Source organism: Methylobacterium sp. Leaf111 (genome assembly GCF_001423285.1).
Lineage (GTDB): Bacteria > Pseudomonadota > Alphaproteobacteria > Rhizobiales > Beijerinckiaceae > Methylobacterium.
Window position 1 is genome coordinate 890281 of the sequence record NZ_LMNE01000001.1, and the last position, 110582, is coordinate 1000862.

110 protein-coding genes, 1 tRNA gene and 1 pseudogene (2 of these 112 only partly in view) are annotated in these 110582 nt (G+C 70.0%); 47 read left to right on the top strand and 65 right to left on the bottom strand.

Annotated features, from left to right (window positions below):
- Both ASF41_RS03945 and ruvA read right to left on the bottom strand, forming a co-directional pair.
- A protein-coding gene (locus ASF41_RS03945; RefSeq protein WP_056214472.1) for a bacterioferritin-associated ferredoxin crosses the window boundary here: on the bottom strand, window positions 1-189 show its 5' portion. 81 nt of this gene lie to the left of the window's left edge; 189 of the gene's 270 nt are visible here — the first part of the coding sequence; its start codon is at window positions 187-189; its stop codon lies beyond the left edge, outside the window.
- A 259-nt stretch (window positions 190-448) separates the two neighbouring features.
- Window positions 449-1066 (bottom strand): Holliday junction branch migration protein RuvA, encoded by a 618-nt coding sequence (ruvA, locus tag ASF41_RS03950; protein ID WP_056215331.1) that lies wholly within the window; start codon window positions 1064-1066, stop codon window positions 449-451.
- Between the two features lie 160 nt (window positions 1067-1226).
- On the opposite strand from ruvA, the gene ASF41_RS03955 reads away from it, so the two are divergent.
- Entirely contained in the window at window positions 1227-1910 is a 684-nt protein-coding gene (locus tag ASF41_RS03955) for a YceI family protein (RefSeq protein WP_244479539.1), read from the top strand.
- Here ASF41_RS03955 and ASF41_RS03960 read toward each other — a convergent pair.
- Window positions 1894-2664 (bottom strand): hypothetical protein, encoded by a 771-nt coding sequence (locus ASF41_RS03960; RefSeq protein WP_056352385.1) that lies wholly within the window; start codon window positions 2662-2664, stop codon window positions 1894-1896. The two genes, ASF41_RS03955 and ASF41_RS03960, sit on opposite strands and share 17 nt — an antisense overlap.
- Before the next feature lie 82 nt (window positions 2665-2746).
- Window positions 2747-3313: a crossover junction endodeoxyribonuclease RuvC gene (gene ruvC / locus ASF41_RS03965; protein WP_056214464.1), complete on the bottom strand. Its 567-nt coding sequence runs from the start codon at window positions 3311-3313 to the stop codon at window positions 2747-2749.
- A gap of 345 nt (window positions 3314-3658) precedes the next feature.
- On the opposite strand from ruvC, the gene ASF41_RS03970 reads away from it, so the two are divergent.
- Together ASF41_RS03970 and ASF41_RS03975 are read left to right on the top strand one after the other, a co-directional pair.
- Window positions 3659-3889: a hypothetical protein gene (locus ASF41_RS03970; protein ID WP_056490975.1), complete on the top strand. Its 231-nt coding sequence runs from the start codon at window positions 3659-3661 to the stop codon at window positions 3887-3889.
- A 49-nt stretch (window positions 3890-3938) separates the two neighbouring features.
- Window positions 3939-5405, top strand: coding sequence for a methyl-accepting chemotaxis protein (locus tag ASF41_RS03975; protein ID WP_056490978.1), 1467 nt, complete (start codon window positions 3939-3941; stop codon window positions 5403-5405).
- Between the two features lie 14 nt (window positions 5406-5419).
- Here the strand turns inward: ASF41_RS03975 and ASF41_RS03980 are convergent, their stop codons facing one another.
- Window positions 5420-6166: a YebC/PmpR family DNA-binding transcriptional regulator gene (locus tag ASF41_RS03980; protein WP_056214451.1), complete on the bottom strand. Its 747-nt coding sequence runs from the start codon at window positions 6164-6166 to the stop codon at window positions 5420-5422.
- A 227-nt stretch (window positions 6167-6393) separates the two neighbouring features.
- Between ASF41_RS03980 and ASF41_RS25880 the strand changes: the two genes are divergently transcribed.
- A complete protein-coding gene (locus tag ASF41_RS25880) occupies window positions 6394-6621 on the top strand; it encodes a hypothetical protein (RefSeq protein ID WP_056214448.1) in 228 nt (75 codons plus the stop codon).
- A 9-nt stretch (window positions 6622-6630) separates the two neighbouring features.
- Here ASF41_RS25880 and ASF41_RS03990 read toward each other — a convergent pair whose 3' ends face one another.
- From ASF41_RS03990 to ASF41_RS04005, 4 genes are read right to left on the bottom strand one after another with little or no spacing between them, the layout of a single operon-like run.
- Window positions 6631-7383, bottom strand: coding sequence for an HAD-IA family hydrolase (locus ASF41_RS03990; protein ID WP_056214443.1), 753 nt, complete (start codon window positions 7381-7383; stop codon window positions 6631-6633).
- The gene (gene rpe / locus ASF41_RS03995; RefSeq protein WP_056490981.1) at window positions 7377-8063 is read right to left on the bottom strand and encodes a ribulose-phosphate 3-epimerase; all 687 of its coding nucleotides are present in this window, start codon (window positions 8061-8063) and stop codon (window positions 7377-7379) included. Before rpe ends, ASF41_RS03990 begins: the two co-directional genes overlap by 7 nt.
- A 31-nt stretch (window positions 8064-8094) precedes the next feature.
- Window positions 8095-8955 (bottom strand): phosphoribulokinase, encoded by an 861-nt coding sequence (locus ASF41_RS04000; protein ID WP_056214436.1) that lies wholly within the window; start codon window positions 8953-8955, stop codon window positions 8095-8097.
- Window positions 8956-8984: 29 nt separating this feature from the next.
- Window positions 8985-10046 carry a class 1 fructose-bisphosphatase gene (locus tag ASF41_RS04005; RefSeq protein ID WP_200927234.1) on the bottom strand — a complete coding sequence of 354 codons (1062 nt, stop codon included), beginning with the start codon at window positions 10044-10046 and terminating at the stop codon, window positions 8985-8987.
- 307 nt (window positions 10047-10353) lie between these two features.
- On the opposite strand from ASF41_RS04005, the gene ASF41_RS04010 reads away from it, so the two are divergent.
- Both ASF41_RS04010 and ASF41_RS04015 read left to right on the top strand, forming a co-directional pair.
- The gene (locus tag ASF41_RS04010; protein ID WP_056214432.1) at window positions 10354-11310 is read left to right on the top strand and encodes a LysR family transcriptional regulator; all 957 of its coding nucleotides are present in this window, start codon (window positions 10354-10356) and stop codon (window positions 11308-11310) included.
- Window positions 11307-12530, top strand: a complete 1224-nt coding sequence (locus tag ASF41_RS04015; protein ID WP_056490990.1) for an NAD(P)/FAD-dependent oxidoreductase — start codon at window positions 11307-11309, stop codon at window positions 12528-12530. The genes ASF41_RS04010 and ASF41_RS04015 overlap by 4 nt, the downstream gene beginning before the upstream one ends.
- Here the strand turns inward: ASF41_RS04015 and ASF41_RS04020 are convergent.
- The gene (locus ASF41_RS04020; protein WP_056214425.1) at window positions 12527-12865 is read right to left on the bottom strand and encodes a DNA-binding transcriptional regulator; all 339 of its coding nucleotides are present in this window, start codon (window positions 12863-12865) and stop codon (window positions 12527-12529) included. The genes ASF41_RS04015 and ASF41_RS04020 overlap by 4 nt on opposite strands.
- Window positions 12866-13150: 285 nt before the next feature.
- Here ASF41_RS04020 and ASF41_RS04025 point away from each other — a divergent pair, with 285 nt between their 5' ends.
- From ASF41_RS04025 to ASF41_RS04050, 8 genes are all read left to right on the top strand, one after another.
- Complete coding sequence (locus ASF41_RS04025) at window positions 13151-13660, top strand: META domain-containing protein (protein ID WP_056214419.1); 510 nt, start codon at window positions 13151-13153, stop codon at window positions 13658-13660.
- 129 nt (window positions 13661-13789) lie between these two features.
- Complete coding sequence (locus ASF41_RS24600) at window positions 13790-13963, top strand: hypothetical protein (protein ID WP_156389704.1); 174 nt, start codon at window positions 13790-13792, stop codon at window positions 13961-13963.
- Window positions 13964-14218: 255 nt separating this feature from the next.
- Window positions 14219-15196 carry a cysteine synthase A gene (gene cysK, locus ASF41_RS04030; RefSeq protein WP_056214417.1) on the top strand — a complete coding sequence of 326 codons (978 nt, stop codon included), beginning with the start codon at window positions 14219-14221 and terminating at the stop codon, window positions 15194-15196.
- Between the two features lie 206 nt (window positions 15197-15402).
- Window positions 15403-16671: a DUF2254 domain-containing protein gene (locus ASF41_RS04035; protein WP_056490991.1), complete on the top strand. Its 1269-nt coding sequence runs from the start codon at window positions 15403-15405 to the stop codon at window positions 16669-16671.
- A 23-nt stretch (window positions 16672-16694) separates the two neighbouring features.
- Window positions 16695-16931: a hypothetical protein gene (locus ASF41_RS04040; RefSeq protein ID WP_156653186.1), complete on the top strand. Its 237-nt coding sequence runs from the start codon at window positions 16695-16697 to the stop codon at window positions 16929-16931.
- Window positions 16932-16933: 2 nt separating this feature from the next.
- Window positions 16934-17197, top strand: coding sequence for a hypothetical protein (locus tag ASF41_RS04045; RefSeq protein ID WP_056275174.1), 264 nt, complete (start codon window positions 16934-16936; stop codon window positions 17195-17197).
- Window positions 17198-17201: 4 nt separating this feature from the next.
- A complete protein-coding gene (locus tag ASF41_RS25555) occupies window positions 17202-17360 on the top strand; it encodes a hypothetical protein (protein ID WP_200917592.1) in 159 nt (52 codons plus the stop codon).
- 198 nt (window positions 17361-17558) lie between these two features.
- The gene (locus tag ASF41_RS04050; protein ID WP_244472706.1) at window positions 17559-17897 is read left to right on the top strand and encodes a hypothetical protein; all 339 of its coding nucleotides are present in this window, start codon (window positions 17559-17561) and stop codon (window positions 17895-17897) included.
- Between the two features lie 10 nt (window positions 17898-17907).
- On the opposite strand, the gene ASF41_RS04055 is transcribed toward ASF41_RS04050, so the two are convergent.
- Both ASF41_RS04055 and ASF41_RS04060 read right to left on the bottom strand, forming a co-directional pair.
- Window positions 17908-18138 (bottom strand): tautomerase family protein, encoded by a 231-nt coding sequence (locus ASF41_RS04055; RefSeq protein ID WP_056490997.1) that lies wholly within the window; start codon window positions 18136-18138, stop codon window positions 17908-17910.
- Window positions 18139-18300: 162 nt separating this feature from the next.
- Window positions 18301-19428, bottom strand: coding sequence for an acyltransferase (locus ASF41_RS04060; protein ID WP_056491000.1), 1128 nt, complete (start codon window positions 19426-19428; stop codon window positions 18301-18303).
- Between the two features lie 419 nt (window positions 19429-19847).
- Here ASF41_RS04060 and nhaA point away from each other — a divergent pair, with 419 nt between their 5' ends.
- Entirely contained in the window at window positions 19848-21062 is a 1215-nt protein-coding gene (gene nhaA / locus ASF41_RS04065; RefSeq protein WP_056275167.1) for a Na+/H+ antiporter NhaA, read from the top strand.
- 275 nt (window positions 21063-21337) lie between these two features.
- Here the strand turns inward: nhaA and ASF41_RS04070 are convergent.
- The 5 genes from ASF41_RS04070 to ASF41_RS04090 all read right to left on the bottom strand — a co-directional run bounded on the left by ASF41_RS04070 (window position 21338) and on the right by ASF41_RS04090 (window position 26344).
- Window positions 21338-21412 (bottom strand) — tRNA-Val (locus ASF41_RS04070).
- Between the two features lie 14 nt (window positions 21413-21426).
- Window positions 21427-23163, bottom strand: coding sequence for an iron ABC transporter permease (locus ASF41_RS04075; protein ID WP_056491003.1), 1737 nt, complete (start codon window positions 23161-23163; stop codon window positions 21427-21429).
- A gap of 202 nt (window positions 23164-23365) precedes the next feature.
- Window positions 23366-24403 carry an extracellular solute-binding protein gene (locus tag ASF41_RS04080; RefSeq protein WP_056491006.1) on the bottom strand — a complete coding sequence of 346 codons (1038 nt, stop codon included), beginning with the start codon at window positions 24401-24403 and terminating at the stop codon, window positions 23366-23368.
- 136 nt (window positions 24404-24539) lie between these two features.
- Window positions 24540-25631, bottom strand: a complete 1092-nt coding sequence (locus ASF41_RS04085) for an ABC transporter ATP-binding protein (RefSeq protein ID WP_056491009.1) — start codon at window positions 25629-25631, stop codon at window positions 24540-24542.
- On the bottom strand, window positions 25628-26344 hold the full coding sequence (locus tag ASF41_RS04090) for an alpha/beta hydrolase (RefSeq protein ID WP_056275160.1): 717 nt from the start codon (window positions 26342-26344) through the stop codon (window positions 25628-25630). Before ASF41_RS04090 ends, ASF41_RS04085 begins: the two co-directional genes overlap by 4 nt.
- 96 nt (window positions 26345-26440) lie before the next feature.
- Between ASF41_RS04090 and ASF41_RS04095 the strand changes: the two genes are divergently transcribed.
- Window positions 26441-28687, top strand: a complete 2247-nt coding sequence (locus tag ASF41_RS04095) for a primosomal protein N' (protein WP_056352359.1) — start codon at window positions 26441-26443, stop codon at window positions 28685-28687.
- A 53-nt stretch (window positions 28688-28740) separates the two neighbouring features.
- Complete coding sequence (locus ASF41_RS04100) at window positions 28741-29100, top strand: STAS/SEC14 domain-containing protein (protein ID WP_056214370.1); 360 nt, start codon at window positions 28741-28743, stop codon at window positions 29098-29100.
- A gap of 194 nt (window positions 29101-29294) precedes the next feature.
- On the opposite strand, the gene ASF41_RS04105 is transcribed toward ASF41_RS04100, so the two are convergent.
- The 8 genes from ASF41_RS04105 to ASF41_RS04140 all read right to left on the bottom strand — a co-directional run bounded on the left by ASF41_RS04105 (window position 29295) and on the right by ASF41_RS04140 (window position 35480).
- The gene (locus ASF41_RS04105; RefSeq protein WP_056491013.1) at window positions 29295-29690 is read right to left on the bottom strand and encodes a hypothetical protein; all 396 of its coding nucleotides are present in this window, start codon (window positions 29688-29690) and stop codon (window positions 29295-29297) included.
- Between the two features lie 211 nt (window positions 29691-29901).
- Window positions 29902-30897, bottom strand: a complete 996-nt coding sequence (locus ASF41_RS04110; protein ID WP_056491016.1) for an asparaginase — start codon at window positions 30895-30897, stop codon at window positions 29902-29904.
- A gap of 14 nt (window positions 30898-30911) precedes the next feature.
- Window positions 30912-31118: a Trm112 family protein gene (locus ASF41_RS04115; RefSeq protein WP_056214359.1), complete on the bottom strand. Its 207-nt coding sequence runs from the start codon at window positions 31116-31118 to the stop codon at window positions 30912-30914.
- Between the two features lie 27 nt (window positions 31119-31145).
- The gene (locus tag ASF41_RS04120; protein WP_056491019.1) at window positions 31146-31814 is read right to left on the bottom strand and encodes an LON peptidase substrate-binding domain-containing protein; all 669 of its coding nucleotides are present in this window, start codon (window positions 31812-31814) and stop codon (window positions 31146-31148) included.
- Between the two features lie 28 nt (window positions 31815-31842).
- Window positions 31843-32742 carry a thioredoxin gene (trxA, locus tag ASF41_RS04125; protein WP_056491022.1) on the bottom strand — a complete coding sequence of 300 codons (900 nt, stop codon included), beginning with the start codon at window positions 32740-32742 and terminating at the stop codon, window positions 31843-31845.
- Between the two features lie 184 nt (window positions 32743-32926).
- The gene (locus tag ASF41_RS04130; RefSeq protein WP_056275655.1) at window positions 32927-33412 is read right to left on the bottom strand and encodes a hypothetical protein; all 486 of its coding nucleotides are present in this window, start codon (window positions 33410-33412) and stop codon (window positions 32927-32929) included.
- A gap of 65 nt (window positions 33413-33477) precedes the next feature.
- Window positions 33478-34455, bottom strand: a complete 978-nt coding sequence (locus ASF41_RS04135) for a glutathione S-transferase family protein (RefSeq protein WP_056491025.1) — start codon at window positions 34453-34455, stop codon at window positions 33478-33480.
- 44 nt (window positions 34456-34499) lie between these two features.
- The gene (locus ASF41_RS04140; RefSeq protein WP_082503973.1) at window positions 34500-35480 is read right to left on the bottom strand and encodes an alginate O-acetyltransferase AlgX-related protein; all 981 of its coding nucleotides are present in this window, start codon (window positions 35478-35480) and stop codon (window positions 34500-34502) included.
- 132 nt (window positions 35481-35612) lie between these two features.
- On the opposite strand from ASF41_RS04140, the gene ASF41_RS04145 reads away from it, so the two are divergent.
- The 4 genes from ASF41_RS04145 to ASF41_RS04160 all read left to right on the top strand — a co-directional run bounded on the left by ASF41_RS04145 (window position 35613) and on the right by ASF41_RS04160 (window position 38916).
- A complete protein-coding gene (locus ASF41_RS04145) occupies window positions 35613-36143 on the top strand; it encodes a 2'-5' RNA ligase family protein (RefSeq protein WP_056275147.1) in 531 nt (176 codons plus the stop codon).
- A gap of 90 nt (window positions 36144-36233) precedes the next feature.
- A complete protein-coding gene (locus tag ASF41_RS04150) occupies window positions 36234-37007 on the top strand; it encodes a phosphatase PAP2 family protein (RefSeq protein WP_056491028.1) in 774 nt (257 codons plus the stop codon).
- Between the two features lie 94 nt (window positions 37008-37101).
- The gene (locus tag ASF41_RS04155) at window positions 37102-37473 is read left to right on the top strand and encodes a hypothetical protein (RefSeq protein WP_056491031.1); all 372 of its coding nucleotides are present in this window, start codon (window positions 37102-37104) and stop codon (window positions 37471-37473) included.
- Between the two features lie 132 nt (window positions 37474-37605).
- The gene (locus ASF41_RS04160; RefSeq protein WP_056214333.1) at window positions 37606-38916 is read left to right on the top strand and encodes a Gfo/Idh/MocA family protein; all 1311 of its coding nucleotides are present in this window, start codon (window positions 37606-37608) and stop codon (window positions 38914-38916) included.
- Between the two features lie 39 nt (window positions 38917-38955).
- Here the strand turns inward: ASF41_RS04160 and ASF41_RS04165 are convergent, their stop codons facing one another.
- Window positions 38956-40386: a TAXI family TRAP transporter solute-binding subunit gene (locus tag ASF41_RS04165; protein ID WP_056275142.1), complete on the bottom strand. Its 1431-nt coding sequence runs from the start codon at window positions 40384-40386 to the stop codon at window positions 38956-38958.
- A gap of 81 nt (window positions 40387-40467) precedes the next feature.
- Between ASF41_RS04165 and ASF41_RS04170 the strand changes: the two genes are divergently transcribed.
- From ASF41_RS04170 to ASF41_RS04180, 3 genes are all read left to right on the top strand, one after another.
- Window positions 40468-41085: a regulatory protein RecX gene (locus ASF41_RS04170; RefSeq protein ID WP_056491034.1), complete on the top strand. Its 618-nt coding sequence runs from the start codon at window positions 40468-40470 to the stop codon at window positions 41083-41085.
- 123 nt (window positions 41086-41208) lie between these two features.
- On the top strand, window positions 41209-42423 hold the full coding sequence (locus tag ASF41_RS04175; RefSeq protein WP_056491036.1) for a putative DNA modification/repair radical SAM protein: 1215 nt from the start codon (window positions 41209-41211) through the stop codon (window positions 42421-42423).
- Window position 42424: 1 nt separating this feature from the next.
- Window positions 42425-43906 (top strand): UdgX family uracil-DNA binding protein, encoded by a 1482-nt coding sequence (locus ASF41_RS04180; RefSeq protein WP_056491039.1) that lies wholly within the window; start codon window positions 42425-42427, stop codon window positions 43904-43906.
- A gap of 4 nt (window positions 43907-43910) precedes the next feature.
- On the opposite strand, the gene ybaL is transcribed toward ASF41_RS04180, so the two are convergent.
- A complete protein-coding gene (gene ybaL, locus ASF41_RS04185; RefSeq protein WP_056491041.1) occupies window positions 43911-45725 on the bottom strand; it encodes a YbaL family putative K(+) efflux transporter in 1815 nt (604 codons plus the stop codon).
- Window positions 45726-46071: 346 nt separating this feature from the next.
- Here ybaL and ASF41_RS04190 point away from each other — a divergent pair, with 346 nt between their 5' ends.
- The 5 genes from ASF41_RS04190 to ASF41_RS04210 all read left to right on the top strand — a co-directional run bounded on the left by ASF41_RS04190 (window position 46072) and on the right by ASF41_RS04210 (window position 52191).
- The gene (locus ASF41_RS04190; RefSeq protein ID WP_056491044.1) at window positions 46072-47229 is read left to right on the top strand and encodes a YihY/virulence factor BrkB family protein; all 1158 of its coding nucleotides are present in this window, start codon (window positions 46072-46074) and stop codon (window positions 47227-47229) included.
- Window positions 47230-47274: 45 nt separating this feature from the next.
- The gene (locus tag ASF41_RS04195; RefSeq protein ID WP_056491047.1) at window positions 47275-47571 is read left to right on the top strand and encodes a nucleotidyltransferase family protein; all 297 of its coding nucleotides are present in this window, start codon (window positions 47275-47277) and stop codon (window positions 47569-47571) included.
- Window positions 47561-47905: a DUF86 domain-containing protein gene (locus ASF41_RS04200; RefSeq protein WP_056491050.1), complete on the top strand. Its 345-nt coding sequence runs from the start codon at window positions 47561-47563 to the stop codon at window positions 47903-47905. The genes ASF41_RS04195 and ASF41_RS04200 overlap by 11 nt, the downstream gene beginning before the upstream one ends.
- Before the next feature lie 48 nt (window positions 47906-47953).
- Window positions 47954-51046 carry a DNA polymerase I gene (gene polA / locus ASF41_RS04205; protein WP_056491052.1) on the top strand — a complete coding sequence of 1031 codons (3093 nt, stop codon included), beginning with the start codon at window positions 47954-47956 and terminating at the stop codon, window positions 51044-51046.
- A gap of 428 nt (window positions 51047-51474) precedes the next feature.
- Window positions 51475-52191: a DUF4142 domain-containing protein gene (locus ASF41_RS04210; RefSeq protein WP_056214300.1), complete on the top strand. Its 717-nt coding sequence runs from the start codon at window positions 51475-51477 to the stop codon at window positions 52189-52191.
- A gap of 77 nt (window positions 52192-52268) precedes the next feature.
- On the opposite strand, the gene gph is transcribed toward ASF41_RS04210, so the two are convergent.
- On the bottom strand, window positions 52269-52949 hold the full coding sequence (gph, locus tag ASF41_RS04215; RefSeq protein WP_056491055.1) for a phosphoglycolate phosphatase: 681 nt from the start codon (window positions 52947-52949) through the stop codon (window positions 52269-52271).
- Window positions 52950-53260: 311 nt separating this feature from the next.
- Here gph and ASF41_RS04220 point away from each other — a divergent pair, with 311 nt between their 5' ends.
- Entirely contained in the window at window positions 53261-53782 is a 522-nt protein-coding gene (locus ASF41_RS04220; RefSeq protein WP_056491058.1) for a GcrA family cell cycle regulator, read from the top strand.
- 89 nt (window positions 53783-53871) lie between these two features.
- Window positions 53872-54114 carry a hypothetical protein gene (locus ASF41_RS04225; protein ID WP_056277091.1) on the top strand — a complete coding sequence of 81 codons (243 nt, stop codon included), beginning with the start codon at window positions 53872-53874 and terminating at the stop codon, window positions 54112-54114.
- A 7-nt stretch (window positions 54115-54121) separates the two neighbouring features.
- Here ASF41_RS04225 and ASF41_RS04230 read toward each other — a convergent pair whose 3' ends face one another.
- The 11 genes from ASF41_RS04230 to murB form a co-directional block, all read right to left on the bottom strand.
- The gene (locus ASF41_RS04230; protein ID WP_156389702.1) at window positions 54122-54331 is read right to left on the bottom strand and encodes a hypothetical protein; all 210 of its coding nucleotides are present in this window, start codon (window positions 54329-54331) and stop codon (window positions 54122-54124) included.
- Window positions 54332-54445: 114 nt separating this feature from the next.
- Window positions 54446-56119 carry a DNA repair protein RecN gene (gene recN / locus ASF41_RS04235; protein WP_056491061.1) on the bottom strand — a complete coding sequence of 558 codons (1674 nt, stop codon included), beginning with the start codon at window positions 56117-56119 and terminating at the stop codon, window positions 54446-54448.
- Between the two features lie 142 nt (window positions 56120-56261).
- Window positions 56262-57146, bottom strand: coding sequence for an outer membrane protein assembly factor BamD (locus ASF41_RS04240; RefSeq protein WP_056491064.1), 885 nt, complete (start codon window positions 57144-57146; stop codon window positions 56262-56264).
- A 221-nt stretch (window positions 57147-57367) separates the two neighbouring features.
- Entirely contained in the window at window positions 57368-58315 is a 948-nt protein-coding gene (gene lpxC, locus ASF41_RS04245; RefSeq protein WP_056215976.1) for a UDP-3-O-acyl-N-acetylglucosamine deacetylase, read from the bottom strand.
- 329 nt (window positions 58316-58644) lie between these two features.
- Window positions 58645-60441 carry a cell division protein FtsZ gene (gene ftsZ / locus ASF41_RS04250; RefSeq protein WP_056491066.1) on the bottom strand — a complete coding sequence of 599 codons (1797 nt, stop codon included), beginning with the start codon at window positions 60439-60441 and terminating at the stop codon, window positions 58645-58647.
- 123 nt (window positions 60442-60564) lie between these two features.
- Entirely contained in the window at window positions 60565-61887 is a 1323-nt protein-coding gene (gene ftsA / locus ASF41_RS04255; protein WP_056215981.1) for a cell division protein FtsA, read from the bottom strand.
- A 66-nt stretch (window positions 61888-61953) separates the two neighbouring features.
- Window positions 61954-62934: a cell division protein FtsQ/DivIB gene (locus ASF41_RS04260; protein ID WP_056491069.1), complete on the bottom strand. Its 981-nt coding sequence runs from the start codon at window positions 62932-62934 to the stop codon at window positions 61954-61956.
- Entirely contained in the window at window positions 62901-63824 is a 924-nt protein-coding gene (locus tag ASF41_RS04265) for a D-alanine--D-alanine ligase (RefSeq protein ID WP_056215985.1), read from the bottom strand. Before ASF41_RS04265 ends, ASF41_RS04260 begins: the two co-directional genes overlap by 34 nt.
- A 38-nt stretch (window positions 63825-63862) precedes the next feature.
- Complete coding sequence (locus tag ASF41_RS04270) at window positions 63863-64186, bottom strand: type II toxin-antitoxin system PemK/MazF family toxin (RefSeq protein WP_244479540.1); 324 nt, start codon at window positions 64184-64186, stop codon at window positions 63863-63865.
- Window positions 64187-64223: 37 nt separating this feature from the next.
- Window positions 64224-64457 carry an AbrB/MazE/SpoVT family DNA-binding domain-containing protein gene (locus ASF41_RS04275; RefSeq protein ID WP_056491074.1) on the bottom strand — a complete coding sequence of 78 codons (234 nt, stop codon included), beginning with the start codon at window positions 64455-64457 and terminating at the stop codon, window positions 64224-64226.
- A 37-nt stretch (window positions 64458-64494) separates the two neighbouring features.
- Window positions 64495-65427 (bottom strand): UDP-N-acetylmuramate dehydrogenase, encoded by a 933-nt coding sequence (murB, locus tag ASF41_RS04280; RefSeq protein ID WP_056491077.1) that lies wholly within the window; start codon window positions 65425-65427, stop codon window positions 64495-64497.
- 34 nt (window positions 65428-65461) lie between these two features.
- On the opposite strand from murB, the gene ASF41_RS25885 reads away from it, so the two are divergent.
- Window positions 65462-66196, top strand: a complete 735-nt coding sequence (locus tag ASF41_RS25885; protein ID WP_244479541.1) for a type II toxin-antitoxin system RelE/ParE family toxin — start codon at window positions 65462-65464, stop codon at window positions 66194-66196.
- Here ASF41_RS25885 and murC read toward each other — a convergent pair.
- The 3 genes from murC to ASF41_RS04305 form a co-directional block, all read right to left on the bottom strand.
- Window positions 66148-67563, bottom strand: a complete 1416-nt coding sequence (murC, locus tag ASF41_RS04295) for a UDP-N-acetylmuramate--L-alanine ligase (protein WP_056215994.1) — start codon at window positions 67561-67563, stop codon at window positions 66148-66150. The two genes, ASF41_RS25885 and murC, sit on opposite strands and share 49 nt — an antisense overlap.
- A gap of 72 nt (window positions 67564-67635) precedes the next feature.
- Complete coding sequence (gene murG, locus ASF41_RS04300; protein WP_056491081.1) at window positions 67636-68745, bottom strand: undecaprenyldiphospho-muramoylpentapeptide beta-N-acetylglucosaminyltransferase; 1110 nt, start codon at window positions 68743-68745, stop codon at window positions 67636-67638.
- Window positions 68742-69908 (bottom strand): FtsW/RodA/SpoVE family cell cycle protein, encoded by a 1167-nt coding sequence (locus ASF41_RS04305; protein WP_056215997.1) that lies wholly within the window; start codon window positions 69906-69908, stop codon window positions 68742-68744. The genes murG and ASF41_RS04305 overlap by 4 nt, the downstream gene beginning before the upstream one ends.
- A gap of 528 nt (window positions 69909-70436) precedes the next feature.
- Here ASF41_RS04305 and ASF41_RS04310 point away from each other — a divergent pair.
- On the top strand, window positions 70437-72128 hold the full coding sequence (locus ASF41_RS04310; RefSeq protein ID WP_056491084.1) for a methyl-accepting chemotaxis protein: 1692 nt from the start codon (window positions 70437-70439) through the stop codon (window positions 72126-72128).
- A gap of 39 nt (window positions 72129-72167) precedes the next feature.
- On the opposite strand, the gene ASF41_RS04315 is transcribed toward ASF41_RS04310, so the two are convergent.
- A complete protein-coding gene (locus tag ASF41_RS04315; RefSeq protein WP_056216000.1) occupies window positions 72168-73154 on the bottom strand; it encodes a GTP-binding protein in 987 nt (328 codons plus the stop codon).
- Between the two features lie 53 nt (window positions 73155-73207).
- Window positions 73208-73810 carry a TetR/AcrR family transcriptional regulator gene (locus ASF41_RS04320; protein WP_056491087.1) on the bottom strand — a complete coding sequence of 201 codons (603 nt, stop codon included), beginning with the start codon at window positions 73808-73810 and terminating at the stop codon, window positions 73208-73210.
- Window positions 73811-73963: 153 nt separating this feature from the next.
- On the opposite strand from ASF41_RS04320, the gene ASF41_RS04325 reads away from it, so the two are divergent.
- The 4 genes from ASF41_RS04325 (at window position 73964) to panB (ending at window position 77863) form a co-directional block, all read left to right on the top strand.
- Window positions 73964-74917 carry a quinoprotein relay system zinc metallohydrolase 2 gene (locus tag ASF41_RS04325; RefSeq protein ID WP_056491090.1) on the top strand — a complete coding sequence of 318 codons (954 nt, stop codon included), beginning with the start codon at window positions 73964-73966 and terminating at the stop codon, window positions 74915-74917.
- A gap of 138 nt (window positions 74918-75055) precedes the next feature.
- Entirely contained in the window at window positions 75056-75913 is an 858-nt protein-coding gene (locus ASF41_RS04330) for a quinoprotein dehydrogenase-associated SoxYZ-like carrier (RefSeq protein ID WP_056491093.1), read from the top strand.
- A 16-nt stretch (window positions 75914-75929) separates the two neighbouring features.
- The gene (locus tag ASF41_RS04335) at window positions 75930-76517 is read left to right on the top strand and encodes a rhodanese-like domain-containing protein (RefSeq protein ID WP_056491261.1); all 588 of its coding nucleotides are present in this window, start codon (window positions 75930-75932) and stop codon (window positions 76515-76517) included.
- 521 nt (window positions 76518-77038) lie between these two features.
- Window positions 77039-77863, top strand: coding sequence for a 3-methyl-2-oxobutanoate hydroxymethyltransferase (gene panB, locus ASF41_RS04340; protein WP_056277125.1), 825 nt, complete (start codon window positions 77039-77041; stop codon window positions 77861-77863).
- Window positions 77864-77906: 43 nt separating this feature from the next.
- On the opposite strand, the gene ASF41_RS04345 is transcribed toward panB, so the two are convergent.
- From ASF41_RS04345 to ASF41_RS04355, 3 genes are all read right to left on the bottom strand, one after another.
- Window positions 77907-80048, bottom strand: coding sequence for a TonB-dependent siderophore receptor (locus tag ASF41_RS04345; protein ID WP_082503976.1), 2142 nt, complete (start codon window positions 80046-80048; stop codon window positions 77907-77909).
- Between the two features lie 428 nt (window positions 80049-80476).
- On the bottom strand, window positions 80477-80776 hold the full coding sequence (locus tag ASF41_RS04350) for a hypothetical protein (RefSeq protein ID WP_056216013.1): 300 nt from the start codon (window positions 80774-80776) through the stop codon (window positions 80477-80479).
- Between the two features lie 190 nt (window positions 80777-80966).
- Window positions 80967-81899 carry a LysR family transcriptional regulator gene (locus ASF41_RS04355; RefSeq protein ID WP_056216016.1) on the bottom strand — a complete coding sequence of 311 codons (933 nt, stop codon included), beginning with the start codon at window positions 81897-81899 and terminating at the stop codon, window positions 80967-80969.
- Window positions 81900-82152: 253 nt separating this feature from the next.
- On the opposite strand from ASF41_RS04355, the gene ASF41_RS04360 reads away from it, so the two are divergent.
- Window positions 82153-83265 (top strand): asparaginase, encoded by a 1113-nt coding sequence (locus ASF41_RS04360; protein ID WP_082503979.1) that lies wholly within the window; start codon window positions 82153-82155, stop codon window positions 83263-83265.
- A gap of 187 nt (window positions 83266-83452) precedes the next feature.
- Window positions 83453-84334 carry a GyrI-like domain-containing protein gene (locus tag ASF41_RS04365; protein WP_056491099.1) on the top strand — a complete coding sequence of 294 codons (882 nt, stop codon included), beginning with the start codon at window positions 83453-83455 and terminating at the stop codon, window positions 84332-84334.
- A 121-nt stretch (window positions 84335-84455) separates the two neighbouring features.
- On the opposite strand, the gene ASF41_RS04370 is transcribed toward ASF41_RS04365, so the two are convergent.
- The 6 genes from ASF41_RS04370 to ASF41_RS04395 form a co-directional block, all read right to left on the bottom strand.
- Window positions 84456-85376, bottom strand: coding sequence for a bestrophin family protein (locus ASF41_RS04370; RefSeq protein ID WP_056491101.1), 921 nt, complete (start codon window positions 85374-85376; stop codon window positions 84456-84458).
- Between the two features lie 80 nt (window positions 85377-85456).
- Window positions 85457-86212, bottom strand: coding sequence for a glucose 1-dehydrogenase (locus ASF41_RS04375; RefSeq protein WP_056491104.1), 756 nt, complete (start codon window positions 86210-86212; stop codon window positions 85457-85459).
- A 191-nt stretch (window positions 86213-86403) separates the two neighbouring features.
- Window positions 86404-87354 carry a LysR family transcriptional regulator gene (locus ASF41_RS04380; RefSeq protein ID WP_082501459.1) on the bottom strand — a complete coding sequence of 317 codons (951 nt, stop codon included), beginning with the start codon at window positions 87352-87354 and terminating at the stop codon, window positions 86404-86406.
- Between the two features lie 55 nt (window positions 87355-87409).
- Window positions 87410-89383, bottom strand: a complete 1974-nt coding sequence (locus ASF41_RS04385; RefSeq protein ID WP_056216025.1) for an acyl CoA:acetate/3-ketoacid CoA transferase — start codon at window positions 89381-89383, stop codon at window positions 87410-87412.
- A 323-nt stretch (window positions 89384-89706) separates the two neighbouring features.
- Window positions 89707-91062 carry a hybrid sensor histidine kinase/response regulator gene (locus ASF41_RS04390; RefSeq protein WP_056216028.1) on the bottom strand — a complete coding sequence of 452 codons (1356 nt, stop codon included), beginning with the start codon at window positions 91060-91062 and terminating at the stop codon, window positions 89707-89709.
- Window positions 91059-92246, bottom strand: coding sequence for an FIST N-terminal domain-containing protein (locus ASF41_RS04395; RefSeq protein WP_056216030.1), 1188 nt, complete (start codon window positions 92244-92246; stop codon window positions 91059-91061). Before ASF41_RS04395 ends, ASF41_RS04390 begins: the two co-directional genes overlap by 4 nt.
- 143 nt (window positions 92247-92389) lie before the next feature.
- Here ASF41_RS04395 and ASF41_RS04400 point away from each other — a divergent pair, with 143 nt between their 5' ends.
- On the top strand, window positions 92390-93049 hold the full coding sequence (locus tag ASF41_RS04400) for a response regulator transcription factor (RefSeq protein ID WP_082487530.1): 660 nt from the start codon (window positions 92390-92392) through the stop codon (window positions 93047-93049).
- A 33-nt stretch (window positions 93050-93082) separates the two neighbouring features.
- On the opposite strand, the gene ASF41_RS04405 is transcribed toward ASF41_RS04400, so the two are convergent.
- From ASF41_RS04405 to ASF41_RS26400, 3 genes are all read right to left on the bottom strand, one after another.
- Complete coding sequence (locus tag ASF41_RS04405; RefSeq protein WP_056216034.1) at window positions 93083-93520, bottom strand: PRC-barrel domain-containing protein; 438 nt, start codon at window positions 93518-93520, stop codon at window positions 93083-93085.
- A gap of 92 nt (window positions 93521-93612) precedes the next feature.
- Entirely contained in the window at window positions 93613-94116 is a 504-nt protein-coding gene (locus ASF41_RS04410; protein WP_056491107.1) for a DUF2721 domain-containing protein, read from the bottom strand.
- A 71-nt stretch (window positions 94117-94187) separates the two neighbouring features.
- The gene (locus tag ASF41_RS26400) at window positions 94188-94313 is read right to left on the bottom strand and encodes a hypothetical protein (RefSeq protein WP_274534730.1); all 126 of its coding nucleotides are present in this window, start codon (window positions 94311-94313) and stop codon (window positions 94188-94190) included.
- Between the two features lie 595 nt (window positions 94314-94908).
- Here ASF41_RS26400 and ASF41_RS04415 point away from each other — a divergent pair.
- Window positions 94909-95274, top strand: coding sequence for an SWIB/MDM2 domain-containing protein (locus ASF41_RS04415; protein WP_055947098.1), 366 nt, complete (start codon window positions 94909-94911; stop codon window positions 95272-95274).
- Window positions 95275-95368: 94 nt separating this feature from the next.
- Here ASF41_RS04415 and ASF41_RS04420 read toward each other — a convergent pair whose 3' ends face one another.
- The 3 genes and pseudogenes from ASF41_RS04420 to ASF41_RS26575 all read right to left on the bottom strand — a co-directional run.
- Window positions 95369-97513, bottom strand: coding sequence for a helicase-related protein (locus ASF41_RS04420; RefSeq protein WP_056491110.1), 2145 nt, complete (start codon window positions 97511-97513; stop codon window positions 95369-95371).
- Window positions 97514-97565: 52 nt separating this feature from the next.
- A complete protein-coding gene (locus tag ASF41_RS26570; RefSeq protein ID WP_407067252.1) occupies window positions 97566-97847 on the bottom strand; it encodes a hypothetical protein in 282 nt (93 codons plus the stop codon).
- A gap of 89 nt (window positions 97848-97936) precedes the next feature.
- Window positions 97937-98176: pseudogene (locus ASF41_RS26575) on the bottom strand (DUF892 family protein); the annotation flags it as partial.
- Window positions 98177-98579: 403 nt separating this feature from the next.
- On the opposite strand from ASF41_RS26575, the gene ASF41_RS04430 reads away from it, so the two are divergent.
- On the top strand, window positions 98580-98846 hold the full coding sequence (locus ASF41_RS04430) for a hypothetical protein (protein WP_056216044.1): 267 nt from the start codon (window positions 98580-98582) through the stop codon (window positions 98844-98846).
- 60 nt (window positions 98847-98906) lie between these two features.
- On the opposite strand, the gene ASF41_RS04435 is transcribed toward ASF41_RS04430, so the two are convergent.
- Both ASF41_RS04435 and ASF41_RS04440 read right to left on the bottom strand, forming a co-directional pair.
- Entirely contained in the window at window positions 98907-99491 is a 585-nt protein-coding gene (locus ASF41_RS04435; RefSeq protein ID WP_056216046.1) for a sigma-70 family RNA polymerase sigma factor, read from the bottom strand.
- Entirely contained in the window at window positions 99491-99838 is a 348-nt protein-coding gene (locus tag ASF41_RS04440; protein WP_056491113.1) for a NepR family anti-sigma factor, read from the bottom strand. The genes ASF41_RS04435 and ASF41_RS04440 overlap by 1 nt, the downstream gene beginning before the upstream one ends.
- Window positions 99839-100206: 368 nt before the next feature.
- Here ASF41_RS04440 and ASF41_RS04445 point away from each other — a divergent pair, with 368 nt between their 5' ends.
- The gene (locus ASF41_RS04445; RefSeq protein WP_200917588.1) at window positions 100207-101148 is read left to right on the top strand and encodes a glutaminase; all 942 of its coding nucleotides are present in this window, start codon (window positions 100207-100209) and stop codon (window positions 101146-101148) included.
- 126 nt (window positions 101149-101274) lie between these two features.
- Here ASF41_RS04445 and ASF41_RS04450 read toward each other — a convergent pair whose 3' ends face one another.
- Complete coding sequence (locus tag ASF41_RS04450) at window positions 101275-102315, bottom strand: glutamine synthetase beta-grasp domain-containing protein (RefSeq protein ID WP_056216051.1); 1041 nt, start codon at window positions 102313-102315, stop codon at window positions 101275-101277.
- A 197-nt stretch (window positions 102316-102512) separates the two neighbouring features.
- On the opposite strand from ASF41_RS04450, the gene ASF41_RS04455 reads away from it, so the two are divergent.
- Window positions 102513-103604 (top strand): cytochrome-c peroxidase, encoded by a 1092-nt coding sequence (locus ASF41_RS04455; protein WP_056491115.1) that lies wholly within the window; start codon window positions 102513-102515, stop codon window positions 103602-103604.
- 36 nt (window positions 103605-103640) lie between these two features.
- Here the strand turns inward: ASF41_RS04455 and ASF41_RS25560 are convergent, their stop codons facing one another.
- Complete coding sequence (locus ASF41_RS25560; RefSeq protein WP_200917586.1) at window positions 103641-103802, bottom strand: hypothetical protein; 162 nt, start codon at window positions 103800-103802, stop codon at window positions 103641-103643.
- A 318-nt stretch (window positions 103803-104120) separates the two neighbouring features.
- Here ASF41_RS25560 and ASF41_RS04460 point away from each other — a divergent pair, with 318 nt between their 5' ends.
- A complete protein-coding gene (locus ASF41_RS04460; protein WP_056352247.1) occupies window positions 104121-105122 on the top strand; it encodes a hypothetical protein in 1002 nt (333 codons plus the stop codon).
- A gap of 102 nt (window positions 105123-105224) precedes the next feature.
- Here ASF41_RS04460 and ASF41_RS04465 read toward each other — a convergent pair whose 3' ends face one another.
- Complete coding sequence (locus tag ASF41_RS04465; protein WP_082503982.1) at window positions 105225-105572, bottom strand: hypothetical protein; 348 nt, start codon at window positions 105570-105572, stop codon at window positions 105225-105227.
- Between the two features lie 213 nt (window positions 105573-105785).
- Here ASF41_RS04465 and ASF41_RS04470 point away from each other — a divergent pair, with 213 nt between their 5' ends.
- Entirely contained in the window at window positions 105786-108674 is a 2889-nt protein-coding gene (locus ASF41_RS04470; RefSeq protein WP_056491118.1) for an EAL domain-containing protein, read from the top strand.
- 67 nt (window positions 108675-108741) lie between these two features.
- On the opposite strand, the gene ASF41_RS04475 is transcribed toward ASF41_RS04470, so the two are convergent.
- Window positions 108742-109044 (bottom strand): hypothetical protein, encoded by a 303-nt coding sequence (locus tag ASF41_RS04475; RefSeq protein WP_348271619.1) that lies wholly within the window; start codon window positions 109042-109044, stop codon window positions 108742-108744.
- Window positions 109045-109302: 258 nt separating this feature from the next.
- Between ASF41_RS04475 and htpG the strand changes: the two genes are divergently transcribed.
- Window positions 109303-110582, top strand: partial view of a molecular chaperone HtpG gene (gene htpG, locus ASF41_RS04480; RefSeq protein WP_056491121.1) — the 5' portion only. The gene runs 556 nt beyond the window's last position; the window shows 1280 of its 1836 coding nt (coding positions 1-1280); it begins with the start codon at window positions 109303-109305; its stop codon lies beyond the right edge, outside the window.

Consider the following 110582-nt stretch of genomic DNA (forward strand, 5'->3'; position numbering starts at 1 on the left):
GGCCTCATCGCGGGCATTTTCGAGGGCGTTCTGCAGGATGCCGCGGATGGTCCGGGCGCAGCGCCCGCATTTCGGGCTGCACCCGAGGCAGGCCTGGACCTGGGCCGGCGTGCGCGGACAATCCGGGCCGCGATGCAGGCAGGCGCGCACCGCGCGATCGGACAGGACGTTGCAGGAACAGACGATCATGCGGGACCGTGACTCGTGCGTGGCTCGCGTGTCGGGTAGAGGCCGCCGGGTGGGGGTTTCACCCGGCCACTTCGTCGAATCTGAGGCGGTGCTGACGCCAGAGCGCAAAAGCTGAGCCCGTGCATCGGATTGGCGCGTAGATTAGAATAATTGAAAACTGCTTTACTTTCAGCAGGTTAGCTGTGTCCTTCCAAACTGGCAACGGGAATGGCGAGCGTCAAGGGCACAATTCCGTCGCGCCCCAACGATCGACGGGCCGTCACCGGGCGAGTTCGCGCAATCCCAGCCGGATGAGGGTCTTCGCCTCGGCGCCCTCGCCCGCGTTCTTGAGGGCCTCGGCGATCGCTGCGGAGGCCTGGACCGGGGCGTAGCCGAGATTGACCAGGGCCGAGATGGCGTCGGCGACGGGCTGCGGCGCCGTGCGGGCCTCGACCGCGCCGGACAGCGCGATCACCGCGGGATCGATGGGCGCGAAGGCCGGGGCCTTGTCCTTGAGTTCCGCCACGAGGCGGGCGGCGAGGCGCGGGCCGACGCCAGGGGCCCGCGCCACCGCGCCCTTGTCGCCCATGGCGATGGCCGAGGCGAGGGCCCCGGGCTCGAGCACCGAGAGCAGGCCGAGGGCGACCTTGCTGCCCACGCCCTGCACGGTCTGGAGCAGGCGGAACCACTCGCGCTCGGCATCCGAGCGGAAGCCGTAGAGCCGGATCATGTCCTCCCGGACATGGGTCTCGATGGCGAGGTCCGCCGCCTCGCCGATGCCGGGCAGGCGCTGGAGCGTCCGGGCGGAGCAGTGGACCACGTAGCCGACGCCCTGCACGTCGAGGATCACGAAATCCTCGCCATAGGAATCCACCACGCCCTTCAGCTTGCCGATCATCGCCTCGCCCATCCCTCGTGCCGCCGGATGCCCATCCGTCGGCGGATTGCCTACAGGCCGGCGCGCCTGAGCGCCATGTGCTCCGTCGCGACGGCGGCCGGCCTGCCTTGAGGCCGCGCGGCGTTCGTGAAATCAAAGGCGCCCTGCCCGACACACACGGATGACCGTCTCGATGCGCCAGACCGCGCTGCTCCTCGCCTCCGGGCTCCTGTTCACCGCCGGCGCGGCCCGGACGGCCGAGACGCCGGCACCGGCACCGACCCCGCCGGCACCGACCACGCCGGCACCGGTCATGCCGGCCGCGCCCTCCAGCGATCCGACCCAGGTGCGTCCGGGCGCCTACGTGCTCGATTCCGCCCACGGCAAGATCACCTGGTCGGTGAGCCACCTCGGCTTCTCGACCTATTACGGCCAGATCACCGACGTGACCGCGCAGGCGGTGCTCGATCCGAAGGAGCCGGCCAAATCCACCCTCACGGTCACCATCGGCACCGACAGCGTCAACGGCCTCAACGACCGGCTCAACCAGCACCTCAAGGCGCCGGACTTCTTCGACACCGCAAAGTTCCCCAAGGCCACGTTCACCGCGACCAGCATCGAGCCGACGAGCCCCGCCACCGCGCGGGTCAACGGCGACCTGACGCTCAAGGGGGTGACGCGGCCGGTGGCCTTCGACGCCACCTTCAACCAGGCCGGGACCAACCCGGTGAACCAGGCCTACACGGTCGGCTTCGACGGACGGGCGGTGATCAAGCGCTCGGATTTCGGCATCAACGCCTTCCTGCCGCTCCTCGGCGACGAGGTGTCCCTGCGGCTCGAGGGCGAGTTCAAGGCCGTGGAGTGAGGCCGCGCCCCGACGGCCCCAGGCGCCGGTAGATCGCGGCGAGGAGGGCCGTCACCAGGACGAGCAGCGCCATGTCGATCAGGCTGGAGGCGAGGATCCGGACGGCCAGGACGACGGGGGGCAGGTCGGCCCCGGAGCGCTCGGGCGCGTGCAGCATCCGGTCCACGAGGCCGAGCGGCAGGATCGTGGCCACGAGGATCACGCCGATCCGGGCGGCCGATCCGCGGGTCATCGCGAGCACGCCGCGCAGGGTCGCCTCGGGGGCGCCGACCGCCAGGGCCGGCGCGAGCAGGCTGGTCCAGATCTGCAGGAGCAGGAGGGCGATCCAGGCGAGCAGGCCGACGATCAGCGGACCCGGACCGAGCCGCTCCGGCGAGAGGCCCCGGTCCAGCACCCCGCTGACCAGGAGCCAGAACAGCTCGAGGGCGAGGAAGTCCTGGAACGGCCCCGCCCGGCCCGCCACGACCGCCCGCACGGAGCCGTCGGCCCCGAGGAGGAGCCGGAACATCGCCATCCAGTAGGGGGCGAGGAGGATCGTGCAGAGGCCGTCGACCAGGAAGAGGTCGTCCTGGAAGCGCGCGGGCCGCGTCGGGTCGCCCATCAGCGTGTGGGCCGCCTCCTTGGCCAGGACGACGAGGAACGCCGCGGTGGTCGCCGAGCCGAGGGCGCGGATCGCCGGAAGCGCGGACCGCACGCCCTCCCGCAGCGTCTCGCCGACCGGCAGCGCCGGCCGCGTCGTTCCCTGGTGGGCCATTCCGTTCGATCTCCGCCCCGCGCGCGCGTCGCGCACAGAGGCACTGCACAAGCGCCCGGGCGGAGTCCAGGGCGCGGCGCGGTCAGGTGCGCGCCAGGGCCGCCGCGATGCGGGCCGCCGCCAGGCTGCTCGTCCCGGCCACGGGGGCGTGCTGGCGCTTGAGGGCATGGGCGCCCCGGTGGCTGTTGTGGGTGATGGCGATGGCGAGCGCATCCGCCGCGTCGGCCACCTTGAACTCGGCCTTCGGCAGCAGGAACTTCACCATGGCCTGGATCTGGACCTTGTCGGCATGTCCCGAGCCCGCGACCGTCTTCTTGATCAGGTTGGCGGAATACTCGAACACCGGCATGCCGGCGAGCGCCGGGACCAGCAGCGCCACCGCGCGGGCATGGCCGAGCTTCAGCGTCGCCTGCGCGTCCTTGTTGACGAAGGTCTCCTCGACCGAGACCTCGTCCGGCTGGAAGGCCCCGACGATGCGGGTGATGCCCTCGTAGAGCTCGCGCAGGCGCAGGGCGAGCGGCAGGTCCCCGTCCGAGGTGACGACGCCGCAATCCACGTAGGCGAGCTTGGTCCCCGTGGCCGTGACGACGCCCCAGCCGGTGCGCCGCAGGCCCGGATCGATGCCGAGGATGCGAACGGGAACGGTCATGCGGACTGGGTCATGGCTGGCGCGGCTCCGGGCGCGAAGATCGCGCCGTCCGAGCGTTAGGGACATACCGTGAACGGAGCGTTATGCCAATCCGCGCCGCGGCGATGGCGGCCGCGGTGGCGCGACGGACCGAACAAACCCGTCGCAAGGAAATCCGGACCTCGCGTCGGACCAAACGGACGCGATGCGTCCGCGCGGGGCGGTCGTTACGAAGGACGCGGATCGATCGGACGAGACAGGCAGACCGGCGCGGGGACCTCCCCGATCCCAGACGGCCCTGTAACCGCTCCTTAGACTGTTCGCCCCTATTCTCACAGGACACCATTCAGGCGGACGGGTTTCCTCGTGATCGACGCCCAGGCCCATCGCCCGAACCGGCTCCGCGGACCCGTGGCGATCCTCGCGACCCCGATCCTGCCGGCCGGTCTGGCGGCGCGCGCCGGATCCTCCGACCGCGTCTCCCGGCTCGACGCGTCCGGAGCCCGGCTCGTCCCCGACGCCCGGCTCGTCCCCGACGCCCGGCTCGTCCCCGACGCCCGGTTCGCGACGGGCTGCACGCCCGCCTCGCGAACCTGATCGCTCCGACCCGAAGACCCCGACGCTCCCCTCTGGATCCGACCCGGCGATGACGACCCTCGACACCCTTCGGCAGCGTTTCGGCCGCTTCCTCATCGGCCTCCTCTGGCTGCACCTGCCGATCGTCGTGCTCGCGGCCTGGATCGCCGACAATCCGATGCTGGTGCCGGTGTCGGTCGCCGGCGCCCTCGCCGGCCTCAGCACGCTGATGTGGCGGCGCTCCGCCATCGGCCCGGCGACCCGGCTGGTGAGCAGCCTGTCCCTGATCGGCATGGCCGCGATCCTGCTCTCGGCCTTCGCCGGGCATCCGTGGCAGGTCGACCTGCACATGTATTTCTTCGCCGGCCTGGCGGTGAGCGTCGCCTGGTGCGACTGGACCATCCTGGTGGCCTGCGCCGCCGCTGTCGCCGGGCACCACCTCACCCTGAACCTTGCGATGCCGGCCCTGATCTTCTCCGGCGCCGCCCAGCGCTCGGACCTCGCCCGCGTGATGCTGCACGCGGTCATCCTGATCCTCGAAACGGGCGTGCTGGCCTGGGTCGCCCGCACCCTCGCGACGGCCTTCGCGGCGCAGGCGGCCTCCGAGGGCGCCATCCGCGCCCAGATGGAGCGCATGCAGGCTCTGGAATCGGAGACCGCGCTGGCGCGGGCGGGCGCCGATGCGCAGCGCAGGGCCGCCCTGCGGCAGACCGCCCGGTCCTTCGAGTCGACGGTGAGCGGCATCCTGAGCCGGGTCACGCAGGCGGCGGGGGCGCTGCAGGGCAGCGCGCAGACCATGACGGGAACGGCAGAGGGCACGGCGGGGCGCGCCGGGTCCGTGGTCGGCGCCGCCGAGATGGCCGCGCAGAATGTCGGTCGGGTGGCCGGTGCGGCCGAGGAACTCGGCGCCACCGTCGCGGAGATCGGCCGGCAGGTCGCGGATTCGGCCCGGATGGCCCAGGGGGCGGTGGGGCAGGCCGATGCCACCGGCCGCCTGGTTCACGCCCTGAGCACGGGCGCGGCCCGGATCGGGGACGTCGTCGGCCTGATCTCGGGCATCGCCGGCCAGACCAACCTGCTCGCCCTCAACGCGACGATCGAGGCGGCACGGGCCGGCGAGGCCGGTCGCGGCTTCGCCGTTGTGGCCGCCGAGGTCAAGGAACTCGCCAGCCAGACCGCCCGGGCGACGGAGGAGATCACGCAGCAGATCCACGCGATCCAGGGGACGACCGGCGAGGCGGTGACGGCCATCGAGGCCATCGCCGCGCAGATCCGCACCATGAGCCGGACCGCGGACGCCATCGCGGCGGCGGTGGACCAGCAGGGCTCCGCGACCCGGGAGATCATCCGCAACGTGGGCGCGGCGGCGACCGGCACGGGGGCGATCACCGACACCATCGGGGGCGTCGCCCAGTCGGCCGAAGCGACGGGTGCCGCGGCCGCCTCGGTTCTCGTCTCGGCCTCCGCGCTGGCGCAGGAGGCCGATCAGCTCGGCACCGAGGTGAACCGCGTCCTCGAAACCCTGAAGGCCGCCTGACGGGCCGGCTTCGATCAGCCCTGGAGCTTCTCCATCAGGGCGTCCGAGAGCGCGAAGTTCACGAAGACGTTCTGGACGTCGTCCTGGTCCTCGATCACCTCGACGAGGCGGATCAGCTTCTCGCCGGTCTCGTCGTCGACCTCGATGGTGTTCTGCGCCTTCCACACGAGGGCCGTGCGGCGCGGCTCGCCGAAGCGGGCCTCCAGGGCCTTCGAGACCTCGCCGTAGGCCTCCTGCGCGCAGGTGATCTCGTGGCCGGATTCGTCCGAGCGCACGTCGTCGGCGCCGGCCTCGATGGCGGCCTCCAGCATGGTGTCGGCATCCGCCACCTTGGCGTCGAACTCCACCACGCCGACATGGTCGAACATGAAGGAGACGGCGCCCGTCTCCGCCAGGCTGCCGCCCGACTTCGTGAAGGCCGAGCGCACGTCGCTGGCCGTGCGGTTGCGGTTGTCGGTCTGCGCCTCGACGATCAGGGCGGCGCCGCCGGGGCCGTAGCCCTCGTAGCGGATCTCGTCGTAGCTCTCCGCATCGGCCCCCTGCGCCTTCTTGATCGCGCGCTCGATGTTGTCCTTGGGCACGTTCTCGGCGCGGGCCGCGATGATGGCGGCGCGCAGACGCGCATTCATCGCCGGGTCCGGCAGCCCGAGCTTGGCCGCGACGGTGATCTCGCGGGCGAGCTTGCCGAACAGCTTCGAGCGGACCGCGTCGACGCGGCCCTTCCGGTGCATGATGTTCTTGAACTGGGAATGGCCGGCCATGACGTGACCCTAGACTGGTAGGAACGAGACCGGATCGCGGGGGCCAGGTGCCGGGGCCATGTGCAGGGGCCATGTGCCGGGGCGGCGGGTCCGCGATGCCGGACGGAAACGGGGTTGGCCGGCTTATAGGCCGCGGGCCGCACCCCTGACAACGCTGCGCCGCAGCGTGCGCGGCCGCGGGCGGTATCCCCCATGGCTATCCGGCGGACAGGGACTATCCTGGGGCGATGACACAGCAGGCCATCGATCGGGCACGGCCCGAAAGCTCCGGCAGGGATTTCCGCGCCCGGCCCGGGCCGGACGCGCAGACCCATCGGGACGCGCCGACGACACCGCGCTGGCTCAAGCTCGGCCTGGCGGGCGCGCTCGGGATCGTCGCCGGCGCGATGCTGTTTCCGACCCGCGCCGAGGGCGCGCCGCCCGGACGCGGCGGGACGCGGCGCCCCGGGCCCTGACGTCCGCTGTCAGCCGGTGACCCGCGCGTGCCAGTCGCGCAGGGCGGCCACGGTCACGACGCCGTCCGGCCAGGCGTATCCGGACAGGTGCCGGTGGGGGGCACCGGGCTCGCCGAGATCGGAGACCGCCGAGAACGCCCCGTCGAGGCGGTGGCTCTCGGTGTAGCGGCTGCGCGTGGCGATCACCGGCAATCCGGCATCGAGGGCCGAGCGGATGCCGGCGGCGGAATCCTCGAAGGCGATCGCCTCCGAGGCCGAGACCTCGAGGCGCGCGAGCGCGAGATCGAAGACGTCGGGGGCCGGCTTCTTGCGCGGCGCCTCGTCGCCGCAGGCGATGACGTCGAAGGGGACGTCGCCCGCGGGAAAGTTGATCCGCAGCAGGGTGTCGACGTTGGGTCGACTCGTCGTGCTGGCCACCGCGAGCTTGAGCCCGGCCGCCCGCGCCTCCGCGATCAGGCGGCCCACCCCGGGGCGCAGGGCGAGGCTGCCGCCCTCCACGAGGTCGCCATAGCGCCGGGTCTTGCGGTCGTGGATGTCGCCCAGGCGCGGGCGCAGGGTCTCGACCGCGTCGGCGTGCTCGGTCTCGACGTAGTGGCGCAGGCGTTCCTTGCCGCCCATCACCGTCAGGAGATCGGCGTAGCGGGCCGGGGACCAGGACCAGGGCAGGCCGAGATCCGCGAAGGCGCCGTTGAAGGCCTGCCGGTGGAGGTCCTCCGTCTCGGCGAGCGTCCCGTCGACGTCGAAGATCAGCGCCCTCAGCATGAGAGGGGACCGCCCCCGACCGCCGCAGCGCCCGCGCGGATCGCCGCGATCCGGTCCGCGTAGCCGGCCGGCCCGCCCTTGAACACGGCATTGCCGGCCACGAAGGCGTTGGCGCCCGCGCGGGCGGCCAGGGCCACGGTCTCGGGGCCGATGCCGCCATCGACCTCGATGTCGATCGCGCGGCCGGCGCTCATCGCCCGGATCCGCCGGATGGTCTCCAGGGTCGAGGGAATGAAGCTCTGGCCGCCGAAGCCCGGATTGACCGTCATCACCAGGACGAGGTCGACGAGGTCGAGGAGCGGCTCGATCGCCGAGGCCGGCGTCCCCGGATTGAGGGCGATGCCGGCGCGCTTGCCCAGATCCCGGATCGCCTGGAGCGAGCGGTGGATGTGCGGGCCGGCCTCCACATGCACCGAGATCGCATCGGCGCCGGCCTCCGCGAAGGCCGCGAGGTAGGGATCGGCCGGGGCGATCATCAGGTGCACGTCGAAGGGCTTGGTCGAGTGCGGCCGCAGGGCCTTGATCACCGCCGGGCCGAAGGTGAGGTTGGGCACGAAGTGTCCGTCCATCACGTCGAGGTGGATCCAGTCGGCCCCGGCCTCGGACACCGCGCGCACCTCCTCGCCGAGCGCGGCGAAATCCGCCGAGAGGATCGAGGGCGAGATGATCGGGCCGTTCATGGTGGGTTCCTCCGGAGCCTCGTGACCGCGCTCAGGCCATGCGGCGCTTGCGCTCGACGAGCTGCATGATGATCGGGGTCAGGATGAGCTGCATGGCAAGGTCGAGCTTGCCGCCCGGGATGACGATCGAATTGGCGCGGCTCATGAAGGAGCCCTGGATCATCGAGATCAGGTAGGAGAAGTCGATGCCCTTGGGGTCCTTGAAGCGGATCACCACCAGCGATTCGTCGGCCGTCGGGATCCAGCGGGCGATGAAGGGGTTCGAGGTGTCCACCGTCGGCACCCGCTGGAAGTTGATGTCGGTCCAGGTGAATTGCGGGCAGATGGTCTGCACGTAGTCGGGCATCCGCCGCAGGATCACGTCGGTGACGGCCTCGGTGGAATAGCCCCGGAACGAGCGGTCCCGGTGCAGCTTCTGGATCCACTCGAGGTTGATCACCGGCACCACGCCGATCTTCAGGTCGGCGTAGCGGGCCATGTCGACGTTGTCGTCGACGACGCAGCCGTGCAGGCCCTCGTAGAACAGCAGGTCGGATCCCGGCGCGAACGCCTCCCAGTCCGTGAAGGTGCCGGGCTCGGTGCCGTAGAGCGCCGCGTCCGCCGCATCGTGGGCGTAGTGCCGGGTGCGGCCGCCCCCGGATTCGCCGTAGGTGCGGAAGACCTCCTCCAGCTCCGGCAGGAGATTGGCGCGCGGCGCGAAGTGGCTGAGGTTCGGCTCCGCGACCATCATGCGGCGCATGGTGTCGCGATCGTAGGCGTGAAACGCATCGCCCTCGATGTAGACCGCGCTCACGTCCTCGCGGCGGAAGATCTGCTCGAAGGTGTTGCGGACCGAGGTGGTCCCGGCCCCCGAGGAGCCGGTGACCGAGATGATGGGGTGACGCGCCGACATCTGTGTGCGTGCTGTCCCGTGCGGGCGCGCTAGCTGCGCATCAGGCCGCGCTGCCCGAACAGGGGCGAGCGACCGGCGGCGGCGTTGCGGCCATCGTAGTACTTGGCCACGCAGGCGACCTCGTCGAGGGAGCCGAAGATCAGCGGCACGCGCTCGTGGATGCCGGCGGCGCGGATGTCGAGGATCCGACGCTCGCCGTCGATGGCCCCGGCCCCCGCCTGCTCCATCAGCATGGCGATCGGGGCGGCCTCGTAGAGGAGGCGCAGGCGGCCCTGCGCGTAGCCCTTCCGGTTGTCGCCCGGATAGAGGAACACGCCGCCGCGCAGGAGCACGCGCTGGGCGTCCGCCACCAGCGAGCCGAGCCAGCGCATGTTGAAGTCCTTGTCCAGCGGGCCTTCGGAGCCGCGCAGGCAATCCTCGATATAGGCCTTCACCGGGCCGTCCCAGTTCCGGGCGTTCGAGGCGTTGATCGCGTATTCCTTGGCCGCGGCCACCACCTCGATGCGCGGATGCGTGAGGCGGAAGGTCCGCGTCGCCCGGTCCAGGGTGTAGATCTGGGTGCCATGGCCGAGGGTGATCACCAGGGAGGTGGCGGGCCCGTAGGTGACGAAGCCGGCGGCGATCTGCTCGGAGCCCGGGGTGGTGAAGGCGGCGATCGAGTCCGCGGCACCGGCCACGACCGGGCGGATGCCGAAGATCGAGCCCACCGCCATGTTCACGCCGATGTTCGACGAGCCGTCGAGGGGATCGATCGCCACCGCGAGGGGGGCGCCGGGATTGAGCGGCATCATGCCCTCGGCCTCCTCCGAGGCCACCACCGCCACGGGGGCGCCGCGCAGGGCTTCCGTGAAGCGCTCGTGCGCGAGGACGTCGAGGGCCTTCTGGACGTCGCCGTCGCTGTTGTGGTCGCCGGTGGCGGCGAGGTCGGCACCGCCGAGCATGCCCCGGCCGATCACCTCGCTAACATCGACCGCCGCTTCGGCGCAGGCCGCGATCACGGCCGCCGCGTCGGCGAGCCGCCCATCGGCCGCCACGGTCTTCGCGAGGCAGTCCGCCAGGGTGGACCCGAACTCCAGAGACACCGTCGACATGAATGTCCGTCCTTCTTCCATTCCTGGCCGGGGGTCCGGCCGACTTGACTGCCCGGGTCGACTTGATTGCCCGAGCCGTCTCGGCTGCCGGCCGCCTTGCCGTCCCGGAGGTTCGGCCTGCCCGACCGTGACGTCTCAGGTCGGAGCGCCGCCCGGGACCGACCCGCCCTCGCATCCTGCCCTTGGCACGAGTGCCCCCGCGGGCACCAGTGCCCGCGGCGCATCCATGCCGCGCAGGCCCCTATGGTATCACCGAAAGAATTCTGAAAAAACTTGCGAGCGATTCCAAAAAAACTAGAAAAGCCTGATGCGCAACCTCTCTCTCAAACAGCTCCAGGCGGTCGCCGCCGTCGCCCGCCTCGGCACCATGACGCGCGCTGCCCAGGAGCTCAACGTCACTTCGGCCGCGCTCTACGCCCGCATCCGCCAATTGGAGGAGGAGGCGGGCCTCATGCTGTTCGACCGGACGCCCACCGGGCTGAAACCCACGGATGCGGGCCGCGAAATGCTCTGGGCGATCAACAGCATCAACACGGTGCTGGAGACCTGTGCCGACCGCCTGGAAACCCTGAAGGGCGGCAGCAGCGGTCGCGTGGCGATGGGCGTGGTCTCCACGGCCAAGTACTTCGCCCCGGGCGTGATCGCGGGCTTCATCGGGCTGCACCCGGCGGTGGAGATTAACCTCACGGTGGGAAACCGCGGCAACATGGTCGAGGCGCTGCGCAACTACGAGATCGATTTCGCCATCATGGGGCGTCCGCCCCGGGATTTCGCCATCGAGGCCGAGATCTTCGGCCCGCACCCCATCGTGATCATCGCCGGTCCGCATCACCCCCTCGTGGGCCGAACCGGGCTGACCCGGGCCGAACTCGCCCAGGAATCGTTCCTGGTCCGCGAGGAGGGCTCGGGCACGCGCACGGTGTTCGAGGAGTTCATGGCCGGGGTCATGATCAAGCGGGCGCGGCTCGGCATCGATTCCGGCTCGAACGAGACCATCAAGCAGGCGGTGATGGCGGGGCTCGGCATCGCCCTCATCTCCGCCCACACGGTGGCGGCCGAGCTCGAGAGCGGGCGCCTCGCGGTCCTCGACGTCCAGGGCCTTCCGATCCGGCGCGACTGGTACGCGGTGCGCCGGGCCGACAAGGTGCTCGGGCCGGCGGCGGCGGCCTTCTGGGACTACATCGCCCAGGATGGCGGGCGCTGGCTGCCCCAGCTCCGGCTGTCGCCGAACCCCTCCCCCGTCACCGCGGAGTTCGAGGCATGAGCGCGGCCGGTGTCGTCATCGTCGGCGCCGGCCAGGCCGGCTTCCAGGTCGCGGCCTCCCTGCGCGAGGCGGGCTTCACCGATCCCGTCACGCTCCTGGGCGACGAGGGCCTGCCCTATCAGCGGCCGCCCCTGTCGAAGGCCTACCTCGCCGGCAAGACCGATGCGGTCGGCCTGTGCCTGCGACCCGCCGCCTACTTCGACGAGCACCGCATCGCGCGGCGATCCGGCGTGTCCGCCACGGCGATCGACCGGGCGGCCCGGCAGGTGCGCCTCAGCGACGGCGCCACCCTGGCCTACGATCACCTCGTCCTGGCCACCGGCGCGCGCAACCGGAGGCTGCCGGTGCCGGGCGCCGACCTGCCGGGGGTGCACCAGTTGCGCTCCCTGGCCGACGCCGATGCGCTGAAGGCCGCCCGCGGGGCCGCGCGCGCCATCGCCATCGTGGGCGCCGGTTTCATCGGGCTGGAATTCGCCGGCCTCTGCGCCGGATCCGGCCGCCCCGTGACGGTGATCGAGGCCGCGGACCGGCCCATGGCGCGGGCGGTCTCGGCCGAGACCGCCGGGTTCTTCACGCAGGCGCACACCGCTGCCGGCGTCACCTTCGCGTTCGGGGCCGGGGTCCAGGCGCTGGAGGCCGAGGCGGGCCGCGTGGCCCGGGTCCGGCTCGCCGACGGATCGGCGATCGATGCCGATCTCGTCCTCGTCGGCATCGGCGTCGTCCCGAACCAGGACCTCGCCGGAGCGGCGGGCCTCGCCGTCGGCGACGGGATCCACGCCGACCCCTTCCTGGCGACCTCCGATCCGGCGATCTCGGCCCTGGGCGACTGCGCCCGCGTGCCGAGCCGCTTCGCGGACGGGCAGCCCGTGCGCATCGAATCGGTGCAGAACGCCGTGGATCAGGGCCGGTGCCTCGCCGCCCGGCTCACCGGACGCCCGGTCGCCTACGCGGCCGTGCCCTGGTTCTGGAGCGACCAGGGCCCGCACAAGCTGCAGATCGCCGGCCTGACCCGGCCCGACGATGCCAGCGTCGTCCGCCCCACCGAGGGCGGCCTGTCGGTGTTCCGCTTCCGCGACGGGCACTTGAGCGGCGTCGAGACCGTGGACCGGCCCGCCGACCACATGGCGGCCCGGCGCATCCTGGGCCTCGGCCTTCCGCTGACGCCGGAGGCGGCCGCCGATCCGGCCCGGGACCTCAAGGCGCTCGTCAAGGGCGCCTAACGGTCGTTCTCGGTGTTGAGGGCGTCCAGCCGCGTACCCTCGCCGCGTCCCTGCCCGCTGAGGCGGACCCCGTCCGACCCACCCTCCTGGCTGAACACCACGCCATGGGTCATGAACGTGCTGCGCAGGGCCTCGATCTGGCCGGAGGGCTGCTCCCGGCCGCCCGATTCGAAGTCGCGCACGAAATCCGCTCCGAGCCCGAGCCGGCCCGCGAGATCGGCCTCCGACCAGTTCAGAAGGGCGCGGGCCGCCCGCGACTGCGCCGGGGTGATGGTGTTCGGACCCGCGGCCTCGGGCTGCAATCCGCTTGGGGTTCCCTCGTCCGATCCCGTCACCGCATCAACTCCCTGCTCTATGCTCTGCCGGTCAACGGAAACCCGGCCGGTTCGTTCAACGCAAACCGGTCCGCCGGCCGGTTAACGGGGGATCGCGGCGGCGTCCCGTCGAATCCCGGGCCCGCGGCCTTGACCATATTTGTGCTGGAATCTTATCCGATTGGCCGCAGGGCCCGTCCTGTTCCGAGCGGTTCCGTGCGCACCAGCCGCGCCGAGCGCCGAGACAGGCCGGCAGGGTTGCAACGTTCGACGCGACGCGAAGCGCGCTTGTGAGGGGGCCAGACGATGAGAGCGATCCGAATCGCCATGGTGGCCGGCGCCATCGCGGCCGGGGCCATGACGGGAGCCATGACCACGGCGGCGACCGCCCAGATGGGGAACAACGTCACGGGCTTCGGCCGCGAGGGCCGCGAGAAGCCCGAGAAGAAGCAGTACGTTCCGGCGGCCAAGCCCCAGGAAAAGATCTTCCCCCTCGATGCCACCTGGACGGCGGTGAGCCTGAACGGCAAGCCCTTCGGCGGCAACGACCGCCCGAGCTTCACCATCGACAAGCAGTACCGGGCCCGCGGCTACGGCGGCTGCAACACCTTCGCGGCCACCGCCTTCCCGCTCAAGGAGCAGCACCTCGCGGTCGGCCCGCTCGCCCTGACCAAGAAGCCCTGCGACAAGGGCCTCGGCGCCAGCGAGCAGGACTTCTTCATCGCCCTGCGCACCGCCGGGCAGTGGGACCTGGTCGGATCTCAGCTGGTTATCAAGAGCCAGAAGGGCGAGCTGCGCTTCGACCGCGCCCTCTGAGCCGTCCGACGGTTTTAAGCTTCCATTGACGACGATCCGCGGTCGCGGCCGCGGATTTACCCGCCCTTCAAGCCCCACCGTGCCTCCTGAGCCCGGCCGCCGAGCGTTTCGGCGGATGGGGAGAACGCGATGGGCACCAGGGTGGAATGGACCACCGGCAGCAACGGCCTCCGGCCCGGGCTGCGCGAGGAGACCCGCTACACCTGGCCCCAGGGGCTTCATGCGGGCGCCGCGATGATCGTCACCGCCAGCCCGGTCGTCGCCACGATGGTGATGCTCTGCGCCGCCCTGTTGACGCACTGATCCCGGCCGCGCGCCCGGCAGATCGCCGGACGAAGAAATAACTTCTCCATTTCTCGACCACCGCAGGTGAAGACTACTCCAAGTCGGCAGCTTCGTTGCCGACGGAGAAGGATTGTCTTTGATCTCGGGTCTTTGTCGATTGCCTCGACAGAAACGACACGATATCTCCCGGCCCTGAGTTCGTTCCAGGCGGGATCCGGCACGCCCTTGCGCCGGCCTCCGGGACGCAATCCGCACGCTGTTCAGGAGAGATCTATGGCCGAGTCCCAGAGCCCCGCCTCGCCCCGCACGCCGGGCCACGGCCACATCTTCGGCTCGATCACCGAGACCATCGGCAACACGCCCCTGGTCCGTCTCAACCGGATCACCAAGGAGCACGGGGTCGATGCCGAGATCCTGCTCAAGCTCGAGTTCTTCAACCCGATCGCGAGCGTGAAGGACCGCATCGGCGTCAACATGATCGACGCCCTCGAGGCCTCCGGCAAGCTGAAGCCCGGCGGCACGCTGGTGGAGCCGACCTCCGGCAACACCGGCATCGCCCTCGCCTTCGTGGCGGCCGCGCGCGGCTACCGCCTCATCCTGGTCATGCCCGAGACCATGTCGCTGGAGCGCCGCAAGATGCTTGCCTTCCTGGGCGCCGAGCTCGCCCTGACCCCCGGCCCGCAGGGCATGAAGGGCGCCATCGCCAAGGCCGAGGAACTCCTCAACGAGATCCCGGGCGCGATCATGCCCCAGCAGTTCTCGAACCCGGCCAACCCCGAGATCCACCGCAAGACGACGGCCGAGGAGATCTGGAACGACACCCAGGGCCATCTCGACGCCTTCGTGGCCGGCGTCGGCACGGGCGGCACCATCACGGGTGTCGGCTCGGTCCTGAAGCCGCGCCTGCCCGGCCTGAAGATCGTCGCCGTCGAGCCCACCGACTCGCCGGTCATCTCCGGCGGCCAGCCCGGGCCCCACAAGATCCAGGGCATCGGCGCCGGCTTCATCCCCGACAACCTCGACAAGTCGATCATCGACGAGGTCATCACGGTCTCGAACCAGGAGGCCTTCGACACCGCGCGTCAGCTGTCGCGTCTCGAGGGCATTCCCGGCGGCATCTCCACCGGCGGCAACGTGGCCGCGGCCCTGAAGCTCGCCGCACGCCCCGATTTCCGCGGCAAGCGCATCGTCACCGTCGCCTGCTCCTTCGCCGAGCGGTACATCTCCTCGGCCCTGTTCGACGGGCTCTGATACGGGGTCCGCTCGATCGAAGCGGTGCCCGGATCGTCGAACCGGCGCGGCGCTTGATCGAAGTCCAAGTCCGCCATCCCGTGGGGATCAAGCGGATTTGGGATCAGAACCGCACGGGCGCTCCGGGCCTCGCTCCCGGAGCGCCCGAAGGTCGCGTATCCGGCTCGCGAGCCCTGCCCCGCGAGGCTCGCCCGAGAGCCGCCGTCATGTCCACCGCCCTCTATGCCCTCCGCCGCTGGGGGCGGCGCCCCTTCATCCGCGTCGGCGCCTTCAGCGTCGGCGGCGTCGGGGCCGCCCTGGTCTCGGCCGTCCTGGCGCCGATGGTGCCGGCGGACCTCGGCGCCTCGATCGGTGCGGACGCCGTCGACCAGATCCTCTCCGTCCTGGCGACCAGCATGCTGCCGGTGGCGACGTTCTCGCTCTCCACCATCGTGCAGGCCTATGGCGGGGCCACCAACACCGTGACGCCCCGCGCCGTGACCCTGCTGATGCGCGACACCCGTGCGCAGACGGCCGTCGCGAGCTTCATCGGCGCCTTCGTCTACAGCGTCGTCGGCCTCATCGCCCTCAAGACCCATGTCTACGGCAGCCAGGGACGGGTGATCCTGTTCGGCCTGACCCTGCTGGTCCTCGTCAGCGTGGTGGCGACGCTGGTGCGCTGGATCGACACCCTGTCGCATCTCGGCCGGGTCGGCGAGACCATCGGCGCCATCGAGGCCGCGGCCGGCGATGCCCTGGGGCGGCGCGCCGCGGCGCCCCATCTCGGCGGCCTGCCCTGGCAGCCGGCACCGCCCGGCGCGACCCGGATCGCCGCCGCAGCGACGGGCTACGTCCAGCACGTCGATGCGGCCCGGCTCGACGCGCTGGCCGGGGCCCACGGCCTCACCCTCCACCTGGCGGCCCTGCCGGGCGCCTTCGTCCACCCCGGACGCCTCCTGGTGGCGGTCGATGGCGCCGTCGACGACGGCCTGCGGGACCGGATCACCGAGGCCTTCGTCGTCGGCGACCGGCGCAGCTTCGACGACGATCCGCGCTTCGGGCTCATCGTCCTCGCGGAGGTGGCCCAGCGCGCCCTGTCGCCGGCGGTCAACGATCCCGGGACGGCCGTCGCTGTCATCGGCACCCTGGTGCGCGTGCTCGGCCTCTGGGACGCGCGCCGCGCCGTCGCGCCCGAGGCGCGGGTCTATCCGCATCTGCGCGTGCCCGGCCTCGGCGCCGACGACCTTCTCGCGGATGCCTTCGACCCCATCGCCCGCGACGGCGCGTCGGACGTGACGATCGGCCTGCGGCTGCAGAAGGCCCTCGCCGCCCTCGCGGATCTCGGGAGTCCGGCCGTCCGGGCGGCCGCCCACGCGCAGGCCGACCTGGCTCTCCTGCGCGCCGAGGCGGCGCTGCCGCTCGAGGCCGACCGGGCCCGCCTTCGCGAGGCCCGCGCCGCCTGGAGCGAAGCAACCTCGGGGCCGGCGCCGGGTTGAGCCTGCAACAGCAGGAGGACATCATGACCGACGAGCCGCGCGCGGGCAGCGCGCCGAAGGAGATGGACGCCGACCGCCACGCCGGGACGCCGACGCAGGGCGCGCCCCCCGGATCCGAGCCTACGGTGCAGGGCGGCGAGGCGCCCCCCGCGACCCTGGAGGAGATCGGCGCGGCCGCGCGGAAGACCGAAACCTCGGGCGCGACCCGCGAGGCCATCGACCGCGCCACCGCGCCCAACGGCCAGGATGCGGGGGCGTAGGCATGCCGAACGATCACATCCCCATCGTGGGCACGCGCAAGCCCGATTCCGATGTCGGAAAGCCCGGCGACCCGGCCGTCGCCGGCGGCGGCCAGTCGGCCGATCAGGCCGCGATCACCCGGCAGGGCCCCGGCGGTCAGACGGATACGGCCCGCAACGCCGCCTGGGACGGCGCTCCGAAGGGGCGCAATCCCACGCCGGCCGGCGGTTCGTCCGATGGACAGTCCGACCGGCCCCGTTCCCCCCCTGCCACCCCCGAGGAGTGACGCGATGACAGGCTCCGACGACAAGGATCCGCCCAAGGACAAGCCGGCCAACACGGCGCCGGACGCGGTGATGGATCCCAACGAGAAGACCGACGGCAAGCCCGGAAAGGGTCCGAAGGGCGGTGCGCAGCCGGACGGCGAGACCGATCCTGGCGGCGGCTAGGACACGTCCCCCGGCCGGCGGGCCTGGGTCGGACGCTGCGCGAGCCTGAACCCGGCCCCTGGGTTCGGGCCTTCGTTGCCCGACGCGGCGGAAATGCCGCCGTCGGAACTCAACGAACTGGTGAGAAACGCGCGGTATACAGGGCCTGACATGCGCGACGCGCGTCGAGGTCGCGCGATCCAGACAGGGAGATTGCGGGTGAGTGCCGCTCCAGCGTCATCGATCCGGGCCGGGGCGCCCCCCGACCGGCTGCCCGAGCTGTCGCGGCTGGCCGCCCTCTTCGCGCGGACCGTGCTCGACGCGCAGATCCAGGGCCGTCCCGTCCCGGACGACCAGATCCGCTTCCTGCTCGATGCGGCCCTGCTCCTGAACGAGTACGGCGCCGAGCTGCCCTCTCCCCTCGATCAGATCATGCAGGATGCCAGCGCGCCGAAGGCCCCCGAGCCGTCGGCCGACCGGCCGGCGCCGGACGCCCGGGACGACGATGCCGGCCGCCTCGCCTGGCTGCTGCGCCCGTTCCAGGGATCGAAAGGATGAGGGCCGGGGCTCAGGGCAGGGTGTAGCCCGGCTTCTTGAACAGGGTCTCGGGCCGGCCGACGATCTCGGGGCGGTAGACCTGCGCCTCCCAATCCGCCTGGGCCACGTCCTCGATCGACACCGAGATCGCCCGTTCGGCGGTTCCGGCACTGGCCATCAGGGCGGCCGCGATGGCCTCGGCCAACTGCGCCTTCTGCGCGTCGGTCTTGCCCGGGTACATCTTCACGGTCACGTGCGGCATGGCGATTCGGTCCTGACGGCGGCTGGACGGACGGGAGACCGCCCGTCGCGGGGTCCATGCCAGGACGGGGGCACCCCAGCAAGCCCGATAAGCCCGTCCCGATGGCGCGCAAGCCGCCGATCCCGGGGCAGAGGGCCTCGCCGCGTCGCCCCGGCGGCGGGCTCAGATCTCGGAGCGTCCGAGCAGCGGAGCGACCGGGGGGCGCGCGTCCCGCCCTGCGTCGGAGGTCGACAGGAGGTGGCGACGGATGACGTGGCGGCCCAGCGCGATGGCGGGCGCTTCGATCCAGCGATAGACCAGCGCCGCGACCGCGACGGTCGCGAGCGCCGTCGTGGCCGCGAACAGGTGGATCGGGACGACCGGCGCGTACCCGGCCAGCGCATGCTCGAGCACCCCCTGGACCACCGGCCCGAACAGGTAGATCGAGTAACTGATGGCGCCCAGGTAGGTGAACAGCCGCCCCTCGATGCGCAGCGTCAGGGACAGCAGGGCGAACAGCGCCATCGCGGCCCAGTAGGTGACGAGGTATTTCACCCAGTTCTCGTGAAAGCCCATGTCGCGCCCGTAGGCCAGCACGGACGCCAGCGGGATCGCACAGACGAGGGCGCCAGTAACCACTGCGAGCGCGGCGCCCCAGCCCGGCCGGCGCTCGAGGACGTGGTAGCGCAGGCACAGTCCCCAGAACATCACCGCCAGGGACAGGGGCACGGCCACCGGGAATTTCCGCTCGAGGACGAAGCGCAGGGCGGCGAGGCCGAGGGCGGCCGCGATCAGGGCCAAGGCCGACAGCACGACGCCGACGGCATCGTCGAGACGCCCGAGGACGAAGAGCCCGACGCAGAAGCCGTAGAAGATCAGCTCGATCTGCAGGGTCCAGTACAGGGCGATGATGTTCTCCACGCCGAGGAACTGCTGGAGCATCGTGATGTTGGCGGGCACGAGCACGGCGGGGATGTCACGGCCCGGCCACACGAACAGGACCAGCAGCCCGCAGGGGATCGAGAGCCAGTAGGCGGGGTAGAGGCGGAAGAACCGCGACACGGCGAAGGCGAGGATCGGCCGGTCTCCCGCCTTGAACAGCGAGAAGGGCACCACGAAGCCCGACACCGCGAAGAACAGCGTCACGGCGATCTTCCCGACATCGATGTACTCGGTCAGCCCCGACAGGACGAGGCGCTCGAGGGGAAACGGACCGAGCTGCGTCTTCAACCCGAACTCGACGGTATGGGCGTAGATGACCGCCAGGGCGGCCAGACCACGGATCGAGTCGATGCTGTGCAGGCGGCGCATGGCGACAGTCGGTGTTGCGCCCCGATCATCGAGGGCCCTGCAGGGATTGCAGGTGGCGTCCGTTTCGACAAGGTCCTTCGCGCCCCTTGGTAAACGCACCGCGCGTCTTGGCGGGGTCCTGCGTCCGGGAGAGATTGCGGACGACCCACGCTTTCTCTGAACGCAACTGTCTTCGGGGACCCAGCACAGGACAAGCGCCAGGGATGAATTCGTGCATTCCAAGTATCCCGGAGCTCAAGGACCCGGGAGACAGAGCCGAGGAGGCGTGGAGCGATGGGGCGTGGCCGAGGGCCGTTCGGGGGATCCGGCATGCTCGCGCCCCACGAGCCTCGGCGCAGGGGGACGGGGGCGCCGAGGCGTTCATCGCTTCACCGGCGGCCGCGGTTGTGTCCCGGCCCAGGTGTCGTAAGGAAAGGACCATGCAAGCTCCTGCCCCGCTCCGCCGGCCGTTCTCGGCCTTCCGGTCGATGCTCACCTCCGAGGCGGGCGGCGGCCTCGTCCTGATGGCGAGCGCGGTGCTCGCCCTCGTGGTGGCGAATTCGCCCCTGGCGGAGCGCTACTTCGCGGTCCTGCAGACCAAGGTCGGGGGCTTGAGCGTCCTGCACTGGATCAACGACGCCCTGATGGCGCTGTTCTTCCTGCTCGTCGGTCTCGAGATCAAGCGCGAGATGCTGGATGGGCGCCTGCGGACCTGGCCGGACCGGATCCTGCCCGGCCTCGCCGCCCTCGGCGGCATGGCGGCGCCGGCCCTGGTCTACGTGGCGGTGAACCGGCACTCGCCGGAGACCCTCCGCGGCTGGGCGATTCCCGCCGCCACCGACATCGCCTTCGCCCTCGGCATCCTGGCCCTGCTCGGCTCCCGGGTGCCGGTCTCGCTCAAGGTGTTCCTCACCGCCCTGGCGATCCTCGACGACCTCGGCGCGGTGCTCATCATCGCGCTGTTCTACACCGCCGACCTGTCCCTGCCGATGCTGGGCGGGGCGGCCGCGACCCTGGCGGTGCTCTACGGCCTGAACCGGGCCGGCATCAGCCGCCTCGCGCCCTACCTCGTCCTCGGCGCGGTGCTGTGGGTCTTCGTCCTGAAATCCGGGGTGCACGCCACGGTGGCGGGCGTGCTCCTGGCCCTGACGATCCCCCTGCGGCTCAGCATCGGCCGGCCGGACGATCCGACCTCGCCCCTGCACCGGCTGGAACACGCGCTCCATCCCTGGTCGGCCTACCTGATCCTGCCGATCTTCGGCTTCGCCAATGCGGGCGTGTCGCTGGCGGGCTTCACGCCCGCGATGCTGCTCGACCCCGTGACCCTCGGGGTCGCCCTCGGTCTGGTCGTCGGCAAGCAGCTCGGCGTGTTCGGCTTCGTCCTCGCGGCGGTGAAGCTCGGGCTCGCCCAGCGGCCGGCGGGGGCCGGATGGATGCAGGTCTACGGGGTCTCGCTCCTCTGCGGCATCGGCTTCACCATGAGCCTGTTCATCGGCCTCCTGGCCTTCGCCGACGCGCCGGACCTCGAGGCCGAGACCAAGGTCGGCGTGCTGGCCGGATCGATCGTCTGCATGGCGGCCGGCGCCCTCGTCCTGCTGGTCGCGCCCCGCCGCCGGGTCGGAGCTCCGAAGACCCGATCCGTCGAGGTCGCCTGAGACGCCCCGAGCGCTCCCGGATCCCGCACCCGAGCGTCGCGGGGCGCGCGGAAAGCGTCGGCCCCCATCCCGGTCGTCGCCCCTGGGGGCGGCCTGAGGAAGAGGGGAGCCAGCCATGCCCGTCCTCGTCGCCGCGGGCGTCCCGAACATGGTTCAGGCGGGGGCGAGCCCCCCGTCGCGGGCGTGTCCTGGACCGGCGGCGCCATGGGCGGCCTCGGACTCGTGTCGGTGTTTGGGATTGGGTCGTCGAAGCAGCGGGGAGGCTTCGAGGGAAATGGTGGGCGCGACAGGGATCGAACCTGTGACCCTTCGCGTGTGAAGCGAATGCTCTCCCGCTGAGCTACGCACCCGGACCGAGGGCCTTCTAGGGCGAGGGGCGCGGCCGCGTCAAGCGCTGATCGGCAGGTTCTGCGCCGGCTTCGCTGCGCGGGGTCCCGAGGCGGAGCAGGATCACCACCGGCACGAGCCCGACGGCGACGATGAGGAGGGCCGCCACCGTACCGTCCTCGTAGGTGCCGCGCGCGGCCTCGCCGTAGAGATGGGTCGCCAGGGTCTCGACGTTGAGGGGCCGCAGCAGCAGGGTCGCGGGCAGTTCCTTGACGCAGTCTACGAAGACCAAGAGCGCGCCGCTGAGCACCGCCGGCCAGGCCAAGGGCAATTGGACCCGCCACAGGGTCGCGCCCGGCCCGCGCCCCAGCATCCGCCCGGCATCGGGCAGGCTGCGGGGCACGCGGGCCAGCCCAGCCTCGCAGGTGCCGATGCTGACCGCGAGGAAGCGGACGAGGTAGGCGGTGACGAGGGCCCCGCCGGTGCCGAGGCCGATCAGCGCCGGGGCGACGCCGAAGAGCCGCGTCGTCCCCGCCGACAGAGTTGCGTCGGCCCAGGCCAGGGGCCCGAGGAGACCGATGGCCAGGATCGCGCCGGGGAGCGCGTAGCCGAGGCTCGCCACCCGGATCAGCGCCTCGCCCCAGCGCCGGGCGACGAGGCGCGGCCCCGCCGCCACCACGAAGCCCAGGGCGGCGGCGATCACGGTCGCGGCGCCGGCATACAGCAGGGTGTGGCCGATCTCCGCCAGGATCGTCTCCGGCAGCCCGCTGCGCCACACCCGACGCAGGGCGGCCTGCACGAGGTAGGTCGCGGGAATCGCGAAGCCGACGGCCACGGGCACGAGGCCGAGAGCCAGGGCGGACGCGGCGCGCAGGCCCCTCAGCCGCTGCCGGGCGAGGCGGCGCGGGCGCTGGGCGCCGCTCGAGAAGCCGCGCCCGGCCCGGGCCCAGCGCTCCAGGGCCACCAGGGCGACGACGGCCACCAGCATGACGAGGGCGATCTGGGCCGCACCGGCGAGATCCGAGCGGTTCACCCAGGTGGCGTAGACCTGGACCGTCAGGGTGCGTACCCCGAGGAATTCCGCCGCACCGATGTCGTTCAGGGCCTCCATCAGGGCGAGGCTCGCGCCCAGGGCGATGGCCGGCCGCGCCATCGGCAGTGCGACCCGCAGGAAGGTGGCGGAGGGCCGACGCCCGAGCATCCGCGCCGCCTCGATGAGGTTGGCGGCCTGCATCAGGAACAGGGCCCGGGTCGGCAGGTAGACGTAGGGGTAGAGCACGAAGCCGAGGAGCAGGATGCAGCCGGGCAGCGAGCGGATCTCCGGCAGCACGAAATCGCGCGGGCGGGCATAACCGAGGAGGTCGCGCAGGGTGGTCTGCACCGGGCCGATCGGGTGCATCAGGTCGAGATACGCGAAGGCGACGATGTAGGTCGGCACCGCCATCGGCAGGAGCAGCCCGGCCTCCAGCAGGCGCCGGCCGGGGAAGTCGTAGGCCGCCACGAGCCAGGCGGAGCCCGCCCCCAGCACCACCACCAGCACGCCCACCCCGGCGAGCAGCAGGGCGGTGTCGCGCAGGGCCTGGGGCAGCACGTGGGCGACGAGGTGGGGCCAGAGCGCGGCGCCGCCCGCCCCCGCTCCGCTTCCGTCGCCCGCCGCGAACACGAGGGCGACGACCGGGCTCAGCACCAGGGCGCAGAGCAGCAGGGCGGCGGCGCCCCAGGCGAGGCCGCGGGGATGGGCGATGGGCGGGAGGGCGGGGGCGACCCCGGTCATGCTGGTCTCAAGGACGTTTTCCGTTGGATCGGCCGACGGTGTGGGCGTTCCTCCCGCAAGGACCGACCGGCTCGCGCGCCGTAGCGGTCATGCGCGCGTCCCTTTCCCCTCCGCGGGAGGGGGTGGCCCGCGTCGGCGGGTCGGGTGGGGGAGCGACCGCTCCGGAGGGGGCGCCCCCTCACCCGCCTGCGCCGCAGGCTCCTCAGTTGTCGAAACCCACCGTATCGAGGAGAAGGCTCGCCGCCTTGCGGTTGCGGGCGATCTCGACGAGCGGCACGGAATCGATGGTCAGGGGGCCCAGCGCCGTGAGGAGGGGGTCGATCGGCGCGCCGGCCTTCACCGGATACTCGTAATCGGCCTTGGCGTAGAGCCCCTGGGCCTCGTCGGAGACGAGGTATTCGAGGAGCTTGACCGCCTCGTCGCGGTTGGGGGCGTTCCTGGCCACCACCGCGCCGGAGATGTTCACGTGGGTGCCGCCGCCCGCGAAGGTCGGCATCACCACCTTGATGCCCTCTCCCCACGTCCGCTGCTCGGGGCCGCCGCGGCCGGAGCGCATCAGGCCGACATAGTAGGAATTGCCGAGGCCGATCCTGCAGGTGTCGGCGAGGATGTCGCGGGCGACGTCCCGGTCGCCGCCGGCGGGCTTGCGGGCGAGGTTGGCCTTCAGGGCCCGCAGCCAGGCCTCGGTCTTCTCCGGGCCGTGCTTGACGAGATAATGGGCGATGAGCGCCGTGTTGTAGGGGTGCTGGCCCGCGCGCAGGCAGAGGCCGCCCTTCCAGGTTGGGTCGGCCAGCCCCTCGTAGGTGATGGCCGTGAGGTCGGCGAGGTCCTTGTCGGCGTAGAGCACCCGGGCCCGCATGGAGAGGGCGAACCAGCGGCCCTCGGCGTCGCGCAGGGTAGCGGGCACCGCCGCCTCCAGCACGCCCGAGCGCACCGGCTGGGCGAGGTCGCGGTCGACGAGGTCGATGAGGTTGCCGACATCCACGGTCATCAGCACGTCGGCCTTGGCACGGGCGCCCTCGGCCGCCACGCGCTCGGCGAGGCCCTTCTCGACGAACACCGTATTGACGGTGACGCCGCTCTTGGCGGTGAAGGCGTCGAGCAGGGGCCGGATCAGGCCGGGTTCGCGGGTGGTGTAGAGGTTGACCTCGGCGGCCGACGCCGTCCCGACGAGGGCCGCGAGGGCCAAACCCGTCAACGCGAAGCCAGCGAACCCGATTGCCTTGATCCCACCCGCCATGGCCGACACCCTTCCGTCAGAACGTGGCGGGTGTTCAGAAGCATCGGCGAGAAAAACACAAGCGCGATGTTTTGGACTTAAAACAATTCGAAACTATTACCCCGGATCGAGCGCAAGCTCGGCCCGGGCCTGTGTTTTAATCCATCTCGTTCGCAAAAATAAACCCGCGATCCGGATCGAGGCTCAGGCCGACCGCATCCCCCGGCTCGCGCGGGTCGTCCGCCGGCACGGGCAGGTGCAGGGGCTCAGGCAACCCGTCCGCCGACAGGCTCAGGAGGGCGGCGGCCCCGAGGAAGCGGCGCGCCCGCACCACGGCCCGGAGGGACGCCCCCGCCGCGCCGAGGCGGATCGCCTCCGGGCGCAGGCACAGGGTCACGGCGGCCCCCTCGGCGAGGCCCGGCGCGGGAACCTGGCCGAACGGCGTCGCCACGGTGCCGGAGCGGCAGGTCCCGTCGATCTCGACGAGGTCGCCGAAGAAGCGGGCGGCGAAGCGCGTGGCAGGGCGGCAATACAGGTCCGACCCGGTGCCGACCTGCACGATGCGCCCCCGCCGCATCAGGGCGATGCGGTCGGCGAAGCCCAGGGCCTCCTCGGGGTCGTGGGTGACGAGGAGCGTGGTGGCGCCGCTGGCGCGCAGGACCGCCAGGGTGTCGTCGCGGACCCGGTCGCGGGTGCGCCGGTCGAGGTTCGAGAAGGGTTCGTCGAGGAGGAGGACGCGCGGCCCCGGGGCCAGGGCGCGGGCCAGGGCCACGCGCTGGCTCTCGCCGCCCGAGAGGGTGCCGGGATAGCTCTTGGCCCGGTCGGCGAGGCCGACCTGCTCCAGCCGCGCCTGCACCAGGGCGCGGGCCTCGGCGGCGGACCTGCCCTGAAGGCTTTTGCCGTGGAGGCCGAAGCGGACGTTCTCCGCCACGGTGAGATGCGGAAACAGGGCATAGTCCTGGAACATCAGACCGACGCCGCGCGCCTCCGGCGGGACGCCGCGGCCGTCCTCGCTCAGCAAGGTGCCGTCGAGGCGGATCGTGCCGGTCTCCGGCTGCTCGAGGCCGGCGATGGCCCGCAGGAGCGTACTCTTGCCGCAGCCGGAATCGCCGAGCAGAGCCAGGATCTCGCCGGGCCGGACCTGGAAGGCGATGTCGGCAAGCGCCTGCACCGCGCCGAAGCGCAGGCCGATGCCACGCAGCTCAAGGCGCGGCGGCACGGGGTCGGGCGGGGGCGCGTCGAGGCTCATGCGCGCCTTGTGTCACCGCGGGCGGACGGCGAAAACCCTCCGGTGCGCAGGAAGCGCAGGGTCTCGGCGATGACCGCGGGATTGCGCATCATCAGGCCGTGGCTGGTCGGCAGGGTGATGTGGTCGGCCATCCCGGCGACCCGGGTGCGCGCGACGGTGACCCGGCCGTCATCGGGACCCGGCAGCATCAGCCAGGATTCCAGGGGATAGAGCGTGCGGTCGCCCGCGATGATCCCGAGGGGGAAATCGACGGGGCCGAGGCAGTTGCGCAGGCTTTCGTCCGGTTTGGTGGTCAACTGGGCGCCGGCCGGGCCGAAGACCCGGCGATAGGCGCGCAGGGTGTGAAGGCGGTCGGCGACCTCGCTGCCACCATTCGGCGGCCCCAGCATCACCACCCGTCCAAGATTGGCCGGCCGGCCTTCGCGAAGCCAGGCCCGGGCGAGGAGCCCGCCCATCGAGTGGGTGACCACGTGGAGGGTCCGTACCCGGGCCGCGAAGGCGGCGACGGGCGGTCCGATGATGCCTGCGAGATCCGCGAGATCCGCCTTGCGGGAGGGATAATCGAGGTTCAGCGTCACGAACCCGGCGGCCCGGACGGCGCGCTCCAGCCGGGCCAGGGACGCGGCCCGCCGGGCGAGGCCATGCAGGAGCAGCACCCCCTCGGGGGCCGGATCGCCGGCCGTGCCGGAGGCCGGGGGTTCGGGTCCGTCCATCCTGGGGCGCCTCCGGGCGATGATCGGCGGCACGGCGGTCGCGCATTGCCTCCGGCATGCTTATATTCCGGTTATGTTCCGTCAAAGCCCCGCCCGATGCCCTGCGTCGCCGAGATCCTGATCCCGCTGGCGCTGGACAGCGCCTACAGCTACGCCGTGCCGGCCGGGCTCGACCTCTCGGTCGGCGAGGTCGTGCAGATCCCCCTCGGGCCGCGCGAGACGGTGGGGGTGGTGTGGGGCGTGCGCCAGAGCCCCGGCGGCTCGAACCTGCGGCCGGTGACCGGCCGGGTCGACGTGCCGGCCCTGCCGGACGCCTTGCGCGAACTCGTCGACTGGCTCGCCCGCTACACCCTGGCGCCGAAGGGCTCGGCCCTGGCCATGGCCCTGCGGCTGCCCGACGAATCGGCCCTGAGCGAGACCGTGCGGGTCGGGGTGCGGGCCTCCGGCAAGGCGCCGTCCCGGCCGACCGCCGCCCGCACCAAGGTGCTGGCCGTGGCGGCGGACGGGGCGATGCGGGGCAAGAGCGCGCTCGCCAAGGAGGCGGGCGTTTCGTTGAGCGTGGTCGACGGCCTGATCGACGACGGCGCCCTCGAGGCCCTGGCCCTGGCGCCCGAGCCGGTCGCCCTGCCGCCGGACCCGGACCACGCCCGCGTGCCCCTCTCGGAGGCGCAGGAGGCGGCGGTGCGGGAGCTCGTCGCGCTGATGAACCCCGGCCCCGCCGAGCCCGCGCCGACGGACGCGATCGGCGATCCCCTGCCGGCCGACGGCAAGGTCGCGCCGCCCGGCGTGGCGCACAAGGCGCCGACCGTGCTGCTGGAGGGCGTCACCGGCTCGGGCAAGACCGAGGTGTATTTCGAGGCAGTGGCCGATTGCGTCCGGCGCGGCCACCAGGCGCTGATCCTGATGCCCGAGATCGCCCTGACGGCGCAGTTCCTCGACCGCTTCGCCGAGCGCTTCGGCGTGCGTCCGGCGACCTGGCACTCGGGCGTCGGGGGCAAGCGCCGCGAGCGCATCCGCGCCGGGGTCACGGCGGGCGAGATCGCCGTGGTGGTGGGCGCCCGCTCGGCCCTGTTCCTGCCCTTCGCGGATCTGGGGCTCATCGTGGTCGATGAGGAGCACGAGGCCGCCTACAAGCAGGAGGACGGGGTGCACTACCACGCCCGCGACATGGCGGTGGTGCGCGGGCGGATCGAGAACTGCCCGGTGGTGCTGGCCTCGGCCACCCCCTCGATCGAGACGCGGGTCAATGCCGAGCGCGGGCGCTACCTCCGGGTCGCCCTGCCCGAGCGCTTTGGCGGCCGGCGCCTGCCCGACATCGCCGCCATCGACATGCGCGCCGACAAGCCCGAGCGGGGCCGCTTCATCGCCCCGGCCCTGGTGGCGGCGGTGCGCGAGACCGTGGAGTCCGGCGACCAGGCCCTGCTGTTCCTCAACCGGCGCGGCTACGCGCCCCTGACCCTGTGCCGGGCCTGCGGCCACCGCTACCAGTGCCGCAACTGCTCGACCTGGCTGGTGGAGCACCGCTTCCGCCGGGCCCTGGTCTGCCACCAGTGCGGCTATGCCGAGCGTCGCCCGGATTCCTGCTCGGAATGCGGCACCTTCGACAACCTCACCCCCTGCGGCCCCGGGGTGGAGCGCATCGCCGAGGAGGTGGCCGAGCTCTTCCCGGACAAGCGCGTCATCGTGCTGTCGAGCGATTTTCCCGGCGGGGCCGAGCGCCTGCGGGCCGAGCTCCAGACCGTGGCGGAGGGCGGCTGCGACATCGTCATCGGCACGCAGCTCGTGGCCAAGGGCCACAACTTCCCGCACCTGACCCTGGTGGGCGTCCTCGACGCCGATATCGGCCTGACCTCCGGCGATCCCCGCGCGGCCGAGCGCACCTTCCAGCTGCTGCAGCAGGTCACCGGCCGGGCCGGGCGCGGCGAGAAGCCGGGCCGCGCCCTGCTCCAAACCTACCAGCCCGACCATCCGGTGATCGCGGCGCTGCTCTCGGGGGATTCGGAGCGCTTCTACGAGGAGGAGATCGGCGCCCGCGAGGCCGCCGGCCTGCCGCCCTTCGGCCGGTTGGCCGCCCTCATCGTCTCGGCGAACGAGCGCGAGGTGGCCGAGGCCCACGGGCAGGCCCTGGCGCGGGCCGCCGAGCCGCCGGAGGGCGTGATGGTGCTGGGGCCGGCCGAGGCGCCGCTCGCGCTGATCCGCGGGCGCTACCGCTTCCGGCTTCTGGTGAAGACCGAGCGCACCGTCGACCTGCAGACCTACCTGCGCGAGTGGCTGGCGCGGGGCCCGAAGGTTCGCGGCAACGTGAAGGTCGCCATCGACGTGGACCCGCAGAGTTTCCTATAACGCTGGCCCGACGTTCGCTTGGGTAGCGTTCGATCCCCTGAGGAGTGCCCCACGTGCTGACCTACACCAAGAAGCCGGATTCGAGCGTCGCCGAGATCGTGGTCGACGGACAGATCACCGATGCGGACATGAACACCGTCATCACCGCCATGCAGGCGGACCTCGACAAGGGCGGCAAGATCAAGCTCCTGGAAGACGTGCGCGACTTCAAGGGCATGGAGCCGGCCGCGTTTTTCAAGGACCCGCGCTTCGGCCTCGCCATGATGAAGGGCGTCAGCCATGTCGCCCTGGTGACCGACGCCTCGTGGCTGCGGATGATCGCCGACACCTTCGGCAAGGTCTCGCCGGCCCAGATCAAGACCTTCGACCGCGCGCATATCGAGGAAGCGCGCCAATGGCTCGCGGCCGCCTGAGGCCCTGAACCGACGGCCGGGACACGCATCCGGCCGGCTCGTCCCTCTCCCCCTGTGGGGAGGGGTGAGGCGCGGGGGCCCTGGGGCCCCGTCCGCCGCGGATCGACCGCCGGTCGCGGTCGTCCCACAAGCGCGACGAGAGTCCCTTCAGGCCCGCGATCCGCCGGGGAAGCGGGCCGCGTCCGGCTCGAACCCTACTCCGCCTGGGCGGTCCGGGTGGTGTGGCGCCGGGCCGTCCAGCGGCCGGAGCACAGGGAGGAGACCTTCCAGGTGCCGCCGCCGCTCTGGGCCTGGAGGCGGCCCGAGACCGCACCCGAGGCGGTGCCGTTCGAGACGTTGAGACCGACCGTGCCGTCCGGCCCGACGCGGCCGTTCAGGGTGGCGCCGGCCGCCGCGGAGGTGAGGCGCACCTTCCCCTCCTGCACCGACACCGCATAGGTGTAGCGGCTGTCGCAGACCATGCCGCTCTCGGTGACCAGTTCCACCGACCAGGCCCCGTTGAAGTTTCCGCCGTCGCGGGCCGCGGCCGGGATCATCGCGGGCGAGGACAGGCCGGCTCCGAGCGCCAGAACCACCGCAACTTTGGACATGCATCATCCTTCGGCAAAACAGCGTCCGTCCGAGCCGCGGCCACAGGATGGCGCACCGGCGGTTCAAGCAGACGATCAAGTGAGAGTGCGCTGAGCATACCCGCCGAAGCGGCAGGATTGTGACAAGCGCCGCAATCGATGGATGAGACTTATTGCCGAACATGTCTGAACAGGCCATGACCATGGCCCAGGACCAAGCCGAAGCTTGGCGTTACCGGTCGTAATACGCTTGCAATGCTTGGCGGTCCCGGGTGATCGGCAGGGCGAGGAGCGCCAGGACCCGGGCCTTGTCCGGCGAGAGGTCGTCGGCGAAGACCGCGCCGGCCGCCCGCAGCGTGCTGCCGCCGCCCTTGAAGCCGTAGACGGGCAGCGCCCGGCCATGCGGGACCTGGCTCGCCACCACGATGGTGACGCCGGCGGCGATGGCTTCGACCACCGCGTCGTAGAGGGCCTCGTTGACGTTGCCGAAGCCGTAGGCGGCGATCACCACGCCCGCGGCCCCATCCGCCACCGCGTGGCGGAGCTGGCGCCCGTCGTCACCGGCCGCCATCGCCACGAGCGCGACCCGGGCGAGCCGCTCGGGGAGCGGCAGGGTCTGGCGCCGCAGGGGCTTGCGGGCGAACACGACCCGGTCCTCGTCCACCTGCCCGAGGAAGCCGGCCTCGCCGGAATTGAAGGTCTCGACGTTGTTGGTGTGGGACTTCCGCACCGCGCGGGCGGCGTTGATGTTGTGGTTGAGCGTCACCGTCACCCCCAGCTCACGCAGATCTTCGCGTGCGCCCTGGGCCAGGATCTGGCGGACCGCATTGAGGAGGTTGCGCGCGCCGTCGGCATCCGCCTCGGAGGCGTTGCGCTGGGCGCCCACCATCACCACCGGCTTGTCGCTCGCCAGCGTCAGATCGAGGAAATAGGCGGTCTGGTCGAGGGTGTCGGTGCCGTGCAGGACGATGGCGCCCGCGATGTCCGGCCGCGCCAGCAGGTCCGCCACCGTGCGGCTGAGGCCGGGCCAGAGGTCCGGGCCCATATAGGCGCTCGGCACGTTGGCGAACTCCAACACCGCGATCCGGGCGAGGTCGGCCAGGCGCGGCACCGCGGCGGCGAGGTCGGCCCCCGTCAGGGCGGGGACCGGGGCCCCCGTGACGGGATCGTGCTTCATCGCGATGGTGCCGCCGGTGGCGACGAGGGCGATGGTCGGGCGATCGGTCATGCCGGCGCGGCCGATCAGTCGGTGAGCGCCCGCGCCTCTTCCGGCAGCATGATCGGGATGCCGTCGCGGATCGGATAGGCGAGGCGGGCGGAGCGGCTCACCAGCTCCTGGCGGCCGGCATCGTATTCGAGGGTGTCCTTCGTCAACGGGCAGACGAGGAGCTCGAGGAGCTTGGGGTCGACGCGGGTGGCCTCGACGGGGCCCGGGGTGTCATCGGCCATCTGGGGCGTATCCTTCGCGGGAAAAAACTATTGCAGCGTGGGCTCGGAGCCCGACCCGCGCACCAACTCCATTTCGGTCACCGCAATCAAGACCTCGGCCCGCGTCTTGAGGTCCGCCGCCTCCAGCATGGCCTGCTTCTCGCGGGCGCCGAAGGGACTCATCATGCAGAGGGCGTTGACGAGGGCCTCGTTGGGCGCCTCCTCGATGCCGGCCCAGTCGACCTTGAGGTCGTTGACCTCGACGAAGTCGCGCAGGGCCTTGAGCACGCCCTCCCGGTCCACCGCCGCCTCACCCGCCCGCGCCTCGAAATCCGTGGCGAAATCGTCGTAGGAGACCTGGCAGCGGCGGTAGCGGGTGGTGGTGGCGAGCTCGCTCTCCACCCGGAACCGGGCGATGCCGGTGAGCGAGATGAGGTAGCGCCCGTCACCGGTCTCGGCGAACTGGGTGATCCGCCCGGCGCAGCCGACGCGGAAGAGTTTCGGCGTCATCGGCGACGAGCCCGCCTCCACGTCGGGCTGGATCATGCCAATGATCCGGTCGTTCCGCAGGGCATCGTCGATCATGGCGAGGTAGCGCGGCTCGAAGATGTTCAGCGGCATCTGTCCGCGCGGCAGCAGCAGCGCACCGGGCAGCGGGAAGACCGGAATCACTCCGGGGCAGTCGGCCGGTCCCTTGTAGCCCGCATGCGTGCTCATCGTGTTCCCCTGCGGTTCGTTCGCGGCCTCACGCGAAGACGAGCGTCGACAGGCGTCGCCGCCCGCGGATCGAGGCCTTGTCCATCAGGCCCCAGGCCTCGAAGAAGGTGAGGAGCTGCTTGCGCGCCGCGCCCTCGTTCCAGGTGCGGTCCCGGCGCTCGATCTCGATGAGCTGGTCCACCGCCTCGTCGCGCAGGTTGCGGCCGTTGAGACCGAGCGCGAGGTCGAAGCGAGCCTGGAAATCGTTCGGGTCTGCCTCGATCCGGGCCTGAAAGGTACCGAGGTCGCCCAGGGCCGCCGCCTGCTCGGCGAGCTCGATCGCCGCGCGCACGCTGGCGAGGCCGGCATGGGACGCCGTCTCGGGCGGCGCCATGGCGACGAGCTCCTTGGCGTTCTCGATGTCGCCGGCGTCGAGCTGGATCTTGGCCAGGGCCGCGATCGCGTTGACGTTCGCGGGCTCCTCGGCGAGCACGGCGGCGTAGAGCTGCGCGGCCTGCGCCACGTCGCCGACCCCGAGGAGGGCCTCGGCCTCGGACAGGGCCTCCTCGATCGGCGTCGGACCGGCGGGGCCGGCCAGGCGCGTGATGAAGTCCTTGATCTGGGCCTCGGGCACCGCGCCCATGAACCCGTCGACCGGCTGCCCCTTGTCGAACGCGATCACGGCGGGGATCGACTGGATGCCGAGCTGGCCGGCGATGGAGGGATGCTCGTCGATGTTCATCTTGACGAGCTTCACCTTGCCGGCGGAGCCCGCGACCACCTTCTCCAGCACGGGGGCGAGCTGCTTGCACGGGCCGCACCACGGGGCCCAGAAGTCGACGAGCACGGGCTGCTGCATCGACTCGGCGATGACGTCCTGGCGGAAGCTCGCCGTGGTCACGTCCTTGGTGGGGGTGGGGCCGCCCGGCACCGGCGCATCGTTCAGCATAACGTCCTCGAGGCCTTCGTTTGGATCCGTCGGAGGGTCCGGGTCTGTCCACCCGTTCCGTCCTGCGTCAAGAGATGGGAACTCCGCGCGCTCGGACCAGAGCGGACGTCCACACGCAATCGCCCCCGGGTCATCGGCGGATCCCGCTTCGACACGACCCACCCACCGGAGGAAGCCCGCGCTCCTAGCGGGGGGCGCTGCCGCCGGCCTTGCCCGCATCCGGTGCCTTGGCATCGGTCACGAAGACACCCTGGTAGGTTCCCTTGGCGGCGTTCGCCTCGCAGGTGATCGTCGTCTTGCCCGGCTCCGGGGTGCTGAAGGCGCAGGAGCCGACGGCGACCAAGGGGCCCTGGACCACGCCGTCCTTGGTGGTCTCGCTCGGGATCACGAGGTTGATCGGCTGGAGCGGGTCGGTCTCCTCCGTCCGCTCCTGCTGGGCGCCATTGCCGCTGAAGCTCAGGGACCGGCCCTCGGCAGCGAAGTCGAAGCTCGTGCGGTTGCGCGAGACCGTGTTCATCAGGGTGTTCTTGCAGGTGGCCGAGACGTCCTGGCCGGCGATCACGAGCTTCTCGCAGCGCCCCTCGAGCTTGACGGCCGTCTGGGCGAAGGCGGGCGCGGCCGTGAGCAGCGGGGCAGCGAGAAGGACGAGGCGGGTGGTCGAGAGGCGCATCATGATTCCGATGTAAGGCTGCGGGTCGGTTCGTCGAGGGGCTGCGGGCGCGCAGGGCTCCGGGCTCAGGCGGGAAAGCGGGCGGCGCGGTCGTTCGGGGCGTCGAAGTCGAGGGCCGGCCCAAGGGGCACGATCCGGGTCGGATTGATGGTCGGGTGGCTCTCGTAATAGTGCCGCTTGATATGGGTGAGGTTCACCGTGCCGGCGACCCCCGGCAGGGCGTAGAGGTCGCGCAGATAGTTCGACAGATTGGGATAGTCGGCGATGCGCTGGCGGTTGCACTTGAAATGCCCGACATAGACGGCGTCGAACCGCACCAGGGTGGTGAACAGGCGTAGATCCGCCTCGGTCAGCCGGTCGCCGCAGAGGTAGCGCGCCGTGTCGAGGCGGGCCTCCAGGGCGTCGAGTTCGGCGAACAGCGCGGTGAAGGCCTCCGCGTAGGCGGCCTGCTCGGTGGCGAAGCCCGCCTTGTACACCCCGTTGTTGACGGCGTCGTAGACCCGGGCGTTGACCGCGTCGATCGCGCCCGCGAGGTCGGCCGGGTAGAGGTCCGGCCCGGCGGTCCCGAAGGCGCCGTTCAGCATCCGGATGATCTCGGCCGACTCGTTCGACACGATGGCGGCGCGCTGCTTGTCCCACAGCACCGGCACGGTGACGCGGCCGGTGAAGTCGGGATCGTTCTTCAGGTAGACCTCGTAGAGGCGGGTCGCGCCGTTGACCGTGTCGGGCGTGGCGCCGGGCGAATCGCCGAAGACCCAGCCCTCCGGGCCCATGTGCGGATCGACCACAGAGACCGAGATCGCCGCCTCCAGGCCCTTCAGGGCCCGCACGATCAGGGTGCGGTGGGCCCAGGGGCAGGCCAGCGACACGTAGAGGTGGTAGCGCCCGGCCTCCGCCGGGAACCCGCCCTCCCCGCTGGGACCGGGGGATCCGTCGGCGGTGATCCAGTTCCGGAACTTGGCGTCGGTGCGCTTGAAGCGGCCGCCGGTCTCCTTGGTGTCGTACCAGGTATCCTGCCAGACGCCGTCGACGAGCAGCCCCATGATCGTTCCCTCCCGCGTTTGCGTGTCCGCGGAAAGATGGGCGCTCAGGCCTCGGCGGACAGCCCCTCCGGCACGGGGGCCTCGGCCGGGGGGGCCGCGACGGCGGGCGCGGCGGCCGCGAGGTGCTCGCCCTTCTGGTAGGTCGCGATGTCGAAGGTGTCGTCCGGCAGGCGCGTGACGAAGCGCTCGGCCATCTCGAAGACCAGGAGGTCGGGCCGCACCCGCTCGACGTAGCCCCAGTCGATGCTCGACGACCAGACGAAGTGCACCTCGCGGAAGCTCTCCGCCAGGATGCCGGTGAGCATGATCGGCGCGAAATGCGCGTAGGAATCGCCGAACAGCACCAGGGTGCGCGGATCGACGTCCGGCCGGTCGTTCCGGAAGCAGACATGGGCGCCCACATGGAGATCCGGGGCGCGGCCGGCGGCCTCGTAGGCGGCCACGAGCGGGCTCGCGTAGGTCCGGCGGGCGTCGCGGTCGAGCACCGCATGGCTCGCCGTCTCGATCGGCTTCTCCGGAATCTTCTCGCCCAGATCGCGCACCCGGGTGGTCTCGTAGCGCTCGCGGGCGTCGAGATCGGCCGGGGGCACCGCGCCGCAGGCCCGCATCAGCACGCCGTAGGCCAGCCGGCAGCCCTCGTAGTTCCAGTGCGTGTCGGTGCGGTAGTAGAGCGGCACCGCGCCGTCGCGCGCCGCCCGCATCGGCGCCAGCAGGTCGACGTAGTGGGGATTGTTGATCAGCCGCCGGGCCAGCACGCGGGTGGGCGCCTGGCGCGGATCGAAGCGCAGATCCTGGGTCCGGTCGTCGTAGACCGACAGCTTCTCGGGCACGACGACGTGCACATAGCGGATGCCCAGCGCCTGGGCCCGGGCGGCCCGCGCCGCGACGAGCTTGACCCAGCCGCGCAGGCGCCACCACCGGGACAGGCTGGCGCGATACTGCTCGAGGACACCGTTCGTGCCTCCGATCAGGAAGAGCCAGCCCTCGCGCCCCACATGGACGATTTCCCGGTGTTTGCGCCGCATCGGGGCTCTCTACCCGGCCCGGACCGCCCTGAACAGGCCGGGCGGCGGCGGCCACGCCGCGGACCGTGGCGGCGGCGGCCCTGGACGCAGCCCCCGCCCGCGCCATCTCCCTGCCTCACGCCGGATCGGACCATGACAGACCACACCCCCACGCCCGACCCGCTGATCCTCACCCTGGGGATGGATCCCGACACCTTCGCGCGGTTCGACGGCCTGCGCCGCCGACACTTCCCGCAGGCGCTGAACCACATCCCGGCCCACGCGACCCTGTTCCACCACCTGCCGGGCCCGAGCGAGCCGGGCATCGTCGAGACCCTGTCGGCGATGACCCGGACCCAGGCGCCGCCGGAGGTGGCGGTGACCGGCCTGCGCTTTACCGGGCGCGGCGTCGCCTACGTGCTCGCCTCCGACGCCCTCTCGGCCTTCCGGGCGCGGCTCGCCGACCCGTTCGAGGCTTTGGGCGAGGGCCTGACCGCGCAGGATCGGCAGGGCTGGCGCCCGCACGTCACGGTGCAGAACAAGGTCGATCCCGGCACCGCCCGGACGCTGCACGCCGAGCTGGAGGCGGATTTCACGCCCTTCCGGTTCACGGCGCCGGGCCTTCTGCTCTGGCGCTACCTCGGCGGTCCCTGGGAGCGTCGCGCCAGCTTCGCGTTCGGGTAACGCCGCGTCCGCCCGGATGGAGGACGCCCCGCCGATCCGCTATGCCGGGAGCCCCCAGCCCCCCATCGACCAGTTCGCGAAGACGCCCGCATGAAAGCCCTGCCCTCCGGCTACCGCAACAATCCGCTCGTCACCCGGGCGAACGCCCTGCGCCTGGCCCTGCGCCTGAACGAGGTCGGCCCGGTCCTCGCGCTGCTGGCGGTGAGCCTGCTCGGCTACGGATTCTTCGCCCTGGCCAACGAGGTCGGCGAAGGCTCGACCGCCGCCCTCGACCGCAAGATCCTCCTCGCCCTGCGCAATCCGGCCGATCTCTCCGACCCGATCGGGCCGCGATGGCTCGAGGAGACCATGCGCGACATCACCGGGCTCGGCAGCGTCTTCACCATCGTGTTCGTGACGGCGGCGGCCTGCGCCTATCTGGCGATGACGGGGCGCCGGCGCATCGCCGTCTTCGTGGTCGCGGCGATCGGCGGCGGCGAGATCGCCTCGACAGTGCTCAAGATGTTCTACCAGCGCCCCCGCCCGGACCTCGTGCCCCACGGGATGGAGGTGTTCACCGCGAGCTTCCCCAGCGGCCACGCCATGATGTCGGCCATCGCCTACCTGACCCTGGCGAGCCTGATCGCCCGGGTGGACCGCCAGCGCGGGGTGAAGATCCTGGTGCTCATCGTCGGGGTGTCGATGACGCTGCTGGTGGGGCTCAGCCGCATCTATCTCGGGGTGCACTGGCCGAGCGACGTGGTCGCCGGCTGGTGCGTCGGAGCCGCCTGGGCCGCCCTCTGCTGGTTCGTCGCCCTGGTTCTGCAGCAGCGCGGCGACGTCGAGGCCCCGACCCGTCACGGGGAGTCGGAGCGGACGCCTTAACCCTACCGGACGATGAATCGCTCCGGCGCTTGCGCCCACCGGCACCGGGAGGCCACAACCCTGTTACCCCAATGCCACTTCTGAAGAGGGTCACATGGGTTCGATCACCGGCGAGCGTCGACAGGGCAACCGGCTGCGGAGCCTTCTCGGCGCCGAGATCCGCATCGCCCCGCACGCCTCCGACACGGCCTGCCTGATCCGGGACTGCGGTCCCGATGGCTTGCGCCTCGCGCTCAGCGACGGCGTGCCCCTGCCGGAGATTTTCACCCTCCATATCCGCAAGACCCGGCAGACGCGGCCGGTACGCCTGATCTGGCGGGGCGACGATTGCGTCGGCGTCCAGTTCGTGCCGGACCCGCCCGCCGCGGTGCCCATCCCCATCGGCCTGATGCGCGATCTTCGGGCGGCGCGCTCGGAGATCGCGTCCCTGCGGGCCCGCCTGGCTGCGCGGGGCGACGAGGCCTGAGGGCGGCAGCGGTCCGGTGGCGCAGGCCGTCGGATCGCCGGAACCGCGTTTCTCGCCGTGACGTTCCCGAAGGAGCAGGCCGGCGGTTCTCCATCCGCGGCCCCTGTCCCGCCGGAACCGACAGCGAGCTTCATGACGGATGACATCCCCCTCTCCCGCCGCAACGTCCTGCGCGCGGGCAGTGCGACCCTGACCGGCCTCGCCCTCGGGGCGACGGGCGCGGGGGCGCAATCCGGCCCGCCCGGCCCCTCGGTCCCGGCCGATACCGGCGCGGTGCAGGGCGGCAAGGTTATGTTCCCGAACTGGCGCGGCCCCGGGGACCGGGCGCCCCCGCCGCCCCCCGCCCCGATGCCGCCGGGCCAGCGCGTGGGCTTCGCCATCGTGGGCCTCGGACGCCTCAGCCTGGAAGAGATCCTGCCGGCCTTCGGCGAGACGAAGCGGGCCCGCGTGGTCGCTCTGATGTCGGGCACCCCCGCCAAGGCGAAGCTCGTGGCCGAGCAGTACGGGATCGCGCCGGAGGCGGTCTACGGCTACGACGAGTGGGACCGCCTCGCGCAAAACCCCGCGGTCCAGGCCGTGTACGTGGTGACGCCGAACGCCGTCCATCGCGGGGACGTGCTGGCCGCGGCCAAGGCAGGCAAGCACGTGCTCTGCGAGAAGCCGATGGCGAATTCCTCCGCCGAGGCCCGGGACATGATCGCGGCCTGCGCGGCGGCCAAGGTCAAGCTGATGATCGCCTATCGCTGCCAGTACGAGCCCTACAACCGCGAGGTGGCGCGTCTCGCCCGCTCCGGTGAGGTCGGCCGGACGCGCCTGATCCAGGCCTTCAACGGCCAAACCACCGGCCTGCCCCAGCAATGGCGCCTGAAGAAGGCCCTGGCCGGCGGCGGTGCCCTGCCGGATATCGGGCTCTACTGCCTGAACGGCGTGCGCGCCCTCACCGGCGAGGAGCCCGTCTCGGTGGAGGCACAGATCCATTCGCCGGAAGGCGATCCGAAATTCGCCGAGGTCGAGGAGTCGGTCTCCTTCACCCTGCGCTTCCCCTCGCAGGTCATCGCGCAGTGCTTGACGAGCTATGGGGTTCACGAGTCGCGCCGGCTCCAGGTCCATACCGACCGGGCCGCCATCGACCTGCAGAACGCCTTCGCGTATCGCGGCCAGCGCCTGGTGATCGCGCGACCGGACGGGCAGGCGGAATCGCAGGACACCCGCATCCTCGCGCAGAAGAACCAGTTCGCCCTGGAGATCGACCACATGGCGCGCTGCATCCAGGAGGATCGGCGCCCGCGCACCCCCGGCGAGGAGGGCCTGCAGGACCAGGTGCTGATGGAGGCGATCTATGAGGCGGCCCGCACGGGCCGGCCCGTCACGGTCGGCCCGCCGCCGGGCGCACCGAGCGGCCTCGACGTCACCCGCGGCCCCGAACTCGACGCGGCGGGCTGATCCCGGGCGTCCGCCGCGTCGCGATCGGGTCTCGGCCGGCTACTCCGCCGCCGGCGTGTGGAGCGAGAGGAGGCGGGCCGTGCGAGCGTGGTCCACCGCCCGCCCGCTCTCGATGTCACCCGCGCCGAGATTGCGGCGCTCGTCATTGATCGCCGCATGGACCGCGTCGATGGCCAGGATGAGGGCGCTCACGGTGCGGTTGTCGATGTTGCGCTCGCGGGCATGCTGGACGACGTCGGCCACGAGGTCGTCGGTCTCGCGCACGAGGCCGTCGAGGTCGGCCTTGCCGGTGGCGGCGCGCACCTCGCGCAGAATGTCGAGGAGCCGGTCGAGGACGATGTCGATGCGCTCGCGCCGCTTTCGGGCGAGGCGCTGGGCGACCCAGGCGACACCTGAGCCGACAGTGCCACCGAAGAACGCCAGCAGGTAGATGTAGTCCTCGTAGCGCTCGAACATCGTCTGCTGTTCGCGCTCGAAGTAGTCCACCGCGCCGGGATGATTCGGCAGGCGAGCGCTCGTGGCCGCGACAGTGGAATCGAAGTCCGGCGCCTTCATCAGGTTGGCGATCGGCGCCAGGGGCGCCAGCTTCGAGCGCCACTCGAACAGGTGCTGGGTCACCGAGGCGACCGTGAAGCGGCTAACGCCGCCGCGGGCCATCAGCCGGTAGGAGGCGCCCACCGTCTTCACGTCCTCGTCCGGGCGCTTCGGGCGACCGCCGAAGGTGCCCGCCGGGATCGTCACGGATTGCAACTCGGGCATCCGCTGGATGATCGCCCCGCCATCCGGCACGGAGACGAAATTGATCTTCTTCTCGGCCGAGGCCGCCTCGACGGCACGCACCGTCGAGATCGCCGCCTTCGAAGCCGGAGCGGCGATGACCGCCACCGCGTCGACGCGGCCCTCCGCGATGGCGCTGGTGACCTCCTGGGGGGTGAGCGGCACGAGGGCGATCCGGGCCGGGCCGAGCCCGGTTTCGGGGACCGGCTCGGCCGCCGGCTGGGCGGAGAAGTCGTAGAAGGCGAGGAGGTTCGTCAGGAACGGCATGTCGGCGGCGTGCCGCTCGACCACGCCGAGGCGCTTGCGCGCGAGGTCGGGGAAGTTCTCGATGCCCGCCGCTTCCGGCGCGGCGATCAGCAGGGCCTCGTCGTGCAGGATCGCCAGGGTGAGCCCGTTCTCGGGTAGGAGGACGTCGGGCCGGACCACGGCGAGGTCGGCCTTGTTGCGCTGGAGCGCCTCCGCGCTGTCACGCACGTCATCGTAGAAGTTCAGCTTGAGGCGGACATCCTCGCGACCGCGGGCCAGAGCCTGGGCGTAGGTCTGAAGCAGGGTCGCCTCGGCGCCGTCGCGGGGACCGACCGCCACGGTCAGGGTGGTGGGACGCGACAGGTAGACCAGCATCCCCGCCACGACGGCGAAGCCGAGCGCCAGAAGGACGAGAAGCCACTCGCGTCTCACGAGAAATGCCGGCATGGCAGGAACGAGCCTTTGTCCAGCGGGATCACCATATCTGCGAGACCGACCCCCGAACCCCGTCCGGATCGTGAAGAACCGATGACACCGCGAAACGTTGCGTCCCGCCGCCCCACCGGAGCCGCACCGGATGACCGGGCCGAGGTCAAACCGCCCCCGCCCGTCACCCCCGCCTATCTCGAGCGGGCGGCCCTGCATTACCTCGAACGCTACAGCGCCTCCGTGGCGATGCTGCGGCAGACCCTGAAGCGCCGGGTCGACAAGCGCTGCCGCCTGCGCGGGGAGGAGGCGAGCGCCTTCGCCGAGGCGATCGAGGCCACGGTCGCCCGCGCGGTCGGCGCCGGCCTCGTCGACGACGCCCGCTTCACCGCCGGGCGCCTCGCGGCCCTGCGCCGGCGCGGTGCCTCCGCCCGGGCCCTGTCGGCCAAGCTCGCCGCCAAGGGCGTGTCGCGCGAGCAGGTGGCGAGCGCGATGGAGGCCGAGCGCGAGACGGCGGAGGCGGGCGTCGACCTCGAGGCGGAAGCGGCCCGGGCCTATGCCAAGCGGCGGCGCCTCGGACCCTGGCGCCGGCCTGGGACGCGCGAGGCCCATCGCGACCGGGATCTCGCCGCCATGGCCCGCGCCGGCTTCCCGTACGGCCTCAGCCGACGGGTGATCGAGGCTGATCCCGACGCCGAGCCCCTCGACCACGAGGCTTAGCTTCGGGACCGGGTTCCGGGCTTTGGTTCCCCGATATAAGGCTGCGACATCGCGGCGGCGGAGAAAGCCCGAATCCGCACGCGAAAACTTGAACGAAGCGCGAACGAGGCGCATTTCTCGTCGATGGACGAAACGCTCGCGAAGAAGCTGCGCATCCTCGCCGATGCCGCCAAGTACGACGCCTCGTGCTCGTCGTCCGGGGCGCCCAAGCGCACGGCCGGCAAGGGCGAGCTCGGCTCGACCACCGGCGCCGGCATCTGCCACGCCTATACGCCGGACGGGCGCTGCATCTCGCTCCTGAAGATTCTGCTGACGAATTACTGCCTGTTCGACTGCGCCTACTGCGTGAACCGGCGCTCCTCCAACGTGCAGCGAGCGAAGTTCTCCGTCGAGGAGGTCGTGACCCTCACGGTGGAGTTCTACAAGCGCAACTACATCGAGGGCCTGTTCCTCTCGTCGGGCATCATCAAGTCGCCCGATCACACCATGGAGTTGCTGACGCGGGTGGCGAAATCGCTGCGGCGCGACCACGGCTTTCGCGGCTACATCCACCTGAAGTCGATCCCGGAGGCGAGCCCCTGGCTGATCGAGGAGGCGGGCCTCTACGCCGACCGCCTGTCGATCAACGTCGAGTTGCCCACCGAGGCGAGCCTGGAGCGCCTGGCCCCCGAGAAGGACGGCGCCGTCATCCAGAACGCCATCGCGCAGATCGGCGAGCGCATCGCCGAGGCGAAATCCGAGAAGCGCCGGTTCTCGCCGGCCGGGCAGTCGACGCAGGTCATCGTCGGGGCCGACGCCACCACGGACGAGGCGCTGATCCGCAAGAGCGCCCTGCTCTACGGCTCCTACAACCTCAAGCGGGTCTACTACTCGGCCTTCAGCCCGATCCCGGACGGGTCCACCATCCTGCCGCTGACCGCGCCGCCGCTCCAGCGCGAGCACCGCCTGTACCAGGGCGACTGGCTGCTGCGGTACTACGCCTTCACCCCCGACGACGTGGCCGATGCCACCGAGGACGGGATGCTCTCCCTCGACATCGACCCGAAGCTGGCCTGGGCCCTGAAGCACCGGGCGCGCTTTCCCGTCGACGTGAACGCCGCCGACCGCGAGATGCTGCTGCGGGTGCCGGGCCTCGGCGCCCGGGCGGTGGACAAGATCATCCGGGCCCGCCGGCACACCCGCCTGCGCCTCGACGACGTCGCCCGCCTGACCTCGGCCCTGAAGCGGGCGCGGCCCTTCCTCATCGCCGCCGACTACCATCCGGCGGGCGGCCTCACCGACCGGCTCGACCTGCGGGCACGGCTCGCCGACCCGCCCAAGCAATTGTCGCTGTTCTAGGATGGCGGGCGCACACCGATCGGCTCCTCCCTCCCCCGCGGAGGGGACAGGGTTCGGGCGCGGCGCGCTCGAAGCCGTCGACCTCTCCCCGGGCGCCGACCTCGAGGGCTTCCGGGCCGCGGCCCGTCGCCTCGCCGGCCGGGGCATCCCGCCGGAGCGGGTGCTGTGGTCCATCGGCGAAGCGTCCGGGCTGTTCGGGGCGCCGCCCCCCGCGCCCTCGGAGGAAGCTCCCTTGAGCCTGCCGCGCGGGGTGGGCGAGATGGTCGCCCGGGTGGTGCTGCACCGCGACCCTGAGCGCTACGCCCTGCTCTACGATCTGATCTGGCGCATCCAGCGCGGCGAGCGGCGTTTGCTGGAAATCTCGAGCGACCCGCTGGTCCATCGCCTGGAGCGGATGCGCAAGGCCATCGCCCGCGACCTGCACAAGATGCACGCCTTCCTGCGCTTCCGCCGCGTGGAGGGCGATGGGCCGGAGCGCTTCGTCGCCTGGTTCGAGCCGGACCACCACATCCTGGGGGCCGCGGCCCCGTTCTTCGTCGATCGCTTCCGCGGACTGGACTGGACCATCCTGACGCCGGAGGCCTCCGCCCGCTGGGACGGCGAGGTCCTCGCGTTCGGACCGCCAGGGCGACGCGAGGACGCACCGGCACAAGACGGATTCGAGGCCGGCTGGCGCGATTACTACGAGAGCACGTTTAACCCCGCCCGGACGAACCTCGCCGCGATGCGGGCGGAGATGCCGAAGAAGTACTGGCGCAACATGCCCGAGACCGCCGCCATTCCGGGCCTCGTCCGGCAGGCGGCGGCGCGGACCGGCGCCATGATCGAGAGGACGCCGCAGATGCCGGTCAAGCGCAATCCCGCCCGGGCCGTCGCGGCCATGGCGGACCAGGCCCCGGATTCGCTGGAGGCGCTCAACGCCCTCATCCGGCGCTCGGAGCCGCTGGTCCCCGGCGCGACCCAGGCCGTCCTCGGCGAAGGACCGCTGGGCGCGTCCATCGCCTTCGTGGGTGAGCAGCCGGGCGACCAGGAGGACCGCCAGGGGCGCCCCTTCGTCGGCCCAGCCGGGCAACTGCTCTCACGGGCGATGGCCGAGGCCGGGATCGCGCGAGGCGAAGCCTACCTCACCAATGCGGTCAAGCACTTCAAATTCGAGGAGCGGGGCAAGCGCCGCATCCACCAGAAGCCCACCGCCGGCGAGGTCAGCCACTATCGCTGGTGGCTCGACCGGGAGCTCGATTTCGTCGCGCCGAAGCTCGTGGTGGCGCTCGGCGCCACCGCCGTGCTGGCGCTGACGGGCAAACAGATCCCGATCACCCGGGCGCGCGGCCCGGCGGATTTCGAAAAACCCTATGCGGGGTTCATCACCGTGCACCCGTCCTACCTGCTGCGCCTGCCGGACGAGGCGAAGGCGGAGGCCTACGCGGCCTTCGTGGCCGATCTCCGCCGCGTCCACGACCTCGGGCGCTCCCTGGCCGCCTGACGCCTCACGCCCCCTCCTCCTTGTGGGGGCGCAGCTCCGGCGTGACCTGGTCGATCGCGGTCGCGATGGGGGCGGAGCGGCTCTCGACCCGGGTGCTGTCGACGAAGATGCGGGCCTCGCCCTCCTTCAGGCCGAGGCTGCGCAGGGCGTAGAGGGTCATGCCGAAGGCCAGTTCGCGCTCGGCCATCAGCACGAGTCCGACGCCCTGCTCCTCGAAGTGGCGGCGCTCGCCGTCGTTGTGGGTGCGCACCAGGGTGTCGATGCCCGGATGGATCTCCCGGGCGAGTTCGACGATGCGCCGCGTCGTGTGGGCCTCCGGTGTCGCGACCACGATCAGGCGGGCCTGGGCGATGTCGGCGGCCTGCAGGATGCCCGGCGCCGTGGCGTCGCCGAACACCGCCTCGATGCCCTCCTGGCGCAACTCCAGGACCCGGCGGCGGTCGCGGTCGAGGACGATGTAGGGCAGGTCCCAGGCCTTGAGCGCCTGGCCGATGGTACTGCCGACCCGACCATAGCCGATGAGGATCGCGTGGCCCCGATGCGGCGGGCTCTCGCTGGTGACCGCCAGGGCCGCGGCGCCCTGGCGCTCGAAGCGGGCGGCGAGGGCCGGACGCTCGGCGACCTTGCGGCCGACCCAGTCGGTGAGCGCAAAGAACAGCGGGTTGAGGGTGATCGACAGGATGGCGCCGCCGAGGATGAGGTCGCGCCCCTCCTCCGGCAGGAGCTTCAGGGATAGGCCGAGACTGACGAGGATGAACGAGAACTCGCCGATCTGGGCGAGGCTCGCCGCGATGGTCAGCGCGGTGCCCAGCGGATGCCGGAAGGCCAGCACGATCGCCACCGCCGCCAGGGACTTGCCGATGAGGATGACGCCGAGCACCGCCAGCACCGAGAGCGGCTCGCGGATCAGGATGCCGGGGTCGAACAGCATGCCGACCGAGACGAAGAACAGCACCGCGAAGGCGTCCTGCAGCGGCAGGGAATCGGCCGCCGCCTGATGGCTGAGGTCGGATTCGGCGAGCACCATGCCGGCGAAGAAGGCGCCGAGCGCGAACGAGACGCCGAAGAGCTCCGCCGAACCGAAGGCGATGCCGAGCGCCAGGGCCAGCACCGCCAGGGTGAAGAGCTCGCGCGAGCCCGTGCGTGCCGCCTGGTCGAGGAGCCAGGGCACGAAGCGGCGCCCGCCCACCAGCATCACGGCGGCGAAGATCCCGACCTTGGCCAGCGTCAGCCCCAGGGTCAGCCAGATGTTGCCGTCCCCGGCATGGTGCGCGACGCCCGCCCCGTCGCCCCCGAGGGAGGGGGCCAGCGCCGGCAGCAGCACGAGGGCCAGCACCATGGCCAGATCCTCGACGATGAGCCAGCCCACCGCGATGCGGCCCTTGTCGCTGTCGAGGAGCCGACGCTCCTCGAGCGCCCGCAGCAGCACCACCGTGCTCGCCACCGACAGGGCAAGGCCGAAGACGAGCCCCGCCCCGAGGCCCCAGCCCCAGGCCAGCGCCAGCGCGCCGCCCATGGCGGTGGCCGCCAGGATCTGCACGATGGCGCCCGGCAGCGCGATGGTGCGCACCGCCATCAGGTCCTTGATCGAGAAATGCAGGCCGACGCCGAACATCAGCAGGATCACGCCGATCTCGGCGAGCTGGCCGGCGAGCTGGCTGTTGCCCACGAAGCCCGGCGTGTAGGGGCCGACGAGGACGCCCGCGAGGAGGTAGCCCACGAGGGGCGGCAGGCGCAGGCGCTGCGCCAGCATTCCGCACACGAAGGCCAGCACGAGGCCGAGGGCGATGATGGCGATCAGCTCTGTCGCGTGCGGCACGGGTCGGGAGTCTCCGGGTCGAGGTTTTGGGGTCGAGGTCTGAGGCTCCCTCGGCCGTGCCGCGTGGCGCCCGGGAGGGCAAGCCGCGATCGGCCCTCACGTCCAGGCTGGCCCCGAAATTCCGCACCGCGGGTCGCTTCGCGTGCCCCGACGCACAACGTCGGCCCTCGGACGGGGGTTTCGCGGAATAAATCCGGCTGGGCCGCCGCGTCGCCCGCGCTCGCTTTTCCGTGAACCGGAAGGAAACTCTTGGCCGTCACCTCCCGTTGTCGAACCAACGTTTGTTGCGTCGAGCAACGCCAGCATCACCTTGCGATTACGATTCCTTCGGCGGAACGGACGATCGATGACCTCACCGAACGAGCATTCGACTGCACCCAATGCAGTCGAGACCCGAAACTCGACCCTCTGGACCGTGGCCCTCGCCACCGCACTTCTCGGCTTCGTCGCGCTCCCGCGTCGGGCCGGAGGGACGGCACCGGCCCGGGCGATGCCGAAGGATCCGACCCGCCAGCCCTCCCCGTCCCATGCCGGCACCGAGGCCCGCCGGGTGGCCAGCGCCGAGCCCGAGCGCGGCCGCGGCGCGCGCACGCCGTCCGACATCCCGGCGAAGGGCTGGAAGGATATCGGGATGCGGGCGTTCCACGACGTCTCGGAGAACAACATCGTTTCGGTCGCAGCCGGCGTGACCTTCTACGTGCTCCTGGCGATCTTCCCCGCCATCGCCGCCCTGGTCTCGTGCTACGGGCTCGTGGCGGACGTGGCCACCATCAACGAGCACCTGCAGAGCCTGCAGGGTGTCATCCCCTCCGGGGCCCTCGACATCGTCGGCGAGCAGGTCAAACGCATCGCCGCCAAGGGCGACACCACCCTCGGCTTGACCTTCTTCACCGGCATCGTGCTGTCGCTGTGGAGCGCCAACGGCGGCATGAAGGCGGTCTTCTCCGCCCTGAACATCGTCTACGAGGAACGCGAGACGCGCAGCTTCGTCTGGCTCAACCTGCGCTCGCTGGCCTTCACGGGCGGCGCGCTGCTGTTCATCATCCTGGCGCTGGTCGGGATCGTGGTGGTGCCGGCGGCGATCAACATCATCGGGCTGAGTTCGGAGGCCTGGTACATCGCCCTGCTGCGCTGGCCGGTGCTCCTCGCCGCGGTGCTCGGCGGCCTCGCCCTTCTCTACCGCTACGGCCCGAGCCGCGACGCCCCGCGCTGGCGCTGGGTGACCTGGGGCAGCGCCCTGGCCGCCGTGGCCTGGCTCATCACCTCGCTGGGCTTCTCCTGGTATGTGGCCAATTTCGGCAAGTACAACGAGACCTACGGCTCGCTGGGTGCCGTGATCGGCTTCATGACCTGGATCTGGATCTCCACCACGATCGTGCTCATCGGCGCCGAGATCAACGCCGAGATGGAGCACCAGACCAGGGCCGATACCACCCGCGGCCCCGAGCAGCCGCTCGGCACCCGCGACGCCCGGATGGCCGATACGGTGGGGGCGGCGACGTGAGGGGGAGCCCTTCAGCTCAGGTCTGATTTCGAGTACGGTCGCGGTATGGATCGCAGCACCGCCCTCGAGATTCTTCGCGCGTACGAGGCCGAGTTGCGCGAACGGGGCGTTCTGCATGCCGCCCTATTCGGTTCCGTCGCGCGTGGCGAGGCGCATGCGGCAAGCGACCTCGATGTCATGATCGACATCGACGAGACCACCATCCGGGATGTCTACGGGTACGTCGGCGTCGTCGGGTTCATCGCCGATCTGTTCCCTGTCGAAGTGGATGTCGCAACCCGCTCGATGCTGAAGCCTCACGTACGCCCCGGAGCCGAGCGCGACGCGATCCATGCTTTCTGAGCGGGGCCGCCGCGCCCTGCTCGGCATCATCGAAAATGTTAAAGCGGCTCAGGATTTCACTGTGGACCTGAGCTTCGAAGATTTCGCCAGCAACCGGCTTCTACTCTACGGCGTGACGCGCTGCCTGGAGATCATCTCGGAGGCGAGTCGGCGCGTCGACGAGGAAACCCGACTCCGGAACGTCCATATCCCATGGCGGCAGATCGCGGACTCGGGGAACGTCTATCGGCATCGATATGAGCGTGTCTCGGCAAAGCTTCTGTGCGGGACCGTCCATGAGGCATTGCCTGACCTACTCACGGTATGCCGGAACGAATTACGGGCCGACCAATGATCTTCGCGGCGACGTCGCCATTTCCCCCCTCCTTTCGTTGATCGATCGATGACCGCTGCCTCCTCCGAAAAGCCCGTCGGCCCCGGCGATCAGCTCATCCTGGTCGACGGCTCTTCGTTCATTTTTCGCGCTTATTTTCAATCGATCAACCAAGACCAGAAGTACAACACCCGGCCGTCGGACGGCCTGCCCACCGGGGCGGTGCGGCTGTTCTGCACCAAGATCGCCCAGTTCGTGCAGGAGGGCGCGGCCGGGGTGATGCCGACGCATCTGGCCATCGTGTTCGACAAGTCGGAGGGCTCGTTCCGCAAGGAGCTGTTTCCCGACTACAAGGGCCACCGGCCGGACGCGCCGGACGACCTCAAGCGGCAGATGCCGCTGATGCGCGACGCCGTGCGGGCCTTCGGCCTGCAGCCGATCGAGCTCATCCGCTACGAGGCCGACGACCTCATCGCCACCTATTCGCGCCAGGCCGAGGCGCGGGGCGCCGGCGTCATCATCGTGTCCTCTGACAAGGACCTGATGCAGCTCGTCGGCCCCCTGGTGCGGTTCTACGACTTCGAGTCCGGCGCCAAGGGCAAGCCCGGCTACCGGCCCGAGCGCAACCTCGACCGCGAGGCGATCATCGCCAAGTGGGAGGGCCTCACCCCCGAGCAGATCGGCGACGCCCTGGCGCTGATCGGCGACACCTCGGACAACGTGCCGGGCGTGCCCGGCATCGGCCTGAAGACGGCGGCCGCGCTCATCAAGGAATACGGCAGCCTCGACGCGCTGCTCGATCGCGCCGCCGAGATCAAGCAGCCCAAGCGCCGCGAGACCCTGCTCGCCAGCATCGAACAGGCCCGGCTCTCGCGAAAGCTGGTGGCGCTGGAGGAGAATGTGCCCCTCCCGGTGCCGCTGGACGACCTGCGCCTGCCCAAGCCCGATCCGCAGAAACTCGTCGGCTTCCTCAAGGCGATGGAGTTCAACACCCTGACCCGGCGCATCGCCCAGATGCTCCACGTGGACCCGGAGGCGGTGCAGCCCGACCCGGCGCTGCTGCCGAACCGCGAGCCCGCGCCCGACGCCCCGTTCTTCCCCGATGCCCACGGTGATCCCGTGCCGGTCGATCCCGAGACCGCGTCCGGCGCGCCGAGCGGCGAGGTCGATCCCTTCGCCGATCTCGGCCTGCCCGACGTCGCGCCCAAGCCCCGCGGCCCCTCCGAGCCGACCCCCGCCGGCCTCGTGGCGGCGCGGGCGGCGGAGGCGGTGAAGCCCTTCGACACGGCCGCCTACGAGACGATTCAGTCCGTCGAGCAACTCGACGCCTGGATCGCCGAGGCCGAGGAGGCCGGCGTCATCGCCGTCGACACCGAGACGGATTCGCTGGACGCCAACCACGCCAACCTCGTGGGCGTCTCCCTCTGCGTCGCCCCGGGACGGGCGGCCTACATCCCGCTCCGGCACCAAGAGCCCGTCAAGGGCGCGGACGGAGACCTGTTCGGCGACGCCAAGGCGGCCTCGGAGGCGTTCCAGCCGGCGGCGGGCCAGATCGACGCGAAGGTGGTGCTCGAGCGCCTGAAGCCGCTTCTTGAAAATCCCGGCGTGCTGAAGGTCGGCCAGAACCTGAAATACGATCTCGCCGTCCTGTTCCGCTACGACATCCGCGTGACGCCCTTCGACGACACCATGCTGATCTCCTACGTGCTCGATGCCGGCAAGGGCGGACACGGCATGGACGAGCTCGCCCGCCGCCACCTCGGACACCAGCCCATCACCTTCTCGGACGTGGCCGGCACCGGCCGGGCCAAGATCACCTTCGACCGGGTGGCGCTGGACAAGGCCACCGCCTACGCGGCCGAGGATGCCGACGTCACCCTGCGCCTCTGGCGGATGATGAAGCCGCGGCTCGTGGCCGAGAAGCGCGTCGCCGTCTACGAGACCCTGGAGCGCCCACTGGTGCCGGTGATCGCTCGGATGGAGGGGCAGGGCATCCGCGTCGACCGCAACATGCTGAGCCGCCTGTCCGGCGACTTCTCCCAGATCCTGGTGCGCCTGGAGGAGGAGATCCAGGAGGATGCGGGCGAGAGATTCCAGGTCTCTTCGCCCAAGCAGATCGGCGACATCCTGTTCGGCAAGATGGGCTTGCCCGGCGCCAAGAAGACGCCCTCGGGCCAGTGGGCGACGCCCGCGACCCTGCTCGAGGAGCTGGCCCAGGCCGGGCACCCGCTGCCGAAGAAGATCCTCGAATGGCGCCAGCTCGCCAAGCTGAAATCCACCTACACGGACTCGCTGCAGCAGCATGCGGACCGCGAGACCGACCGGGTCCACACCTCGTTCTCGTTGGCCGCCACCACCACCGGCCGGCTCTCCTCCTCCGAGCCGAACCTGCAGAACATCCCGATCCGCACGGAAGAAGGGCGCCGCATCCGCCGCGCCTTCGTGGCGGCGGAGGGCAACCGCCTGATCTCAGCCGATTACAGCCAGATCGAACTGCGCCTCCTCGCCCACATCGCCGACATCCCGCAGCTGCGCCAGGCCTTCGCGGACGGCATCGACATCCACGCGGCCACCGCCAGCGCGATGTTCGGCGTGCCGCTCGCCGAGATGACGCCGGACCTGCGCCGGCGTGCCAAGACCATCAATTTCGGCATCATCTACGGCATCTCGGCCTTCGGCCTCGCCGACCGCCTCGGCATCGGCCGCGAGGAGGCCGGGGCCTTCATCAAGCAGTATTTCGAACGCTTCCCCGGCATCCGCGCCTATATCGACGACACCAAGCGCCGCTGCCGCGACCTCGGCTACGTCACCACCCTGTTCGGCCGGGTCTGCCACTACCCGCAGATCCGCTCGAACAACCCCAACGAGCGCGCCTCCGTCGAGCGTCAGGCCATCAACGCCCCGATCCAGGGCTCGGCCGCCGACATCATCCGCCGGGCGATGATCCGCATGGAGGAAGCGCTCCGGGCCGAGCGCCTCAACGTGCGCATGCTCCTGCAGGTGCACGACGAACTCGTGTTCGAGGCGCCCGAGGACGAGGTCGAGAAGGCCCTGCCGGTGATCACCCGCATCATGGTCGACGCCCCCGCCCCCGCCCTGACCCTGCGGGTGCCCCTGGTGGTCGAGGCCCGGGCCGCGCTGAACTGGGAGGAAGCGCACTGAGAGGTGCCTCGCGCCGCCTCCGCCTCGGGTCCGGCCGAGGCCGGCGGCGAGATCGGCGACACGGACCAGGAGCCGGTTCGGCGGCGATCCGTACGACGGGCCAGGCCCCCCGGTTGATCCGCAGCTGCCGCGCGACGGTCGGTCCGTCGAACCGGTAGTGGACCATGGCGTCCGAGTCGCCGGTCTCGATCGTAGAGGGCGGCGCGCTGCGGTGCCCCGCGCCGGCGGACGCGACATCCGGCGGGCGCACCGGCATCCCCCCTCGGGGAACGGCGCCGCTTTAAAGTCGGGCCGACGGAATGACACCCCTCCGAACGCAATGCTCCAATGCGACGCAGGGTGGAACGCCCGCTTGGGCCGCGTGTTGCCGCACCGCAAACGATCAACAAGAACGGCGCCGTGCGGGCGCCCCGGAAAGAGACCCTGCCATGACCAAGTCCCTCCTCGCCGCCCTCGGCCTGTCGGTCGCCGCCCTCGCCACTCCGGCGCTCGCCCAGGAGCCCCTGTCGTTCCGCGTCGCGCCGCAATTCGGCGACAACCAGCCAACCGTGACCGACACCTCCGACTTCCGCGCCGCGGCGCTGCGCTCGGATGCCGTCAGCATCGAGTCGAGCCGCATCGCTCTGGAGCGCTCGCGCAACCCGCGCGTCCGTCAGTACGCCCACAACGTTCTGGTCGAGCGTAAGGCCACCACCCAGGCGCTGCTGCCCGAGGGCACCTCGCTGACCGCCGGCGGCACCGTCGTGTCCGACACCCAGCCCTTCGAGACCCGCCTCGACAACCCGATCGGCGTCGTCCTCGCCCCGGTGACGATCTCGGCCACCATCGCCCAACGCGTCGTGGGCGGCGTCCTCGGCGGCGTCGGCCTCGTCGACAACAGCCCCTCGGAGCCGGGCCGCCGCGTCGCCATCGGCGCCGAGGGCCAGGGCCGCATCGACCGTCTGAAGTCCGCCCGCGCGGGCCGCGACTTCGACCGCACCTACGTCGACCAGCAGGCCAACTCGGACGCCCGCACCCTCGGCCTCTACGCCTCCTACGCCCGCAACGGCGACAACGCGCAGGGTCGTGAGTTCGCCAACCAGGCGCTGCCGTACATCGCCGGCGAGCACGCCCACTCCGCCAACCTCGCCGACCGGATCAACTGACCGGCACGCCACGTCGGAATGAGAGAGGGCCGCCCCGTGGGGCGGCCCTTTTTCGTGGTCCGCAACCGTTGCCCGCATCAGGCGGCGGGGAGAAGGGCCTCCACGGCGGCGCCGAGATCGTCGAAATGGGCGATAACTCGGTCCGGGCCGAGCTCCGTCACGGGCAGGTCGGTGTAGCCGAAGGGCACCGCCACCACCGGGATCCCGGCAGCCTTGGCGGCATCGATGTCGGCGCGGGAATCCCCCACCATCACGGCCCGGGCCGGATCGCCGCCGGCACGCTCGACGGTCAGGGTGATGTGGCGCGGATCCGGCTTGAAGTACGGGAAGGTCTCGCGGCCGCAGATGGTCGCGAAGCGGTCGGCCACCCCGAGGAGTTCGAGGAGGCGCACGGCCTGGCCCTCGTACTTGTTGGTGCAGACGGCGAGGAGGAAGCCGCGGGCCCGCAGGGCGTCCAGAGCATCGACCACGCCGGGGAACAGGTGCGACTGCTCGCAGAGATGGTCGCCGTAATGGGCGATGAAGTCCGAGAACAGCGCCTCCAGCCGCTCGGTCGACAGCGGCTCGCCGGCCGTGGTGAAGCCACGCTGGATCAGGGCCTTGGCACCTGCCCCGATCATGTCCCGGGCCTGTTCGAGGGGCAGGGCCTGGAGCCCCTCGCGGCGCAGGATCACGTTCAGGGTGCCGATCAGGTCGCCGGCGGTCTCGGCCAGGGTTCCGTCGAGGTCGAAGACGGCGATGGGCGGCAGGGCGGTCATGAACACTCGCAGGGGGTCAGGGGGCGGACGGGAGGGCACGGAGCCGCCGCTCTAGCTTATCCGGGACGTACGGGCGAGGCCGGCCGGCGCGCGGCAGCTCGGCCTTTGCCGGTGGACAGGTGAGCAGGGTGCCGGGGCCTGATCCTGCCCGCACTTGCCTCGGCGTCTCGGCGTCCTGTACGGTTCGCACATCGACGGCCGGGGGGCCGCTGTCCTTCCTGCGATGACGGTCTTGATCTCGGCGCCGCAGGCCCGGTGCAGGGGCGTCACGTGAGCCGAACGGACGGAAGCGGGCGATTTCGGAGGGGGCTATGACGGAAACGGTCCCGGGTTGGTCGGACGAGCGGGTCGATCTCCTGCGCCGGCTGTGGGAGGATGGCCTGAGCGCCAGCCAGATCGCGACGCAGCTCGGCGGCGTGACCCGCAACGCAGTGATCGGCAAGGTCCACCGGCTCGGCCTGTCGGGCCGCGTCAAGGCGGCCGAGACGCCCGGCGTATCGCCCCGCAAGGTCGTGCGCGAGCCGGAGCTGGAGGTCGTGCCGCCCGCGATCGTGGCCCCGGACCTCGACGATGCTCCCGTTGCCTTCGCGGCTCCCGCAGCCGCACCGGCCGTGGTGCCGCCCGTGGCCCTGACGATCTCCCGTCGCGTGACGATCATGGACCTGCGGGAATCGATGTGCCGGTGGCCCATCGGCGATCCGACCTCGCCCGACTTCCACTACTGCGGCGACCGCTCGATCACCGGCCTGCCCTACTGCACCGCCCACGCACAGATCGCCTACCAGCCGGCCGCCGAGCGCAAGCGAGACCGGCGCGTCGGCGGCTTTCGCTGATCCGTCGCGCGCGAACGCGGCACGGTTTCGGGACTTCGCGCGTTGATCTTCGTCGCCGGTCCCCGACCGGCGAGAGAAGGTGACGAGCCGTGACGGAGCCGACGACTGCCATCGATGCCGACGAGGCCGCCTTCCTCGACCTGCATGCGCAGCGCGAGGATCTGGAACGCCAATTGTCGTTGGTGCAGTTGCGCCGCCAGTTCGGCCCGGGCCAAGTGGCCGTGGACCAGGCCGCCGACGACGAGAAGGTGTTGCTCCTCAGCCTCGACCGCGTCCTCACCCAGATCCGCGCCGCCGAGTACAAGCGGCAGCCAAATGCGCGGCGCTGGTAGTAGACCCCTAGTCGAGCCGCCGCAGGTCCCGCTCCTTGTGCCGCAGGCGCAGGAGGAGATCGATCTGGCTGTCCGGGATCGGCAGGGTGTCGCAGGTTTCTTCGTAGATCGATCGTAGCGCGGTTCCAAGACGGTACCGCGTGTCGTCGGGCAGGTTGGGCTGACACGCATGCGTCGTGTCCTCCCGCATCTCGCCGTCGCAAACTCTCTGGTCCAACGTCTCAGTCCCTCGTTCGAGCGATCCAACGCCGGCGCCGAAATGGAGCACACTCGCCGTTCAACGAGTGTCGCCCAACATGGTTAAGGAACCGTTAAAGGCCGCGCCGCGCCGCTACGGTGAGACGTCGGCCGCCTGAAGCAGGCGCGCAGCCGCGGCCCGGGCCTCGTCGGTCACCGTCGCGCCGGCCAGCATCCGGGCGATCTCCTCGCGACGCGCGGGAGCTTCGAGGGAGGCGACCCGGGTGGCGACCCGGTCGCTGCCCTTCACGGGGTCCTTGGCGATCAGGAAGTGCGTCTCCGCCCGCGCCGCCACCTGCGGCGCGTGAGTCACAGCCACCACCTGGACCCGAGTGGAGAGGCGCCCAAGCCGGGCGCCGATCGCATCCGCCACCGCCCCGCCGACGCCGGTGTCGATCTCGTCGAAGATCAAGGTCGGCGCGGACCCCTTGTCGGCGAGCACAACCTTCAGGGCGAGCATGAAGCGCGAGAGTTCGCCGCCCGAGGCGACCTTCATCATCGGCCCCGGGCGCGTGCCGGGATTGGTCTGGGCCCAGAACTCCACGCGGTCGTAGCCGGACGGATCGCGGGAGTCCGGATCGGTGGCGATCTCGGTGATGAAGCGGGCGCGCTCCAGCTTGAGCGGAGGCAGCTCGGCCTTCACCGCCGCGTCGAGGGCCTTGGCCGCGCGCTTGCGGCCCTCCGTGAGCTTGGCCGCGGCCTTCGCGTAGGCGGCCTCGGCCGCGGCGAGCGTCGCCTCCAGGCCGCCGAGGGCTTCCTCGCCGGCGTCGATCGCCGCGACGTCCGCGGCGTAGCGCGCGCGCAGGGCCGCGAGGTCGTCCACCGGCACCTGGTATTTCCGCGAGGCGGCCCGAAGCGCGAACAGCCGCTCCTCCACCCGCTCCAGCTCGCGCGGATCGAACTCCGCCTCGCGCAGGGCCACGTCGAGGATGGTGTGGGCCTCGTCGAGGGCGGTCAGGGCGGTGTCGAGGGCGGCGACGCAGGGCTCGACCAGGGCCGGCAGCTGCGCCGCCCGGCGCTCCAGCTTGCGCAGGGCGGAGGAGAGATGGGAAACGATGGGACCGCCCGAAGCCTCGATCGCCTCGTTCAGCTCGCGCGCGACCTTCTCGCTCTGCTGCATCACCGTGCGGCGCTCGGCCAGGGTGGTCTCCTCGCCCGGCTCCGGCGCGAGGGTTTCGAGCTCCGCCACGGCATGACGCAGGAAATCGGATTCCTTGGCAGCGGCTTCGACCCGGGCCCGGTGCTCGGACAGGGCGGAGCGGGCGCCCTTCACGCGCTTGGCCGCCTCGGCGACCTGAACCAGTGGGCCCTGCAGGCCCCCGAAGGCGTCCAGGATGGCGCGGTGTGTGGTGGGATCGGCCAGGGCCCGGTCGTCGTGCTGCCCGTGGATCTCCACGAGGGCCGCGCCGATGGCCCGTAGGACCTGGACGCCGACGGCCTGGTCGTTGACGAAGGCGCGCGTGCGCCCGTCCGCCATCTGCACGCGACGCAGGATGAGATCGCCCTCGGTGTCGATTTCCGCCTCGGCGGCGAGCGCCCGGGCCGGATGATCGAGGGGCACGTCGAACACGGCCGTGACGGCGCCCTGCCCCTCCCCGTGACGCACGAGGCGGCCGTCGCCGCGGCCGCCGAGGGCCAGCGCGAAGGCGTCGAGCAGGATCGACTTGCCTGCGCCCGTCTCGCCGGTGAGGACGCTGAGGCCCTCGCGGAAATTCAGGACGAGCTTGTCGATGAGAACGATGTCGCGGATCGCGAGCTGGCTCAGCATGCCGCGTCTGAGGTCCCGTTGTGAAGCCTGGCGCTGTCCTTACGGCGAAGTGCCGCCGGCTTCACGCAAAAAGATGCCGCCCCCACCGGGAGCGGCCAAGCGGCGCTCGGATCGCCGAACGGGCGCCGGAGCGGCGCCGGGATTACTGGGCCTCGGCGGTGCGCCCGATGACGCCGCGATAGACCTTGCTGATCCACGAGGTCTTCTCCTCGCGCGGCTCGAGACCCCCGTTCTGCAGGAGCGCGTGGGCATCCTTGTACCAGGGGCTGTCGGGGAAGTTGTGGCCGAGTACGGCGGCGGAGGTCTGGGCCTCCTGGGTCAGGCCGAGGGCCATGTAGGCCTCAGTCAGGCGCTCCAGGGCCTCTTCGGCGTGACGGGTCGTCTGGTACTTGCTGACCACGTCGCGGAACCGGTTGATCGCGGCCGGGAAGTTGCGGCGCTCGAGGTAGAAGCGCCCGACCTCCATCTCCTTGCCGGCGAGCTGGTCTCGCGTGATCTGGATCTTGGCCTTGGCGTCGGCCGCGTATTCGGAGGTCGGGTACTTCTGGACGAGCTCCTGCAGGCCGGCGAGCGCCTTCTCGGAGCGGTCCTGGTCGCGGGTCACGTCGGGGATCTGCTTGTAGTGCGACATCGCCATCAGGTACTGGGCGTAGGCCGCGTCCTTGCTCGCCGGATGGCGCTGCAGGTAGCGCTTCGAGGCGTTGATCGCGTCGTCGTACTTCGCGCCCTCGTAATTTGCGTAGGCCGTCATCAGCAGCGCTTTGCGCGACCAGTCGGAATAGCTGTAGGCCTTGTCGAGTTCGCCGAACTTCTTCGAGGCGCCCTCGTAGTCCTTGTCTTCCATCCGCGCCAAGCCCTCGCTGTAGAGCTTGTCGGCGGGAACATCCGGAACCACTTCCGGCTTGTACTTCTCGGCGAAGGGATTGATCGAGTCGAGGGCGTCGCATCCGCCGAGGCCGAGGCCGAGGCCGAGGACGGACACCAGCACGGCCGCCATCGCACCGCGGTTGGGATGAGTAAGGCGCATTCCGGTGTTCCCCCAACAGACGGGTCCGTTCTCGGACTCGCGTCGTCAAGCCATCACAAAGGTCGGTCGCGTGGCTGACGGCCTCATGCCACGATCCGGGTGCGCTGCACACCGGACGGACGTCCCGTTTCACGCTCGATTCACCGTGGAGCGCGATTTGGGCGCGAAAGCGGCGGGCGGGCCACGCCCTGGACAGAAACGACGGCTGTGTGTCGGTGGCGCTACAGATCGCCCACGAAGGCGGCGATGCCGAGGCTGGCGCCGAACTCGGTCAGGCTGGTCTCGCGGCGGGCGCCGGGAGCCTCGACGATGGCGTAGTTGGCGCGATCGGAGAACAGGGCGGTGAGGACGCCGACATTCATGCGGTGACCACCGCAATAGGAGCGGTAGCCGCCCTGGAGCGGGAGACCCGCGAGGGCGAGATCGCCCACGGCGTCGAGGAACTTGTGCCGGACGAACTCGTCGGCGTAGCGCAGGCCCTCGGGGTTCACGACGGCGGTCTCGCCGACCGCGACGGTGTTCTCGAGGGAGGCGCCGAGGGCGAAGCCCGCCTTCCAGTAGCGCTCGACGTCCCGCATCATGCCGAAGGTGCGGGCGCCGGCGATCTCGCGACGGTAGGCGGAGGGGGTGAGGTCCATCGCCTTGCGGCTCCGGCCGATCACCGGGTTCTCGAAATCGATCTCGACGTCGAGGCGGAAGCCCCGGTCGATGGGGCGGAGCTCGGCGAAGGCCCGGCCGACCTCAATGCGGACGGAGCGGAGGACCTTGATCCAGCGCTTGGCGGCGCCGCAGGTCGCGGTGCCCACGGCGTCGATGGCCTGGACGTAGGGGAGCGCGCTGCCGTCGAGGATGGGCATCTCGGGGCCGTCGATCTCGACAAGGACGTTGTCGATCCCGAGACCGTAGAGCGCCGACATCAGGTGCTCGATGGTGGCGACCGCGCCGCTCTCGACGTCACCGATGACGGTGCATAGCTCGGTGGCGGAGACGCAGGCGTGATGGGCCTTGATGAGCCGGTCGTTGCCGGTGGGCATTCCGGTGCGAAGGAAGGCGATGCCGTGGTTGGCGGGCGCCGGATGAAGCGTGATCTCGACCGGGTTCCCGGAATGGACGCCGATGCCGCTCAGGGTCGCGGGGGCTTTGAGTGTCGTCTGTTGGTTCGTTCGCATTCCATAGCCCTCGGCCGTGATCGGGCGCGCCCATCCCGTCGGGATGGGCCCTGCGCCCCTTGCGATCCGTCCGCTGCTTGAAGCCCCTGCCGGCGTCTGATGGCCGAAACCACCGCGCCTTGTCGTTCCAAAATTCGTATAGCCGCGCCTCCAAGGCAGGCCAAATCACGGATTCTTACGCTGTGTTACAGCCGCGGTTTCCACCAGCGAATCCGAATCTCGTTTTGGAATAACGGTTTAACAATAGGCATAGCCCGGAGCCGCGAGGCTCCGGGCCTGTGGCTGAAATATCTCAGCCTTGGCGTTGACGAGTCCGCCGGACCCCGGTTTCAGTTCGCCTGGCGGCGCAGGAAGGCCGGGATCTCGAGCTGGTCGTCGTCCATCATGCGGGCCTGGGGAGCGACGCGACCCTGAGGATCGAGGTTGCCCTGGGCCGGGCGGTAGGCCGGGGGAGCCTGCACGGGAGCGCGCTTGGCGTAGTCCGCGGGCGGGGCGGCCTGCGGGACCGGGGCGGCGGGCGCCCGCATCTGCGGAAGCGGCGCGGCCTCGACCTCCTCACGGCGTCCGCCGAAGCCCACCGTCGCGAGACGGCGCAGCAGCGTCATGCGCTTGGAATCGCCGGCCGGCTCGGCCGGCTGCTCCTCGCGGGCCCGGAGCTGGGCCTGGGCGGGAAGCGGCAGGTCCTGGATCTGCGGCATGCGCGGGGCGCGGGCCACGGCCACGGCCGGCCGGGGCGGCACGAACGGGCCGGCGGCATGCTGGGGCGCGGGCTCGGGGGCCGGCATCGGTGCGGGCTCGTAGGACATGGCGGCGCGCGGCTGGGTCTGCGTCAGCATCACCTCGTCGCGCATCACCGGGGCCTGGGGCAGCTCGACCCGCATCGGCTCGGGGGCGAGGGCCATCGGCTCGGGGGCGCGCAGGGCCTGCTGCACCGGAGCCTGGACTGGAGCGGCCTGGATCGGGGCGGCCTGCAGCGACGGCGGAGCGGCGGGCTGCGCGGCCGGGGCCGCTACGGCTCCGTCCTGTCCGACGGGGCGAAAGGTCGACGCGGGCTGTGCGGCCCGCGCCCTCGCTTCCGCACGCAGACGCTCGGCGACCTCGGCGATGCGCTGCTCGGTCTGGACGATGTCGGGGTTGTTCTGCGAGTTGGCGGCGATCAGCGCCGGCTCGATGCCGGTGGCGACCACGGACACCCGGATGATGCCGTCGAGGCTCTCGTCGAAGGTGGCGCCCAGGATGATGTTGGCGTCCGAATCGACCTCCTCGCGGATGCGGGTGGCGGCCTCGTCGAGCTCGTAGAGGGTGAGGTCGTTGCCGCCGGTGATCGAGATCAGCAGGCCGCGCGCGCCCTTCATCGAGACGTCGTCGAGGAGCGGGTTGGCGATGGCGGCCTCGGCGGCCCGGTTGGCGCGGTTCTCGCCCGAGGCCTCGCCGGTGCCCATCATGGCCTTGCCCATGCCGCGCATGATGGCCCGGACGTCGGCGAAGTCGAGGTTGATCAGGCCTTCCTTGACCATCAGGTCGGTGATGCAGGCGACGCCCGAGTACAGCACCTGGTCGGCCATCGCGAAGGCGTCGGCGAAGGTGGTCTTCTCGTTGGCGACCCGGAACAGGTTCTGGTTCGGGATGACGATCAGGGTGTCGACGGCGGCCTGGAGCTCCTGGATGCCGGCCTCGGCGGTGCGCATGCGGCGCACGCCCTCGAACTGGAACGGCTTCGTCACGACGCCGACGGTGAGGATGCCCATGTCACGGGCCGCACGGGCGATGACGGGGGCCGCGCCGGTGCCGGTGCCGCCGCCCATGCCGGCGGTGATGAAGCACATGTGGGCGCCGGAGAGCTGGTCACGGATCTCGTCGATGACCTCGTCGGCGGCGGCCGAGCCGACCTCGGGGTGCGAGCCGGCGCCGAGGCCCTGCGTCACGCCGAGGCCCATCTGGATCACGCGCTCGGCCTTCGAGGAGGTTAGCGCCTGGGCGTCGGTGTTGGCGACCACGAATTCGCAGCCCAGCAGGCCGGATTCGATCATGTTGTTGACGGCGTTGCCGCCGGCTCCGCCGACACCGAAGACGGTGATGCGGGGCTTGAGTTCCCGGATATCCGGCGCCTGCAGACTGATGGCCATGGTGTCGAGCCTCTCGTGCCTTTCACGTTTCGTTTGACGCCTCGGTTGAGGAAGGCGCCGATTCTCGTCTGGCCGTTCGCACCCACCCCGATGTGTGGGGTTTGGGGCGCGACGGCGGTCGTCTCAGAAACTCTCGCGGATCCAGCGTCCGACGCGCGAGAGGTAGCCGTCCGTTCCCGTGCCGGCGAAGGCTCCGTGGCCCCGCGGCTCGAAATGCTCCGCATGCGCCACCTGCGGGTAGACCAGGAGGCCCACCGCCGCGGAGAAGGCGGGTCCCTTGGCGGCCTCCGGCAGGCCGCGGATGCCGAGCGGCCGGCCGATGCGGACCTGGCCCTCCATCACCCGGCGGGCGACCTCCGGCAGACCGACGAGCTGGCTCGCGCCCCCCGTCAGCACCACTCGCCGCCCGGCCTGGGCCGAGAAGCCGGCGGCCCGGAGGCGGTCGCGCACCAGTTCCACCACCTCCTCGACGCGGGGGCGGATGATCCGCACGAGCTGCGAGCGCGGCACGTGGTTGGGGGCATCGCCCTCGTCCTCGCCCACCCCGTGGACCGCGATCATGTCGCGCTCGTCGGAGGCGGTGGCGATGGCCGAGCCGTAGAGGGTCTTGAGGCGCTCGGCCGCGGCGACCCGGGTGGAGAGGCCGCGGGCGATATCCATGGTGACGTGGTGGCCGCCGACCGCCACGGCGTCCACGTGGACGAGGTGGCCGCCGGAGAAGACGCCGACGCTGGTGGTGCCGCCGCCCATGTCGACCACGGCGACGCCCATCTCGGCCTCGTCGTCGACCAGGGCCGAGAGCCCGGCGGCGTAGGGGGTGGCGATCACCGCCTCGACGCCGAGGTGGCAATGCTCGACGGCGAGCATGAGGTTGCGGGCGGCGGCCGCCTCGCCGGTGACCACGTGGAGGTCGACCCCGAGGGCGTCGCCCATCATGCCCGACGGATCGATGACCGTGCCCTGGCCGTCGATGGCGTAGCCGGTAGGCAGAGCGTGGAGCACCGCCCGGCCGGGGCTGACGCCGTGCGCGGAGGCGGTCTCCAGCACGCGCTCCACGTCGGAGCCCGTGACGGTGCCAGTGCGGGTGCCGACGCGCGCCTCGAAGTGCTGCGAGCCGATCCGGCCGCCGGACATGTTGACGATGACCGACTGCACCTCGACCTTCGCCATCCGCTCGGCGGCGTGGACAGCCTGGCGGATCGCGCCCTCGGCGGCCTCGAGGTCGACGATGACGCCGCCCTTGAGACCCTGCGAACGCTGGTGGCCGATGCCGATGACGCGGGCGAAGTGGGTGCGCCCGCGCAGGGTGGTGAGGGCCTCGGCCGGCTGAAGCTCGGCGATGAGGCAGACGACCTTGCTCGTTCCGATGTCGAGCACCGAGAGGGTGGTGCTGCGCCGGGCGGAGAGAGGCTTCAGGCGTGGGGTGAGGCCGTGCGGGTCGTGCATCGGGCTACCGGGCGGAGGAGGTGAAACGGGGACGGGACGCGGGATGCGCCGGACGGATCGTGCGGCTCATGTGCTGGTCCCCTTGGGCTTGGACTTCTTCTGGGATTCGGCGCGGGCCGCGGCCGCCTCCTCGGTGAGCCGCACCACCACCCGGTCGGGCATGCGCAGGTCCACCGCGATGATGTCCTTCTCGAGGATGCGGTTGTCGCGCTCGAGCTTGACCAATCGAGCCAGGGCCTCGGTGGCGCCCGTCTCGGGCAGGCGGATGTCGACGCCGTCGAGCTTGAGCGTCCAGCGCCGTCCGGACACGTAGGTGCCGGCCTTGACCCGCTCGGCCAGGGCGCCGGCCGCCTCGATCAGGGCGAGGTAGTCCTTGAGCTTGAGGTTGGCGTCGTCACCGACCACGAGGGGAAGCGCGGCGTAGCGGTCGTCGCGCATCTGGTCGATCACCGTGCCGTCGGCGGCGATCACGGCGATCTCGCCGTTGCGCTGCCAGAGGGCGGCGGGCTCGCGCTCGACCTGGGTGATGACGATCTCGTTCGGATAGACCTTGCGCACGGAGGCACTCGCGATCAGCGGCACCGCCAGCAGGCGCTCGCGGGCCTCCGCCACGTCGAGGAAGACCACCGAGGAGTGGCCGTCGATGCCGGCGGCCTGCAACACCTCGCGTTCGTAGAGCCGGGCGATGCCCGAGATGGTGACGCGCTCGACGCCGAAGCCGGCGATCCGCGCCGCGATGTCGAGGGGGCGGCCGTGCTCGGCCACGAAGCGGTCATAGGCGCCGCTTCCGATGAAGCCGGCGAGGGCGAGGGCGGCGAAGGAGACCGAGAAGGCCGCCGTCCCGAGGTGGCGCGGGACGCGGCGCTCGATCGGAACCGCGAGGCGGGAGCGCCGGCCGGGCGGCGTGAAGCGGCGCAGGCGCGCCGCCAGCGCGGACCGGACCGAACGCACGGTGCCGGCGGCCGGACCCGGCAGACCCGACCCGGGGAGGCCGCCGAGCGGGCCTTCGGCCCCTAGCGGCCCAACGTTGCGTCCTCCACCATCCATTGAACGAGCTCACCGAAACTATAGCCCGCATGGGCTGCCATCTCCGGGACCAAGCTCGTCTTCGTCATGCCGGGTTGCGTGTTGACCTCCAGCACGACGAGGGCACCGGTTCCCCCCGGTGTGTCGTCGTAGCGAAGGTCCGCACGGCTGATGCCCCGGCACCCGAGTGCTTGATGCGCCGTTAACGACAACTCTTGGACACGCTGGTAAAGATTTGGTTTAATTTCTGCCGGGAGGACGTGGATCGACCCCCCCTCGGCGTACTTCGCGTCGAAGTCGTACCACTCCCCCGAAGCGGGCTTGATCTCGATCACCCCGAGGGCCCGGTCGCCCATCACGGCGCAGGTCAGCTCGCGCCCGGCGACGTAGGTTTCCGCAAGGATTTCATCGCCATAGCCCCAATCCGCTCGGCCCACTTCCTGGGGAGGATGGGAGCGTCCGTCGCGCACGATGATGACCCCCATGGAGGAGCCCTCGGCCACCGGCTTGAGCACGTAGGGCGGCGTCAGCACGTGTGACTTTGCGGCCTCATGACGGTTAACGACGCGGCCCTCCGGGACGCTGACGCCGGCCGCCCGCATGACCACTTTGGCACGCTCCTTGTGCATCGCCAGAGCCGAGGCCAGCACGCCGGAATGGGTGTAGGGGATGCGCAGCAGCTCCAGCAGGCCCTGGATCGTGCCGTCCTCACCCGCGGGCCCGTGCAGCGCATTGAACGCCACGTCGGGCCGCAGGTCGGTGAGCACCGTCGCGATGTCCGGCTGGACGTCGACCCGCGTGACGCGGAAGCCCTGCCCCTCCAGGGCATCGGCGCAGGCATGGCCCGAATTCAGCGAGACCGGCCGCTCGGAGGACCACCCGCCCATGAGGACGGCGACGTGCTTGGACATGGGGACTCCTGGGAATTGCGCGGACATGGGTTGCGTCGTCACGCCGGCCTTCGTGGGCCGATCCGGTCGTTGATCGCATCGAAAACCGCGCCGGCCGCGACCGGTGGCAATGTCCCGATCCGCTTGAGGATGCGAGCCGGTTCGATGCAGGCCAGCTTGATGGGTCTGATGACCGATGGAGCATCAAGCCCGGCAGCAGCAAGATCGTCGATCGCTTGATCGCCCCCCATGGCAGGGTTGTTCGCGCTGGTGATCATAGCGATCCAGACGAATCCCGCCTCGGCAACGGCCTCCCCCGAGACCACGACGGCCGGGCGACGCTTCTCAGCCAAACGGTTTGAATAGGGAAACGGTACGACCACCACGGTCCCTGCGGGGAACGTGCGTCCGCCTGAGTCCCTAGAGATTGCCATAGGCTTCTTCGTCGGCGGCACCGGCCCATTCCGTGAATGTCCCGAAGGGATCTTCACCCTCGGGCCGCGCCTTCTCGATACGAATGCCGTCCCGGGTAATCACGTAGCGAAGGCGATCGCCCGGGCCGATGCCGAGGCGTTCGCGGACTTCGGCCGGGAGCACGGTCTGGCTCTTCACGGAGACCTTCGAATAGGCCGTCAGAACGTCCCGTCCGGTCATCGAATCCTTCCTTTCGTTCAGCTTACGTCTTACCGTCTTACGCCGTCCGTGTCGATAATCCGATGCGCTTGATCTCCCAGTGGAGTTCGACGCCGGAGGTCTCGCGCACGCGCCGGCGTACCTCCTCGCCGAGCCCCTCGATGTCGGCCGCCGTGGCGTTGTCGCGATTGATCAGGAAATTGCAGTGCATCTCCGAGACCTGTGCGCCGCCGACCGTCAGGCCGCGGCAGCCGGCCGCGTCGACGAGTTGCCAAGCCTTGCCCCCGGGCGGATTCTTGAAGGTGGAGCCGCCGGTGCGCTCGCGGATCGGCTGGGCCGCCTCGCGCGCCGCCGTCACCCGCTCCATCTCGGCCTCGATGGCCGCCCGCTCGCCGGGGCTCCCGCGGAACACCGCATGCGTGAAGATCACGTCGTCGGGGGCGCCGCTGTGCCGGTAGGTGAAGCCCATCTCCGCATGGTTGAAGCGACGCGCCTCGCCCCGGCGGTCGATGCCGTGGGCCTCCACCAGCACGTCGGTGGTCTCGCCCCCGTGGGCACCGGCATTCATGCGCAGGGCGCCGCCGACCGAACCGGGAATGCCGCGGAAAAACGCCAGCCCGTCGAGCCCGGCCTCCGCCGCCGCCTTGGCGAGGCGCATGTCCGGCACGGCGGTGCCGACCCGCAGGGTCTCGCCGTCGATCGCCACCATGCCAAAAGCCCGGCCGCCGAGGCGCACCACGACGCCGGGCACGCCGCCGTCACGGACGATGAGGTTCGAGCCGAGGCCGATCACCGTCACGGGTATTTCCGGATCGAGGGCCGAGAGCAGAAGGCCGAGGTCCTCCGCGTCGGCCGGGGTGAACAGCACCTGCGACGGGCCGCCGACCCGGAACCAGGTCAGGTCCGAGAGCGGCTGGTTGGCGATGAGCCGCCCGCGCAGGGCCGGCGCCCGGGCGCGGATGTCGGGCGTGATGTCCGGGAAGGCGGTCATTGGGCGGGTGCTTTTCAGTTGAAACGACTATCGGTTGCAGGACGACGAGCGGGAGCGTGCGCTAGGCCGGACGATCGGTTCCACACGCCCGGCGGCGCGCGCTCTGATCCGGATGCCGCCCAGGACGGAGGCGCTCATCCGCGAGAAGCTGCGCCTCCTCGCTGAGAGACCGGATGCGCTCGCCAACAACATCAAGGCTCTGAGGGGTACGCAGGGATATCACCTTCGGATCGGCGACTGGCGGGTGATCTTCACGATCGCGCCGATCGGATCATGGTGCCCGACATCGGCCCGCGCGGCTCGATCTACGGCTAGGAAGATCGGCATGATCATCGTGCGCACCAAGACGCCCTCGGGCGAAGCCATCGTGATCCTGCCGGAGGCCGATTTCCAGCGGCTCGTCGCTCTGGCCGAAGATGCGACGGGCGCGCGTACGCTGCAGGCCTCCCAGGCGCGACTGGCGAGCGGGGCGGACGAGATCCCGAGTGAGTCTGACCTCGATGCCGTGCGCCGGGCTCCGCGCCCCCTCCCCTTCTGGCGAAAGCGCCCGGACATGACGATGGCCGCCCTGGCCAGCCTCGGCGGGATCACCGAGTCCCTCCCGTCGGCGATGGAACGGGGTGAGCGCACGGCCGACCTCATTGTTTATCGCACCCTCGCGCGCGGTGGACGTCGACCCGGAGGATCTGATCCCGGACGGTGCCGACCCGTAGGCCGGTTTCACGCCGTCACGCCGTCCAGGGCCGCGAGTTCGCCCGGCAGGGCGTAGGCCCATTGCGTGATGTTGCCGGCGCCGAGGCAGACGACGTAGTCGCCGGGCTTGGCGCGGCCGGCGACGATGCCGGCGAGGTCCTCGGAGCGCTGCAGCGCGATGGCGTCGCGGTGGCCGCGCGACTTCAGACCCGAGACCAGCCCGTCGCGGTCCATGCCCTCGATCGGCGCCTCGCCCGCCGCGTAGACGGGGGCGACGATGACCGTGTCGGCATCGTTGAAGCAGGTGCAGAAATCGTCGAACAGCGAGGCGAGGCGCGTGTAGCGGTGCGGCTGCACGATGGCGATGACGTTGCCCTCGGTGGAGGCGCGGGCGGCCTTGAGCACCGCCTTGATCTCCACCGGATGGTGTCCGTAATCGTCGAAGATCAGGGCGCCGTTCCACACGCCGGTCCGGGTGAAGCGGCGCTTCACCCCGCCGAAGCCGGCCAGCGCCTTGCGGATCGCCTCCGGCTCGACCCCGAGCTCGTGCGCCACGGCGAGCGCCGCGGTGGCGTTCAGGGCGTTGTGCTTCCCCGGCATCGGCAGGACGAGATCCTCCATCTCGAGACGGAAGCCGGGGCGGCGGTCGCGGATCATCACGCGGAAGCGGCTCTGGCCGCCGCGCAGGTCCACATCGATGAGCCGGACATCGGCCTGCGGGTTCTCGCCGTAGGTGATGATGCGGCGGTCTTCGATGTGCCCGACGAGGTCCTGCACGATCGGGTGGTCGATGCACATCACCGCGAAGCCATAGAACGGGATGTTGTCGATGAAGCGCCGGAAGGCGTCCTTGACCGCCTCGAACGAGCCGAAATGGTCGAGGTGTTCGGGGTCGATGTTGGTGACGATGGCGACATCGGCCGGGAGCTTCAGGAAGGTCCCGTCGGATTCGTCGGCCTCCACCACCATCCACTCGCCCTCGCCCATGCGGGCGTTGGTGCCGTAGGCATTGATGATGCCGCCGTTGATCACGGTGGGGTCAAGGTTGCCGGCATCCAGCAGGGTGGCGACGAGGGAGGTCGTCGTCGTCTTGCCGTGGGTGCCCGCGATGGCGACGCAGGACTTGAAGCGCATCAACTCGGCCAGCATCTCGGCCCGGCGCACCACCGGCAGGCGGCGCTCGCGGGCGGCGACGAGCTCGGGATTGTCGCGGCGGATCGCGGTGGAGACCACCACCAGGGCGGCCTCCTCGACGTTGCCGGCCTCGTGGCCGATGAAGGTGCGCATGCCCTTCTCGGAGAGGCGCCGGACATTGGCGTTGTCGTTGGCGTCCGACCCCTGCACGGTGTAGCCGAGGTTGTGCATCACCTCGGCGATGCCGGACATGCCGATGCCGCCGATGCCGATGAAGTGGATGGGGCCGAGCTTGTCGGGCAGCTTCATGGGAAGGACCAGTCTCAGGGGCGTCGGGGGTCCGGACGAACCGGCCCGAAGGGGATCAATCGGCGGACGCCGTCAGGTGCGGGCCGCCGTCGCGAGGACGATGTCGGCGAGCCGCTCGGCCGCGTCGTGAATTCCAGCGCTTTTGGCGGCTGAGGCCGCCGCGGTCAATTTTCCGGGATTGGTGAAGAGGTCGACCAGCTCCGCGGTGAGCCGGTCCGGCGTGAAGGCGGATTGCGGAATCGCCTGCGCGGCGCCGATGGCGGCCAGCGTCGCGGCGTTGGCCGCCTGATCCTGGTCGAGGGCGCCGGGGAGCGGCACCAGGATGGCGGGCCGTCCGATGGCGGCGAGTTCCGAGACCGTGGACGCGCCGGACCGGCCGATGACGAGGTGCGCCGCCGCCATGCGGGCCGGCAGGTCCTTGAAGAAGGGCGCGGCCTCGAAGCCCGCGAGCCCGAGGCCGAGATAGAGATTCTGGACCTGCGTCAGGTCCTCGGCCCGCACCTGCTGCACGAGGTGGAGCCGGGCGCGCAGATCGGCGGGCAGGTTGGCGATGGCGGCCGGAACGACTTCGCCCATCACCCGAGCGCCCTGGCTGCCGCCGAAGACGAGGAGGTGCAGGGGATCGCCGGCACCGACCGGCGGATAGGCGACCTTCGCGGCCGCGAGCACCGCCGGGCGCAGCGGGTTGCCGGTGTGGGTCCGGGGTGCCAGCGCCTTGGCCGGCACGCCCCGGACCTCGCGGAAGCCTGTGGCGATGGCGCGGGCGCCCCGCGCCAGGAAGGCGTTGGCCCGACCCATCACGGCGTTCTGCTCGTGCAGGATGGTGGGGACGCGCAGGATCTGCCCCGCCAGCATCGGCGGCACCGTGGGATAGCCGCCGAAACCCACGATGGCGGCCGGATCGATGCGCCGGATCTCCCGCGCGGCGACACCGAAGCCCCGGCCGAGGGTGAGGAGCGCGCCAGCGCGCCTGATCGGGGAGCGTCCCGAGGGCGTCGCGGACGCGATGGTGACGATCTCGGAGGCCGGGAAGCCGGTGGCGATGGAGTCCACCCGGGCATCGGTGGCGAGCACGACCCGCACGCCGCGGGCGCGCAGGGCGTAGGCGAGGCTCTCGGCGGGAAACAGGTGCCCGCCCGTGCCCCCGGCACAGAGCAGGATAGTGGCGGTGGCAACGGTCAACGCATCACTCCGGCGATCGTCGCCGGGGCGGTGCCCGGCGGCTTCTGGCTCAGGGTGGTGGTCCGGGGGCGCTTGCGGGTCAAGGCCACGAGGAAGCCCATGCCGAGGGCGAGCGAGATCAGCGACGAGCCGCCGTAGGAGACGAAGGGCAGCGTCATGCCCTTGGCGGGCATCAGCCGGACGTTCACCGCCATGTTGATGCAGGCCTGGAGGCCGAACAGGGTGGTGAGGCCCGTGATCGCCAGCCGCGAAAAGGTGTCGTCGGTGCGCCGGGCCAGCTTCAGGCCGCGCATGACGATGTAGGCGAACAGGAGGACGAGGCCGAGGCACACAACGGTGCCGAACTCCTCGCCCGTCACCGAGAAGATGAAGTCGGTGTGGGCGTCGGGCAGGTGGCGCTTGGCGACGCCCTCCCCCGGACCGGTGCCGAACCAGCCACCCGAATTGAACGATTGCCGGGCCCAGAAGCCCTGGAAGTTGTCACCGGAATCGCTGTCGAGGAAGCGATCGATGCGCTCGCGCACGTGGTGCAGGAAGCGGTAGGCGGCGGCCACGCCGATGAGGCCGCCGGCGCCGAGGCCCGCCACCCAGAACCAGTGCAGGCCGGCCACGAAGAACAGCGCGCACCACACGATGGTGATGAGCATGGTCTGGCCGAAATCGGGCTGCAGCACGAGGGGCACGATGGTGACCGGCAGGAGCAGGATCGCCAGCAGGCCGCCCGGCATGTCGCGGCGCTGCGCGCCCTCCGAGAAGGCCCAGGCCGCCACCACCACGAAGGCGGGCTTGACGAATTCCGAGGGCTGGATGCCGATGGCGCCGAACTGGATCCAGCGGTGCGCGCCCTTGATCTCCGGCCCGAACTTGCTCGCCAGGATGCAGAGCGCGACGCCCATCATCCAGGTGAAGAGCGCGACGCGGCGGATGTGGCGCAGGGACAGGAACGAGACGCCGACGATGATGAGGATCGTGGGCGCGAGGTAGAGCGCCTGCCGGTTGAGGAAGTGGAAGGTCGGCAGGCCGATCTTCTCGGCCACGGGCGGCCCGCCGCCCATGAGGAAGACCAGGCCCGCCACCATGAGCGCGCCGAGGCCGGCCAGCAGGCCGCGGTCGACGGTCCACCACCAGTCCGTCAGGGGCGTGCGTTCGGCGCGGGACATCATGGGATCAGCGCTCTCCGGGGCCTCACGGCGCCCGGGCAGGGCAGCCGATCGCGGCCGGCGGCGGCAGGCCGGCACGGGACCGATCCTGTGCCGGAATGGTAAACCAAGTGTTGCGATGCGCCGTCGAAGCCTCGCGTGTCCCGAGGGTCACGACGTTAGGATACCCGGCCGTTCGAGATGATCTGACGACGGCTCCAGCGCATTCAAAAAACCCTCTTCAGCAATGTCCTTCTTGCCGAGCCAGGAACACCCACCGAACCCGAGATCTCGCAGAAGGCAGCGCACGGGAACTCTTCCGTTCCATAACCCTATCTCCAAATCAGAACATCTGAACTTATCCTGCATTGAATAATAATCTTGCTAAACCTATCCTTCTAGGATTTGTACCATGATAAAACTATTATCGATCTCTAAACAATCAGATCTAATTTAAACAGATAAATTGCGAATATTAACTGTTATTTAACTGTCAAATGAGATCCGTGAAGAAATAAATATGATCCTCCATTTGCAGAGGCGGGATGCGTGATGAGGACGTTCAATAATCTAAGCCTCCTAGTAAAGATCATCATTCCGTTCGCCATGACGGCACTGGTCGCCGTAGGTCTTGTGATCTACGCCCGTCATGCGCTGTCCCAGATTGCGGAACAGACACGGGAGATCGTCCAGGTGCAGATGGCACGGCAGAGCTACGCACTCGGCCTGCAGATCACCTTGACGGAAGCCGCACTCCAGAATCGCAACATCCTGATCGATCCGACCGGTCCGAGAAGCCACGACTTCAAGTCCCGGCAGGCCATCGCCATCAAGGCGACCTACGCGGCACAGGCCAGCCTTGCCGCCCTGGCGGATACGTCCGATCGCGTCGCGGCGAACCCCGAGCTTCGACGGGGGTTGGAGGTCTACTTCGCCGTTCTGAACCGCTCCTCCGAGGCCGCCCTGAACAACGATCCCGCGACCGGAAACAGGATCGCCCAGACAGAAGCGACACCGTTGCGGGCCAAGCTGCGCGAGGAGGCGAATCAGCGGATCGCCCTCATCGACGCGGAGTTGAAGGCAAGCGCCGTCAACGCCGACGAGATCGTCAGAAGCACCACGACCACGCTGGTGGCGTCGGCCGTCGTCGGGCTGCTGGCCGCCCTGGGCAGCGCCGGCCTTATCGTGATCTTCGCGATCACCCGTCCGGTCACCGCCATGGGCGCCGCGATGGGCCGTCTCGCGAGCGGCGACCTGACCGTCACCGTCGAGGGCATGGCGCGCAAGGATGAGATCGGCCTGCTGGCGCGCTCTCTGGAAGTCTTCAAGCGCAACGCGACCGACGCGCGTCAGCTGGCGGCCGAGCAGGACGCCGAGAACCAGGCGAAGATCCGCCGGGCCGAAGTGCTCGACGGGCTGACGAAGCGGTTCGAGGCCAACGTCTCGCACCTCACACAGGGACTGGCGGGGGCGGCCACCGAGATGGAGGCCACCGCCCAGTCGATGGCCTCCACGGCGGATCAGTCGATCCGGCAGGCGACGACGGTGGCGAGCGCGGCGGAAGAGACCTCGGCCAACGTCCACACGGTCGCGGCCGCCAGCGAGGAGATGTCCGCCTCGATCCAGGAGATCGTGACCCAGGTCAGCCAATCCTCCGGCATGGCCAACCAGGCCGTGGAGGACACGCAGCGCACCGAGGCGACCGTGAAGCGGCTGACCGAGGTTGCGTCCAGCATCACCGACGTCGTCGCCATGATCACGAACATCGCGGGCCAGACCAACCTGCTGGCGCTCAACGCCACCATCGAGGCGGCCCGGGCCGGCGAGGCCGGCCGGGGCTTCGCCGTCGTCGCCTCCGAGGTGAAGGAACTGGCCGGGCAGACCGCGCGCGCCACCGAGGAGATCCGCACCAAGATCGGCGAGATCCAGGGTGCCACCGGCGAGGTCGTATCCGACATCACGCGGATCGGCCGGACCATCGCCGACATGTCGACCTACGCGAACGGCATCGCCGCCGCGATGGAGCAGCAGGGCGCCGCCACCCGGGAGATCGCCCGGAACGTCCAGGAGGCCGCGCAGGGCACCCAGGAGGTGACGACCAACATCGAGCATGTCCGCGCCGGCGCCGGATCGACGGGCGCCGCCGCCAGCCAGGTCCTGAGTGCCGCTCGGGAGCTGTCGCGCTACTCCGAAAACCTCGGCCAGGAGGTGTCGCAGTTCCTGGCCGGCGTGAAGGCCGCATGACGGCCCGGGGGACGAGCGCCGTCCCGCGACGATCGCTCGTCACCCGGCCTTGCAATCCTCGAAGCCGGCGCGGATCGCCTCCGGATCGAGCTTGCGGCCGATGAAGACCACGCGGGAGACGCGCGGCTCGTCGTCCTTCCACGGCCCCTGAAGGTCGCCGTCGAGGATCTGGTGGACGCCCTGGAAGACGAAGCGCTGCGGCTCGTCCGGGAAGGCGACGATGCCCTTGCAGCGCAGGATGTCGGGGCCCTGGACCTGGGTCAGGGTCGAGATCCAGGGCATGAACTTCTCGGGGTCGACCGGTCCGTCGATCTTCGCCGAGACCGACTGCATGTCGTCGTCGTGGTGATGATGATGGCCCTCCTCGAGGAAGTCGGGCTCGATGTCGAGGATGCGGCCGAGATCGAAGGCGTTGCGCTCCAGCACCGCCTCCAGCGGCACCGCGCAGCGCTCGGTGCGGTGGACCTTGGCGTAGGGGTTGATCGCGCGGATCTGGGCCTCGACCCGGGCGAGGTCCGCCTCCGCCACGAGATCGGCCTTGTTGAGCAGGATCACGTCGGCGAAGGCGATCTGGTTCTTGGCTTCCGGCGCGTCCTTGAGGCGGTCCGAGAGCCACTTGGCATCGGCCACCGTCACCACCGCGTCGAGGCGGGCGGCCGCGCCGACATCCTCGTCGATGAAGAAGGTCTGGGCCACGGGGGCGGGATCGGCGAGGCCGGTGGTCTCGACGATGATCGCGTCGAACTTGCCGCGTCGCTTCACCAGGCCGTCCATGATGCGGATGAGGTCGCCGCGCACGGTGCAACAGACGCAGCCGTTGTTCATCTCGAACACCTCCTCGTCGGCGCCGATGATGAGGTCGTTGTCGATGCCGATCTCCCCGAACTCGTTGACGATCACGGCGTAGCGCTTGCCGTGGTTCTCGGTGAGGATGCGGTTGAGGAGCGTGGTCTTGCCCGCGCCCAGGTAACCAGTGAGCACGGTGACGGGAATCTTCGCGGAGGCGGTGTTCGGGCTGTCGGACATGGAGACTCTTCGTCGATGGCGCGGGAGGCGTCGCTGCAGCCTGTTATATTGTATCAGTCCGGCGGGATGAAACCCCGATCGGATGAAACCCCGCCGGCCCGCAGCCCGTCGCAGAGCGCCGTGAGTGTGCCGCGGAATCCCGCCGGCCCCGCCAGCAGGCGCTCCATGAGCAGAGCGCCTTCGAGGGCGGCGATCACCATGCGGGCGGTTGCCCCGGGCGCGACGGAGCCCCGGACGCTCCCGGCCGCGATCCCCTCGGCGAGCACACCCTCCAACCAGGCGATGTGCTTGTCGAAGAAGCGGGCGATGTCGGCGCGCAGGGAATCCGGCAGAGCCTCTCCCTCGATCGCCAGGGCGGCGCAGAGGCAGCCCAGCCCGGCCTCAACGCCCCCGAGATAGAGCGTCCCGTAGGCGGCGATCCGACGGATCGCGTCCGGCTCATCGGTTCGAATCTCGGCCAGGGCGGCGTCGTAGCGCGCGTCGTAGGCGGCCACCAGGGCATGGGCGAGGTCGGACTTGGTGGCGAAGTGATGATGGATGCTCGCCTTGCGGATCCCGACCGTCTCGGCGAGATCGGCATAGCTGAAGCCGGCATAGCCCCGGCGCCGCACCAGGGTCTCGGCCTGCAGCAGCAGCGCGGCGCGGGTGTCCCTCATCGTCCCGTGGTCTCCTTGACGGACGACCGCCCTCGTCCCTCGGCGCCCGCGCGCGAGTCCGTGATCGCCCGGCCGCCGGCCTTCCGGCTTATGCCGTTGACGCGGGAAAAAATCTACCTACTAATTGGTAGAACAAGAAGACGGAGGAAGTTCATGCGGGCGGACGCCGGCCGATCACGCTGGAGCACCACGCGCCGCAGCGCCCTGTTCGGCGGCCTGTGCCTGTGCTGCCTGCCGACCCTCGGACGGTCGGCCGAGGGCTTCGACCTGCAGGAGGTCGGCCCCGGCATCTTCATCCGGCGCGGCCCCGACGCCGAGGCGACCCCCGAGAACGACGACGCCATCGCCAATATCGGCTTCATCGTCGGCGACCGGTCCGTGCTCGTCACCGAATCCGGCGGCAGCCTCGCCGATGGCGCCTGGCTGCGCGCGGAGATCCGCAAGCGCACGGACAAGCCGATCAGCCACGTGGTGCTGACCCACGTCCACCCGGACCATTGCTTCGGTGCGGCGGCCTTCGCCGAGGACAAGCCGGTCTACGTGGGCCACCATGCCCTGCGCGCCGCCCTGGATGCCCGGGGCGAATACTATCGCGGGCGCCTCGTCGAGATTCTGGGCGCGGACCGGGCCGGCAGCGTGGTCTATCCCACCCTGGAGGTGACGGACGGCGCCGAGGTGGATCTCGGCGGCCGCGTCGTGCGCTTCGCCGCGCACGGCGCGGCGCACACGAACTGCGACCTCTCGATGCGCGATTCGGCGAGCGGCATCCTGTTTCCCGCCGACCTCCTGTTCGTCACCCGCATCCCCTCCCTCGACGGCAGCCTCGTGGGCTGGCTCAAGGAGGCGGACCGCCTGCGCGCGATGGGGGCGACCAAGGCCGTTCCGGGGCACGGACCGCGGCTGGTCGATGTCGCGCCCGCCCTCGACGACCTCACCCGCTATCTCACGATCCTCCGGGACGAGACGCGGAAGGCCATCGTGGCGGACGTGCCGATCGAGAAGGCGGTGCGGACCGTCGCCCAGTCCGAGCGCGACCGGTGGATCCTGTTCGACACCTATAACGGCCGCAACGTCACCCAGGCCTTCAAGGAGCTGGAATGGGAATGAGGGCGTGGCAGGAGACCATCACTCGAGATCATGACCCGAGACCTCAATTTGCGAGCGTGGCTTGAGGCCGATCCCGCCCGGTGCCACGTGATGTTAGAGATGTCGCAAGAAGAACGATCATCCAGCAGGAGAAACGCCATGACCCGCTCCATTGCTAAACCTGTTCTCGTCCGCTCCGTCCTGGCAGCCCTGTCGCTCGCCCTGCCGCTGGTCGGCGCCGGCACCGCGCTGCGGACCAGCCCGAGCCTTGCCGCCGGGGCTTCGGACGACGAGTCGGAACGCATCGCCCGCTGGAAGGAAATTCGGACGTCGATCTTCGGTGACAAGACGATCGCACCGACCGACAGCCTCGTGAAGATCGACGCGCCGGTGCGGGCGCTCGATGCCTCGCTGGTCCCGATCACCCTGACCATGCCGGAGAAGGACAAGGTCGCGGGCATCCACCTCGTCATCGACGACAACCCGTCGCCCTACGCCGCCCACATCGCCTTCGGCCCGGGGGCGGATGCCGGCGAGATCAAGCTCCGGGTGCGGGTGAACAACTACACCAACATCCACGCCGTGGTGGAGACCAAGGACGGCCGGCTCTTCGAGACCACGAAGTTCGTGAAGGCTTCCGGCGGCTGCTCGGCGCCCATGGGGATGAGCGACGAGGAGGCGATGAAGGGGATGGGCGACATGAAGCTGAAATTCGCGGAGGCCCAGCCCGGGCGCCCCGTGGAGGCGACGCTGATGATCCGTCACCCAAACTTCAGCGGCATGCAGATGAACCAGATCACCCGCGACTACACGCCGGCCCGTTACATCAACAAAGTCGCGATCACCCGCGGCGACCAGGCCGTCCTGACCCTCGACGGCGACATCTCGATCGCGTCGAACCCGGTGATCAACTTCGGCCTGCAGCCGGAGGGCCAGGGGCCGATCAAGGTCGTGGCCACCGACAACCAGAACGGCCGCTGGGAGCACAGCTTCACGGCGCCGAGCGCCACGAACTGAGCGGGTCCGCACCATGATGCGGCGGCTCGTCCGGCTCGCGGTCGCGGGAACCGCCACGCTCGTCCTGGCGGCGGCCGGCCCAGCGGATTCCCCTCTGAACGTGCCGGAACCGGACGGGATCTGGACAGGGCCGCAACGGGGCTACACCCCAGCCACTCTGTCGGGCGCCACGGTCATCGACATCGACGCCCTCGATGCCCTGATCGCCCGCGACAAGCCGATCCTTCTCGACGTGTCCCTGGCCGACCGGCGCCCGGCGGGCTTTCCGGACGACCGGCCCTGGCTGCCCGCCCACCGCTCGATCCCCGGCGCGGTCTGGATGGCCAATGCCGGTGCCGCGCCCCTCGATCCGGCTCGCGAGACCCTCTTCCTCCAGCGCGTCGAGGAGTTGACCGGGGGCGACAGGGGCCGGGCCATCGTCGCCTTCTGCCATCCCGAATGCTGGGGCAGCTGGAATGCGGCCAAGCGGCTGGTGCTGCAGGGCTATACCCGCGTGCACTGGTTCCCCGAGGGCATCGAGGGCTGGCAGGAGCGCCACCCCACCACGGTGATCCCCGAGGACCCCGCGTGGAGTGCCCGAGCCGGAGGCGCAGCGCAGCGCTAGGTCAGGAACCCGGCCAAGGGCCTCTTGGTCCGCAAGCCCAGCCGCGCCCGAAAACCTGCCGGAGCGGACGATCAGTCGAACCGGGACATCGCAATACGAACTCCTTGATCGGGCGCGATGTTTTCCCATGTTGCGACGACGCTGAAATGATCTGCAGATATCTGCGGACACACCGACGCATGCGCAGTTGACAGCGGTTCCGTTGTGGCAGAATAAAGGCATCCGCAAGTCTAGGGAGGCAACGCCCGGAGAGAGCACGGAGCAGCGACGCCATCGCTGCTACCGACGCCCCCGGGCAGGACTTACGACGCTCAGATCCTCGCTGAGATGACCTGTCGCCAGCGGGGGCGATATTTGGTATGCCACCGACAAAATAAGAGCTTTACGGAGCGAAGATCCGGCGACAATGCCGGGGGACCGTTACTTCGGCCCGCGCGCGTGCGGGCGAGGCCGTGTATAGAGACGCCACCAGCAGACGGTCCGCCGCATTCCGGCGATCCGCACCAGCCGGGTGGAGTCCCATGTCGCAAGCCGTTCAGTCCCGCCGCATCCGCGCGATCGACCTGGCGAAGCGCAAGGCCGAGGGGCGCAAGATCATCGCGCTGACCGCCTACCACGCCCACACCGCCGGCATCCTCGACCCGTATTGCGACTTCATCCTCGTGGGCGACTCCCTCGGCATGCTGATGCACGGCATGGAATCGACCCTGCCGGTGACCCTGGAGATGATGATCGTCCAGGCGCAGGCCGTAATCCGAGGGACCTCGCGGGCCCTGGTGGTCGTGGACATGCCCTTCGGCTCCTACGAGGCGAGCCCCCAACAGGCCTTCCTCAATGCTGCCCGCGTGCTCAAGGAGACGGGCGCCGGGGCGATCAAGATGGAAGGCGGCGCGCGCTTTGCCGAGACCGTGGCCTTCCTGGTGGAGCGCGGCGTGCCGGTGATGGGCCATATCGGCCTGACCCCCCAGTCGGTGAACACCATGGGGGGCTTTAAGGTGCAGGGCCGCGAGGCCGACGGCGAGCGCCGCCTGATGGCCGATGCCCGCGCCATCAACGACGCCGGCGCCTTCGCCATCGTGATGGAGGGCATCGTCGAGCCGGTGGCCCGGGCCATCGCCACCTCCCCCGACATCACCACGCCCACCATCGGCATCGGCGCCACCATGGCCTGCGACGGACAGATCCTCGTCCTTGAGGACATGCTCGGCCTGAGCGACCGGGTGCCGAAATTCGTGAAGCGCTTCGGCACCCTGCGGGGCCAGATCGAGGCCGCCGTGAAGGACTATGCCGAGGAGGTCCGCTCCGGCACCTTCCCGGCCGAGGAGCACACCTACCAGCCGCTGTGACCGGTCTCCGCAGGGTCATCCCGCCGAGACCGACCCCGGGTGGCTACCAGCGGTAGCCGATACTGCCGAGCACCCGGCGGCGCTCGCCGTAGTAGCAGGCCGTGACGGTGCTGCAGCTGTTGACGATCCGCTCGTCCGAGACGTTCGACACGTTGAGGGCGAAGCGCCAGCCTTCCCAATCGTAGTGAGCCACGAGGTCGCCAACGACGTAGCCCGGCACGCGGAATTCGTTGGCCTGGTCCGCGAAGGAGCGTCCGACGCCACGCACGCCGCCGCCGAGACCGAAGCCGCGCAAGACGCCGCTCTGGAACGTGTAGTCCAGGAACAGCGAGCCGTACTGCTCCGGGGTGTTGGTCGGCGTCCGGCCGAGGAGGGCCGTGTTCAGGTCGCGGGTCACCGAGAGATCGTAGGCGGTGTAGGACGCGACGGCCCGCAGGCCGGGCGCGAGGTTGGCCACCATCTCGATCTCGGCACCGCGCGAGTTCACCGCGCCGGTCTGCACCACCTGCTGAATGTTGAGCGGATTGGTGGTCACGACGTTCGAGCGGGTCAGGTCGAACAAGGCGGCGGCGAAATAGCCGTCGAAGCCCGGGGGCTTGTACTTGAGGCCGACCTCGGTCTGCTCGCTTCTCTCAGGCAGCAGGAGCTGGCCGGTCACGCCGTTGAGGCCGACGGTCGGGTTGAAGCCCTGCGCATAGGACACGTAGGGGGCAAGCCCGGACTCGTCGTTGTAGATCAAGGCGACGCGGCCGCTGAAGGCGCTGGTATCGCGGCTGGCGCTGGCGCCGATGCGATTGTCGTTGTCGGTCGCGACCCAGTCGTGGCGACCGCTGAGCACCATCGAGAAATTCCCGAGCGTGATCTCGTCCTGCAGGTAGGCCGCGAACTGGTTCTGGGTGATCAGTGCGTTCTGGTAGGGCGCGCCCAGGTTAAGCGGTGTGTTGGGGTAGATTGGCCGGATCAGGTTCAGCGACGGACCGAAGCCGAAGGCCTGGTAATCGTCGATCTGGTAGCGGCGGTACTCGAAGCCAGCCAGCACCGTGTGCCCGAAATCTCCCGTGCGGAACGGAATGACCAACTGGTTGTCGATGTCGCTCTGCACTGCGGCGCCGCGGGTGAAGAAGTCGAACCGGCTGAGGTCGCCCGCGGCCGGCGTGGTGGCGTAGCCGCCGCCGTACCGGTTGAAGAGATTGACGGTGACGGTGCCGTGGCGTGCGTTCTGCCGGAACTTGATGTCGTTGTCGAAACGGTGCTCGAACTCGTAGCCGATCATGTCCTGGGACCGGGTCAGGCGGTCGGTCGCCGGATCGCCGGTGAAGCGGCTCGTCTTGATGAAGCCGAAGGGCGCGGGCGTGACCGTGCCCTCGTAGGGTAGGAAGTTCTGGGTGCCGGCGCGGTCGCGCTGCACCTGGGCGAGGACGGTGAGCGAGGTGTCGGCGTCCGGCTTCCAAGTGATCGAGGGTGCGAAGAAGAAGCGGTCGTTGTTGACGTAGTCGACCTGCGTGCCGCCCGCCCGGCCGAGGCCGACGAGCCGGTAGAACAGCTTGCCCTCGGTGCCCGGCGCATCCACCGGACCGCCGATGTCGAAGCCCGCATAGGCGTTGCCGTAGTTGTCGACGCCGGTCTCGACGTAGCGGATCGGCACGATGGGGGGTCGTTTGCTCACCGCATTGATGATGCCGCCGGGGCTGGCGCCGCCGTACAGGCCGGAATTCGGCCCGCGCAGGATCTCGAGCCGCTCCAGGCCGAAAGGTTCCAGCTTCCAGGTGGCGAAGGCCGAGGTGAACAGCTGCAGCCCGTCGAGAAAGTAGCCGGATTCCTGGGCGGTGAAGCCGCGGATCAGGAACCAGTCGTTGCGCGGGTCGGCACCGAAGGTCTCGCCGCGGACGCCCGGCGCGTAGCGGGTCGCCTCGGCGAGCGAGGCCGGCTTCTGGTCGTCGATCTGCTGGCGCCCCACCACGGAGATCGCCTGGGGCGTCCGGATGATCGCGGTGTCGGTCTTGGTGCTGGAAACGGAGCGGGTCGCGACGTATCCGGCAACGGGTCCGCGCGGATCCTCGGCCGCGCCGATCGCGGCGCCGCCCCGACGATCGCCGACGACCTCAAGGGTATCCAGGGTCACGGCCGACGCGCTCGGCGGGCTGGATTGCTGGGCCTGCGCCGGAGTCACCGCACTCGCAACCATGGCAGCCACTGAACTGGCCAGGGCCATCCTCAAGCTGAAGATACCGCGCTTCGGTTGTGCGGAGGGGATCACAAAGAAAAACGGCACGGTTCGACCTACGACCAAATGTATTGTGGCCAATTGAAACAAAAATTTCAGATGGTCAACGAGCCGGTTAGGGCGCAGATCTAAACAACTTCGCGACGTGATCGCGGAGCAACATTTTAGAACTAATACAATTATATGCTTGCGGGCTGGACGCTGGCGCGTTGCTCCCGAGGAAGCGGCGAAACGGAGACGACCCTGGTGAACGGTTCCGGCGTGGCGGCGCAGCCAGAGGGCCACCGGAACGCGAACGGCCCCGCCGTGGAGGCGGGGCCGTCTGGCCTGACATCGAAACGGATCGGGGCGCGACCGCGCCGAGGCGACCGCTCGCCCCTCGGTCTGTCTTATTCGCAGACGCGGACGCGGCGGATGTGCTCGTAGCCGTAGGCGTCGACGTACCCGCGGCGCTCCATGTGGCAGACCTCTTCCTCGACGTAGACCGGGCGCGGGGCGCGGTAGACCGGGCGGCCGGGATAGTAGCCATCGTTCTGGGACGAGGCGATCGCACCGCCGATGGCGAGGCCGCCGAGCACGCCGAGGGCGGCGGCCCCACCGGCTCCGATGCCATCGCGCGCCTGGGCGCTCGGGGTTGCGGCGACGGCGAACGAGGCAGCCACGAGGGCCGCGACCAGCGAGTTCTTCATAGCTCCGTTCCTTTGATCCCGAAGAGCCTGTGCAAATCCAGAAGCGTCACTGTGGGAGGGAATCACCGAACGGTTGATGAACGGTAACGAACCCCGCCCTCCCGTGAATCACATCCGTGCGAATCCTCACGCGCCGCGGAAATCGCGCAGGATTGTGCCGCTTCCGTGGCTGCGTCCCGCCCCCCGACGGTCAGATCGTTCCGGTCGGCTGCTCCACCAGGGCGAGGAGGGTCCGGCGCAGCCAGCGATGGGCGGGATCGTCGTCGTAGGAGGCGTGCCAGAGCATGGAGATCGCGACATCCTCCAGGGCGACCGGGGCCGGGCTCACGGTGAGGCCCAGCGCCCCGGCGAAGAAGGTCGCGAGCCGGGCGTGCATCGTGGTCAGGACGGGCGCACTGCGCACCAGGAACGGCACCGCGAGGAAGCGCGGCGTCGTCACCGCCAGGGTGCGCCGGCGCCCGAGCCGCGCCAAGGCATCGTCCACGACCCCGTGGGCGGTCTCCTTCAGGCTGGTGAGCACGTGGGGAAAGCGCAGGTAGTCGTCGAGCGAGATCGGCGGCGTCAGGCCGACGAGGTCGGCATTGAACATGCAGAGATAGCTGTCGCGGTAGAGCAGGCGCTGCTTGTGGTGGGTCTGCCCCTCCGAGAAGAAGCCGATGCCGAGGTCGACCCGGTCCGCATCGAGCTCCTGCAGGATGCGGATGCGGTCGATGGACCGCAGCAGCAGGCTGATGCCCGGCGCCTCCCGCCGTAGGTGGGCGAGGAGGCGGGGGCCGATCAGCACCTCGGCGCTGTCGGGCAGGCCGATGGTGAAGGTGCGGGTGACCGTACGCGGATCGAACTCGGCATCGCGACGCACCAGCGCTTGGACCTGCCGCAGCAGGGTCCGCACCGGTTCGGCCAGCGCCAGGGCCCGGGGCGTCGGACGCATGCCCTCGGGCGCGCGCGTCAGGAGCTCGTCGGAGAACAGGGTGCGCAGGCGCGCCAGGCTGCTGCTCATCGCCGACTGGCCGATGCCGATGCGGGCGGCCGCCCGGGTCACGCTGCGCTCGGCCAGGAGCGCGTCGAGGGCGACCAGCAGATTGAGGTCGACCCGGGACAGATCGATGTGATCGATGGTCATGATCGGTTCGTTCCGCTCGATCCCCGCAGTACCAAACAGCCTCCTCGCCCCGGACGGGCGGGTGTGCAAGGCCCTCGCCGGATCTTCCGGTCAGGACGCCCCCCGAGACAGCCCGGTGGCTCGCGCGATCCAACCTCCCCGATGACGGTTTTCCGGATGCCTCGGGATTGACCCGTCACGGGCGCGTTTTTCGGCTGGGCCTCGCCGGTGCGCGGCGCCACAATGCCGCTCCCGAAACGACCCGAGTAGTCCCATGCGCCGTACCCTGCCGATCGCCCTGATGGCCTTGATGGTCGGAACCGCCCTCCCCGCGATCGCGCTGGAGGGCCCGATTCCGGCCAAGCTCGGCGAGACGGCCTCCGCCCCCGCCGCTGCGGCCAAGCCCCGCGTCGTCATCGTCGCCACGGGCGGCACCATCGCGGGCGCCGGCGCGGATGCGGCCAACAGCGCCACCTACCAAGCCGCCAAGGTGCCGGTGGACAAGCTCATCGCCGCCGTGCCGGCCATCGCCGGGGTGGCGGACGTGCGCGGCGAGCAGGCGTTCCAGATCGCCTCGGAGAGCTTCACCAACGCGCAGCTCATCGAGCTCGCCAAGAAGGTCTCGGCCCTGGTCAAGCGCGACGACGTCGACGGCGTCGTCGTCACCCACGGCACCGACACCGTGGAGGAGACGGCCTACTTCCTCGACCTCGTGGTGAAGACCGACAAGCCCATCGTGATGGTGGCCTCGATGCGGCCCTCGACCGCGATCTCGGCGGACGGCGCCCTCAACCTCCTCGACGCCGTCACCGTGGCCGGCGCCAAGGATGCCCGCGCCAAGGGCGTGCTGCTGACCATGAACGACGAGATCCAGGCCGGCCGCGACACCACCAAGCGCGTGAACATCAAGCCCTCGGCCTTCTTCAGCCAGTGGGGTCCGCTCGGCATGGTGGTGGAGGGCAAGACCTACTGGTTCCGCGCGCCGGTAAAGCGCCACGGCACCACCTCCGAATTCAATATCGACGGCATCGACAGCCTCCCCGAGGTCGCCATCGTGTACGGCTCGGGCAACATGCACCCCGAAGCCTACACCAGCGCGGTGGCGGGCGGCGCCAAGGCGATCATCCATGCGGGCACCGGCAACGGCTCGGTGGCGGGCTACCTCGTGGACACCCTGAAGGACATCCGTTCCAAGGGCGTGCAGATCATCCGCTCCTCGCGCGTCGGCGACGGCTTCGTCCTGCGCAACGCCGAGCAGCCCGACGACAAGTACGATTGGGTGGTCGCCCACGACCTCAACCCGCAGAAGGCCAAGATCCTCGCCGCCGTCGCCCTGACGAAGACGCAGGACTCGAAGGAGTTGCAGCGGATCTTCTGGGAATACTGACACCTCGGATCGATGGCGGACGCTTCGGGACGTATCCGCCGTCGACCCAAATCTGCCCTTCACGCGAGGATACGGCTCGCCCGCGAACAGACTTCGGAGCAGCATACAGCCCGCGCCGAACAGCAAGATCGGTCGAGCAAGTCATGCCCGTCTGCGCCTAGCTGGTCGCGCCACGAAGGTCGGGACGATGAGTGCGGCGCTCCGAAACTACCACGCCCGGATGCGGAGGGTGCTGGATCACATCGATCGGCACCTGGACGACGATCTGGATCTGGAGACGGTCAGCGCCATCGCGGCTTTCTCGAAGTTCCATTTCCATCGGCAGTTCACGGCGACCTTCGGGATGTCCGTGCACCGCTACGTTCAGCTTGCTCGCATGAAGCGCGCTTCATACCGGTTGGCCTACAGGGATGCCCAAAGCGTCACGGAAGTGGCGATGGATGCCGGCTACGACGCACCAGATGCCTTCGCCCGTGCCTTTCGGCAACGGTTTGGGCAGTCGCCGTCGTCTTTCAGCAAGGCTCCCGACTGGGGATCGTGGCTCGCGGCCTTCGGGCCTCTCGACAACGCGAGGAACACGCTCATGCTGAGAACATTCATGCCCGACGACGTGACGATCCGCGATGTGCCATCGACGCGGGTGGCGATCATGGAGCACCGCGGTGATCCGGCGACGCTCGGGGCTACCATTCGGCGGTTCATCGAATGGCGGAAGGCCGCTGGCTTGCGCCCCAGCACGAACCCGACCTTCACCGTCTGGCGGTCCGACCGGCGTCCCCTGTCGCCCGCCGACTATGGCGTTGACCTCTGTGTCGGAACCGACCAGCCGATCGCGGCGAACGGGAAGCAAATCAAGGTCGGCGAAATCCCCGGCGGACGCTGCGCGGTGCTGCGGGTCGTTGGCAACACCGACAATCTGGAGCCTCCCGCACTCTATCTCTATCGCGGGTGGCTCCCGGCCAGCGGCGAGGAGGCGCGGGATTTCCCGCTTTACTGCCAGCGCCTCTCGTTCTTCCCGGAGATGCCGGAGCACGAGGCGGTCGCGGAGGTGTTCCTGCCGCTGAAATAACCCTGCGCAAAGGCGACGTGTCTCGCTTCCCCGCCTGAAGCCGACAGGCCACGCTCCACCCCTCCCAGACCTCAGCCGAGGCGCCGGGCCGGCACCGTCGGATGCACGCGGGGCGGCCCCCTCACGTCAGCAGGTAGCGCTTCGGCACCAGGGGCGGCGGCGCGGTCTCGCCGAGAGCGTCGAGGACGATGCCGTCGACGGTGTGGAGCAGCGCGTCGAGGGGCAGGTCGTTCGGCGCGAGGCCGAAGGGCTCCTCCAACTCGTCGCCCAGGGCATCGAGGCCGAAGAAGGTGTAGGCGACCAGGGCCGTCGCCACCGGCGTCGCCCAGCCGAGGGAGGCCGCGAGGCCGAAGGGCAGCAGCAGGCAGTAGATCCACGCCGTGCGGTAAAGGAGCAGAGTGTAGGCGAAGGGCAGCGGGGTGTTCTGGATGCGCTCGCACACCACCTGGACCTGTGCCAGGGCGGCGATCTTGTGCTCCAGGGCGGCCAACAGCACGTCGGTGAGGACACCCTGATGATAGGCCCTGGCCAGATCGGCGGTGAGCCCGGCCAGCACCGCATCCGCCGCGCTCGGATGCCGGGCCAGCGGCGCGACCTCCGCCTCCGGAAGCCAGGGCGCGGCCGCCGTCTGAGGATCGCCGCCGCGGAGCTGCGCGTGCAGGGCGTGGGCGAAGGCAGAGAGGCGCCGCAGGGTACGTCCGCGCAGGGGCTCGACGGGCTCCCCCGGCAGGAGGGCGGTCACGAGCCGGGCGAGCCCCCGGGTCTCGACCACGAGGCTGCCCCAGGCGCGGCGGCCCTCCCACCAACGGTCGTAGCAGGCGCTGTTTCGGAAGCTCAGGAAGATCGACAGGGCGATCCCGATCAGGGTGAAGGGCCCGACGCCGGCGGTGATCGGGAACGCCTCGGGCCAGCGCCGCTCCACCGCCACCACGACCACCGCCACCAGGGTAATGCCCCCGACCTTGAGGGCGACCTTCGGCAGGATCGAGCCGCGCAGGGTGAACAGGATGTCGAGGAGGCTCGGGCGCGAACGGACGATCATCCCTCCGTCTTCTCAGGCCGCGGCGCGTCCCGCAACCGCGGCCGCCTCGACGGGGGCGAGCCGAACCGCGGACGGGAGGATCAGAGCGACCAGCCGCCATCGACCGAGATCGCGGCGCCGGTGACGAAGGCGCCCAGCTCGGCGCTCATCCACAGGACCGCCTCGGCGATCTCCTCGGGCCGGCCCAGGCGGCCGACCGGCTCCAGGTCGATCGCCTTCTGGATGTCGCCCCCGGTGAAGCGGTCCATCATCGGCGTCGCGATGTTGCCCGGCAGGACGGCGTTCACCCGGATGTTGGCGGTGGCGTAGTCGAGGGCGGCCGACTTGGTGAGACCGATGACGGCGTGCTTCGAGGCGGCGTAGCTGGCGCCGCCGGCGACGCCCCGGATGCCGGCGCCCGACGCGGTGTTCACGATGACGCCGCCGCCCTGGCGCAGCATCTGCGCGATCTCGTGCTTCATGCAGACGAAGGTGCCGCGCAGGTTGATGCCGAGGATACGGTCCCAGTCCGCGAGGGCGATCTCCCCCACCGGTGCCGCGACGTTCTCGACGCCGGCATTGTTGAAGGCGATGTCGAGCCGGCCGAAGGTCGCGACCGTCTCAGTGATCGCCGCCTCCACCTGCTCCGGCCACGCGATGTCGCAGGCGAGGACCAGCCCCTCGCCGCCGACCTCTCGGATCGCCTCCGCGGTCGGCTGCAGCGCGGCCTCGGTCCGATCGAGGATGGCGACGCGGGCCCCTTCCCGGGCGAAGGCGATGGCGGTGGCGCGCCCGATGCCGCTCGCGGCTCCGGTGACGAGGGCGACACGGCCGGTGAATCGATCGGGACGGGACATGGGCGGGACCTCACGGGTTCGGAAAGCGGGACGTCCCGGATTCGCGGGATGTCCCGATGACCGCGTCGCCATCGGCCCCTCGACCCGGAGCGCCCACCGCGATGTAGGCGGGGCGAAAACGAGGCGTGAGCCGGCATCGCCTCATCGGAGCGATGAGTCCCGTTCATCGTTCCCGGCCGATCCGCCGCGACCTAGAAGCCGAGCGGGCGCATCTCGCGGATGAGGGCAATGAGCAGACGCAGGCCCGTCGGCAGCTGACGGCGCCCCGAATAGTAAAGGTGGAATGCGGCGCCGGACGCAGACCAGTCGCCGAGCACGCACCGGAGCGCGCCCGCCCGGACCAGCGGCGTCACGCAGGGTTCGGGCAGGTAGGCGAGGCCCGCTCCGGCCTGGGCGAGGGCCACCGCGAGGCCGGTACTGTCGAGGGTCAGCGCCCCCGGCACATCGACGGCGATGGCCTCGCCGTGCCGCTCGAACTCCCAATGATAGATGCGGTCGTCGCCGAGCCGGACGCGCAGGCCGCGATGGGCGAGAAGGTCGTGGGGATGCGCCGGCACCCCGAAGCGCTCCAGATAGGCGGGCGCGCCCACCACGACCCAGCGGATGTCGGCGGAGAGGCGCTGCGCGACCATGTCCTCCGGGACCGTGTCGCCGTAGCGGATCCCGGCATCGGCGCCCGCATCGACCACGTCGAGCAGGCGATTCGCCACGCGCACATCGATCGCGATGTCCGGGTAGCGGGCGAGGAAGACCGGAAGGACCGGGGCGAGGAGGAGCGCGCTCGCGTGCTCCAGCACGTTGAGGCGCACGCGCCCGGCCGGCGCACCGCGATGGCGGTTCAGCGCCTCGACGGCCTGCCCGATCGCCAGGAAGGGCCCATCTAGCGACGCGAAAAAATCCTCGCCGGCGGCGGTGAGGGTGACGCTCCGGTTGGTCCGGTTAAGGAGGCGGACGCCGAGCTGCGTCTCGAGACCCTTCAGGGCATGGCTCAGGGCCGAGGCGCTGACGCCGAGTTCGAGGCCCGCACGCCGGAAACTGCGATGCTTCGCGATCGCCAGGAAGGCCCCGAGGGCCGGCAGGCTGGGACGAGGGGGTGGCACGGACCGGTTGTGCCGGCGCGGAAGCGCCGACGCAAGAACCATGAGCGCGCCTCAACGTGGCGCGACGCCGGCGTCCGGGCCGACGACGCCCTTCAATTTACGCCGCCGAGGCGATCGCCGTGGAGGCGCGGCGCACCTTGCCGGCGCCTTCGAGGAAGGCGTGGGCGTCCTCCTTGCGCTCGAAGACGTGGGGGGCGAGGCCGCGGCGGTTGAGGGCCTCTTCCATCTTCAGGCGCAGGAAGGCACTGGTCGCGTAGCGCGTGGTGGTGAGATAGTAATTCGCCTGCAGGTATTGGATCATGTGGGCGTAGTCGTCGTAGAGGTTCTCGTTGATGCGGAACCCGTCGTGGTTGACCACCGTGTTGACTCGCTGGCCGGCCTTCTTGCAGGCTCCCACCAGCACCATGCGCAGGTCGTCGAGGTCGCTCTTGGCGCGGGCGTGCCAGCCCTCCAGGTTCACGAACAGGATGTTGCGCTCGGTGTCGTAGCTCACCCGCTCCGGCAGGTTGAGGTTCAAGAGGTCGGCGAGCAGTTCCATCGGCTCGTCGCGGAACAGGCGGGCATCCATCGGCATCGGCTGCTTGATGATCGGCCGGAAGCCCATATGGGGCAGGATGTCCCGCTCGATGTCGATGCCGGGGGCCACCTCGATGAGTTCCAGCCCCTCGTCGGTGAGCTGGAAGACGCAGCGCTCGGTGACGTAGATCACCGGCTGCGAGCGCATCTGCGCATAGTGCCCGCTGAAGGTGATCTGCTCGACCTGCGGCAGGAATTTCTGCGAGCGCCCTTCCGTGACGATCCGGAGCTTGCCGTCCTCGATCACGGTCTCCAGGCCGCCCACCGTGAAGGTGCCGGCGAAGACCACCGAGCGGGCGTTCTGGCTGATGTTGATGAAGCCGCCGCAGCCGTTGAGGCGCCCACCGAACATGCTGGTGTTGACGTTGCCGTGCTGGTCGCACTCGGCGAGGCCGAGGCAGGTCATGTCGAGGCCGCCGCCGTCGTAGAAGTCGAACATCTGGTTCTGGTCGATGACGCAATCGGCGTTCGTTGCCGCGCCGAAGCTCGACCCCGACGCGAGCACGCCGCCGACCGCGCCGGCCTCGGTGGTCAGGGTGATGTAGGGGGTGACCTTCTCCTCGTTGGCCACCGCCGAGATGCCCTCGGGAGCGCCGACGCCGAGGTTGACGACGCCGTTGGGTGGCAGCTCGAAGGCCGCGCGCCGGGCGATGACCTTGCGGGCGTCGAGGGGCATCTTCTTCATGCCGCTCACGGGCACGCGGATCTGGCCGGCCAGCGCCGCATCGTGCTGCACGCCGTAGTTCATGCGGTGCATCTCGGGCTCGGCGAGCACCACGCAATCCACCAGGATGCCGGGCACGCGGACGTCCTTGGGCAGCAGGAAGCCGTCATCGACGATGCGCTCGACCTGCGCGATGACGATGCCGCCGTTGTTGCGCGCCGCCATGGCCTGGGCGAGGCAGTCCAGGGTCAGCGCCTCCTTCTCGAAGGAGATGTTGCCCGACGGATCGGCCGAGGTGCCTCGGATGAAGGCGACGTCGATCTTGGTGGCGGTGTAGAACAGCCACTCCTCGCCATCAACCTCGACCAGTTTGACGATTTCGTCCTGGGTCACGGTGTTGACCCGGGCGCCGCCGTGGCGCGGATCCACGTAGGTGTGCAGGCCCACCTTGGAGAACAGTCCCGGCTGGCCGGCGGCGCAGGCCCGGTAGAGCTGTGAGATCACGCCCTGGGGCAGGTTGTAGCCGAGAATCTTGTCTTCCTGCGCGGCCTTAGCGACCTTCGGCATGCGGCCGAAATTGGCGGCGATGACGCGCTTCAGCAGGCCTTCGTGGTGCAGGCGCCCGGTGCCGAGGCCTTTGCTGTCGCCGGCCCCCGCCGTCATGATCAGGGTCAGGTCACGGGGTGCGCCGGTGTCGACGAAGCGCTTCTCCAGGGCAGCGTGCAGCGCCTCCGGAATGCAGCTCTGGACGAAGCCCGTCGTGGTGACCACGTCGTTGTGCCGGATCAGAGCGATCGCTTCGCCAGCCGTGATGACCTTGTTTTTCTTCATGAACCGGGCCGTCCTCCGCACCCCAGGCCGGCGACGGGCGGCAGGTCAGAGCCTGGAGCGGGTCGCACATGGGGAAGTCTTATTCTGACGCGACAGCGTAAAGATCCGCAGGAAGCTTCGCAAGGGCACCACAACTCTCGTTGCAGCGCAATTTTATCTTGGTGCAATGCAAATTTTTCAATCGCGTATCAAATTGAACTAACAGTGCGGCCGCAAAAGATTTTGCGTTCCTGCGGCCGGGATGCACCAAGACGGAACGATGCCTCCGACACGGCCAGGATTATTCAAAATACTCTTGGGATGAGCATCCTTCGGGAGCCCCCTTACGTCAGCAGATAGGTCAGGAGCGCCCGCAACTCGGCCGGCCGCACCGGCTTATGGACGAGTTGCGCCCCGAATTCGGCGACCTGCGCCTCGATCTCCGGAGAGTGGTTGGCGGTGGTGACGATGACCGGCAAACGGGATTCGGCACGGGCCTGAAGGTGGATCGCCACGTCGAGGCCGCAGGCGCCGTTGTCGAGATGGTAGTCGAGGATGAGCAGATCCGGCAGGCTTTTCCCGGCCGCCAGCGACGCCGCCACCCCGGCCAGGTCGCGATGCACGCAGACCTCGGCGTCCCAGGTGCGCAGGAGGCGCTCCAGGGCATCGGCGGTGGGCGGATCGTTCTCCACCACCAGCACCCGCGCGCCGGTGAGCCGGGTCGTCACGGGGGCGGACGGAACCGCGCGCTCCGGCGGCGTCAGGCTCACCGGGACGGTCAGGGCCATGCGGGTGCCGCGCCCGACCCGGGAGGCGAGATCGAGGGGATGATCGAGGGCCTGCGCCATGCGGCGCACGATGGAGAGGCCGAGGCCGAGGCCCGGCTCGCCCCCCTCCCCCTCGGCACCCCCCCGGAAGAATTCCTCGAAGACCAGGCCCTGCTCCGCCGGCGCGATGCCGCAGCCTGTGTCGAGCACCTCGATGCGGCAGGCGTCCCCGCGGTGGCGGATCGCCACCAGCACGCCGCCCTGCCGGGTGTAGCGGATGGCGTTCGAGACGAGGTTCTGCAGGATGCGCTGGAGCAGCATCGGATCGCTCGCCACAGCGAGGTCGGGCCCGCGCACGGTGAGGCGCAGCCCCTTGCGCTCGGCGAAGGGCCGGAAGCTCGCCGCGATGCCGGCGAGAAGCTCGCCGAGGGCCACCGGCTTGATCGCTGGGCGTACCACACCGGCATCGAGCTTCGAGATGTCGAGGAGGGTCTTGATCAGGTCCTCGATGATCTGGAGCCCGCGCTCGATCTGCCCCGAGATCGCCGCGGCCTCCGGACCGAGGCCGAGGTCGGCCAGGGCCGAGGCCGAGAGCCGGGCCGCATTGAGCGGCTGCAGGAGGTCGTGACTCGCGGCCGCGAGGAAGCGGGTCTTCGAGCGGTTGGCGTTCTCGGCCTCCTCCTTGGCCGCCACCAGGGCGGCGTTGGAGCGCTCCAGGCGGTGCATCAGCCCGGTCAGCTCCTCTGTGCGGGTGCGGACGCGCCCCTCCAGCATGGTGGCGGTCTGAAACAGGGAATAGGCCCCGCCCTGCTGGTCCATGCTGCGCTCCACATGGGCCATCAGGGCCGCGTTGATGCGCTCCAGCTTGGCGATGCGCCGCAGGTTCGCGTCCTCCTCCGGGGCGGGGGACGCGGCCTCGGGCGGCAGGATCATGGCTCGGCCTCGCCGCGGGCCGGCTCGCCCCGCCCGATGGCGATGCCCGTGAAGGTCTGGTTGAGGTGCATTGACCGGTACTGCTCGCCGTAGGTGTCGAAGCCCACGATGTCGTAGCGCCGGTAGAGGTCGACGATGCCGTGCCGCACCTGCCGGCTCTCGGCATCGAGGCGGCGCAGCACGCACTCGAAGCCGATGACGAGATCGATGCCGCCCAGCGCCGCGTCGAGGCGGGCGAGTTCGGCTTCCGTGGCCGCCACGATGTCGCGCGGGCGCGCCAGGGTGAGCACCACGCCTTCGTCGATGGCGCAGAAGAAGCTGAGCGAGCCGTCCGCGTTCATGCGCCGGATTGATCGGCAGAAATACTCGCCACCGACCTTCACCGCGAGCGGATAGGCGGCAAAGCTCATCGGCGACAGGCGCTCCGGATCGAGCCCCACCGCCATGGCGTATTCGCGCGCCGCCGGTTCCGCATTGAGCTCGTGGACGGTACGCTGCTCGTCGTCGGAGGCGGTGACGACGAACTTGGTCGCGGTCGGCTCGAAATTGTCGCTCTTGAAGATCTGGATCGGGAAATCCGAATCCACGAGGAGCAGCACGGCGGCGCGCTGATGGATTCGGCCGTCATGGAGCAGCACCGTCTCGCGGAAGGTGAGGTCGTCGCCCGCCGAGCCGCCCACGAGGGGGATGCCGTCCAGGGCCCAGGCGATGGCCGAGACCACCGTCTCCTCGGCGTTGGTGAGCCCGTCGATCAGCGAGAGGGCGAAGCAGCGGCCGGATGCCGGATCGGCGCCCGCGCCGTCGAGGCTTCGGCGCAGGGTCCGTACGCTGGAAGCGGTCCGCTCCACGTCGAGGTGGTCGATGGCGTCCAAGAGCGTGGAAACGATGCGGAAGCCCGCCTTCGGGAAGGCGATCACGACGAGGCCGCGATCAAGGCCGCCCGCCGGCGAGATGCCGCCCGACATGGTGCAGCCCGCGATGCCCGCACCCGGAAAGCGCGCGCTGAGTTCGCGATTCAGGATCTCGACGTCGTAATCGGCCGAGAAGAAGGCCACGATCTGGGCGACGGGACGCGGGCCGATGGCCGCGCCGATCTCCGCGATGGCCCCGTCGGCCGCGGCGGCGTCCGTCCACGCCGTCGTGATGCCGCACAGATGCGTGCGCACCTGCGTCCCCTGTGCCACGTTCCATTCCCCGCCTGCGCGTCGCGTGCCGGACTTGACGCCCGGTTCTCCGCGGTGACACGAGTATGTCGGGCGGCCGGCTCCCGCGCAATGCGGCACCGAACAGCTCGGGAACAGGGGCGCACGCACCGGGCGGAACGGGCATGCATCTCCTCATCGTCGACGATCACCCGCTCTTTCGCGACGCGCTCGCCAGCGCGGTGGGGCTCGCCTACCCGGACGCGACGCTGCACGAGGCCGACGGCATCGCCAGCGCCTGTGCCGTACTGGCGGCGCAGGCCGCCATCGAGATCATTCTCCTCGACCTGTCGATGCAGGGCGTGACCGGCTTCGAAGGCCTGCTGGCGATCCGGGCGCAGGCGCCGCGGGTCCCGATCCTGGTCGTCTCCGGACTGGAGGATCCGCGGATCATCCGGGAGGCGCTGGATCACGGCGCCGCCGGCTTCGTGCCCAAGGCGGTCGACAAGGCGACGCTGACACGGGCCATCGCCGACGTTCTTGCCGGAGGACTCTGGGTACCGGCGAGCCTGCCGAACGCGACCCTGCCCCCGTCGTCCGCCCGCAAGGCGCCGATCGCCGAGCGGGTCGCGAGCCTCACGCCGCAGCAGGTGCGGGTGCTGGCGATGATCCGCCAGGGCAAGCTCAACAAGCAGATCGCGCACGAGCTCCAGGTCGGGGATTCCACCGTGAAGGCCCATGTCTCCGAGATCCTGCGCAAGCTCGACGTCATCAGCCGCACGCAGATCGTGATCGAGACGGCGCTCCTCGACTTCGACCGGATCCTGGCGGCGCCCGAGAGCTGACCGGCCCGGCGAGCCCTCGAGCGGCGGGTCCCTTCAGGCCGTGGGAACCTTGGAGCCGCCGTAATGGCCGTCGACTCGCCCGCCGAAGGCCGGGTCGGCGAAGGGATCCTCGCCGGGGCCGTGGGTGGGCGCCCCCGCCAGGGTGTCGCGGTCGATGTCCACGATGTAGCCGCCGAGATCGACGCTGTAAGTCAGCGCCCGCCAGGGCACGGGATGGTAGCTCTCGCCGAGCCCGAGGAAGCCGCCGAAGGAGATGACGGCGTAGGCGACCTGGCCCGAGACCTTGTCGACCATGAAGTTGTAGACGGTCCCGATCGACTCGCCCTCACGGCTGTAGGCGGCGGTGCCCTCGACCTTGTTCGACGCGATCAGGCGCCGGGTCTCGTCGATCGCGACGCCCTCGGCCGAGGGGTCGAGCTCCATCGAGCCGGCCGGGCGGATGCTGCGCTCGTTCGGGAGGTCCGTCGGCATGCGCATTCCTTTTGCAGAGTGGATTCGGGCGGCGGGGGCACGGGATGCCGCGCTCGACCGGACAAGCCGCCACCCGCGCGGGGGTTCCGGATTCAGGCCCGCTCGTCCACCGGCACGCCGGTCTCCTCGGCCACCTCGATTTGGCGCACGGCCACCCGTTGACGCATCCCACGGCTCGCCAGCAGCATCTCGAACCCGAAGACCATCAGGGCGCTCAGGGTGCAGAGGATGGCGAGGCCGAACAGCACGAACAGGATGTCGGCGACGGTGGCGTCCCGCAAGGCCCCGACGAACAGCGTGAGGACCGCCCCGCAGGTGGCGACCCCGCCCAGCGCCCCGAGGATCACGGCGGCGTCGAGGGCGAGGGAGCGCCGGCGGAGCGCGTTCATGCGCCGCGCCAGGCGGACCTGGTCGAGGCCGGAGGCGCCGTCGATCGCCTGCGAGATGCGCTCCGCCTGATCGGCCACCCGGGCGAGGCGGGTGCCGAAGACGTTGAGGAGCGTCGCGATGCCCGAGAGGAGGAAGACGGGCGTCAGGGCGATCTGGATGATGTGAGCCGTGCTGTCGAGGGACGAGGCGACGGAGTTGTCGAACATGAAGGGGTGATCGCGACCGGGACGGAACCCTGGCGCAACGTTCGAGGACGCGGGCGGTTCGGGGCCGCCGGTCAGATCAGACCGGCATCGGCACGGCCGCCGGGACCGGTCTGGGCCTCGATGGAGACCAGCGTGCCGAGTCCGATGATGAGTGCGACGGCGGCACCCAGCGAAAGCGTGAAGGCAAGGAGGATCATGCCCCCGGTTTCGTCGATCGCCCTTAAGGTTCGCTGATGCCCCGGCCGCCGCTCCGTCCCGAAATCGGACGTAGCGGGCTCGATCCGGGTCCAGATTCCGAGGATCCCGTCGCGCCCGGGAGTCCGATCAATTCTTCAAGGCGGTCGGAAATTCTTGCGCCCACGCCCGCACCTCTGGGCCGAGGCGCGGGCGTGGGCCGGAATCGCTCCCCCACACGACGTCTAAGCCGGGCTGGGGCCGGGGGTGGGTGCCGGAGCACGGGCTGGCACCGTGCCACCGAAAATCCCCTAACCAACTGTAACTCTAGAGCTTTTCGCGCAGCTCTACGAGCCGCCAAGCCGTTGGCTCCCTTCGCCTTCATGCCAAAGTACAGGTCGATGACGATGAAGTTCTCGTCCAAGTCGAGGCCATCTCACTTCGCCCTGGGGCGGCCTCGACCGGAGACGAGCCTCCGCGCCTGTGGATGACGAGCGCGCCGAGGGCGGTTTTCCCTTGGAACGCTCGCGGCACCGCTTAGTTGTTGCAGCTATGCGCTGCGAGGCCACCGGCCGTGGGCGTACCGGCGCTCACCGTCGACATCCGGAGGAACACCCCATGGCAAAGAGCACCACCAAGACCGCCGAGAAGGCCGCCCCCAAGGCTGCCCCGAAGGACGCCGAGAAGCCCGCCGCCAAGGGCAAGAAGGTCGCCGCGCCGAAGGGTGATGGCGCCAAGCCGAACGCCCTGCAGCAGCCGCTGAAGCCGTCCTCCGAGCTCGCCGCCGTCGTTGGCGACGCCGCCCTGCCCCGTGGCGAGGTGGTCAGCAAGGTCTGGGAATACATCAAGAAGCACAACCTGCAGAATCCCGAGAACAAGCGCGAGATCCTCGCCGACGACAAGCTGAAGAAGGTCTTCGGCAAGGACAAGTGCACCATGTTCGAGATGAACAAGCACTTGGCCGCGCACCTCAAGTCGGCCTGAGCCCAGCCGTTTGAAGCAACACCCCGGATCGGCGTCGGGGAGGGGCTGCCCCCTCCCCTGGCCGACCGGTTTTCGTGGCCCGAGGGCGACCTGATCAGCCCCGCGTGCCCGACCGGCGCGTCCGCCGCTCGACCTTGCGGGTCGCCGTCTCCCGAAGATGGTGCTCGATCGCCCCGTTGGCGCGTGCCCGCATCGTGCGCATGGCCTCGGCATCGTCGAAGGTCTCGGGAAAGCGCCGGGACAGCCAGAGATAGGCGCTGGCGAGCTTCACCGTCCGCTCCTGGTAGTCCAGTTCGCCCGCGAGGTTCGCCCGGAGAGCCGACACCGTCGTGCCCGCCGCGCGGGCCTGGGTCCAGCGCTCCAGCAGGCCGAGGGAGACCGGGTCGCGCCGGTCCACCGGGCAGACCGAGAACGCGAACTTCTCGGCGATGGGCAACCGCGCCTTGTCCACCACGCGGGCGATCTCCAGGATCTCCTCCAGGGCGGAAGGCTGGAACGGCGAGCCCGCGTAGAAGGTGGCGCGGGCGAAATGCGCCAGTACCTCGCGCAGGCTGTCGGTGCGCATCTCCTCGGCCACGGAATTGATCGCGATGAGGTCGGGGCGCACGTAGAAGCGCGTGTCGGCGGCCGGCGCCGTGGGAGCCCCGGCCAGCGCCGCCCGGATCGGCTCCAGCCCGGTCTCGTCAACGGCAGCGACGTAACCCTCGTCCTGATGCCCGAACCGGCCCGCGCGGCCCGCGATCTGGCGAATCTCCGAATTGGTCAACCCCCGCTCGCCGACCCCATCCCACTTGCGCACCGCCGAGAAGACGATCCGCTTCAGCGGACCGAGGTTGAGGCCCATGCCGATGGCATCGGTGGTGACGAGGACGTCGGCCTCGCCGGTCCGGAAGCGCGCGGCCTCCGCGCGCCGCACCTCGGGCGAGAGTGCTCCGTAGATCGTCGCCACCCGGTGCCCGGCCGCCACCAGGATCTCGCGGTTCTCGTGGACGGCCCGGCGCGAGAAGGCCACCACCGCGTCGCCCGGCATCACCTTCTCCAGGGGAACGGGCGTCTCCTGCAGCACCAGCGGCGTCTTGCGCACGAAGGCGATCACTTCGAGGGACTCGTTGGCGGCCTCCGCGGCGCGGCGCACGGCGGCCAGCGCATCGTCGGAGCCGCAGACCACCACGGTGCGGGCGGCGACCCCGAACAGGGCGTTGGTCCAGGCCCAGCCCCGATCGGGATCGGCGATCATCTGGATCTCGTCGATCACCGCGACGTCGACGGGCCGCGTGAGGTCGGCGGTCTCGATGGTGCGGGCGGTGTGGGTCGGGTTGAGGTCGCCCAGCGTCTCCTCGCCCGTTACCATGCCGGCACGCAGGCCGCGCTCGGCCAGGGCCTCGTAGTTCTCCAGCGCGAGGAGACGCAGGGGCGCGAGGTAGGTGCCGGTCTCAGCCGCCCGCAGCATCTCCAGGGCGGCGTAGGTCTTGCCGGAATTGGTCGGCCCCATGTGGAAGATGATGCGCCGGCCGAGGCGCCGGGCCGCGGTGAACTTCTCGATATAGGCGCCGAAGCCGACCTGGTCGCGCAGGCGGCGCAGGCGGGAATCCTCCCGTGCCACGGTGCGGGCGCGGGCGCGCACGCCCTTCAGGGTGTCGGTGAGCGATTGGTTCAGGTTCGGCGAGAGGAGGAAGGCGCGCGAACGCAGCGAACGGTCGAGGTGGTCGATATAGGTGGCGGCATCGGCGCCGACCTCGTGCAGGTCCTCGGCGACCTGCTCGCGCAGGCGCTCCACGGCGCGGCGCAGGGACTTCGCAGTCCGCAGCCCGGCCTCGGCGACGGCGGCACGCAGTTCCTCGAGGCGCCAGCTCGGATCGTTGCGATGGGCCATGCCGGAGAGGATGCCGGCGACACCCGTCTCCGGCTTCGCGTCGATCCGCAGGTCGAGGCGCCCGCCATCGAGGACGGAGATCAAGGTCCGGATGGTCCAGGCGATGCTGCCGTCCCGCATCACCGCGGCGCGCAGGCTGGGGATCGCCTTCCTCACGGCCGCAACTCCGCCCTCCGCGAAGGTGCGCCGCGCCTTCAGCTCCCGAAGGGCCTTGGCGACCACCGCGTCCTCGACGAGACCGCCATAGTCCGGCAGGCCGAGATGCAGCCGGAGGGCCTCCACCTCGACGCTCCGGGGCGGCAGGCCGAGGCGGACCGCCGCCTCCAGCAGGATCTCGTTGGTCGGTCGCGCACGCTTGCGGGCCATGGGCCTCTCGTCGGGGAGTCTCGATCCGCCGCGGACGGACGACCGGGCGGCGTCAGGGTGCGCGGGACGCAACCCAAAAAGCAACGGCTCCGATCAGCGCAAGGCCCTCCGTGCACCGCCCGGTCGGACTCCGGCCGCGCGCGGACCGACCTGACGCTCGGCCCTGGCGGCGAGCAGGTGGTCGGTCGCCTTTTTCGCGTTGAGGTTCTGCTGGAGCGCGCTGGCACACTCCTCCCGTCCCGGGCGCTTGGCCCGGGACGGGAGGAGTGCCGTAGCGGGCGATCTCGTCGTGCTCCACGGCCTGGGCCGAGGCCACGAGGACAGCGTCCCGCACAGCCTTGTGTCGACGATCTCGCCGTCCTCCGCGCCGGCCTCCTCAATGAGGCCGCTGATCGCCGGACAGGTCACCGCCTTGGGGCTGGGGCCGTGAATCTGGAAGACTTTCGCCAGTCGCTGGATCGGGTCCTCGGTTTGGCGCAGGTGGATCGCGAAGCGCTGCTTCAGTTCCGGATGCGTCCTCCTCGCGTTCATCTTGCGTAGCGCTTTCGTGATCCGGTGCTCCGCGTCGTAGATCTCGTGGATCGTGGGGACGATGAGGTCGTCGCGGGTTTGATGTCGCGGGTGCCCACCCCCAGGGATGCCTCCGCTGGTGTCGTCGTGCAGAACCGAGGAGCCGACAGGAAATTCGGCTCCTCCTGCTGGTCGGCGTACCCCCGAGCCACCAGGGCCAGGGCCCGTGCATCGAGAGGCTAGTCTCGGGGTGCCTTGATGAAACGCGCATGATTCGAAAACACGTCGCTTGTGCTTCGTGCTCGCGAGGCAGAGCTTCGCACGAGCCCGATCTACAACTTAGGGCTGGAAACCGAACAACAGTCTGGGCCTCTTTGTAACAAAATCCTCCATTTGTTTTTGCTTCGTTCTTGATGAAGGTTATTAAGGCCCCGCTTCTCTCTTGCTAATTTGGATTCGGGTCGACCCCGAAAGGGCCGCTTGGGCGGCGGATCGCCTTGCTCGCTCGGCGGGTCGTCGGACCCTGCGCGTCCACACACGTCAGGGAAGCGATACGATGCACGAGAATTCCGCCGGACCGGCCGCATTCTGGGCCTCGGTGGCGAACGACGTCACGTCGCGGGTCGAGCCGGTGCTGGCCCGGGACGGCAAGGCCCGAGAGGGCGTGATCGAGTATCTGCGCGACCTCGAAGCGGTGGCCCTGCGCGACGGCAGCAGCCGCGAAGCCTTGCAGGTGATCGCTTCGGGCCGGCGCCTCCTCGGCGACCGGAGCGATACCCCGCCCGCCGAGATCGCCCGCGCGGTGCGGACAGCCTTGATCTGATCCCGAGCCGGACGCGAGATGCGTCCGGCTCGGGCTGATGCCCTCAACCGGCGATGTCCCTTACCCGGGAGGCGACCCCAGGGCCGCCCGCGTGAACGCATCGGCGCCGATCTCGTCGGTGCCGTTCATCCCGAGGCTCTCGATGAGCCGGCCGCGGGCGCGGCTGACACGGCTCTTCATGGTGCCCACGGCGACCCCGCAGATCTCCGCCGCCTCCTCGTAGGTGAAGCTCTGCGCACCGACGAGGACAAGGGCCTCGCGCTGGCTGAACGGCAACGCGTTCAAGGCCTCCTGGAACTCGCGCATCTCCACCCGGATCTCCTGCTCAGGCAGGCTGGTCAGACGCCCTGCCAGGGCACCGTCGGCGTCCTCCACCTCGCGCTTGCGCTTGCGCTGCTCGGAATAGAACAGGTTGCGCAGGATGGTGAACAGCCACGCCGTCAGGTTGGTGCCCCGGGTGAAACTGTCGGCCTTGGTCCAGGCCCGCACCAGGGTGTCCTGGACGAGGTCGTCGCTGCGGTCGAGATCGTAGGTCAGCGAGAACGCGAAGGCGCGCAGGGCCGGAATCGCACCGAGCAGGAGTTCACGCATCTCGGCATCGGCGCCCTGCGGCGTGCCGACCCGTTGGGGCATCGCGTTGGTCATCAGGATCCTCGCGTGGTGCTGCGGGCGGCCAGATCGGCGAGGAGGGCGTCGAAGCGGTCGGGGAGCGGCTGATTCAGCACCTCGGCATAGAGGAGGCGCAGGTTGCGTCCGATGCGCCGGCGCGCCTCCACCGTCATGCCGGCTTCGCCTTGGCGGGCCCAGGGTGATGGAGGCGGCGCGACGCCGGAAGTTCCGGCGCGCGCGGCCTCGGGCGCGCCCGCTTCGGAGCGGGCGACCGCCATCGTGGCCGTTGTTTCCGCGGCCCCGCGGGACGCCGCCATCGGCGCGACGAGGGAGAGATCGCCTGGATCTGCGCTGCGGTTCGGGTCGCTCGAATCAATGCTCATTGCTACTCGTCGCTCGACGGCCGGGGCCGGAGAGTCCGGAGCGCCGTCATTTCGGCGGCCGTGCTACGGCTGCGCGATTTAACGACCTCTGAAAAAAGCATTCATCTGATCTTAAGCCGCCGAATGCAGGCGAAAGACCACGAGCATTAAATAGAAACAGTTAGAAACAAATGTGATACATCACCGAAGCGTCGCCGTTATGGTTCTATAGTCCCACAATCCTGTCGCCAAGCTGAACAATACGGTGACGGTGTTGAGCCTGGGCGTCCAAGCCCACCGTGCCATCCCGGGCCGGGCCGGATACCGGCATGGCCCGGGGTTTGCGCCCGTCGCCGAACCCTCGTTCCAGCCCTCCCCCGGAATCGCCCATGAGCCTCGACGTGCCCGACCTCGACCATGTCGTTCGCGAGATCGCCGACGAGATGCGGGAGCGGCCGGACCGAGGCGAGGTGGCGACCTACATCCCCGAACTCGCCGGTGTCGATGCCAAGGCTTTCGGTCTCGTGGTGATCGATGCCGAGGGGCGGATCGCGGCCGGCGGCGACAGCGACGAACCCTTCTCGATCCAGAGTATCTCCAAGGTCTTCACCCTGACCCTCGCCCTCGGCATGGCCGGCGACCGCCTCTGGCGCCGCGTCGGGCGGGAACCCTCGGGCAGCCCCTTCAACTCCATCGTCCAGCTGGAGCGCGAGCGCGGCATCCCGCGCAATCCGTTCATCAATGCCGGGGCGATCGCGGTAACGGACCTGATCCTGTCCGGCCACCAGCCCCGTGAGGCCATCGGCGAGATCCTGCGTTTCATGCAGTTCCTGGCGCAGGATTCCAGCATCGCCATCGACGAGGCGGTGGCTGCCTCCGAGCTGCGGACGGGCTTCCGCAACATGGCGCTTGCCCACTACATGAAGTCCTTCGGGGTGCTCGACAATCCGGTCGACTTCACCCTCGGCGTCTACTTCCACCACTGCGCCCTCAGCATGTCCTGCCGGCAGCTCGCCCAGGCGGGCCGGTTCCTCGCCCATTCGGGGCGCAACCCCCTGACGGGGTTGTCCGTGGTGTCGCCCGAGCGGGCACGGCGCATCAACGCGGTGATGCTCACCTGCGGACATTACGACGGCTCGGGGGAGTTCGCCTATCGGGTGGGTCTTCCGGGGAAGAGCGGCGTCGGCGGCGGCATCCTGGCGATCGCGCCGGGCAAGGCCTCGATCGCCGTCTGGTCGCCCGGCCTCGACGCCTCCGGCAATTCCCATCTTGGACGGATCGCCCTGGAGATGCTCACCCGGCGGCTGGGCTGGTCGATCTTCGGCGCTTGAAGGCGGGAGGACCGACTCGCTCCGACCGACTTGCCATCCGAACAGGCAAAAAGAAGGGCCCGCCTCGTAGAACGCGGCGGACCCTGCCTAGGTTCGGAGCAAAATTGACGAATTGACGCCTAAAAACTAGGCAGCCGCCTGCTGACTCGTCGCGGTCGGAACCGAGGAGATCGTCTTCAGGATCTGCGAGGCGATCTGGTAGGGGTCCCCCTGGCTGTTGGGACGGCGATCTTCGAGGTAGCCCTTATATTCGTTGTTCACGAAGCTGTGCGGCACGCGGATCGAGGCGCCCCGGTCGGCGACGCCGTAGCTGAACTGGTCGATCGCCGCCGTCTCGTGCTTGCCCGTCAGGCGCATGTGGTTGTCGGGGCCGTAGACGGCGATGTGGTCGTCGAGGTTCTCCTTGAAGGCCGCCATCAGGGCTTCGAAATACGCCTTGCCGCCCACCGTGCGCATGTGCTCGGTCGAGAAGTTGGCGTGCATGCCCGAGCCGTTCCAGTCCGTCGCGCCGAGCGGCTTGCAATGGTACTCGACGTCGATCTCGTAGGTCTCGCACAGACGCTGCAGCAGGTAGCGGGCGACCCACATCTCGTCGGCGGCCTTCTTGGAGCCCTTGCCGAAGATCTGGAACTCCCACTGGCCCTTAGCCACCTCGGCGTTGATGCCCTCGTGGTTGATGCCGGCATCGAGGCAGAGATCCAGGTGCTGCTCGACAATCTTGCGGGCGATGCTGCCGACTTCCTTGTAGCCGACGCCGCAGTAATACGGCCCCTGCGGAGCCGGATAGCCGGAGGCAGGGAAGCCGAGCGGACGGCCATCCTTGTAGAAGAAGTACTCCTGCTCGAAGCCGAACCAGGCGCCGTCGTCGTCGAGGATGGTGGCGCGCTTGTTGGAGGCGTGCGGGGTGACGCCATCCGGCATCATGACTTCGCACATCACCAGTACGCCGTTCTTGCGCGTGGAATCCGGGAAGTGGCGCACGGGCTTCAACATGCAATCGGAGCTGCCGCCTTCGGCCTGCATCGTCGAGCTGCCGTCGAAGCCCCAGAGCGGAAGCTGCTCAAGGGTCGGGAACGCGTCGAATTCCTTGATCTGGGTCTTACCGCGAAGGTTCGGCACCGGAGTGTAGCCGTCGAGCCATATATACTCGAGTTTGTATTTCGTCATTCCGAGCCTCTCGTCCTGAAGCGATGCGACATCCCAGGACACCTGACGGGATTCGCAGCCATTGCTGACTGAGGCGGCCTAAGCAACGTTCGCGCCAACCGGCACCGGTTCGGTGCTGCGGCATTTGGGCGGGAGAGGCTTCGCGTGAGACTTCGTTAACGGATCCGGACTAGCGCTGAGAGGATCAGGAGATCGCGATGCGCAGACGGGTAAGCGCCGCGCTTGCCGGCGTTGCCCTGATTGCCTTCGCGGCATCGGGCCTCGGATTACGCACCTCGGGTGCCGGCGAGCCGGAACAAGCGAATGTCAGCACGACGCAGGCCGAACTGTCGGCGCTGCGCGAGGCTTATCGGCGCGTCGACGAGGCGGTCTACCCGGCCGACAATCCCTACAGCCCGGCCAAGGCCGCACTCGGCCAGCGCCTGTTCTTCGATACGCTCCTGTCGGGCGAGCGCACCATGAGCTGCGCCAGCTGCCACGTCCCGACTCAATCGTGGAGCGACGGCCGCCCGCGCGGCATCGGCGAGACCGGCGCGGCAATGAAAGTGCGCACGCCGACCCTGCTCGACGTGGCCCAGATCCCGATCCTCGGTTGGGACGGCAAATTCCGCGACCTCGAGAACGTCGCCTTCACGCCGATCACCAGCGCCAGCGCGATGAACCTGCCCGAGGCGACCTTGCTCGCACGGCTGAGAGCCGATCCCGGCTACGTCCGCGCCTTCGCGGCGGCGTTCCCCGAACGCGCCGCAGCCGGCGGATCGCCTGAGGCGATCAGTCGGCGGACCGTCGAGCTGGCGCTGGCGACCTTCCAGCGCTCCATCGTCTCCGGCGAGGCGCCGTTCGATCGCTGGGTCGCGGGCGACGCCCGCGCCATCGGCCCGAGTGCGAAGGCCGGGTTCGCGCTCTTCAACGGCAAGGCGCAATGCGCCGGCTGCCATTCGGGCTGGACCTTCACGGACGGATCCTTCCACGACGTCGGCGTCGGCGCCGAGGCGGATGTGGGACGGGCCGCGTTCTTTCCGGATTCGGTTCAGCTCCGCTACGCGTTCAAGACCCCCACCTTGCGCGACGTCACCGAGCGCGGCCCCTACATGCACGACGGTTCGCTGACCTCCCTGCGCGACGTCATCGATCTCTACGATCGCGGCGGGATCGACCGGCCCAGCCGATCGCCCGCGATCAAGCCGCTGGGGCTGACCGACGCCGAGAAGCGCGACCTGATCGCGTTCCTGAAGACCCTGAGCGCCGACGGCACGGCCAGCCTCGCGGTCCCGCCCCGCCTCAACTGAGGGATCGCCCTTCGTCAGGGACGCTGTCGGGTCGCGTCAGCGGAAGAGCGGGAGAGCGGCCCCGAGGAGGCCGAGCCCGCCGAGGAGAAGGCGCCCGGACCAGCGTTCGAGAGCGTCGGCCCGGCTCGGCGCGCGCGCCGCCGCGTAGGACAGGCCGGTCCCCACCATCAGGCTCGATAGGCTCAAGGTCGCGATCATCGGGCTCTTCAGGTTGAGACGGGCGATCCCCGGCTTAGCCCCGCGAGGGTTAGCGGACCCTGTCCGGGCGCAGGCTTTCCGACAGCATCGTCATCGAAGCGTTACGGGATCCCCATGCATCCGACCGGTCGGACGCGGATCACGGCCGATGCCGGCAAGCAACAGGTTAACCATTTGGAAAGGTCTATTAACAAGTTCCTTCCGCAAACCGGCGAAGGCGCGTAGTTTTCATCGCGCCGGCAGGCCCCCGCGCCGGTGTCGTGAATAGGGCTTCCCTCCATGTACCCCGGAAGACGTTGGCTGCCGCGCACCGCAGTCATGATGATGGCGGCTGTCCTCACGGTCGCAGGCTCCGACGCCGCGATGGCACACGTGAAATGGTTCTGCGCCTACGACCTGGTCGGGTCGCCTCGTGACCTCGGCGAGGTCCTGTGCTCGGACTTCGAGAAGCTGGTCGGCCTCTCCGTGCTCGCCCTGATGGTGGGCGGTCTTCTCGAAGGTACGGTGCTGGGGGCAGCACTCACGCGATCCCTCGACCGGACCACGGCCTGGGCACGCGAGAACACCGAGCTCCTGTTCCGTGCGGTTCTGGGCGGCTTCTTCGTCGCGCTCTGGACCCTCGGCGGCGTCATTCTGACGCCCGAGCTGAAGACGACCAGCAGCGCGCTCCCGTGGTTCCAGCTCGCCATCGCGGCCGGCTTCCTGTGGCGGCGGACCATGCCGTTCTCGGCCCTCGGCATCGTGGTCCTGTTCACGACCGCCCTGGTCCAGTACGGCGCCTTCCACCTCGCGGACTACCCGATCTTCCTCGGAGTCGCGGCTTACTGCGCGCTGACCGGCCTCGGCCGCTCCCTACCCGGCGGCCTCCGTCCCCTCGACATCGTGCGCTACACCGCCGCCATCACCCTGATGTGGGCCTCCGTCGAGAAGTGGGCCTATCCGCAATGGTCGTTCCCGCTCTTCATCGAGCATCCGGCGATGACGCTCGGGTTCACGGGCGAATACTTCATGAAGGCAGCCGGCGCGGTGGAATTCGCCCTGGCCTTCGCGCTGGTCTGCACCCCGCTGGTCCGCCGGGTCGCCGCGATCCTGCTGGCCGCCACCTTCATCTCGGCGATCTTCGAGTTCGGCAAGGTCGACGCCATCGGCCACGCGCCGATCATCGTCGCGATGGTGGCCCTCGCGGCCGACAACGCCGCATCGCCCTATCGCCTGCGTAACCTTGCCCTCACGCCCGTGGGCTATGGGGCGGCGCTGGCGGCCTTTCTCGGCCTCTACTACGGCGCCCACGCCGTGCTGCAGGGGTCGACCCTGCTCTGAGGGTCGCTCGCGCGCCGTGCAGGCGCGACGGGACGCGCCGCGGGCGGCTCCGGCGGGAGCCCCGGCGGCGCTCGATTCGGAGACGGTCGATCGCCCCGGATGTCAGCGGCCGTCGACCCGTACGGTCAACTTCATCTTCGGATGGATCCCGCACAGGACGGCGAAGGTCCCAGCCACGTTGAAGACGACCTGGGTCCGGCTCCCGGGCCTCAGGTCTCCCGAATCGAACGTGAAGTCCGGCGCATCGATGTAGACGTGGTGAAGTAGGTCGCCGTCGTCGTTGACGATTTCCACGTTGGCACCGCGTGGAACCATAAGGGCATTGGGTTGAAAGGCGCGCCCCTTCTGGGACACGTGCAGGCTGGGCGCACCGACGGTGGCCCACGCAAGCCCGCCACTCATCGCACCAAGAAGCCCGAAGGCCAGGCAAGCAATTGTCGATGGCCGCATCGCTTTTCCGTTCGTTCAACGACGATCAGGATCGAAACGAGCCGCGACCGAACCACGACGAGCAGTCTCGATGCTCAAGAGCCTTTCGACCTCCACAACCATAAAACGCCTGAGTGAAAGTCCGGTTAAGGGGATAAACTGCCGGCCCGATCTCAAGATCGCCTTAACGTCTTTCGGTCATCCTGCTGCGATGATGGGACGGGACAAGGCTGGATGACATCGCCCGCAGACCCGATGACATCGCGGGCGCGTCCCGGCCGGCGGCTCGCGGAGGCCGTCGCCGCGATGCTCGGCACGATCCGGGGACGGATCGTGATCGCGTTCCTCGTGATGAGCGCCATCACGGGGGCGCTCGGGTTGTCGGCGGCGTCGAGCATCCGCCGCGCCGACGAACTGGTCAGCCAGACCTTCGACCGGTCGCTGATGTCCATCAATTATGCCCGGGCCGCCGCCACCGACTTCGCCGGGATGCGCACGGCCGAGGCGCGGCGCTGGATGGTCACCGATCCGGCGGCCCGCACCCGCCTCGACGAGCGCTTCGCCAGCCTGCAGCGCCTCCTCGCCGAGGACCTCGAGATCGCCGTGGAGCGCGCCCAATCCGAGCGTGCGACCCGCGCGGCGCAGGCGGCCGAGCGCGCGGTGTCCGCGTGGACGGAGGCCCGCGCCAGGATCACCGATTTCGGCCGGAGCGAGGCTGCCTATGCGGAGCTCGACCGCCACGCGGCGGTGGCGGAGGAAAACTTCGACCTGTTCATCAACTATACGGCCGGCGACGGCTTCATCTATCGGCAGCAGGCCCGCGCCATCGTGGCCCGTGAGACCCGGCTCAACCTCCTGGGCACCCTGATCGCCGTGCTGCTTTCCGGGACCGTCGCCTTCTGCCTGGCGCGCCGCATCATGGGGCCGCTCGCCGATGCTTCGCAGGTCGCCACCCGCATCGCGGGCGGCGACCTCAGCGGCACGATGCCGGCCGGAGGGGCCGATGAGGTTGGTACGCTTCTGTCGGCCATGGGCACCATGCGCGACAACATCCGCCGTGCGATGGAGAAGGAGGTCGCACAGCGGATTTCCGCCGAGGACCGCCTCGCCGATGCCCTTGAGACCTCCCGGGAGGGGATCGTGGTCGTCGACGAGGCCGGGCGGATCAGCCTCACCAATAGCCAGGCGGAGGACTACCTCGGCTTCGCCGCCGGGACCCGGCCCGCGGGCCGCACGATCGCCGCCCTCGCGGCGGGTGAGGCCGGTCCGGGCAGCCTCGCCCAAGCGCTCCTTGCCACGACCGACGAGCGCAGCGAGCTGCGCCTCGGCGATGGCCGTTGGCTTCGGATCAGCCGGAGCGCCACGCGCACGGGCGGCTTCATCGCTGTCTGCAGCGACATCACGCTCCTGAAGGAGCAGGAAGCCATCCTCCAGGCCACCAACCTGCGCCTCGACACCGCCCTCGACAACATGTCCCAGGGCCTCTGCCTCTTCGACGTCGACGGCCGCCTCACCGTCGTGAACCGGCGCTACTGCGAGATCTTCAGCCTCGAGCCCGGGCAGCTTCCCCTCGGTCTGCCCTATCGCGACGTCGCGGGGCTCAGCGCCGCGCGCGGGGACTATCCGCAGCCCGAGCCCGATGCCTTCGCCCTGGCCCAGGCCGAGACCGCCAGCGGCGGCGCAGTCGATTCCGACTTCCTCCACCTCGGCGACGGGCGCGTGGTCGCGGTCTCGCACAAGGCGGTGCGCGGGGGCGGCCTCGTGGCGACCTACGAGGACGTCACCGAGCGCCGCGAAGCGGATGCGCGCATCGCCTTCATGGCCCGGCACGACGTGCTCACGGGCCTGCCGAACCGGGCGATGTTCGGCGAGCGGATCGAGGAAGCGGTCGCCCACCTCGGACGCGGTAGCCCGTTCGCGGTGCTCTGCCTCGACCTCGACCGCTTCAAGGAAGTCAACGACACGCTTGGCCACCCCGTGGGCGATGCCTTGCTGCGGGCGGTCGCCGACCGCCTGCGTGCCTGCGTGCGCGAGGTCGACACCGTGGCCCGCCTCGGGGGCGACGAGTTCGCGATCATCCTGGCACAGGCCGAGCAGCCCCGGGACGCCGCCGTGCTCGCCCGGCGGATCGTCGAGGTGGTCAGCGCGCCCTACGACCTCGACGGCCACCGTGCGAGCGTCGGCGTCAGCATCGGCATCTGCTTCGCGCCCGGCGACGGCACCACCTGCGACAAGCTCCTCAAGAATGCCGACGTCGCGCTCTACCGCGCCAAGGCGGATGGGCGCGGGACCTGGCGCTTCTTCGAGGCGGAGATGGATGTCAGCCTCCAGGCCCGCCGGGCCCTCGAACTCGACCTGCGCGAGGCCCTGGCGCGCGAGGAGTTCGAGCTGCACTACCAGCCGATCTACGACTTCCGCGCCCGGCGCATCGGCGGCTTCGAGGCCCTGGTGCGCTGGCACCACCCCGTGCGCGGCCTCGTTCCGCCGGGCGACTTCATCGCGGTCGCCGAGGAGATCGGTCTCATCGTGCCGCTGGGCGCCTGGTGCCTCACCACCGCCTGCACCGAGGCGATGCGCTGGCCCGATGGACTCAAGGTCGCGGTCAATGTCTCGGCGGTGCAGTTCCGCGACGAGGTCATCGTCGAGGCCGTCCGCCAAGCCCTGATCCAGAGCCGCCTGCCACCGGGACGGCTCGAGCTCGAGATCACCGAATCGGTGCTCCTCAAGGACAACCTCGCGACCCTGGCGACCCTCTATGCCCTGCGCCGCCTGGGCGTGCGGATCGCCATGGACGATTTCGGCACCGGCTACTCGTCCTTGAGCTACCTGCGAAGTTTCCCCTTCGACAAGATCAAGATCGACCAGTCCTTCGTCCGCGACATCACCAACAAGACCGATTCCGGCCTCATCGTCCGGGCCGTGATCGGCCTCGGTCTCAGCCTTGGGATGCGCACCACCGCCGAGGGGATCGAGACGGAGGCGCAGTTCGATCGCCTACGCAGCGAGGGCTGCGACGAGGGCCAGGGCTACTTCTTCGCCAAGCCGAGTCCGGCCTCCGAAGTCCCCAAGGCGATCGAACGCTGGTCGCGCGGGAACAGCGACGCTGCCCGGGCGGTGGCCTGACGGCGCCCCGCTCGGCGCGGCCGCCAGGACCCGCGCCCAGCGACCGAGCCCCGGCGACGGTCCGGGATCAGTCGACGACCTTGAGGTCGTCCACGGCGACGTCGCCGTTCTGGCTCGTGAAGGTCGGCGAGCGTCCGTTCGACTGCGAGACGCCGCTGATCCGGTGATCGCCGCTGTCATAGGTCGTCCGCTTGCCGTCCCGCTCGATCAGCAGGCGGTGCTTGTCGGGAAAGAACGCGTAGCGCATGTCGTTCTGGCCGCCGCTGGTGGAGGGCTGCCCCAGTTCCTGCGGCCACCACGGGTCGGATCCCTTCATCGGCTCCATGGGCTTCATGGGTTCCATGGGCTTCATCGGCTTCATCGGCTTCATCGGTTCCATCTCGGGCCGTCTCGCTGTCGTGAGGGGAAGGGACGTCATGTGTCGTGAAGGCACGGCTACGCCCGAGACCCGCGAAGGTTGCGCGCCGGCAGCGGGAAATCGGGTTTGCGCGCCGCGCATGCCGGTCCGCGTCCGACCTATCCCCTCCCCGCCCAGACCCTTCCGGACCTTGGCCGCCATTGAATTCGCCGGGGCGCGACGGCATATCGCGCTCGCTTCATCCTTTCTTCGACATCAGGAGGCGGTCCCTTGAGCGACACCGTGGAACGGCACGAATTCGGTGCCGAGGTCGGGCGTCTGTTGGACCTCGTGGTCCATGCCCTCTATTCCGACCGGGAGATCTTCCTGCGCGAGTTGGTGGCCAACGCCGCCGACGCCATGGACCGGCGCCGCTTCGAGGCGCTGACCGATCAGGCCTCCGCGCTGCCCGCCGACGCCAAGGTCCGCATCGCGCCGGACAAGGCGGCCCGCACCCTGACCATCACCGATGCCGGCATCGGCATGACGAAGTCGGAGCTGGCCCAGAACCTCGGCACCATCGCCCGCTCGGGCACCCGCGCCTTCAGCCAGACCCTCAGCGACGCCAGGCCCGAGGACAAGCCGAGCCTCATCGGCCAGTTCGGCGTCGGCTTCTACTCGGCCTTCATGGTCGCCGACCGGGTCACCGTCACCTCGCGCCGGGCCGGCTCCGAGGAGGCCTGGACCTGGGCGTCCGAGGGCCAGGGCAGCTACACCCTGGAGCCCGCCACCCGGGCGGGGCCCGGCACCGACATCGTCCTGCACCTCAAGGAGGATGCCGACGAGTACCTGGAGAGCTACCGGCTCGACCACGTCGTGCGCAAATGGGCCGACCACATCACCGTGCCGATCGCGATCCGCGGCGAGGACGGCAAGGAGGAGAACGCCAACCAGGGCACGGCCCTGTGGCGTAAGGCGAAGTCCGAGGTGACGCCGGAGCAGTACACCGAGTTCTACCGCCATGTCGGCATGAACTTCGACGAGCCCTGGGCGACCCTGCACTGGCGCGCAGAAGGGGCGCTGGAATTCTCCGCGCTGCTGTTCGTGCCCGGCATGAAGCCGTTCCAGGCGGTGGAGGGCGAGCGCGCCAGCAAGGTGCGCCTGCACGTCCGTCGCATGTTCATCACCGACGAGGCGGAGCTCCTCCCCTCCTGGCTGCGCTTCGTGCAGGGCGTGGTCGACACCGAGGACCTGCCCCTCAACGTCTCCCGCGAGATGCTGCAGGCGACCCCGGTGCTCACCAAGATCCGCCGCGCTGTCACCGGCCGCGTCCTCTCCGAGCTCACCACCCGGGCCAAGGACGCCGAGGGCTACCGCCCGTTCTGGGAGAATTTCGGACCCGTCCTCAAGGAGGGCATCTACGAGGATCACGAGCGGCGGCCCGAGATCGCGCCGCTCTTGCGCTTCCACTCCTCCGCCGTCGAGGGCTGGACCTCCCTGCCCGAGTACGTTTCGCGGATGAAGGACGGTCAGGAGGCGATCTACTATCTCGTCGCCGATGATGCCGACGC

Excerpts from the sequence above, each read along its gene's own strand:
- ruvA (WP_056215331.1), bottom strand. The coding sequence starts at position 1,066 with ATGATCGGCAAGCTGAAGGGCGTGGTGGATTCCTATGGCGAGGATTTC.
- ASF41_RS03955 (WP_244479539.1), top strand. The coding sequence starts at position 1,227 with ATGACCGTCTCGATGCGCCAGACCGCGCTGCTCCTCGCCTCCGGGCTC.
- ASF41_RS03960 (WP_056352385.1), bottom strand. The coding sequence starts at position 2,664 with ATGGCCCACCAGGGAACGACGCGGCCGGCGCTGCCGGTCGGCGAGACG.
- ruvC (WP_056214464.1), bottom strand. The coding sequence starts at position 3,313 with ATGACCGTTCCCGTTCGCATCCTCGGCATCGATCCGGGCCTGCGGCGC.
- ASF41_RS03975 (WP_056490978.1), top strand. The coding sequence starts at position 3,939 with ATGACGACCCTCGACACCCTTCGGCAGCGTTTCGGCCGCTTCCTCATC.
- ASF41_RS03980 (WP_056214451.1), bottom strand. The coding sequence starts at position 6,166 with ATGGCCGGCCATTCCCAGTTCAAGAACATCATGCACCGGAAGGGCCGC.
- ASF41_RS25880 (WP_056214448.1), top strand. The coding sequence starts at position 6,394 with ATGACACAGCAGGCCATCGATCGGGCACGGCCCGAAAGCTCCGGCAGG.
- ASF41_RS03990 (WP_056214443.1), bottom strand. The coding sequence starts at position 7,383 with ATGCTGAGGGCGCTGATCTTCGACGTCGACGGGACGCTCGCCGAGACG.
- rpe (WP_056490981.1), bottom strand. The coding sequence starts at position 8,063 with ATGAACGGCCCGATCATCTCGCCCTCGATCCTCTCGGCGGATTTCGCC.
- ASF41_RS04000 (WP_056214436.1), bottom strand. The coding sequence starts at position 8,955 with ATGTCGGCGCGTCACCCCATCATCTCGGTCACCGGCTCCTCGGGGGCC.
- ASF41_RS04005 (WP_200927234.1), bottom strand. The coding sequence starts at position 10,046 with ATGTCGACGGTGTCTCTGGAGTTCGGGTCCACCCTGGCGGACTGCCTC.
- ASF41_RS04010 (WP_056214432.1), top strand. The coding sequence starts at position 10,354 with ATGCGCAACCTCTCTCTCAAACAGCTCCAGGCGGTCGCCGCCGTCGCC.
- ASF41_RS04015 (WP_056490990.1), top strand. The coding sequence starts at position 11,307 with ATGAGCGCGGCCGGTGTCGTCATCGTCGGCGCCGGCCAGGCCGGCTTC.
- ASF41_RS04025 (WP_056214419.1), top strand. The coding sequence starts at position 13,151 with ATGAGAGCGATCCGAATCGCCATGGTGGCCGGCGCCATCGCGGCCGGG.
- ASF41_RS24600 (WP_156389704.1), top strand. The coding sequence starts at position 13,790 with ATGGGCACCAGGGTGGAATGGACCACCGGCAGCAACGGCCTCCGGCCC.
- cysK (WP_056214417.1), top strand. The coding sequence starts at position 14,219 with ATGGCCGAGTCCCAGAGCCCCGCCTCGCCCCGCACGCCGGGCCACGGC.
- ASF41_RS04035 (WP_056490991.1), top strand. The coding sequence starts at position 15,403 with ATGTCCACCGCCCTCTATGCCCTCCGCCGCTGGGGGCGGCGCCCCTTC.
- ASF41_RS04040 (WP_156653186.1), top strand. The coding sequence starts at position 16,695 with ATGACCGACGAGCCGCGCGCGGGCAGCGCGCCGAAGGAGATGGACGCC.
- ASF41_RS04045 (WP_056275174.1), top strand. The coding sequence starts at position 16,934 with ATGCCGAACGATCACATCCCCATCGTGGGCACGCGCAAGCCCGATTCC.
- ASF41_RS25555 (WP_200917592.1), top strand. The coding sequence starts at position 17,202 with ATGACAGGCTCCGACGACAAGGATCCGCCCAAGGACAAGCCGGCCAAC.
- ASF41_RS04055 (WP_056490997.1), bottom strand. The coding sequence starts at position 18,138 with ATGCCGCACGTGACCGTGAAGATGTACCCGGGCAAGACCGACGCGCAG.
- ASF41_RS04060 (WP_056491000.1), bottom strand. The coding sequence starts at position 19,428 with ATGCGCCGCCTGCACAGCATCGACTCGATCCGTGGTCTGGCCGCCCTG.
- nhaA (WP_056275167.1), top strand. The coding sequence starts at position 19,848 with ATGCAAGCTCCTGCCCCGCTCCGCCGGCCGTTCTCGGCCTTCCGGTCG.
- ASF41_RS04075 (WP_056491003.1), bottom strand. The coding sequence starts at position 23,163 with ATGACCGGGGTCGCCCCCGCCCTCCCGCCCATCGCCCATCCCCGCGGC.
- ASF41_RS04080 (WP_056491006.1), bottom strand. The coding sequence starts at position 24,403 with ATGGCGGGTGGGATCAAGGCAATCGGGTTCGCTGGCTTCGCGTTGACG.
- ASF41_RS04085 (WP_056491009.1), bottom strand. The coding sequence starts at position 25,631 with ATGAGCCTCGACGCGCCCCCGCCCGACCCCGTGCCGCCGCGCCTTGAG.
- ASF41_RS04090 (WP_056275160.1), bottom strand. The coding sequence starts at position 26,344 with ATGGACGGACCCGAACCCCCGGCCTCCGGCACGGCCGGCGATCCGGCC.
- ASF41_RS04095 (WP_056352359.1), top strand. The coding sequence starts at position 26,441 with ATGCCCTGCGTCGCCGAGATCCTGATCCCGCTGGCGCTGGACAGCGCC.
- ASF41_RS04105 (WP_056491013.1), bottom strand. The coding sequence starts at position 29,690 with ATGTCCAAAGTTGCGGTGGTTCTGGCGCTCGGAGCCGGCCTGTCCTCG.
- ASF41_RS04110 (WP_056491016.1), bottom strand. The coding sequence starts at position 30,897 with ATGACCGATCGCCCGACCATCGCCCTCGTCGCCACCGGCGGCACCATC.
- ASF41_RS04115 (WP_056214359.1), bottom strand. The coding sequence starts at position 31,118 with ATGGCCGATGACACCCCGGGCCCCGTCGAGGCCACCCGCGTCGACCCC.
- ASF41_RS04120 (WP_056491019.1), bottom strand. The coding sequence starts at position 31,814 with ATGAGCACGCATGCGGGCTACAAGGGACCGGCCGACTGCCCCGGAGTG.
- trxA (WP_056491022.1), bottom strand. The coding sequence starts at position 32,742 with ATGCTGAACGATGCGCCGGTGCCGGGCGGCCCCACCCCCACCAAGGAC.
- ASF41_RS04130 (WP_056275655.1), bottom strand. The coding sequence starts at position 33,412 with ATGCGCCTCTCGACCACCCGCCTCGTCCTTCTCGCTGCCCCGCTGCTC.
- ASF41_RS04135 (WP_056491025.1), bottom strand. The coding sequence starts at position 34,455 with ATGGGGCTGCTCGTCGACGGCGTCTGGCAGGATACCTGGTACGACACC.
- ASF41_RS04140 (WP_082503973.1), bottom strand. The coding sequence starts at position 35,480 with ATGCGGCGCAAACACCGGGAAATCGTCCATGTGGGGCGCGAGGGCTGG.
- ASF41_RS04145 (WP_056275147.1), top strand. The coding sequence starts at position 35,613 with ATGACAGACCACACCCCCACGCCCGACCCGCTGATCCTCACCCTGGGG.
- ASF41_RS04150 (WP_056491028.1), top strand. The coding sequence starts at position 36,234 with ATGAAAGCCCTGCCCTCCGGCTACCGCAACAATCCGCTCGTCACCCGG.
- ASF41_RS04155 (WP_056491031.1), top strand. The coding sequence starts at position 37,102 with ATGGGTTCGATCACCGGCGAGCGTCGACAGGGCAACCGGCTGCGGAGC.
- ASF41_RS04160 (WP_056214333.1), top strand. The coding sequence starts at position 37,606 with ATGACGGATGACATCCCCCTCTCCCGCCGCAACGTCCTGCGCGCGGGC.
- ASF41_RS04165 (WP_056275142.1), bottom strand. The coding sequence starts at position 40,386 with ATGCCGGCATTTCTCGTGAGACGCGAGTGGCTTCTCGTCCTTCTGGCG.
- ASF41_RS04170 (WP_056491034.1), top strand. The coding sequence starts at position 40,468 with ATGACACCGCGAAACGTTGCGTCCCGCCGCCCCACCGGAGCCGCACCG.
- ASF41_RS04175 (WP_056491036.1), top strand. The coding sequence starts at position 41,209 with ATGGACGAAACGCTCGCGAAGAAGCTGCGCATCCTCGCCGATGCCGCC.
- ASF41_RS04180 (WP_056491039.1), top strand. The coding sequence starts at position 42,425 with ATGGCGGGCGCACACCGATCGGCTCCTCCCTCCCCCGCGGAGGGGACA.
- ASF41_RS04190 (WP_056491044.1), top strand. The coding sequence starts at position 46,072 with ATGACCTCACCGAACGAGCATTCGACTGCACCCAATGCAGTCGAGACC.
- ASF41_RS04195 (WP_056491047.1), top strand. The coding sequence starts at position 47,275 with ATGGATCGCAGCACCGCCCTCGAGATTCTTCGCGCGTACGAGGCCGAG.
- ASF41_RS04200 (WP_056491050.1), top strand. The coding sequence starts at position 47,561 with ATGCTTTCTGAGCGGGGCCGCCGCGCCCTGCTCGGCATCATCGAAAAT.
- polA (WP_056491052.1), top strand. The coding sequence starts at position 47,954 with ATGACCGCTGCCTCCTCCGAAAAGCCCGTCGGCCCCGGCGATCAGCTC.
- ASF41_RS04210 (WP_056214300.1), top strand. The coding sequence starts at position 51,475 with ATGACCAAGTCCCTCCTCGCCGCCCTCGGCCTGTCGGTCGCCGCCCTC.
- gph (WP_056491055.1), bottom strand. The coding sequence starts at position 52,949 with ATGACCGCCCTGCCGCCCATCGCCGTCTTCGACCTCGACGGAACCCTG.
- ASF41_RS04220 (WP_056491058.1), top strand. The coding sequence starts at position 53,261 with ATGACGGAAACGGTCCCGGGTTGGTCGGACGAGCGGGTCGATCTCCTG.
- recN (WP_056491061.1), bottom strand. The coding sequence starts at position 56,119 with ATGCTGAGCCAGCTCGCGATCCGCGACATCGTTCTCATCGACAAGCTC.
- ASF41_RS04240 (WP_056491064.1), bottom strand. The coding sequence starts at position 57,146 with ATGCGCCTTACTCATCCCAACCGCGGTGCGATGGCGGCCGTGCTGGTG.
- lpxC (WP_056215976.1), bottom strand. The coding sequence starts at position 58,315 with ATGCGAACGAACCAACAGACGACACTCAAAGCCCCCGCGACCCTGAGC.
- ftsZ (WP_056491066.1), bottom strand. The coding sequence starts at position 60,441 with ATGGCCATCAGTCTGCAGGCGCCGGATATCCGGGAACTCAAGCCCCGC.
- ftsA (WP_056215981.1), bottom strand. The coding sequence starts at position 61,887 with ATGCACGACCCGCACGGCCTCACCCCACGCCTGAAGCCTCTCTCCGCC.
- ASF41_RS04260 (WP_056491069.1), bottom strand. The coding sequence starts at position 62,934 with ATGGATGGTGGAGGACGCAACGTTGGGCCGCTAGGGGCCGAAGGCCCG.
- ASF41_RS04265 (WP_056215985.1), bottom strand. The coding sequence starts at position 63,824 with ATGTCCAAGCACGTCGCCGTCCTCATGGGCGGGTGGTCCTCCGAGCGG.
- ASF41_RS04275 (WP_056491074.1), bottom strand. The coding sequence starts at position 64,457 with ATGACCGGACGGGACGTTCTGACGGCCTATTCGAAGGTCTCCGTGAAG.
- murB (WP_056491077.1), bottom strand. The coding sequence starts at position 65,427 with ATGACCGCCTTCCCGGACATCACGCCCGACATCCGCGCCCGGGCGCCG.
- murC (WP_056215994.1), bottom strand. The coding sequence starts at position 67,563 with ATGAAGCTGCCCGACAAGCTCGGCCCCATCCACTTCATCGGCATCGGC.
- ASF41_RS04305 (WP_056215997.1), bottom strand. The coding sequence starts at position 69,908 with ATGATGTCCCGCGCCGAACGCACGCCCCTGACGGACTGGTGGTGGACC.
- ASF41_RS04310 (WP_056491084.1), top strand. The coding sequence starts at position 70,437 with ATGAGGACGTTCAATAATCTAAGCCTCCTAGTAAAGATCATCATTCCG.
- ASF41_RS04315 (WP_056216000.1), bottom strand. The coding sequence starts at position 73,154 with ATGTCCGACAGCCCGAACACCGCCTCCGCGAAGATTCCCGTCACCGTG.
- ASF41_RS04320 (WP_056491087.1), bottom strand. The coding sequence starts at position 73,810 with ATGAGGGACACCCGCGCCGCGCTGCTGCTGCAGGCCGAGACCCTGGTG.
- ASF41_RS04325 (WP_056491090.1), top strand. The coding sequence starts at position 73,964 with ATGCGGGCGGACGCCGGCCGATCACGCTGGAGCACCACGCGCCGCAGC.
- ASF41_RS04330 (WP_056491093.1), top strand. The coding sequence starts at position 75,056 with ATGACCCGCTCCATTGCTAAACCTGTTCTCGTCCGCTCCGTCCTGGCA.
- ASF41_RS04335 (WP_056491261.1), top strand. The coding sequence starts at position 75,930 with ATGCGGCGGCTCGTCCGGCTCGCGGTCGCGGGAACCGCCACGCTCGTC.
- panB (WP_056277125.1), top strand. The coding sequence starts at position 77,039 with ATGTCGCAAGCCGTTCAGTCCCGCCGCATCCGCGCGATCGACCTGGCG.
- ASF41_RS04345 (WP_082503976.1), bottom strand. The coding sequence starts at position 80,048 with ATGGTTGCGAGTGCGGTGACTCCGGCGCAGGCCCAGCAATCCAGCCCG.
- ASF41_RS04350 (WP_056216013.1), bottom strand. The coding sequence starts at position 80,776 with ATGAAGAACTCGCTGGTCGCGGCCCTCGTGGCTGCCTCGTTCGCCGTC.
- ASF41_RS04355 (WP_056216016.1), bottom strand. The coding sequence starts at position 81,899 with ATGACCATCGATCACATCGATCTGTCCCGGGTCGACCTCAATCTGCTG.
- ASF41_RS04360 (WP_082503979.1), top strand. The coding sequence starts at position 82,153 with ATGCGCCGTACCCTGCCGATCGCCCTGATGGCCTTGATGGTCGGAACC.
- ASF41_RS04365 (WP_056491099.1), top strand. The coding sequence starts at position 83,453 with ATGAGTGCGGCGCTCCGAAACTACCACGCCCGGATGCGGAGGGTGCTG.
- ASF41_RS04370 (WP_056491101.1), bottom strand. The coding sequence starts at position 85,376 with ATGATCGTCCGTTCGCGCCCGAGCCTCCTCGACATCCTGTTCACCCTG.
- ASF41_RS04375 (WP_056491104.1), bottom strand. The coding sequence starts at position 86,212 with ATGTCCCGTCCCGATCGATTCACCGGCCGTGTCGCCCTCGTCACCGGA.
- ASF41_RS04380 (WP_082501459.1), bottom strand. The coding sequence starts at position 87,354 with ATGGTTCTTGCGTCGGCGCTTCCGCGCCGGCACAACCGGTCCGTGCCA.
- ASF41_RS04385 (WP_056216025.1), bottom strand. The coding sequence starts at position 89,383 with ATGAAGAAAAACAAGGTCATCACGGCTGGCGAAGCGATCGCTCTGATC.
- ASF41_RS04390 (WP_056216028.1), bottom strand. The coding sequence starts at position 91,062 with ATGATCCTGCCGCCCGAGGCCGCGTCCCCCGCCCCGGAGGAGGACGCG.
- ASF41_RS04400 (WP_082487530.1), top strand. The coding sequence starts at position 92,390 with ATGCATCTCCTCATCGTCGACGATCACCCGCTCTTTCGCGACGCGCTC.
- ASF41_RS04405 (WP_056216034.1), bottom strand. The coding sequence starts at position 93,520 with ATGCCGACGGACCTCCCGAACGAGCGCAGCATCCGCCCGGCCGGCTCG.
- ASF41_RS04410 (WP_056491107.1), bottom strand. The coding sequence starts at position 94,116 with ATGTTCGACAACTCCGTCGCCTCGTCCCTCGACAGCACGGCTCACATC.
- ASF41_RS26400 (WP_274534730.1), bottom strand. The coding sequence starts at position 94,313 with ATGATCCTCCTTGCCTTCACGCTTTCGCTGGGTGCCGCCGTCGCACTC.
- ASF41_RS04415 (WP_055947098.1), top strand. The coding sequence starts at position 94,909 with ATGGCAAAGAGCACCACCAAGACCGCCGAGAAGGCCGCCCCCAAGGCT.
- ASF41_RS04420 (WP_056491110.1), bottom strand. The coding sequence starts at position 97,513 with ATGGCCCGCAAGCGTGCGCGACCGACCAACGAGATCCTGCTGGAGGCG.
- ASF41_RS04430 (WP_056216044.1), top strand. The coding sequence starts at position 98,580 with ATGCACGAGAATTCCGCCGGACCGGCCGCATTCTGGGCCTCGGTGGCG.
- ASF41_RS04435 (WP_056216046.1), bottom strand. The coding sequence starts at position 99,491 with ATGACCAACGCGATGCCCCAACGGGTCGGCACGCCGCAGGGCGCCGAT.
- ASF41_RS04440 (WP_056491113.1), bottom strand. The coding sequence starts at position 99,838 with ATGAGCATTGATTCGAGCGACCCGAACCGCAGCGCAGATCCAGGCGAT.
- ASF41_RS04445 (WP_200917588.1), top strand. The coding sequence starts at position 100,207 with ATGAGCCTCGACGTGCCCGACCTCGACCATGTCGTTCGCGAGATCGCC.
- ASF41_RS04450 (WP_056216051.1), bottom strand. The coding sequence starts at position 102,315 with ATGACGAAATACAAACTCGAGTATATATGGCTCGACGGCTACACTCCG.
- ASF41_RS04455 (WP_056491115.1), top strand. The coding sequence starts at position 102,513 with ATGCGCAGACGGGTAAGCGCCGCGCTTGCCGGCGTTGCCCTGATTGCC.
- ASF41_RS25560 (WP_200917586.1), bottom strand. The coding sequence starts at position 103,802 with ATGATCGCGACCTTGAGCCTATCGAGCCTGATGGTGGGGACCGGCCTG.
- ASF41_RS04460 (WP_056352247.1), top strand. The coding sequence starts at position 104,121 with ATGATGATGGCGGCTGTCCTCACGGTCGCAGGCTCCGACGCCGCGATG.
- ASF41_RS04465 (WP_082503982.1), bottom strand. The coding sequence starts at position 105,572 with ATGCGGCCATCGACAATTGCTTGCCTGGCCTTCGGGCTTCTTGGTGCG.
- ASF41_RS04470 (WP_056491118.1), top strand. The coding sequence starts at position 105,786 with ATGACATCGCCCGCAGACCCGATGACATCGCGGGCGCGTCCCGGCCGG.
- ASF41_RS04475 (WP_348271619.1), bottom strand. The coding sequence starts at position 109,044 with ATGAAGCCGATGAAGCCGATGAAGCCCATGGAACCCATGAAGCCCATG.